General features: G+C 72.5%; 94 protein-coding genes, 1 tRNA gene, 9 pseudogenes and 1 riboswitch (2 of these 105 only partly in view). Of the genes and pseudogenes, 36 read left to right on the top strand and 68 right to left on the bottom strand.

The window, feature by feature from the left end; translation table 11 throughout:
* The 6 genes and pseudogenes from SCWH03_RS17230 to SCWH03_RS17205 all read right to left on the bottom strand — a co-directional run.
* Positions 1 to 292: the start of a DNA-3-methyladenine glycosylase family protein gene (locus tag SCWH03_RS17230; RefSeq protein ID WP_173265133.1), read on the bottom strand. Its footprint begins 713 nt before the window's first position; only the first 292 of its 1,005 coding nucleotides appear in the window; the start codon lies at positions 290 to 292; its stop codon lies off the left edge, out of view.
* 489 nt (positions 293 to 781) lie between these two features.
* Positions 782 to 1,873 (bottom strand): mannose-1-phosphate guanylyltransferase, encoded by a 1,092-nt coding sequence (manB, locus tag SCWH03_RS17225; protein WP_173265132.1) that lies wholly within the window; start codon positions 1,871 to 1,873, stop codon positions 782 to 784.
* Positions 1,874 to 2,008: 135 nt separating this feature from the next.
* Positions 2,009 to 2,769, bottom strand: a pseudogene (locus SCWH03_RS17220) (N-acetylmuramoyl-L-alanine amidase); the annotation flags it as partial.
* A 29-nt stretch (positions 2,770 to 2,798) separates the two neighbouring features.
* Positions 2,799 to 3,401: a hypothetical protein gene (locus tag SCWH03_RS17215; RefSeq protein WP_173265131.1), complete on the bottom strand. Its 603-nt coding sequence runs from the start codon at positions 3,399 to 3,401 to the stop codon at positions 2,799 to 2,801.
* Positions 3,402 to 3,439: 38 nt separating this feature from the next.
* Positions 3,440 to 4,633 carry a DUF7224 domain-containing protein gene (locus SCWH03_RS17210; RefSeq protein ID WP_173265130.1) on the bottom strand — a complete coding sequence of 398 codons (1,194 nt, stop codon included), beginning with the start codon at positions 4,631 to 4,633 and terminating at the stop codon, positions 3,440 to 3,442.
* A gap of 26 nt (positions 4,634 to 4,659) precedes the next feature.
* On the bottom strand, positions 4,660 to 5,403 hold the full coding sequence (locus tag SCWH03_RS17205; protein ID WP_173265129.1) for an ATP-binding cassette domain-containing protein: 744 nt from the start codon (positions 5,401 to 5,403) through the stop codon (positions 4,660 to 4,662).
* 435 nt (positions 5,404 to 5,838) lie between these two features.
* Between SCWH03_RS17205 and SCWH03_RS17200 the strand changes: the two genes are divergently transcribed.
* Positions 5,839 to 6,591 (top strand): TIGR03089 family protein, encoded by a 753-nt coding sequence (locus tag SCWH03_RS17200; RefSeq protein WP_173265128.1) that lies wholly within the window; start codon positions 5,839 to 5,841, stop codon positions 6,589 to 6,591.
* Positions 6,592 to 6,945: 354 nt separating this feature from the next.
* Here the strand turns inward: SCWH03_RS17200 and SCWH03_RS17195 are convergent.
* Positions 6,946 to 7,251 (bottom strand): annotated as a pseudogene (locus SCWH03_RS17195) (zinc ribbon domain-containing protein); the annotation flags it as partial.
* A 170-nt stretch (positions 7,252 to 7,421) separates the two neighbouring features.
* Here SCWH03_RS17195 and SCWH03_RS17190 point away from each other — a divergent pair.
* From SCWH03_RS17190 to SCWH03_RS17175, 4 genes are all read left to right on the top strand, one after another.
* Positions 7,422 to 7,580: a hypothetical protein gene (locus SCWH03_RS17190; protein WP_173265127.1), complete on the top strand. Its 159-nt coding sequence runs from the start codon at positions 7,422 to 7,424 to the stop codon at positions 7,578 to 7,580.
* 84 nt (positions 7,581 to 7,664) lie between these two features.
* Positions 7,665 to 8,978, top strand: a complete 1,314-nt coding sequence (locus SCWH03_RS17185; RefSeq protein ID WP_173265126.1) for an LCP family protein — start codon at positions 7,665 to 7,667, stop codon at positions 8,976 to 8,978.
* 231 nt (positions 8,979 to 9,209) lie between these two features.
* Positions 9,210 to 10,949: an LCP family protein gene (locus SCWH03_RS17180; protein ID WP_173265125.1), complete on the top strand. Its 1,740-nt coding sequence runs from the start codon at positions 9,210 to 9,212 to the stop codon at positions 10,947 to 10,949.
* Positions 10,950 to 11,358: 409 nt separating this feature from the next.
* On the top strand, positions 11,359 to 12,837 hold the full coding sequence (locus tag SCWH03_RS17175) for an LCP family protein (protein WP_371872695.1): 1,479 nt from the start codon (positions 11,359 to 11,361) through the stop codon (positions 12,835 to 12,837).
* A gap of 124 nt (positions 12,838 to 12,961) precedes the next feature.
* Here SCWH03_RS17175 and SCWH03_RS17170 read toward each other — a convergent pair whose 3' ends face one another.
* On the bottom strand, positions 12,962 to 13,999 hold the full coding sequence (locus tag SCWH03_RS17170) for a glycosyltransferase family 2 protein (protein WP_173265124.1): 1,038 nt from the start codon (positions 13,997 to 13,999) through the stop codon (positions 12,962 to 12,964).
* A 188-nt stretch (positions 14,000 to 14,187) separates the two neighbouring features.
* Between SCWH03_RS17170 and SCWH03_RS17165 the strand changes: the two genes are divergently transcribed.
* Entirely contained in the window at positions 14,188 to 15,771 is a 1,584-nt protein-coding gene (locus tag SCWH03_RS17165; RefSeq protein WP_443098662.1) for an LCP family protein, read from the top strand.
* A gap of 254 nt (positions 15,772 to 16,025) precedes the next feature.
* On the opposite strand, the gene SCWH03_RS17160 is transcribed toward SCWH03_RS17165, so the two are convergent.
* On the bottom strand, positions 16,026 to 16,574 hold the full coding sequence (locus SCWH03_RS17160) for an acyl-CoA thioesterase (RefSeq protein WP_173265122.1): 549 nt from the start codon (positions 16,572 to 16,574) through the stop codon (positions 16,026 to 16,028).
* A gap of 119 nt (positions 16,575 to 16,693) precedes the next feature.
* Between SCWH03_RS17160 and SCWH03_RS17155 the strand changes: the two genes are divergently transcribed.
* Positions 16,694 to 17,941, top strand: a complete 1,248-nt coding sequence (locus tag SCWH03_RS17155; RefSeq protein WP_254076806.1) for an LCP family protein — start codon at positions 16,694 to 16,696, stop codon at positions 17,939 to 17,941.
* Positions 17,942 to 18,072: 131 nt separating this feature from the next.
* On the opposite strand, the gene SCWH03_RS17150 is transcribed toward SCWH03_RS17155, so the two are convergent.
* The 3 genes and pseudogenes from SCWH03_RS17150 to SCWH03_RS30075 form a co-directional block, all read right to left on the bottom strand.
* Entirely contained in the window at positions 18,073 to 18,279 is a 207-nt protein-coding gene (locus tag SCWH03_RS17150) for a DUF397 domain-containing protein (protein ID WP_173265121.1), read from the bottom strand.
* Positions 18,276 to 18,596, bottom strand: a pseudogene (locus tag SCWH03_RS17145) (Scr1 family TA system antitoxin-like transcriptional regulator); the annotation flags it as partial. The gene SCWH03_RS17150 and the pseudogene SCWH03_RS17145, both read right to left, overlap by 4 nt.
* A 115-nt stretch (positions 18,597 to 18,711) precedes the next feature.
* Positions 18,712 to 19,540, bottom strand: a pseudogene (locus SCWH03_RS30075) (IS1634 family transposase); the annotation flags it as partial.
* Between the two features lies 1 nt (position 19,541).
* Between SCWH03_RS30075 and SCWH03_RS17135 the strand changes: the two are divergent.
* A pseudogene (locus SCWH03_RS17135) lies at positions 19,542 to 19,882 on the top strand (IS110 family transposase); the annotation flags it as partial.
* A gap of 276 nt (positions 19,883 to 20,158) precedes the next feature.
* On the opposite strand, the gene SCWH03_RS17130 reads toward SCWH03_RS17135, so the two are convergent.
* The gene (locus SCWH03_RS17130; RefSeq protein WP_173265118.1) at positions 20,159 to 20,821 is read right to left on the bottom strand and encodes a response regulator; all 663 of its coding nucleotides are present in this window, start codon (positions 20,819 to 20,821) and stop codon (positions 20,159 to 20,161) included.
* Between the two features lie 55 nt (positions 20,822 to 20,876).
* Positions 20,877 to 22,067: a sensor histidine kinase gene (locus tag SCWH03_RS17125; RefSeq protein WP_216854760.1), complete on the bottom strand. Its 1,191-nt coding sequence runs from the start codon at positions 22,065 to 22,067 to the stop codon at positions 20,877 to 20,879.
* Positions 22,068 to 22,274: 207 nt separating this feature from the next.
* On the opposite strand from SCWH03_RS17125, the pseudogene SCWH03_RS29150 reads away from it, so the two are divergent.
* Both SCWH03_RS29150 and SCWH03_RS29145 read left to right on the top strand, forming a co-directional pair.
* Positions 22,275 to 24,278 (top strand): annotated as a pseudogene (locus tag SCWH03_RS29150) (FkbM family methyltransferase); the annotation flags it as partial.
* A 177-nt stretch (positions 24,279 to 24,455) separates the two neighbouring features.
* A complete protein-coding gene (locus SCWH03_RS29145) occupies positions 24,456 to 25,607 on the top strand; it encodes a glycosyltransferase family 4 protein (protein ID WP_254076813.1) in 1,152 nt (383 codons plus the stop codon).
* On the opposite strand, the gene SCWH03_RS29910 is transcribed toward SCWH03_RS29145, so the two are convergent.
* The 4 genes from SCWH03_RS29910 to SCWH03_RS17100 form a co-directional block, all read right to left on the bottom strand.
* Positions 25,583 to 25,828 carry a response regulator transcription factor gene (locus SCWH03_RS29910; protein ID WP_371872698.1) on the bottom strand — a complete coding sequence of 82 codons (246 nt, stop codon included), beginning with the start codon at positions 25,826 to 25,828 and terminating at the stop codon, positions 25,583 to 25,585. The genes SCWH03_RS29145 and SCWH03_RS29910 overlap by 25 nt on opposite strands.
* A gap of 179 nt (positions 25,829 to 26,007) precedes the next feature.
* The gene (locus SCWH03_RS17110) at positions 26,008 to 26,151 is read right to left on the bottom strand and encodes a hypothetical protein (RefSeq protein WP_173265114.1); all 144 of its coding nucleotides are present in this window, start codon (positions 26,149 to 26,151) and stop codon (positions 26,008 to 26,010) included.
* A gap of 232 nt (positions 26,152 to 26,383) precedes the next feature.
* Positions 26,384 to 26,536 carry a DUF397 domain-containing protein gene (locus tag SCWH03_RS17105; protein ID WP_173265113.1) on the bottom strand — a complete coding sequence of 51 codons (153 nt, stop codon included), beginning with the start codon at positions 26,534 to 26,536 and terminating at the stop codon, positions 26,384 to 26,386.
* 10 nt (positions 26,537 to 26,546) lie between these two features.
* The gene (locus SCWH03_RS17100; RefSeq protein WP_173265112.1) at positions 26,547 to 27,776 is read right to left on the bottom strand and encodes an RNA-guided endonuclease InsQ/TnpB family protein; all 1,230 of its coding nucleotides are present in this window, start codon (positions 27,774 to 27,776) and stop codon (positions 26,547 to 26,549) included.
* A gap of 23 nt (positions 27,777 to 27,799) precedes the next feature.
* Between SCWH03_RS17100 and tnpA the strand changes: the two genes are divergently transcribed.
* The gene (gene tnpA, locus SCWH03_RS17095) at positions 27,800 to 28,228 is read left to right on the top strand and encodes an IS200/IS605 family transposase (protein WP_173265111.1); all 429 of its coding nucleotides are present in this window, start codon (positions 27,800 to 27,802) and stop codon (positions 28,226 to 28,228) included.
* A gap of 121 nt (positions 28,229 to 28,349) precedes the next feature.
* On the opposite strand, the pseudogene SCWH03_RS17090 reads toward tnpA, so the two are convergent.
* Positions 28,350 to 28,541: pseudogene (locus SCWH03_RS17090) on the bottom strand (helix-turn-helix domain-containing protein); the annotation flags it as partial.
* A 155-nt stretch (positions 28,542 to 28,696) separates the two neighbouring features.
* On the opposite strand from SCWH03_RS17090, the pseudogene SCWH03_RS17085 reads away from it, so the two are divergent.
* Positions 28,697 to 29,137 (top strand): annotated as a pseudogene (locus SCWH03_RS17085) (ATP-binding protein).
* Positions 29,138 to 29,393: 256 nt separating this feature from the next.
* Here the strand turns inward: SCWH03_RS17085 and SCWH03_RS17080 are convergent.
* Entirely contained in the window at positions 29,394 to 30,317 is a 924-nt protein-coding gene (locus SCWH03_RS17080; RefSeq protein WP_173265110.1) for an APH(6)-I family aminoglycoside O-phosphotransferase, read from the bottom strand.
* 411 nt (positions 30,318 to 30,728) lie between these two features.
* On the opposite strand from SCWH03_RS17080, the gene SCWH03_RS17075 reads away from it, so the two are divergent.
* Complete coding sequence (locus SCWH03_RS17075; protein WP_173265109.1) at positions 30,729 to 31,724, top strand: YHYH protein; 996 nt, start codon at positions 30,729 to 30,731, stop codon at positions 31,722 to 31,724.
* 367 nt (positions 31,725 to 32,091) lie between these two features.
* Here SCWH03_RS17075 and SCWH03_RS17070 read toward each other — a convergent pair whose 3' ends face one another.
* Both SCWH03_RS17070 and SCWH03_RS17065 read right to left on the bottom strand, forming a co-directional pair.
* Entirely contained in the window at positions 32,092 to 32,922 is an 831-nt protein-coding gene (locus SCWH03_RS17070; RefSeq protein WP_173265108.1) for an ETX/MTX2 family pore-forming toxin, read from the bottom strand.
* 1,016 nt (positions 32,923 to 33,938) lie between these two features.
* Entirely contained in the window at positions 33,939 to 35,087 is a 1,149-nt protein-coding gene (locus tag SCWH03_RS17065) for an acyl-CoA dehydrogenase (RefSeq protein ID WP_272491072.1), read from the bottom strand.
* 193 nt (positions 35,088 to 35,280) lie between these two features.
* Between SCWH03_RS17065 and SCWH03_RS17060 the strand changes: the two genes are divergently transcribed.
* The gene (locus tag SCWH03_RS17060; RefSeq protein WP_173265107.1) at positions 35,281 to 36,618 is read left to right on the top strand and encodes a UDP-glucose dehydrogenase family protein; all 1,338 of its coding nucleotides are present in this window, start codon (positions 35,281 to 35,283) and stop codon (positions 36,616 to 36,618) included.
* 111 nt (positions 36,619 to 36,729) lie between these two features.
* Here SCWH03_RS17060 and SCWH03_RS17055 read toward each other — a convergent pair whose 3' ends face one another.
* The gene (locus SCWH03_RS17055) at positions 36,730 to 37,092 is read right to left on the bottom strand and encodes a VOC family protein (protein WP_173265106.1); all 363 of its coding nucleotides are present in this window, start codon (positions 37,090 to 37,092) and stop codon (positions 36,730 to 36,732) included.
* A 105-nt stretch (positions 37,093 to 37,197) separates the two neighbouring features.
* On the opposite strand from SCWH03_RS17055, the gene SCWH03_RS17050 reads away from it, so the two are divergent.
* Positions 37,198 to 37,710 (top strand): CGNR zinc finger domain-containing protein, encoded by a 513-nt coding sequence (locus SCWH03_RS17050; protein ID WP_173265105.1) that lies wholly within the window; start codon positions 37,198 to 37,200, stop codon positions 37,708 to 37,710.
* A gap of 269 nt (positions 37,711 to 37,979) precedes the next feature.
* Here SCWH03_RS17050 and SCWH03_RS17045 read toward each other — a convergent pair whose 3' ends face one another.
* Genes SCWH03_RS17045 through SCWH03_RS17035 form a run of 3 tightly spaced genes read right to left on the bottom strand, consistent with a single transcriptional unit; the run spans position 37,980 to position 40,891 of the window.
* Positions 37,980 to 39,176: a dipeptidase gene (locus SCWH03_RS17045; protein WP_173265104.1), complete on the bottom strand. Its 1,197-nt coding sequence runs from the start codon at positions 39,174 to 39,176 to the stop codon at positions 37,980 to 37,982.
* A 9-nt stretch (positions 39,177 to 39,185) separates the two neighbouring features.
* Positions 39,186 to 39,755, bottom strand: coding sequence for a 5-(carboxyamino)imidazole ribonucleotide mutase (gene purE, locus SCWH03_RS17040; RefSeq protein ID WP_173265103.1), 570 nt, complete (start codon positions 39,753 to 39,755; stop codon positions 39,186 to 39,188).
* Positions 39,752 to 40,891, bottom strand: coding sequence for a 5-(carboxyamino)imidazole ribonucleotide synthase (locus SCWH03_RS17035; RefSeq protein ID WP_173265102.1), 1,140 nt, complete (start codon positions 40,889 to 40,891; stop codon positions 39,752 to 39,754). Before SCWH03_RS17035 ends, purE begins: the two co-directional genes overlap by 4 nt.
* Before the next feature lie 174 nt (positions 40,892 to 41,065).
* On the opposite strand from SCWH03_RS17035, the gene SCWH03_RS17030 reads away from it, so the two are divergent.
* The gene (locus SCWH03_RS17030; RefSeq protein ID WP_173265101.1) at positions 41,066 to 41,650 is read left to right on the top strand and encodes a GtrA family protein; all 585 of its coding nucleotides are present in this window, start codon (positions 41,066 to 41,068) and stop codon (positions 41,648 to 41,650) included.
* 299 nt (positions 41,651 to 41,949) lie between these two features.
* Here the strand turns inward: SCWH03_RS17030 and SCWH03_RS17025 are convergent, their stop codons facing one another.
* On the bottom strand, positions 41,950 to 43,218 hold the full coding sequence (locus SCWH03_RS17025; RefSeq protein ID WP_173265100.1) for a sensor histidine kinase: 1,269 nt from the start codon (positions 43,216 to 43,218) through the stop codon (positions 41,950 to 41,952).
* A gap of 567 nt (positions 43,219 to 43,785) precedes the next feature.
* Entirely contained in the window at positions 43,786 to 44,463 is a 678-nt protein-coding gene (locus SCWH03_RS17020) for a response regulator transcription factor (protein ID WP_173265099.1), read from the bottom strand.
* A gap of 453 nt (positions 44,464 to 44,916) precedes the next feature.
* On the opposite strand from SCWH03_RS17020, the gene SCWH03_RS17015 reads away from it, so the two are divergent.
* Positions 44,917 to 46,419: a peptide MFS transporter gene (locus SCWH03_RS17015; RefSeq protein WP_173265098.1), complete on the top strand. Its 1,503-nt coding sequence runs from the start codon at positions 44,917 to 44,919 to the stop codon at positions 46,417 to 46,419.
* Positions 46,420 to 46,527: 108 nt separating this feature from the next.
* On the opposite strand, the gene SCWH03_RS29140 is transcribed toward SCWH03_RS17015, so the two are convergent.
* The 4 genes from SCWH03_RS29140 to SCWH03_RS16990 all read right to left on the bottom strand — a co-directional run bounded on the left by SCWH03_RS29140 (position 46,528) and on the right by SCWH03_RS16990 (position 50,079).
* Positions 46,528 to 47,913: a hypothetical protein gene (locus tag SCWH03_RS29140; protein WP_254076805.1), complete on the bottom strand. Its 1,386-nt coding sequence runs from the start codon at positions 47,911 to 47,913 to the stop codon at positions 46,528 to 46,530.
* Positions 47,877 to 48,611, bottom strand: coding sequence for a peptidase (locus SCWH03_RS17000; RefSeq protein WP_173265097.1), 735 nt, complete (start codon positions 48,609 to 48,611; stop codon positions 47,877 to 47,879). Before SCWH03_RS17000 ends, SCWH03_RS29140 begins: the two co-directional genes overlap by 37 nt.
* Positions 48,612 to 49,046: 435 nt before the next feature.
* Positions 49,047 to 49,553, bottom strand: a complete 507-nt coding sequence (locus SCWH03_RS16995; RefSeq protein ID WP_173265096.1) for an ATP-binding protein — start codon at positions 49,551 to 49,553, stop codon at positions 49,047 to 49,049.
* Between the two features lie 157 nt (positions 49,554 to 49,710).
* Entirely contained in the window at positions 49,711 to 50,079 is a 369-nt protein-coding gene (locus tag SCWH03_RS16990) for an STAS domain-containing protein (protein WP_173265095.1), read from the bottom strand.
* A gap of 226 nt (positions 50,080 to 50,305) precedes the next feature.
* On the opposite strand from SCWH03_RS16990, the gene SCWH03_RS16985 reads away from it, so the two are divergent.
* The 3 genes from SCWH03_RS16985 (at position 50,306) to SCWH03_RS29135 (ending at position 55,222) form a co-directional block, all read left to right on the top strand.
* Positions 50,306 to 51,322: an RNA polymerase sigma factor SigF gene (locus SCWH03_RS16985; protein ID WP_173265094.1), complete on the top strand. Its 1,017-nt coding sequence runs from the start codon at positions 50,306 to 50,308 to the stop codon at positions 51,320 to 51,322.
* A gap of 122 nt (positions 51,323 to 51,444) precedes the next feature.
* The gene (locus SCWH03_RS16980) at positions 51,445 to 52,815 is read left to right on the top strand and encodes a DegT/DnrJ/EryC1/StrS family aminotransferase (protein ID WP_272491070.1); all 1,371 of its coding nucleotides are present in this window, start codon (positions 51,445 to 51,447) and stop codon (positions 52,813 to 52,815) included.
* Positions 52,808 to 55,222, top strand: a complete 2,415-nt coding sequence (locus tag SCWH03_RS29135) for a lipopolysaccharide biosynthesis protein (protein ID WP_173265093.1) — start codon at positions 52,808 to 52,810, stop codon at positions 55,220 to 55,222. Before SCWH03_RS16980 ends, SCWH03_RS29135 begins: the two co-directional genes overlap by 8 nt.
* On the opposite strand, the gene SCWH03_RS16970 is transcribed toward SCWH03_RS29135, so the two are convergent.
* The 13 genes from SCWH03_RS16970 to hutU all read right to left on the bottom strand — a co-directional run bounded on the left by SCWH03_RS16970 (position 55,197) and on the right by hutU (position 72,373).
* Positions 55,197 to 56,378, bottom strand: coding sequence for a glycoside hydrolase family 26 protein (locus tag SCWH03_RS16970; protein WP_173265092.1), 1,182 nt, complete (start codon positions 56,376 to 56,378; stop codon positions 55,197 to 55,199). The genes SCWH03_RS29135 and SCWH03_RS16970 overlap by 26 nt on opposite strands.
* Positions 56,375 to 56,992 (bottom strand): hypothetical protein, encoded by a 618-nt coding sequence (locus tag SCWH03_RS29130; RefSeq protein ID WP_254076804.1) that lies wholly within the window; start codon positions 56,990 to 56,992, stop codon positions 56,375 to 56,377. The genes SCWH03_RS16970 and SCWH03_RS29130 overlap by 4 nt, the downstream gene beginning before the upstream one ends.
* Positions 56,993 to 56,998: 6 nt before the next feature.
* Positions 56,999 to 58,897: a hypothetical protein gene (locus SCWH03_RS16960; RefSeq protein WP_173265091.1), complete on the bottom strand. Its 1,899-nt coding sequence runs from the start codon at positions 58,895 to 58,897 to the stop codon at positions 56,999 to 57,001.
* A 108-nt stretch (positions 58,898 to 59,005) separates the two neighbouring features.
* Complete coding sequence (locus tag SCWH03_RS16955; RefSeq protein WP_254076803.1) at positions 59,006 to 59,764, bottom strand: polysaccharide deacetylase family protein; 759 nt, start codon at positions 59,762 to 59,764, stop codon at positions 59,006 to 59,008.
* Positions 59,765 to 60,051: 287 nt separating this feature from the next.
* A complete protein-coding gene (locus SCWH03_RS16950) occupies positions 60,052 to 61,506 on the bottom strand; it encodes a glycosyltransferase family 2 protein (protein ID WP_173265163.1) in 1,455 nt (484 codons plus the stop codon).
* A 455-nt stretch (positions 61,507 to 61,961) separates the two neighbouring features.
* Positions 61,962 to 63,038, bottom strand: a complete 1,077-nt coding sequence (locus SCWH03_RS16945) for a GNAT family N-acetyltransferase (RefSeq protein WP_173265089.1) — start codon at positions 63,036 to 63,038, stop codon at positions 61,962 to 61,964.
* A gap of 327 nt (positions 63,039 to 63,365) precedes the next feature.
* Entirely contained in the window at positions 63,366 to 63,932 is a 567-nt protein-coding gene (locus SCWH03_RS16940; protein ID WP_173265088.1) for an excalibur calcium-binding domain-containing protein, read from the bottom strand.
* Between the two features lie 141 nt (positions 63,933 to 64,073).
* Entirely contained in the window at positions 64,074 to 65,246 is a 1,173-nt protein-coding gene (hutI, locus tag SCWH03_RS16935; RefSeq protein ID WP_173265087.1) for an imidazolonepropionase, read from the bottom strand.
* A 381-nt stretch (positions 65,247 to 65,627) separates the two neighbouring features.
* A complete protein-coding gene (locus SCWH03_RS16930) occupies positions 65,628 to 66,059 on the bottom strand; it encodes a PPOX class F420-dependent oxidoreductase (protein WP_173265086.1) in 432 nt (143 codons plus the stop codon).
* A 209-nt stretch (positions 66,060 to 66,268) separates the two neighbouring features.
* Positions 66,269 to 67,072 carry a bestrophin-like domain gene (locus SCWH03_RS16925; protein WP_173265085.1) on the bottom strand — a complete coding sequence of 268 codons (804 nt, stop codon included), beginning with the start codon at positions 67,070 to 67,072 and terminating at the stop codon, positions 66,269 to 66,271.
* An 854-nt stretch (positions 67,073 to 67,926) separates the two neighbouring features.
* Positions 67,927 to 69,279, bottom strand: coding sequence for a formimidoylglutamate deiminase (locus tag SCWH03_RS16920; protein ID WP_173265084.1), 1,353 nt, complete (start codon positions 69,277 to 69,279; stop codon positions 67,927 to 67,929).
* Positions 69,270 to 70,547, bottom strand: coding sequence for an allantoate amidohydrolase (locus tag SCWH03_RS16915; RefSeq protein WP_173265162.1), 1,278 nt, complete (start codon positions 70,545 to 70,547; stop codon positions 69,270 to 69,272). Before SCWH03_RS16915 ends, SCWH03_RS16920 begins: the two co-directional genes overlap by 10 nt.
* Positions 70,548 to 70,708: 161 nt before the next feature.
* Positions 70,709 to 72,373, bottom strand: coding sequence for a urocanate hydratase (gene hutU, locus SCWH03_RS16910; RefSeq protein ID WP_173265083.1), 1,665 nt, complete (start codon positions 72,371 to 72,373; stop codon positions 70,709 to 70,711).
* A gap of 265 nt (positions 72,374 to 72,638) precedes the next feature.
* Between hutU and SCWH03_RS16905 the strand changes: the two genes are divergently transcribed.
* The 5 genes from SCWH03_RS16905 to SCWH03_RS16885 all read left to right on the top strand — a co-directional run bounded on the left by SCWH03_RS16905 (position 72,639) and on the right by SCWH03_RS16885 (position 76,603).
* Positions 72,639 to 74,030: a type III PLP-dependent enzyme domain-containing protein gene (locus SCWH03_RS16905; protein WP_173265082.1), complete on the top strand. Its 1,392-nt coding sequence runs from the start codon at positions 72,639 to 72,641 to the stop codon at positions 74,028 to 74,030.
* A gap of 365 nt (positions 74,031 to 74,395) precedes the next feature.
* On the top strand, positions 74,396 to 74,806 hold the full coding sequence (locus tag SCWH03_RS16900) for a hypothetical protein (protein WP_173265081.1): 411 nt from the start codon (positions 74,396 to 74,398) through the stop codon (positions 74,804 to 74,806).
* 11 nt (positions 74,807 to 74,817) lie between these two features.
* The gene (locus SCWH03_RS16895; RefSeq protein ID WP_254076809.1) at positions 74,818 to 75,570 is read left to right on the top strand and encodes a transcriptional regulator; all 753 of its coding nucleotides are present in this window, start codon (positions 74,818 to 74,820) and stop codon (positions 75,568 to 75,570) included.
* Between the two features lie 38 nt (positions 75,571 to 75,608).
* Entirely contained in the window at positions 75,609 to 75,992 is a 384-nt protein-coding gene (locus SCWH03_RS16890) for a roadblock/LC7 domain-containing protein (RefSeq protein WP_017945812.1), read from the top strand.
* A 236-nt stretch (positions 75,993 to 76,228) separates the two neighbouring features.
* On the top strand, positions 76,229 to 76,603 hold the full coding sequence (locus tag SCWH03_RS16885) for a hypothetical protein (protein ID WP_173265079.1): 375 nt from the start codon (positions 76,229 to 76,231) through the stop codon (positions 76,601 to 76,603).
* A gap of 37 nt (positions 76,604 to 76,640) precedes the next feature.
* Here SCWH03_RS16885 and SCWH03_RS16880 read toward each other — a convergent pair whose 3' ends face one another.
* Both SCWH03_RS16880 and SCWH03_RS16875 read right to left on the bottom strand, forming a co-directional pair.
* Entirely contained in the window at positions 76,641 to 77,210 is a 570-nt protein-coding gene (locus tag SCWH03_RS16880) for a hypothetical protein (protein ID WP_173265078.1), read from the bottom strand.
* A 90-nt stretch (positions 77,211 to 77,300) separates the two neighbouring features.
* Complete coding sequence (locus SCWH03_RS16875; protein ID WP_173265077.1) at positions 77,301 to 78,140, bottom strand: MurR/RpiR family transcriptional regulator; 840 nt, start codon at positions 78,138 to 78,140, stop codon at positions 77,301 to 77,303.
* A gap of 340 nt (positions 78,141 to 78,480) precedes the next feature.
* Between SCWH03_RS16875 and SCWH03_RS16870 the strand changes: the two genes are divergently transcribed.
* Both SCWH03_RS16870 and SCWH03_RS16865 read left to right on the top strand, forming a co-directional pair.
* Entirely contained in the window at positions 78,481 to 79,119 is a 639-nt protein-coding gene (locus tag SCWH03_RS16870; RefSeq protein ID WP_173265076.1) for a helix-turn-helix transcriptional regulator, read from the top strand.
* A 32-nt stretch (positions 79,120 to 79,151) separates the two neighbouring features.
* The gene (locus SCWH03_RS16865) at positions 79,152 to 79,769 is read left to right on the top strand and encodes a DUF3291 domain-containing protein (RefSeq protein ID WP_173265075.1); all 618 of its coding nucleotides are present in this window, start codon (positions 79,152 to 79,154) and stop codon (positions 79,767 to 79,769) included.
* 653 nt (positions 79,770 to 80,422) lie between these two features.
* Here the strand turns inward: SCWH03_RS16865 and SCWH03_RS16860 are convergent.
* Complete coding sequence (locus SCWH03_RS16860) at positions 80,423 to 81,808, bottom strand: cystathionine beta-synthase (protein WP_173265074.1); 1,386 nt, start codon at positions 81,806 to 81,808, stop codon at positions 80,423 to 80,425.
* Positions 81,809 to 81,951: 143 nt separating this feature from the next.
* On the opposite strand from SCWH03_RS16860, the gene SCWH03_RS16855 reads away from it, so the two are divergent.
* The 3 genes from SCWH03_RS16855 to SCWH03_RS16845 all read left to right on the top strand — a co-directional run bounded on the left by SCWH03_RS16855 (position 81,952) and on the right by SCWH03_RS16845 (position 85,879).
* Positions 81,952 to 82,959 (top strand): SGNH/GDSL hydrolase family protein, encoded by a 1,008-nt coding sequence (locus SCWH03_RS16855; protein ID WP_173265161.1) that lies wholly within the window; start codon positions 81,952 to 81,954, stop codon positions 82,957 to 82,959.
* A 313-nt stretch (positions 82,960 to 83,272) separates the two neighbouring features.
* A complete protein-coding gene (locus tag SCWH03_RS16850; protein ID WP_173265160.1) occupies positions 83,273 to 84,493 on the top strand; it encodes an acetyl-CoA C-acetyltransferase in 1,221 nt (406 codons plus the stop codon).
* 525 nt (positions 84,494 to 85,018) lie between these two features.
* The gene (locus SCWH03_RS16845; protein ID WP_173265073.1) at positions 85,019 to 85,879 is read left to right on the top strand and encodes a hypothetical protein; all 861 of its coding nucleotides are present in this window, start codon (positions 85,019 to 85,021) and stop codon (positions 85,877 to 85,879) included.
* Between the two features lie 143 nt (positions 85,880 to 86,022).
* Here the strand turns inward: SCWH03_RS16845 and SCWH03_RS16840 are convergent, their stop codons facing one another.
* A complete protein-coding gene (locus SCWH03_RS16840; RefSeq protein WP_173265072.1) occupies positions 86,023 to 86,346 on the bottom strand; it encodes a hypothetical protein in 324 nt (107 codons plus the stop codon).
* Positions 86,347 to 86,445: 99 nt separating this feature from the next.
* On the opposite strand from SCWH03_RS16840, the gene SCWH03_RS16835 reads away from it, so the two are divergent.
* A complete protein-coding gene (locus SCWH03_RS16835) occupies positions 86,446 to 86,676 on the top strand; it encodes a DUF4287 domain-containing protein (RefSeq protein WP_173265071.1) in 231 nt (76 codons plus the stop codon).
* Between the two features lie 395 nt (positions 86,677 to 87,071).
* Here the strand turns inward: SCWH03_RS16835 and SCWH03_RS16830 are convergent, their stop codons facing one another.
* From SCWH03_RS16830 to SCWH03_RS16780, 11 genes are all read right to left on the bottom strand, one after another.
* Positions 87,072 to 87,959: a Bax inhibitor-1/YccA family protein gene (locus SCWH03_RS16830; protein WP_173265070.1), complete on the bottom strand. Its 888-nt coding sequence runs from the start codon at positions 87,957 to 87,959 to the stop codon at positions 87,072 to 87,074.
* Between the two features lie 370 nt (positions 87,960 to 88,329).
* Positions 88,330 to 88,411: transfer RNA gene (locus SCWH03_RS16825), tRNA-Leu, on the bottom strand.
* An 811-nt stretch (positions 88,412 to 89,222) separates the two neighbouring features.
* The gene (locus SCWH03_RS16820) at positions 89,223 to 90,530 is read right to left on the bottom strand and encodes a class I SAM-dependent methyltransferase (protein WP_173265069.1); all 1,308 of its coding nucleotides are present in this window, start codon (positions 90,528 to 90,530) and stop codon (positions 89,223 to 89,225) included.
* Positions 90,531 to 90,730: 200 nt separating this feature from the next.
* On the bottom strand, positions 90,731 to 92,110 hold the full coding sequence (locus tag SCWH03_RS16815; RefSeq protein ID WP_173265068.1) for an NAD(P)/FAD-dependent oxidoreductase: 1,380 nt from the start codon (positions 92,108 to 92,110) through the stop codon (positions 90,731 to 90,733).
* Positions 92,111 to 92,727: 617 nt separating this feature from the next.
* Entirely contained in the window at positions 92,728 to 93,678 is a 951-nt protein-coding gene (locus SCWH03_RS16810; protein ID WP_173265067.1) for a Ppx/GppA phosphatase family protein, read from the bottom strand.
* The gene (locus tag SCWH03_RS16805; protein WP_173265066.1) at positions 93,675 to 94,277 is read right to left on the bottom strand and encodes a DUF501 domain-containing protein; all 603 of its coding nucleotides are present in this window, start codon (positions 94,275 to 94,277) and stop codon (positions 93,675 to 93,677) included. Before SCWH03_RS16805 ends, SCWH03_RS16810 begins: the two co-directional genes overlap by 4 nt.
* A 165-nt stretch (positions 94,278 to 94,442) precedes the next feature.
* Positions 94,443 to 94,907, bottom strand: coding sequence for an FtsB family cell division protein (locus tag SCWH03_RS16800; protein ID WP_173265065.1), 465 nt, complete (start codon positions 94,905 to 94,907; stop codon positions 94,443 to 94,445).
* A 120-nt stretch (positions 94,908 to 95,027) separates the two neighbouring features.
* On the bottom strand, positions 95,028 to 96,308 hold the full coding sequence (eno, locus tag SCWH03_RS16795; protein ID WP_173265064.1) for a phosphopyruvate hydratase: 1,281 nt from the start codon (positions 96,306 to 96,308) through the stop codon (positions 95,028 to 95,030).
* Between the two features lie 592 nt (positions 96,309 to 96,900).
* Positions 96,901 to 97,620: a LysM peptidoglycan-binding domain-containing protein gene (locus SCWH03_RS16790; protein WP_173265063.1), complete on the bottom strand. Its 720-nt coding sequence runs from the start codon at positions 97,618 to 97,620 to the stop codon at positions 96,901 to 96,903.
* Positions 97,621 to 97,623: 3 nt separating this feature from the next.
* Positions 97,624 to 97,787: riboswitch (cyclic di-AMP (ydaO/yuaA leader) on the bottom strand.
* Positions 97,788 to 98,043: 256 nt separating this feature from the next.
* Entirely contained in the window at positions 98,044 to 99,021 is a 978-nt protein-coding gene (locus tag SCWH03_RS16785; protein ID WP_173265062.1) for a LysM peptidoglycan-binding domain-containing protein, read from the bottom strand.
* A gap of 156 nt (positions 99,022 to 99,177) precedes the next feature.
* The gene (locus SCWH03_RS16780; RefSeq protein ID WP_173265061.1) at positions 99,178 to 100,470 is read right to left on the bottom strand and encodes a cytochrome P450 family protein; all 1,293 of its coding nucleotides are present in this window, start codon (positions 100,468 to 100,470) and stop codon (positions 99,178 to 99,180) included.
* A 108-nt stretch (positions 100,471 to 100,578) separates the two neighbouring features.
* On the opposite strand from SCWH03_RS16780, the gene SCWH03_RS16775 reads away from it, so the two are divergent.
* Complete coding sequence (locus SCWH03_RS16775) at positions 100,579 to 101,208, top strand: Uma2 family endonuclease (RefSeq protein WP_254076802.1); 630 nt, start codon at positions 100,579 to 100,581, stop codon at positions 101,206 to 101,208.
* Positions 101,209 to 101,288: 80 nt separating this feature from the next.
* Here the strand turns inward: SCWH03_RS16775 and SCWH03_RS16770 are convergent, their stop codons facing one another.
* Both SCWH03_RS16770 and SCWH03_RS16765 read right to left on the bottom strand, forming a co-directional pair.
* Entirely contained in the window at positions 101,289 to 102,299 is a 1,011-nt protein-coding gene (locus SCWH03_RS16770; RefSeq protein ID WP_173265059.1) for a nucleoside triphosphate pyrophosphohydrolase, read from the bottom strand.
* A 153-nt stretch (positions 102,300 to 102,452) separates the two neighbouring features.
* Positions 102,453 to 103,106: a SurA N-terminal domain-containing protein gene (locus tag SCWH03_RS16765; protein ID WP_173265058.1), complete on the bottom strand. Its 654-nt coding sequence runs from the start codon at positions 103,104 to 103,106 to the stop codon at positions 102,453 to 102,455.
* Between the two features lie 286 nt (positions 103,107 to 103,392).
* Between SCWH03_RS16765 and SCWH03_RS16760 the strand changes: the two genes are divergently transcribed.
* Both SCWH03_RS16760 and SCWH03_RS16755 read left to right on the top strand, forming a co-directional pair.
* On the top strand, positions 103,393 to 104,049 hold the full coding sequence (locus SCWH03_RS16760; protein WP_371872691.1) for a DUF4230 domain-containing protein: 657 nt from the start codon (positions 103,393 to 103,395) through the stop codon (positions 104,047 to 104,049).
* Between the two features lie 304 nt (positions 104,050 to 104,353).
* The gene (locus SCWH03_RS16755; RefSeq protein ID WP_173265056.1) at positions 104,354 to 105,250 is read left to right on the top strand and encodes a class I SAM-dependent methyltransferase; all 897 of its coding nucleotides are present in this window, start codon (positions 104,354 to 104,356) and stop codon (positions 105,248 to 105,250) included.
* A gap of 173 nt (positions 105,251 to 105,423) precedes the next feature.
* Here the strand turns inward: SCWH03_RS16755 and SCWH03_RS29125 are convergent.
* A pseudogene (locus tag SCWH03_RS29125) lies at positions 105,424 to 105,579 on the bottom strand (serine/threonine protein kinase); the annotation flags it as partial.
* On the opposite strand from SCWH03_RS29125, the gene SCWH03_RS29120 reads away from it, so the two are divergent.
* A complete protein-coding gene (locus tag SCWH03_RS29120) occupies positions 105,571 to 105,969 on the top strand; it encodes a DUF4190 domain-containing protein (RefSeq protein ID WP_371872697.1) in 399 nt (132 codons plus the stop codon). The pseudogene SCWH03_RS29125 and the gene SCWH03_RS29120 sit on opposite strands and share 9 nt — an antisense overlap.
* 7 nt (positions 105,970 to 105,976) lie before the next feature.
* Here SCWH03_RS29120 and SCWH03_RS16745 read toward each other — a convergent pair whose 3' ends face one another.
* Both SCWH03_RS16745 and SCWH03_RS16740 read right to left on the bottom strand, forming a co-directional pair.
* The gene (locus tag SCWH03_RS16745; protein WP_173265055.1) at positions 105,977 to 106,741 is read right to left on the bottom strand and encodes an HNH endonuclease family protein; all 765 of its coding nucleotides are present in this window, start codon (positions 106,739 to 106,741) and stop codon (positions 105,977 to 105,979) included.
* A 399-nt stretch (positions 106,742 to 107,140) separates the two neighbouring features.
* Positions 107,141 to 107,521 carry a nuclear transport factor 2 family protein gene (locus SCWH03_RS16740; RefSeq protein WP_173265054.1) on the bottom strand — a complete coding sequence of 127 codons (381 nt, stop codon included), beginning with the start codon at positions 107,519 to 107,521 and terminating at the stop codon, positions 107,141 to 107,143.
* An 83-nt stretch (positions 107,522 to 107,604) separates the two neighbouring features.
* Here SCWH03_RS16740 and SCWH03_RS16735 point away from each other — a divergent pair, with 83 nt between their 5' ends.
* Complete coding sequence (locus tag SCWH03_RS16735; RefSeq protein WP_173265053.1) at positions 107,605 to 108,201, top strand: TetR/AcrR family transcriptional regulator; 597 nt, start codon at positions 107,605 to 107,607, stop codon at positions 108,199 to 108,201.
* A 247-nt stretch (positions 108,202 to 108,448) separates the two neighbouring features.
* Here the strand turns inward: SCWH03_RS16735 and SCWH03_RS16730 are convergent, their stop codons facing one another.
* The 3 genes from SCWH03_RS16730 to mfd all read right to left on the bottom strand — a co-directional run.
* Complete coding sequence (locus tag SCWH03_RS16730; RefSeq protein WP_173265052.1) at positions 108,449 to 108,919, bottom strand: GNAT family N-acetyltransferase; 471 nt, start codon at positions 108,917 to 108,919, stop codon at positions 108,449 to 108,451.
* A gap of 81 nt (positions 108,920 to 109,000) precedes the next feature.
* Complete coding sequence (locus SCWH03_RS16725) at positions 109,001 to 110,737, bottom strand: hypothetical protein (RefSeq protein WP_173265051.1); 1,737 nt, start codon at positions 110,735 to 110,737, stop codon at positions 109,001 to 109,003.
* Between the two features lie 583 nt (positions 110,738 to 111,320).
* A protein-coding gene (gene mfd, locus SCWH03_RS16720) for a transcription-repair coupling factor (RefSeq protein WP_173265050.1) crosses the window boundary here: on the bottom strand, positions 111,321 to 113,593 show its 3' portion. 1,258 nt of this gene lie beyond the right edge of the window; only the last 2,273 of its 3,531 coding nucleotides appear in the window; its start codon lies off the right edge, out of view — the gene reads right to left on this strand; the stop codon is at positions 111,321 to 111,323.

Genomic DNA, 113,593 nt, shown 5'->3' with positions numbered 1-113,593 from the left:
ATGCCTCGGCGTGCACCGCGCTGCCCTTCACCCTCACGCACAGCGTGCCGGGGCCCGCGGGCGTGCGGGTGGTCCGCCAGACGGAGCCGTCGGGGGCGGTGCGGAACGCCGGGTCGCCCGGCCCGCGCCGGAGTGGCCCGAGCACCAGTCCGAGGTCCAGCGGCCCCGGTGGGACGTAGATGCGCTCCCTGCGTCCGGCCTTCGCCGCGGATCCGGGGGCGGGTACGGCGACCTCGCCGCCGCGCACCGTGGTGCGGGTGGCGGCGGGCCGGGGGGCGAAGCGTCCTGCCACGGGAGGGGTCCTGGGTGCCGGTGTGCGGGGGGTCGGTACCGAGCCTAGGCGGTCGGCGCACGGTTCCGCGGGGGGACCCCGCGGAACCGTGCGCGGTGCTGCGGGCGGCTCGGGACGTCGGCCCGCTCCGGGCAGCGGCCCGACCCGCACGGCAGCCGGGCCGGGGGTCTCAGGGCCCCTGCCGGGGCAGGCACCGGACGTCCGCGGCACATGTCCGCAGCGCCCGTCGGCCCGGCGCGGGAGGCACATGTCCGCAGCGCCCGTCGGCCCGGCCCGGAACCACCGGACCCCTCCGACCGGGCCACCGCCGCCGAAACCGCGGACCGGCAGAGGACCGGCAGAGAACCGGCAGAGAACCGGCAGAGGACCGCTGGACGCGCCATGAGCCGGCCGGGCACGCCACGGGGCCGGCCGGTGGCGGCCCGGATCCGCAGAACCGCGCCACGGGGCCGGCCCATACGACTCGGGGCGCGTCCGAAGCGGCGGTCGCTACCGGTCCGAGGAGAAGCGGATCGCGCCCGCCGGGATGGCGGCGTCGCACCAGATCCGGGCACCGTCGCGCAGTTCGTTGTCGGCTCCGACGACCGCGCCGTCGCCGACGACCGCGGCCGTCACGACCGTACGGGCGCCCACGCGCGCGCCCGCGCCCACGAGCGAGTCCGTGATCACCGCGCCGGCCTCGACCACCGCGCCGTCCAGGAGGGTGCTGCCGCTGACCCGGGCGCCCTCGCCCACGGTGGCGCCCTCCCCCACGACCGTTCCCCCGGTCAGCTTGGCGCCGGCGGCGACCCTGGCGGTCGGCAGGACGAGACGGTCCCCGCAGCGGCCCGGCACCGCCGGGGAGGGCGCACGGCCGAGCACGAGATCGGCTGACCCGCGGACGAACGCCTGCGGGGTGCCGAGGTCCAGCCAGTACGTGGAGTCGACCATGCCCTGGAGGTGGGCCCCGGACCCGAGCAGTTCGGGGAAGGTCTCGCGCTCGACGGACACCGGCCGGCCCGCGGGGATGCGGTCGATGACGGAACGGCGGAAGACGTAGGCGCCGGCGTTGATCTGGTCGGTGACGATCTCCTCGGGGGTCCCCGGCTTCTCCAGGAACGCCGTGACCCTGCCGGTGCCGTCCGTGGGGACCAGGCCGAAGGCGCGCGGGTCCTCGACCCGGGTCAGGTGGAGCGACACCTCGGCGCCCGAGGACCGGTGGGTGTCGACCAGGGCCCGGATGTCCAGTCCGGTGAGGATGTCCCCGTTGAAGACGAGCACCGGGTCGTCGGGGCCGGAGCGCAGCCGGGAGGCGACGTTCCGGATCGCCCCGCCCGTGCCGAGCGGCTCCGCCTCGGTGACGTACTCCAGATGCAGACCGAGCGACGAGCCGTCCCCGAAGTACGGCTCGAAGACCTCCGCCAGGTACGACGTCGCCAGCACGATGTGCTCGACACCCGCGGCGCGCGCCCGCGCCAGCTGGTGCGTGAGGAACGGCACCCCCGCCGCCGGGACCATGGGCTTCGGCGTGTTCATGGTGAGTGGGCGAAGTCGTGTGCCTTTGCCGCCGACCAGAAGGATCGCTTCTTGGGCCTGGGTCAATGCCTTCTCTGCTTCCTGCCGGGGCCGGGCGATTCGTGCGTCTGACCGGCCAGTGTATGCAGCCTGTGCGTACGTGTACGGCGCCGCCGGAGCAAGCGGGCGGCCCGGCACGCGGTATGACGGCGGGTGGGCTTCTCAGCGGCCCTGGAGTCCGGCCGCGAGCGCGCGGACCGTACCGAGTCGGCCGTGGAGGAGGGCGCCGGGGCACTCGGTGGGGAATCCGTCCCGGCGCCCGGAGATGACGTTGAGCCTGGCCTTCGTCCCCTTCGCGTATCGGTTGCCGCCACCCGATATCAGATATGCCGTGGACTTCGGGTTTCCCCCGAAGAGTCCGAGTTTCCATGCGGCGGGTTTGGCGATGGCTCCACGGCGACCCTGGGCGGGGCGGTCGAACTGTACGTTCCGAGCAGGGCGATTCCCATGCTGTTGGTGTTGAAACCACGTGTATGTGCACCGAGGACCGGTTTGGCCACGCCTCCTGCCCTGCCTTCGTAGATGTTTCCGCACGGGTCGACGGCGGAGTTGTAGCCGATGCCGCGTCGGCGGCTGCTCTTCACGTGGTAGCGGGAGATACTGCGCAGGACGGAGGCCGACTGGGCGCAGGTGAACCGGTTGCCCGTGGCGGTGTGGTGGACGAAGGCGGCTTGGACGGTCCCCCGTGCAGACGAACCGCCGCTCGCGCAGGGCCTCGTCGGCGCCCCAGCCCCTGCGGGCACGATGCCGGGCCGCGGTTTGATGTACGGCTTGTACGGCTTGTACGGCTTGTACGGCTTGTACGGCTTGTACGGCTTGTACGGCTTGTACGGCTTGGCGAACCCGTACGCCATGGCCTGCGTCTCCGTCTCCGCCTTGGACAGCGGGAGAACGACGTCGGCTCCGGGCGGCGCGAGGTCCGCGGTGACGGCGGAGGCCGCCGCGAACATCACTACCGCGACAGCTGAGCCGGGCGGCCGGCGGAAAGAGGGAGAGCAGATGCGGCCAGTCCGGTCGCTCCCACGGCGATGGCTGCGATGAACGCCGGTAGGTAGGTGGGCTCGTGCAGGGGCCATGCCCACCGTGCGGGTACTCCGTGTTGCACTCCGAACGCTGCGCACGCGATGGGGAAGATGGTGACGATCGTGGCAGCGATGCGAGGGCTGGTGAGGAGGCGCAGCAGGAGGGCGAGTCCGAGGTAGCCCAGAAAGTTTCGGGCCATGCCTGCTGCGAGTATGTGACCGGACGTCGAGGAGATGAGCCAGCCTCCGGCCAGCATCACGAGTGTGCAGGCCGCCATGAGTCCGGCGTCCCATAGGCCGACAGGGCGTACGGCTGTCGCCTCGATGGAGCTTCCTCCGCGGGACTGTCCGTGAAGGATGAGGCACACCGGTGCCAGTGGCAGCAGGAAGGGGAGGGGAAAGGAGAAGGAGACTCCTCCTACGACGATCGGTACGGGCACCTGGATGGAGTCGGCGACGGCGCCGAGTACCAGGCAGGCCACCAGGGCGGCACAGATTGCGGGTACTCGACGCACCTGGATCCACCAGTCCATGGATGTTTCTCTCTGTCGGTTGGCTCGTCGTAGGGGACTCAGAGGCGCCCTGCGTCAAGGACGGGCTGCTTATCACACCGAGTGAGTGTTTCGACGTTCTGCTGGAACCAGACCCGTTGGTCGTGTGGAGTCTGTTCGAGAACGCGTTGGGCGACGTCGACTTCGGGGGGTGCATAGCGGGACGCGACAGTCCGGGGGTCCGCGCCTGCGGTTGTGGTGAGCCAGACACTCAGTGGGCCGTAGGCCTGGCTCCCTGGCCACTCACCGGTTTGGGCGCAGGCCGGAATATCCTTGGGCAGGGCGCTCAGAGCGAGAAGGGCTCGGACTTCGTCTGAGGTCGGTGTGGTCGATCGGGGCGCCAGTTGAGCAGTCGTCGTGACGCCTGCGGCAGTCAGACGCCTGTGGGCGTCCGTTGCCCACGTGGTGATGTCCTGTGTGCTGTCGCGCTGTTCGGGCCAGAGGCAGACCTGCGGGTGGGTTGTTGAGCAGGTACGGGAGGCCGTGGAGCGGGATTCAGCTGCACTGTAGCCGAGGGGATGGGCAATCCACGCCGAGATGGCTACGGCGACGGTCAGGACAACGGGAGCGAGGGGGCGCAGTCGCCGTCCCCGCACCGTCACCAGCCAGGCAGCTGCGAGCAGTCCGATTGAGGCGACGGCCGGGGCGACAATGCTGCGGGGAGCCGCCACTTGGTCCAGCTGACAACACTCCGCCAGGTTCGTACCGTTTAGTTGGCGCACCCAGAAGACGTTCATCGCCGCCGGGTAGGCCATCCACACGAAGCTGCCCACCAGTGCCACAGGCACGGCCAGCAACCGGGGCAGGGTGAGCCCGAGGACATATCCGACGGCGATATGCACCGCCACGACCAGCAGCTCCAGAGCGAGGATCGCCACCGTAGTCCCATTAGGGCTGCCTGCAGCCTGCGGCAGGAGCATGCCGAGGGACAGCGTGACCGCAAGCACGCCCAGGACGAGAGTGGGCGAGAGTACAGCGAGAGACACCCCCGTGAACGTCCGCGCCGGCGCTCCTTGCAGAGTCCGTGCCTGCCGGACGCGCATCCCCTCCCAAGCGCCGCAGGCAGCCACGGCCGGTGCTGTCCAGACCAGCAGAGACGAGCTTTGGCCGGCGACTGAATCCCAATAACCGGGGGTCACCAGCTCGGTGACACTGTCGCGATAGGCGAGCAGCCAGATGATCAGCAAAAGGCCGATGCGAGGCGCGATCGACACACGCAGTACGGTGCTCCAGGGCACGCTTACACCTCCCCCTTCACCAAACCGGCATAGGCGGCTTCAGCTCGGCGTCCGGATGCCACCTGGCCCGGAGCAAGGTCGAGAAAAGACACGGTCGGTCCCTGAAAGAGGATGTTTCCTCGATCGAGGAGCAGGACCGAGTCGTAGCTGTCCTCCAGATCTTCCGTCTGGTGGGTGGAAACGACGAAGCTCGCCTGCTCCTTCAGGTCGTCCAGGAGGCCGCGGAACACCTTGCGCTGCGTCGGGTCGAGGCCGGCGGTCGGTTCATCCATCAGGACCACTCGCGCCGAATGCACCATCGTCTGAGCAATACCCAGGCGACGCAGCTGCCCCCCGGACAGCTGCGCGGCAGAACGGTCGGCCAGCTCATCCAGTCCCACCTGTTTGATCGCGCCCAGCGATCTGTCCCATGCATCCCGCCGCGACAGGCCCTTCAGCCATCCGGCATACGCAGCCTGCTCTCTGACACGCAGCCCCGGTACCGGAGTCACCTGCTGCGGCAGCCAGCCAACCTGCTGCCGGTACCGCTTCAGATCGCCCCGTCTGCGGGTATCCAGGTCACCGAGCGTCACGCTGCCTGCGCTGGGAATGAGTGCGGATGCGAGGAGTCCCAGCAACGTCGACTTACCGGCGCCGTTCGGCCCGAGAAGCACAACGCACCCTGACGGCAGGTCAAGCGTCAGGTCTTGCAGGACGAGTCCACGGCGCCGGTACCCGAAGCAACAGCGCGAGACATGGATGGTCATTCTGGCCTTCTGTCAACTTTCCTGAGAGGCGTGGCCCCCGGTGCCCGAGGGGCCACTGCCGGTACGAACGCTGTCAGTAGCGGGTGACAACGCTATTGACACTGAGCCTGGTAGAGCCGATGTAGATGAAGTAAAATTCCGCGTTCCCCACCTCACCCCAGGACACCGTGTTGCAGGAGTTGCTCCGCGTGCCGTGGCTCACGTCCGGGAGGAAGTCTCTGAGGAGTGGTATGCCACGCAATATGCATAACTGACCCTCTGTACATTTCCCGCCTGCCGCACTACGCAAGAGCTTCCGCACGGCTACCCAGAGGAGCACCTGTGCGCAGAAGCAGCGTCGGCGCCGAGGGTGACAGCCTTACGCGCGCCGGCATCGGGGACGGCGCCACCGGGACAGCGGCACCCGCGCGGCGGCCGCGGCGTACCCTTGCGCGGGTGAACGCCAGCGACCGCACACCAGCCGACCTGCTGCGATCCGCGCTCGTCGCGGACCCCGCGCGCCCTCTGGTCACCTTCTACGACGATGCCACAGGTGAGCGCGTGGAATTGTCCGTCGCCACCTTCGCCAACTGGGTGGCCAAGACGGCGAACCTCCTCCAGGACGGCCTGTCCGCCGAGCCGGGCGACCGGCTCGCGCTGCTGCTGCCCGCCCACTGGCAGACCGCAGTGTGGCTGCTCGCCTGCTCCTCCGTGGGAGTCGTCGCGGATGTCGGGGGCGACCCCGCGACCGCCGATCTGGTCGTGAGCGGCCCGGACACCCTCGACACGGCCCGCGCCTGCTCCGGCGAGCGCATCGCGCTGGCGCTGCGGCCGCTCGGCGGCCGGTTCCCGCAGGCGCCGGAGGGCTTCGCCGACTACGCGGTGGAGGTGCCGGGCCAGGGCGACCGCTTCGCCCCGTACGCACCGGTCGACGCGGACGCCGCCGCACTCACCGTCTCGGGAGCGGAGTTCACCGGTGCGCGACTCGTGGAGCGCGCCCGTGCGGACGCCGAGGAGCTGGGCCTGGCTCCGGGGTCCCGGCTGCTGTCCGGACGCGGGTACGCGACCTGGGAGGGGCTGTCCGCCGGACTGTACGCACCACTCGCGTCCGGCGGTTCGGTCGTGCTCTGCCGGAACCTGGACCGGCTGCCGGCGCGGGACCTGGAGAAGCGCGTAGAGAGCGAGCGGGTGACGGGCACGGCGGTCTGACCCCGGGGGATCCGGCGGTCCGGGCGCCCTTGCGCGACGGGAGGGACCCGAGCAACCCCGGGGACGGGAGGGACCCCAGGGACGGGAGGGGCCCCAGGGACGGGAGAGACCGGCCGGAGGTCCCCGCCCGTCTCCCGAGCCTCGGCACCCATACCGCCCTGACCTGCCCTGACCTGCGACGTCTCATGGGGAACGGCAGGGGATTCACCCGTTCGGCTCAGTGCGCCCCGGGCCCGCAGGCCGCGGCGGCGGGTCCGGTGGATCATCGGCGGTGGGTACTGCGAGCGACCACCGGCCACCGGGAGGACGGACACCACATGAATCCTCCCCTCCTGAAGAGAGGGGGTCCCCGGCTCAGGCCGCCTCTGGGAGCAGCGCTCCCGGAGGTCTTGCGCCCTCGGCACCAGCCGGGTTGAGACCGGCCCGGATCAGCATCACGCGGGCGGAGTTCTTGTCCCGTGGGGACACGGTTCCGCACGCGGTGCACGTATACGTTCTTCCGGAGAGGGGGATGCGGTGCTTGGCTCTCGCCCCGCAGTGCGCGCAGTCCATGGTGGTGTGCGCGGGATGTACGAGGCGGATGTCGCGTGCGTGCTTGCGGGCCCTCTCGATCAGGGCCGTCTTCGTGGCGCCGATCGCCGCGTCAGCGGCCTTGCGGGACCTGGCCACGCACTCGTTCCACACCCACCGGCAGCGCGCCCACTCCGCCATCAGACCAGTGCGGGCGGTCGACGACACCCGAAGCCGGCAGGTGTACCGGGCACGCCCGGCGCCCTCCCCACGCTTCTCCGGCGTCGTCATGCCGGTGTTCTCCCACTGCGGCGGAAGGCATGGGCCATGAAGCGCGCATCACGCTCAGGCTGCCCACCGCCCCGCACGAGTGGCCGGCCTCTCAGGCCGAGTCCGCCCGCAGGTCCCGCAACTCCGAGATCCTGCACCCGCCCGAGGCCGGGCGCGGCAACGACTCGGGGGACGACCCATCGCCCTGACCACGATCGCCCTTTCCCCGCCCTGCTCCGCAGGTATCCGATTCCTCCCCGGCCCGAAGGCCGGGGCATCCCCGGAGGTTCCAGGTGACCGACAGCGCCGGCACGCCCGCCGAACCGGACGACTCCGCGCACCGCGCCGCCGGTGACGGGTCCGGCACGGGCGGCGGAAGGCGCGGGGGCGGCCGCGGGGAGCAGCCCGGGAAAGGGCTGAGAGGGCTGAGAGGGCCCTCGAGGCCGGGGAGGCGGGGAGAGCCGGGAAAGCCGGGAAAGGAGGGAAAGCAGAGTCGGCGGCGGGGCCTTCGGTGGGGCGCGCTGGGCGTCTCGCTCCTCGTCCTGCTGGTCTCGAGTGTCGGCTGGTGGCTGTACCGCAGGCTCGAGGGCAACATCACGACGGACCTGACCGCCGTGGAGGAGCTGGAGCGCTACGACAGGGAGCGCCCGCTGCCCGCCCCGCACGGCGCGCGGAACATCCTGCTCATCGGCTCCGACAGCCGTGCCGGCCCCGAGAACGGCAAGTACGGCCGGGACAAGGGCGTCCAGCACTCCGACACCACGATCCTGCTGCACATCGCGGGCGACCGGCGCAGCGTGACCGCGGTGTCCGTGCCGCGCGACCTCATGGTCGGCGTCCCGAGCTGCCGCACCGCCCAGGGCACCCGCAGCGCGGCCCGGCACGCCCAGTTCAATCGGGCCTTCGCCATCGGCGGGGCCGCGTGCACGATCCGCACCGTCGAACGGCTCACCGGTGTCAGGATCGACCACCACATGGTCGTCGACTTCCACGGCTTCACGAACATGGTGGACGCCGTCGGCGGGGTGACGGTCTGCCTGCCGACGGCCATCGACGACCGGGACGCCCGGCTGGAGCTGGGTGCCGGGCGGCAGACGCTGGACGGCGAGCAGGCCCTCGGCTACGTCCGCGTCCGCAAGTCCCTCGGCAACGGCAGCGACACCGAACGCATGGACCGGCAGCAGCAGTTCCTCGGCGCGCTGTTCGACAAGGTGCAGAGCAACGGGGTGCTGCTGAACCCGGCCCGCCTCTATCCCGTACTCGACGCGGCGACCAGGTCGCTGACCACCGATCCGGGGCTGGCCTCCCTCAAGGACCTGTTCGACCTGGCCCGCTCGCTGCGCGGGGTGCCCACGGACCGGGTGCAGTTCCTCACCGTGCCGCGCCGCTCCCACCCGGGCGACCCCAACCGCGACGTACTCGCGCAGCCGGCCGCGAGCCGGCTCTTCGAGCGGTTGCGCAAGGACGCGCCGGTGCGCGTGGTGCCGAGCGAGACGACCACGAGTGCCAGCGGCGACACGGAACGTGACACCCTCACCGGGTCGCGGAATCCGTCCGCGACGCCCACGTTTCCGGGCACCAGCGCGACGGCGGCCGGATGCGGGTAAAGCCATGCCCAAAGAGTCACCGGCAGTCCATGCGGATTGAGTGGATTGCCCGGTGTGCGAGGCGTGGAATTTGTCACTGACGTCGCCCCGCGCTGAACTGGGCGGATAGTGTGACGCGATCCGGTACATCCGGCCTCCCTGGCCGAGGACGCATACCACCGGATCGAGGAATCGAGCGTCCCCCGGGGGGAGGGGCGCCGCGCGTGGCACCGACGGAGGACTCAAGCAACCGTGGATGCGCAGAGCCGTGGGCGGGCGGACGACATCGACCCCGCCGACCAGTGGGTACTCAACCCGCAAACGGGTAACTACGAACTGCGACTGGACCATTCCGCTCCGAAGCCGGCCTCCCCCCGCTCCGCCGACGCCGCTTCCCGCGTAGCCGCCCGTCGCCGCGACCCCTCCGGTGCGGCTTCCGCGACCGCGGACCTTCCGGGGCAGCGCACCCGGCGCGCGGCGCGCGGCGAGGGCGCACAGGGCGGTGACGGGGGCCGGCGCGGTGCGCAGCAGGCCGCGGCGGGGCGCCGGAAGCGCAAGCAGCAGAAGGGCAGGAACAGGAAGAAGTCGGTGGTGATGTGGACCGGCGGGGTGATGGCCGGCGTCCTCGTCGGCGGCTCGGCGTTCGTGTACTACCTGTACGAGCGGCTCAACGGGAACCTCAGCACGGTGGATGTCGGTGACGCCGGCTCCAAGGGCTTCAGCAAGGACGGCCCCGTCAACATCCTCCTCCTCGGCACCGACAAGCGCACCGGCGCGGGCAACGAGGGGTACGGCGACAAGGGCAGCAGCGGCCACGCCGATACCACGTTCCTGTTCCATGTCTCCGAGGACCGCACCAACGCCACCGCGCTGAGCATTCCGCGCGACCTCATCACCGACATCCCCGACTGCCCCACGAAGCAGCCCGACGGCTCGACCGAGATAATCAGGGGTTCCCAAAGCGTCCGCTTCAACGAGAGTTTCGGCGTGGGGGGCCGCGACCCCGGGTGCACGATGCGCACGGTGCAGCTGATGACCGGCGTTGAAGTCGACCATTTCATGATGGCCGACTTCAACGCGGTGAAGACGCTCTCGACCGCCGTCGGCGGTGTGGAGGTCTGCCTGGTCAACCCCATCAAGGACCGGGACTCCCAGCTGGATCTGCCGGCCGGCAAGCAGAAGGTCTCGGGCGAGGACGCCCTCGCTTTCGTCCGCAACCGGCACGGCCTGGGCAACGAGAGCGACCTCGACCGCATCAAGCAGCAGCAGCAGTTCGTGGCGTCGATGATCCGGCAGATGAAGGAAGACACGCTGGGCGACCCGCAGAAGATGTTCGCGGTGGCGGAGGCCGCGACCCAGGCGCTCACCGTCGACAGCGCGATCGGGGACATCCCCAAGCTGACGGCCATGGCCCAGGAACTCGGCAAGATCGACATAAAGCACATCAGCTTCGCGACCGTACCCGTGGTCGACAACACCGACGGCGCCACCGTCCTCCTCGACCAGGCCAAGGCGCCGCAGGTGTTCAGCATGATCCAGAACGACATCTCCTTCACCGAGGTGAAGAAGCAGGAGGCGGCCGCGAAGGACCAGCAGGCCGCCCTGCTCGAGGGTGCGAGGGCCGATGCCTCCGAGGTCCGGGTCGACGTCTACAACGGCAGCGACACCTCGGGGGCGGCGCAGCGGACGCTGAACTGGCTGCAGGTGGAGAAGGGCGTGCTCAAGTCCACCAACAAGAGCAACGCCCCGCAGAAGACGGACAAGACGACACTGGAGTACGCGCCGAACCAGGCCGACCAGGCCCGCACGCTCGCGGACCTCATGGGTCTGCCCGCCACCGCGCTCAAGCCCGGCACGGAGGACGCCGCGGACACGGAGGCCATGGTCCTCACCCTCGGTGCCGACTTCAAGGGCGCGGGAGTGCCCGTCACCGCACCGACGAAGCCGCCGGTGGACAAGGTCGAAGCAGACAAGCAGGTGTGCGCAGAGTGACCCGGGGGTACCGGGGCGCGCGGCGCGCCTGAAGACAGGGGGACCAGGGGTGGCACGGAGCAGCGTGCACGGGGAGGACACGCGGGAGCGTGCCGGGCGCGCCGGGGAGAACGGCCGGGCCGGCGGGGGCGCTGCGCGGAAGCGGGCCAAGGACCAGGGCCAGGGCCAAGGGCAGGGACAGGGGCAGGGGCAGGGCCGGGAACGGGAGCAGGTCCGGGTGCGGAAGCGGGAACAGGAGCGGGATCGGAAGCGGGACGTTTCCGCAGGACCGGACGACGGCGGGGAGGGACCGCCCCGGCCACTCGGCGGTCAGGGCGGTCAGGGCAGTCAGGGCGGTCAGGGAAGTCAGGGAAGTCAGGGAAGTCAGGGAAGACGCGGCAGACGCAGGACCCTGCGGTGGGTCGCCTGTGTGCTCTCCCTGCTGATACTCGGCACGGCGGGTGCCGGGTACCTCTACTACGAGCAGCTGAACGGAAACATCCGGACGGACGACCTCAACCTCGGCAAGAACGGGATGGCCGGCCACAGGGTGAACGCCGCCGGCCAGACGCCGCTGAACATCCTGCTGATCGGCTCGGACGCACGGGACTCGGCCGAGAACAAGGCCCTCGGCGGTGCCCGGGACACCTTCGACGGGCCACCGCTCGCCGATGTGCAGATGCTGGTCCACGTCTCGGCGGACCGCAGCAACATGTCGGTGGTCAGCATGCCCCGGGACACCGTGCTGAAGATCCCGGAGTGCACGGACCGCAGCGGCAAGGTGTACGAGGAGACCGGCTGGACGCTCACCAACGAATCCCTCAGCCGCGGCGGCCCCGGCTGCACGGTGGCCACCTGGTACCGGCTCACCGGAATCACCATCGACCACTTCATGCAGGTCGACTTCGCCGGCGTGGTGTCGATGGCGGACGCGATCGGCGGGGTGCCCGTCTGCGTCAAGGACAACGTCTACTCGCGCAACAGCCGGGGGCAGGGCTCCGGTCTCAAGCTGAAGGCGGGCACGACCTCGGTCAAGGGCGAGCAGGCGCTGCAGTGGCTGCGCACCCGCTACGGCTTCAGGGACGGCACCGACCTGGCCCGCACCCAAGCCCAGCACATGTACATGAACTCGATGGTGCGTGAACTGCGCCGGAGCACCAAGCTCACCGACCCCGCCCAGCTGCGGAACCTCGCGGAGGCCGCCACCTCCGCGCTCACGGTCGACGAGGGCCTGGACACGGTGGCCAAGCTGTACGCTCTGGCCGAGGAGTTCAAGCAGGTGCCGACCGAGCGCATCACGATGACGACGATGCCCAACTTCTACAGCCGGCGCCCCGGTTTCGCCGGCAAGGTCGAGCCTCTCCAGCCGGACGCCGAGCAGGTGTTCCGCATGGTGCGCGAGGACATCCCGCTCGACGGCAAGGCGTCCAAGCGCACGGCACCCGCGGCACCCGCGGCACCCGCGGCTCCGGTGGTGCCCGAGGGCCCCGCCGCCGCGCCGAGCGAGATCGGTGTGCAGGTGCAGAACGGCACGTACACCGACGAGCTGGGGGCCGCGCGTGGGCGCGCCACGGAGATCGCGGAGGTCCTCACCGGCAAGGGCTTCACCCTGGCGACGGCGGACAGCCGGACCGATCCGCGGGCCCGTACCGTGGTGTTCTACCCGAGCGCGGAGCTGGCGGGGGATGCACGGGCCGTGGCCGAGACCGTGGGCCTTCCGGTCTCCTCGGTGACCAGGTCCGCCGATGTGTCGGGCGTCACGCTGGTGGTGGGCGCGGACTGGCGGAAGGGCACCGCGTATCCGCGGGTCGCGGACGGGAACGGCGGCGAGGCGCCGTCGTCCGCGAAGCCGCTCAACGCGGGTGACACCGGGGCCTGTATGGACGTACAGCCGGGCTTCACCTGGTAGAGCACGCAAGGCCGGGTCCGGACGGGCCTGCGGGAGGCCGGGGGCCGGACGGGCCGGCGGAGGGCGGCGCGATGCGCGGGGGCCGCTCCTCGTACCGGCCCCCGCGCACGACGGGCCCTCGGCATCAGGCCTGGGTCGGCGCGGTCACCGCGGGCCTGCGGCTCGCGATGACCTTCTTCGCCAGGGACCGCGGACTCGTCAGAAAGCCGAAACCCCACGACATGTGCATCGTCGCCAGCGCCACCGGGATCAGGACGCGTGCCTTCCAGGGAAGTCCCCTGCCCGCAGGGACCGAACCCGCGGCGATCGCCGCCAGATAGCCGGCCGGGATCACGAAGCCGAGCGGTGTGAGCACCGCACCGGCCACCAGGCCCGCGGCGATCGCGCAGACGGCGGTCGGCGGGGCGAGATAGCGGAGGTTGATCGAGCCGGAGTGGTAGCGGGCGACGACATGGCGCCAGCGGCCGTAGTCCTTGTACTGCTTGGCGAGTGCCTTCACGGAGGGGCGCGGCCGGTACCGGACCCTCAGCTCAGGGGAGAACCAGATCAGGCCGCCGGCCTCGCGGATACGGAAGTTCAGCTCCCAGTCCTGGGCGCGGATGAACTCCTCGTTGTAGCCGCCCTGCCGCTCCAGCGCCTCGCGGCGGAAGACACCCAGGTACACGGTCTCCGCGGGGCCCGCCTCACCGCCGGTGTGGAAGGCCGCGTTGCCGACGCCGATCTTCGAGGTCATCGCGGCGGCGACGGCGTGCTCCCAGTCGTTCTCCCCTTCGGCGTGCATGATGCCGCCCACGTTCTGCGCACCGGTCTCCTCGAGGAGCCGGACCGCCGTCGCGATGTAGTCCGGCGACAGCATCCCGTGCCCGTCGACGCGGACCACGACCGGGTGGCGGGACGCCCTGATCGCGGCGTTGAGCGCGGCGGGCGTACGGCCGGTGGGGTTGGCGACCGTACGCACCCGGCCCCAGGGGTTCGATGCCGTCTCGCGCACCAGCTCGGCGGCGATCTCGTCGGTGCGGTCGGTCGACGGGCCGAGCGCGATCACCACCTCCATCTCGCCTGCGTAGTCCTGCTGCAGGATGTGGTGGACGGCGTCGCGCAGATGACGCTCCTCGTCGAGGACCGGCATGATCACGGAGACGGCGGGCGGGGCGGCTGGCATGGGTTCCTCGGGGTCCGGGGGATGTCCCCCGGGAGACAACGGCCTCGGGGAGACAGCGGCGTCGTCCGCCACGTTACCGCGAACGGGGGACAGCGATGCGCGCGTCCCCCCGGCCTCCCCGTGCCGCAGATCGTATGGGCCTACGGTGCTCAGGATCACCGGTCTGCTGCCCCGCGGAGGTGCCCCTCGTGCCCACACCGCCCCGCTCGCCCCGTCCGCGACCGGCGGCGGGCCGCCCCGGACCGGTTCCCAGGCCGAAGGGGGGCCGCCCCGGACCGGAGGCACGGCGCCGGGGCGGGCCGGCACCACGCCAGGGGGCGGCGGGGAACGGCCGGCGGGGGCCGGCCCCGCGCACCCGCGGACGGGGGCAGCCGGGCCGGCCCCGCTGGGGGATGCGGATGGTGACGACCCTCTCGATGCTGGTACTCGGTGTGGGGGGCATCGGCCACGCCCTGGTGACGGGTCTTGACAGCGGCATCGGCCGGGTAGACCCGTTCCGGGACATGAAGAACCGCCCGGCGCACGGCAACGGGATGAACATCCTGCTCGTCGGCACCGACGGCCGGGACACGATCACCGAGGAGGAGCGCCGCACGTACCGGCTGGGCGGCGCCCCCTGCCGCTGCACCGACACGATCATGCTGGTGCACATCTCCGAGGACCGGGAGCGGGCGAGCATCGTGAGCCTGCCCCGCGACTCGTACGCGGAGCTCCCCGCCCACACCGACCTGACCACCGGCGAGAAGCACGGCCTGCACGCGGTGAAACTGAACGCGGCGTACGCGGAGGGCGGGCCCGCGCTCACCGTGCGGGCCGTGGAGGACCTGACCAGGGTGCGGGTCGACCACTACCTCGAAGTCGACTTCCGCAGCTTCATGAGGACCGTCGACGCGATCGGCGGGGTGGAAATCTGCACGGCCCGGGCGTTGAAGGACTCCCACTCGGGCCTCGACCTCAAGGCGGGTACGCACCGGCTCGACGGCGCGACGGCGCTGCAGTACGTGCGGGCCCGGCATGTCGACGGGGCGGCCGACCTGGGGCGGATGCAGCGCCAGCAGCGGTTCGTGGCGGCGCTGGTGCAGCAGGCCACCAGCAGCGGAGTACTGCTGAACCCGGTGAAGTTCCGCCAGGTCGGCACCGCGGCGCTGAACTCGGTACGGGCCGACCGGGGCTTCGGCACCGACCAGCTCCTCACGCTGGGCAAGGCGATGAGGAGCTTCACCCCGGCGTCGACGGAGTTCGCCTCCGTCCCCGTCAAGGACCCGAGCTTCCCGGTGAAGGGCGTCGGCTCGACGGTGAAGTGGGACCAGGTGAAGGCGGAGCAGCTCTTCCAGGCCCTGAGGGAGGACCGGCCGCTCGCCCCGGAACGTCCGCGGGGCACCTCGTCCGCCCCCGCCGCGAAGGTCGTCGATGTCCCGCCGCAGCAGATCCGGGTGCAGGTCTACAACGGGACGCGGCTGGACGGGCTCGGCTCCCGGGTGGACTCCGCCCTGCGGGGGACCGGGTTCAACACGACGCGGACCCCGCTGAACGGCGGCGAGCGCGATGTGAAGCGCACCTACATCACCTACGACCCGCGCTGGGACCGCTCGGCGAGGTCCCTGGCGGTGGCCCTGGAGGGCGCCGAGCTGCGCCCGGTGAAGGGTCAGGGCCCGACGCTCCATGTGACGGCGGGCTCCGGCTTCACCTCGGTGACCCCCGTCCGGGCGGAGACCCCTCGGCCCAGGGGCGCCTTCGGCGCCGTCACCGGCGACGAGGTCCTCTGCCGCTGACTCCCCGGCGGCGGCCGCAGGGACGGCGGTGGCCGCGGCCAAGGCGAGGGGACCGCGGCGGGAGCGACCGGGGGCCGGACGCGGACGGCTACGGGGACTAGGCCGCGGACGGCTACGGGGACGGGGACGGGGAGCACAAGGCCGACGGCCCAGCGCCGACCCCACCGGGACGGTGGCGTAGGGGGCGGGCCCGGCGAAGTCCCGCGACGGGATCGCGGTCCCCGCAGGCACGGCACTGCCCCCGAGGTGAGACCTCAGTCCTCGTGTCCCTCGGCCGCGCGGCGCTCGCGGAGTTCCTTGATGGCGCGGCGGCGGGCCAGCCGGTGGGTGCGGCGGATCTGCGCCTCCTGACAGCGTCGCTTGTCGCGCTCCGTCTCGGGGATCACCGGAGGAACCGGACGGGGCTTGCCGTCCGCGTCGACGGCGGCGAACACCAGGTACGCGGAGCCGACCCGGGTCGCGGGGGCCGACTCGTTCCAGCGCTCGGCGAGCACCCGGACGCCGACCTCCATCGAGGACCGGCCGGTCCAGTTGACCTGGGCCTTCACATGCACAAGATCGCCCACCCTGACCGGCTCCAGGAAGACCATCTCGTCCATGGAGGCCGTGACCGCCGGTCCGCCGGAGTGCCGGCCCGCGACGGCGCCCGCCGCGTCGTCCACCAATTTCATGATCACACCGCCGTGTACCGTCCCGAGGAGGTTGGTGTCGCTGTGCGTCATGATGTGGCTGAGGGTCGTACGCGAAGCCGATGTCGGCTTGCCCGGGATACCGCTTTCCGAGCGCTGGGCCTGGTCTGTCATGCCCTCCACCCTATGCGGGTCCCCGGGGACCGCGGCATTGCATCAGATTCGCTACAGCACCGGTGTGATGTGTCACCCGCCCTGTCGGGCTTTCGTCCGCGGCCTGCACACTGTTCCGCATGAATGACTGGCCCGATGGATACGGACACGGCGACCGGCGCGCGGAACCCGAGGGGCCGCGCGCGATGCGCCATGTGCGGCGACGCCCGATCCCGCAGCAGCCGCAGGGGTACGACGACAGGTACGACGCCCCGTACGACAGCGGCTACAACACGGGCCAGGTCTACGGTTCACCGTCGTCCGGCCGGGGAGGCGGCGGGGACGGCGGTCACGGGGGCCCTGCGGGCCACGGGGGCCACGGCGAGCCGCCCTCCTACGGCCGCCCGGCGCCCGACTGGCGCCGACGGCTCAAGGTCGGCTCGATCACGGTGCTCGTGCTGGCCCTCGGGGTATCCATAGGCACCTACGTCTGGGCCGACTCCAAGATGCGCCGCGAGGTCGACCTCACCAAGGTCATAGACCGGCCCGAGGAGGGCGACTGCACGACGTATCTGATCGTGGGCTCCGACAGCCGCGAAGGCATGTCCGCGGAGGACAGGAAGCGTCTGCACACCGGATCCGCCGAGGGCAAGCGCACCGACTCCATGATGATCCTCGCCGCCTGCGGCAGCGGGAACACCATGATCTCGCTCCCCCGCGACTCGGATGTGGAGATACCGTCCTTCGTGGGCTCGGAGTCCGGCAAGACCTTCCCGGCCCAGGGCCGCCGGGTGAAGCTGAACGCGGCCTACGCGGAGGACGGCCCCGAGCTGCTGGTGCGCACCGTGGAGCACAACACCGGCCTGCGGATCGACCACTACGCGGAGATCGGCTTCGCCGGCTTCGCGAATATCGTGGACGCACTCGGCGGCGTCGAGATGGACATCCCCAAAGCCTTCAAGGACGAGAAGTCCGGCGCCGACTTCCAGGCGGGCACCCAGACCCTGAACGGCGAGCAGGCCCTCGCCTTCGTCCGGACCCGGTACGCCTTCGCCGGCAGCGACCTGGACCGCACCAAGAACCAGCAGAAGTTCCTCGCGGCGCTGGCCAACCAGGCCGCGACGCCCGGCACGATCCTCAACCCGTTCAGGCTCTACCCGACTCTCGGCTCGGGTCTGGACACGCTGATCGTCGACCAGGACATGTCCCTGTTCGACCTGGCGGAGATGTTCTTCGCGATGAAGAGCGTCAACGGGGGCGACGGCACGTCGATGAACATGCCGATCTCCGGCAGCCGCGGCGGGAACCTGGTCTGGGACAAGGAGAAGGTGAGTCAGCTGATGGACCAGATCAAGAACGACGAGAAGGTCACCGTCACCGCGGACTGACAACGCCACGGGGCGATGCGGCGGCCCCGAGGCGCGGGCCGCCGGCCTCGGGCAAGGCGCCCGAGCGGAGACGGGACCCGGCCGCGATGGCCCAGGGGTGGTCCCCGGCCCGAGCGTCCCGTGCTCGGCGGTCAGCTCCCCGCCGCGTAGGCCACGAAGTCCCCCCACGCCGCGGAAGTGAAGCCGAGCAGCGGACCGGACACGTGCTTGGAATCACGGACCTGCACCGCACCGGCCCCCGCCGCGACCTCCACGCACTCGGGGCCGTCGGCCGTGCTGTAACTGCTCTTGACCCACTCCACCCCGGAACCGACCCCGGACGAAGGCTTCACACTCATAGTTCTCCCCACAACTTCTCGACAAAAGACCGCGACAACCGAGGAGTCAGCGCCTGCGACCTGATCAGGCCATACCGCATCTCCAGGATCTGCACCTCCCTGGGCTCACTGACCAGACGGCTGGTGAGCTGCACCTCGTTGTGCGCAACAGCCGTGCCATCGCTCAGCTTGAGCACCTGATGTGAGCCGTCCAGGCCCGCGTGCTCCTCGGTCTCCGTCGGCATGACCTGGACCTCGACATGCCGCAACGCGCTGACTTCCAGCAGGTGTTCGAGCTGACGACGCAGGACCATTCTGCCCCCGACCGGCCGTCTGAGCCCTGAGTTCCGCAGTTGCTGGGCACGCGGATGTGTCGAAAACGGGGGTTGAGCTGCGGAAGCGTCGAGAGAGTGGTCGCGGAGGCGTGTGCCCACACGGGTGCGTTATGGCTGGTCAGGCAGGGTCTGCGGCAGTGATCCGGGGTGGCGGTTTGATGCCGCAGTCGCGGTAGAGGGCGGCTTGCTCGCTGTTCAGCGGGGTGGTCTGGGTGATCTGTCCGGCGTCGCCGGTGAGGGTGACCTCGTGGACGCGGCCGAGTTGGGTGCTGATCCGGTTCCAGGTCTGGTCGGTGCAGCGTTCGGCGACGCGGATCAGTAGCAGAGCGAGCCAGCACAGCAGTACGTGGGCGCGGACGCGGTGTTCGAGGTGGTGGAAGACCGGTCGTAGTTCCAGCATCGTTTTCAGATCGCGAAATCCGCGCTCGGCTTCCAGGAGGGCCTTGTAGCCGACCGCGATCTCCTCGGCACTCAGGTGCGGGGCGGAGCCGGTCAGCAGGTACTTTCCGTCGAGACGCTCCTCGGCCTTGATCTTGGCGCGGTCGATGGCCAGCCGTCCGTTCCTCGAGGTCCTCAACCGCCGTTTCAGGGGGGCGTTCGATCAGCGCGCACTCGGCGCGCATGTGGGCGGCCTCCGCCCGCTCCCGTGCTTTCGGGGCACTCGCGCGCTTGGCGTCGCGCTCGCGCTGGGACCGGATCCGCTCGAGTTCGGCCTCGATCCGCTTGATGGCCCCGAAGCGCCGGCCCGGGGCCTGGTCGAGCTTGACTTCCTTGACGCGCACGTTGTCGCGGATCTGGTGGTAGCGGCCCTGCCGGGCGAGCGCGGCCTCGGCCGAGTCGCCTCCGTCACGCATGCACATCCCGGCGATGTAGTGGCCACCGGCGCGGGTGAGGCAGGCGAGGCTGTCCGCGGAGGAGAAGCCGCGGTCGACCACGGTGATCACGCGGCTCCCCGGACGCAAGACGGATATCTCCGACACGGCCTGGCTGGCCCAGCTCGGGGCGCACGGTCTGGTGCGGGCCTCGTCCGTCCCTCCGCAGCCGGTACGTGAGCCGTGGGATATGGCCCGGACCCAGATGGCCCGTACCCGGCGGCAGATCGTGCAGCGGGTGGAGAAGGTACTGGAGGACTCCGGCATCAAGCTCGCCGCGGTGGCCGCCGACATCATGGCGTCTCCGGGCGGCCGATGCTGGAGGCGCTGATCGCCGGTGAGCGGGACCCACAGGCCCTGGCCGAGCTGGCCGCCCGATGCAAGCTCCGGATCAAGATCCCGGAGCTGACCGAGGCACCTCCACACCGGGACGTTCTCCAGCCCCACCGGCACGTTCCAGCAGGTCACCGGCCTCACCAAGCCCCAGCGAGATCTACTCACCAAGCTCGGCATCCCGCACCCGAAGCAGGTCATCGACCTCCAGCCCGCACCCCGCTGACCAGCCGAAACGCCACCGACCAGAGAAACGCCCTCCAGGCGGCCACGCCCATGTCCACGCCGGTCAGCCCCCAATTCGGCGCTCCAGGCCACCGAATTACGTCGAACCCGGGATAGGCGGCGCAGCCCGGAGTGTCACCCGCCCGGAGCGATATAGCCCAGTTCGTAGGCGGCGATGACGGCCTGGGCCCGGTCGCGTGCGCCGAGTTTGGCGAAGAGCCGGTTGATGTGGGTCTTGACGGTGTGGTCGGTGATGGTGAGGCGCTCGGCGATGTCGTCGTTGGAGTAGCCACGGGCGACGAGGAGCAGGACCTCGGTCTCGCGTGCGGTCAGGTCCGGGGTCTCGGGGCGGGAGAGCAGTGCGGGGCGTTCGCGGAGGAAGCGGGTGATGAGCCGCTGGGTGATGTCGGGGGCGAGCATGGCCTTGCCTGCGGCCACCACCCGCACGGCGTGGAGCAGTTCGGGGAAGGTGGCGTCCTTCAGGAGGAAGCCGCTGGCTCCGGCGGCGAGGGCGTCGTAGACGTACTCGTCCAGACCGAACGTGGTCAGGATGAGGACGCGGGTGGCGGTTTCGGGGTCGGCGAGTATCGCCCGGGTGGCGGCTATGCCGTCGGTGTTCGGCATGCGGATGTCGAGCAAGGCGAGGTCGGGGTGGTGTTCGCGGACCAGGTATATGGCGTCCTCGCCGTCCGCGCCCTCCCCGACCACCTCGATGTCCTCCTGGGTGGCCAGGAGATTGACGAAGCCGCTGCGTACGACGGCCTGGTCGTCCACGACCACCGCACGGATCGTCGACATGGGGTAACTCTCCCTCCGGAGACTCCAGTTGCAGATAGGTACGACGGATGATTGATTATCCCGGTCGGGGAGTGAAGACCGTGGCGCCGGGTGCGGTGGCCGGCAGGAGCGCGGTCACGGTGAATCCGCCGTCGGGTGTCGGACGCCAGTCGAGTCTGCCGCCGAGCAGGACCGCCCGCTCGTGCATGCCGTGGAGGCCGTAGCCGCTGCCGGACGGGCGGGCCGGTGAAGCGGGAGCGGTGTTGGCGACGTGCACTCGGATGTGCTGCGGGGTGTAGTCGATCCGGCAGGTCGCGTGGGCACCGGGCGCGTGGCGGCGGACGTTGGTGAGCGTCTCCTGGATGATGCGGTAGGCGGCCAACTCCACAGCGGCCGTGGTGTGGGGCCGGGAGCCGGTGACGAGCAGGTCCACCATCCCACCGACGGCTCGGTGGGCTTCGAGCAGAGACGTGAGGTCCTCCAAGGTCGGCTGCGGAGAGGTGGCCGCGGCGTCGTCCTCCTGACGCAGGATGTCGACGAGGCCGCGCAACTCCGCGAGCGAGACGCGGGCGGAGCCGGCGATGGACTGAAAGCCGTCGCGGGCGTCGACGGACAGATTCGGGATGGTGTAGGTGAGCGTCTCCGCCTGTACGGCGATCACGGAGACGGCGTGGGCCACGATGTCATGCAACTCGCGTGCAATCAGGGCGCGTTCGGCTACCGCAGCCTCCCTGCGCTCCATCACCACGAGTTGCCGCTGGGCGGACTCGCGCTCCCGGCGATACTCCTCTCGGCTGCGGGCGGCATCCGCCAGCGCCACGGTGGCCGTGATGGCACACGCCAGAAGCAACGACTCGGCGAAGTAGGACAGCGAACCGTCGGCGCCCAGCGCGGGCCTGGTCCCGCCCAGGTCGTAGGCCCCCAGAGCGATGTGGCCCAGGTTGACCAGGACCGCCGCGGCGATCCCACAGGCCGTCAGGACGATCGGGGGCAACACGCGACCTCGTGCAGCTGCATACAGACCGGTCACGCCGGCCAGACCAGTGGACAGCAACAGCTCAGGCCGGAAGAGGAAGTTGAGCAGCGCGGCGGCCGTCGCGCAGACGGCGAGCCAGGGCCGGCGGTGGCGCCAGACCAGCGGGACAACCGCGCCGGCCGCCGTGACCAGTACGGTAAGCGAGGTGAGTCGGCCCGCAGTGATCTCCGCGACCGCCACCGCGGCGATCGCGCCCGCGCTGACGGCTGGATACCAGGGCCGACGTGGCATGTCTGTCAGGCGCAGAATGGCGGGGCGGCGCAGTCGGGGCATGCGCCGATTCTCCTGAAGCCGCCCGCCGAATGCGTCACCGCCTGGTGTGATCCGCGGCACCGGCGTCACACCACGGGTTGACGCCGAAGATCGCAGCCCGGTGCGACGATCCGTGCGCGTCGCGTGCCGAGACTGGGTGTACACCCGACCCGGAAGGCGCGGCGCATGACCACAACTCCGTTGCTGCACTGGCCGCTTCCCGTGCCTCCGGCCCGACTGCGGCCACTCGGCAGAGCCCGGACCGGGCCATGGCTGGTGGTGTGGGCCGGATGCGCAGTGGCAGCTGCGCTCATGGCCACGGTCACCGACCTGGGACCGCACCGCGTCTGGGGACTGTGCGCGACCGTCGGATATACCTGCGCCGCAGCCCTGGCGTTGGGTTCGTCCACCCTGCTGCGCTGGGCCGCGCCGTTCGTCGCCGCGGTGGGCGCGGCAGTCGTACCCATGGTGTGGCTGGTCGCACACCGGCAGGGGCAGCTCGAGGTCGACGTCGTGCACCACTCCGGCGCGTTGCTGCTGCACACCGGTAGCCCGTACCTGCCGGAGCCGGGACAGATCAAAGACTACAACCCGTACCTGCCAGCCATGGCGCTATTCGGGCTGCCTTATGCCGTGCTCGGCGACCATCCCATCGCCGACGCCCGCTGGTGGTTCGCGCTGGTCTTCTGCCTTGCGCTGGGCTCGGCCGCCCGTACGGCCGCCGGTCACTGCGCGCCCAGGGCCCTCGCGGTACTGGCCGCCTTCCCACTGCTCGCACTGCCGCTGGCCACCGGAGGCATCGACCTACCGGTCACGGCGCTGATGTGCCTCGCCCTCGCGACCGCCGCCACAGGCCGCCCCGCGGCAACGGGGCTGGCCGCCGGAGCGGCGGCGGCGATGAAGTGGACGGCCTGGCCGGTGCTGGTGGTCGCGCTGGTCCTCCTCGCCGTGCGTCGGGGCGGGCGGGTCACGACGGGCGCGGGTGCGGTGGCCGCCGTCGTCATCGCCGTCCTGACCGTGCCGAGCGTCCTCGTTTCGCCGAGCGCCTTCACCGAGCAGGTCCTGCTCTACCCCCTGGGGGCGGGCCGAGTCGCCTCACCCGCCACGAGTCCGTTGCCCGGATACCTCGTCGCCACCCTGCTGCCGGGCGGACGCCTGCTCGCCCTCGTGTTGCTCGCCCTGGCCGCGGTGGCCGTCGCCGTGTCACTGGCGGTGAGACCGCCGCGCGTGCTGCTCGCCGCCGCCGACCGGCTCGCCCTCGCTCTCGCCTTGGCCTTCTGCCTGGCCCCCGCCACCCGATTCGGTTACCTCCTGATGCCTTTGACCATCGCCGCTTGGTTCCATCTGCATCCCGGTCCCGAGGGTTTGAGCCGTGGGGTCGTGCCCAGGCGTTTTCGCAGCGTGCCGGCCTTGCACCGTCTCCTCCGTCTACCGGCCGTCGAACCTCTCCGCCGTTGGCCGGGCCCCAGCAGCGCGATGGATGACGCCAGGTTCCAGAGACCCGATCGCGGGTGGCCGAAGCGCCCGGGGCACGGGTTCGCGGCTCGGCGTACCGGCCGTGGGTCGGTTCCCGGGCGCACGCGCCGCGTACCGGTCACGCCGGGCGCGGGTCGCGCCCGGCGCCTGGCCCTGGCCCTGGCCCTGGCCCTGGCGTACACGGTGCTGTGTATCGGCGCTCGCCGGACACGATTCGTCGAGCCCGAGATTCAGAGGTTGCGCGAACATGTCAGCCCCGGCGCCGTCTGCCTCGACATCGGCGCCGAGTACGGCCTGTACACCATCAGCCTCGCGCACCTGGCTGGGCCCACCGGCACCGTCCACAGCTTCGAACCGCTGCCCGGCGCGCACCGGGTGCTCACCGTGGTCCGGTACGCCTTGGGCCGCCGCACGATCCGCTTGCACCGGACGGCCCTGGGCCGCCGGGTGGGTTCCTTCACGATGAGCCTCCCCTACCGCCGCCGGCTGCCGGTGCACGGCCGGGCGTTTGTCACCGACGGCGCCCTCAGGCTGGGCCCCAACACCGAGTTCGCCGAAGAGAAACGTCTGAACGTCACCGTACGGACCGTCGATGCCGCCGCCCCCGCACGCGTCGACTTCATCAAGGCGGATGTCGAGGGCGCCGAAGCCTTCGTCCTCGAGGGTGCCCACCGCACACTGCTGCTCCACCGCCCCACCCTCCTGCTGGAGATCGAGGAACGGCACCCGGCCAAGTACGGCCTGGGGGGTCCGGGACGTCACCGACCGGCTCCATGCAATGGGTTACGCCATGCATGTGTGGCGCGAAGGGATCTGGGCGCGGGTCCCGCGCATCACCGAGGAGCACCGCAACTACCTGTTCACCCACCACCCGTCCGAGGTCGACTGACCATGTCCCGCACCCTCGTCGTCACCAACGACTTCCCACCCCGTCAGGGAGGCATAGAGACCTTCGTGCACGCCATGGTCCGGCGTTTTCCTGCGGACCGTGTGGTCGTCTACACATCCCACACCCCGGGCGAAGCCCACTTCGACGAACAGCAGCCCTTCCCGGTCGTACGGGACCGGACGCGGATGCTGCTCCCGACTCCAAAGGCAACGGCCCGGGCCGTCCACCTGGCCCGCCGATACGACTGCGACTCCGTGTGGTTCGGGGCCGCCGCACCGCTCGGCCTGATGGCACCGGCCCTGCGCAGCCGGGCAGGGGTGCGCCGACTGGTGGCCACCACCCACGGCCACGAGGTCTGGTGGGCGCGCACCCCGGTCGCCCGTCAACTGCTGCGCCGCATCGGCCACCACGTCGACGCACTGACCTACCTCGGTGACTACACCAGACGCCACCTGGCCACCGCCCTCCGCCCTGGCGACACCGATCGCCTGGTGAGGCTCACCCCGGGCGTGGACGCGGCGGCGTTCGCGCCGCGGCGGGACGACGGCGCCAGCCTCCGGGAACACTACGGTCTCGGTTCCGGCCCGGTCATCCTGTGCGCCGCCCGTCTTGTGCCCCGCAAGGGCCAGGACACACTGATCCTGGCGATGCGGTCACTGCGCCGTCGGCATCCCGGGGCGAGATTGCTGCTGGTCGGCGACGGCCCCTATGAGGGGCGACTGCGGGATTCGGCACAACGCTCTGGGGTCGCTGAGGCGGTGATCTTCGCAGGTGGGCACCCACACGAGGCAATGCCCGCATTCTACGGCGCAGCCGATGTCTTCGCCATGCCGTCGCGGACCCGCCGGGCGGGCATGGAGGTCGAGGGGCTCGGCATCGTCTACCTGGAGGCGGCGGCGGCCGGCCTACCGGTCGTCGCGGGCGACTCGGGCGGCGCCCCGGACGCCGTGCGCCACGGCGAGACCGGCTACGTCGTGGACGGCCACCGTCCCGCGGAGGTGGCCGCCCGGCTCGACACGCTACTGTCGGATGCGCAGCTAACGCGCGAGATGGGACGCAGGGGCCAGGCATGGGTGAGCCAGCAGTGGAGCTGGGACGAGGCTCACCAGAAGCTCACCAAGTACCTGGATCAGGGCATATCCGGCACCCCGTGAGCCCCCGTGAGCCCGGGAATGCCCCCATGTACCCATGCGGCCTCCGTCATCCATCTGGCGACGAGCCCGGCCCGGCTGCGCACTCCGTACCGGTCGAAGAGCCGCTGGACGTGAGATTCGACGGTTTTCGGCGACACGTTCAGCGTGCGGGCTATCTCCTTGCCCGAGTAGCCGTCCGCTATAAGCGCCATTGTCTGTGTCTCGACTTTCGTCTTCCTGATGGACTGTCAGTTGGGTAGCTCACATGGGTGATGTGTGGCCGTCGGCCCGGCCGGGAGGCAGACGCGAAGGAAGCATCGGCGGTGCTTGTACCGCCTCCCGGAGAAGGGGTCCGCCGATGCTCCGGATCCGACCCTACCCGCATCTCTGCTCGCCGTGCTGGGCGCTTTGCATGGCAGTTTCACCCGACCTTCTCCACGTTCGCCGCGCTGGTCACGGGGCTGATCGCGAACACCGGTCGGGGCACGGTCAGAAGGTGAGTCAGCTGATGGACCAGATCAAGAACGACGAGAAGGTCACCGTCACCGCGGACTGACAACGCCACGGGGCGATGCGGCGGCCCCGAGGCGCGGGCCGCCGGCCTCGGGCAAGGCGCCCGACCGGATACGGGACCCGGCCGCGGGCGAGGCGCCGGTTCCGCGGCCCGGCACCGTCCCGTACCCGGACCGGGTGGTCGTGGTACCGGCATCGGGGCCTTCCCGGCGCCGGGGTGGGGCGCCGGGGTAGGGCGGATGGCCCAGGGGTGGTCCCCGGCCCGAGCGTCCCGTGCTCGGCGGTCAGCTGCCCGCCGCGTAGGCCACGAAGTCCCCCCACGCCGCGGAAGTGAAGCCGAGCAGCGGACCGGACACGTGCTTGGAATCACGGACCTGCACCGCACCGGCCCCCGCCGCGACCTCCACGCTCGCTTGCCGGTCTCCACCTTTTGACATCCTCCCGGGCCTAAAGGCCCGGGATTCCCGCCTGCTCCGACACGGGCTGTGTGGGTCGCTTCGGGTGGGTTCCTGCTTCGCTGCGCGGTGCGGGCACGGGTGCCCGTCTTACCTGCGCTCGACAGGCTGACACCGCCAGTCCGGCGGCCTTGGCGACGTTGACCGCCGCGTTCACATCCCGGTCCAGCACGGTCCCGCACGCCCCGCATGTCCACTCGCGGACACCGAGGGGCTTGGGGCCGTCCTTGACGCCGCACGCGGAGCACACCTGGGAGGTCGGCTCGAAGCGGCCGATCTTCACGAAGGTGCGGCCGTACCGGGCGGCTTTGTACTCCAGCATGGACACGAACGCCGACCATCCGGCGTCGTGCACGGACTTGGCCAGGCGTGTACGGGCGAGTCCCTTCACCGCCAGGTCCTCGACGGCAACCGCTTGGTTCTCGCGGATGATCTTCGTCGAGAGCTGGTGGTGGAACTCGCGGCGTGCGTCGGCCACCTGCGCGTGAGCGCGGGCGACCTCAAGCCGGGCCTTGTTCCGGTTGCTGCTGCCCTTCTCCTTGCGCGAGAGGGCGCGTTGGGCCTTCTTCAGGCGCTTCTCGGCCCGGCGCAGGAAGCGGGGGCTGCCGATCTTCCGGCCGTCGGAGAGAACGGCGAAGTGCCCGAGGCCGAGGTCGATGCCCACCTCGGGCATCGTCTCCGGAAGGACCTCGCAGGCGTCCGTCTCGACGACGAAGCTCGCGAAGTACCGGCCGGCCGCGTCCTTGACCACGGTCACGGTGGTCGGGGTGGACGGCAGCGCGCGGGACCACTTGACCGTGAGGTCGCCGATCTTCGGCAGGCGCAGCTTCCCGCCCGGCGTGATGTGCCAGGCCGCGTTCGCGGTGAAGCGGATCGACTGCCGGTTGTCCCGCCTCGATTTGAAGCGCGGGGCTCCCATGCGCGGGCGCTTGCCCTTCAGCCCGTCGAAGAAGTTCCGGTACGCGGTGTCCAGGTCCCGCAGGGACTGCTGGAGGATCACCGCCGAAACCCGGCCGAGCCAGGCCCGCTCCGGGGTCTTCTTGACGGCGGTGAGGCGCTTGGACAGCTCCGCCGAGGTGACGAACGGCAGCCCCGCTGCGCGGGCCTCCTCGCGGACGCGCAACGCGTCGTTGAAGACGACCCGAGCACACCCGAACGCCCTCGCCAACGCCGTGCGCTGACCGGCGCTCGGGTACACGCGGAAGCTGTACCTGAGCTGCACAACGATCACTCTACCATTGGCCTATGTCACCACGATGGAAACCGAACCCCGATATCCGCAGGGGTCGAACAGTCGTCTACCACTTGCACGCACACTTGGTTTTCGTCACGAAATACCGGGGTGGAGTCATGAACGACGAGATGCTGACGCGCTGCGAAGAGGTCATGCGCAAGGTCTGCGAGGACTTCGGCGCGGAGCTGAAGGAGTTCAACGGCGAGAGCGACCACGTCCACCTCCTCGTGCACCACCCCCCGAAGGTCGCGCTCGCCAGCCTGGTCAACAGCCTCAAGGGCGTCTCGTCCCGCCGTCTGCGCGCGGAGTTCACCGGCCGGGTCAACCAGGCGATCATGCACGGCCGGTTCTGGTCGCCCTCGTACTTCGCGGGCTCGTGCGACGGTGCACCACTCCAGGCGGTCAAGGACTACATCGCGCAGCAGAAGCAGCCGGACTGAGCACGGCCAACCGTGGGTGCGAGTGAACAGCACGGACCCGTACCCACAGCTGAGGTCAGAGCAGTCTTCAGATGCGATTCACCCCCGGCCTGAAGGCCGGGGCACTCTCGCAAGATCAGAGGTAGACCTGGTTCTCGCCGTAGCCGATGGCCGAGCCAAGCTCCGCCGCCCGCATCCCCGCCGCCTCGCGCCAAAGCCGCACCTGCCTGCCGACCATCGCGATCACCGCGCCCGAGTCGTCGTCCGACTCCATGCCGGGGTCCGGCTCCTCCGCCCCGTCCGCCGCACCGGCCTCGCCGAGCCCACCCGCCATACGACACCGCCTCCATCCGTGTCCCCGCCACCCGCACCACACCAGGCAGCCGGCGCCCGTACACCATGGACAGGGCTGCCCAAGGCCCGGACAGTCACTGTCCGTACACGCGGCGCTCTGTTCAGAGTACGAGCGAACCGGCCACTCTGAGTGATGTGAACGTGGAAATCACCCGAACCGAACCTTCCGCTTCTGCCCGGCAGTACACCGTCCACCTCTCCCCCACCCGCAGGGGAGCCCGGCTCGCCCGGCTGCTCACCACGGCCCAACTGGCCTGCTGGGGCATCCCGTCGGACGCGGCGGCGCGGGTCGTCGCCTAACTGGCCGTCAACGCCACGTTCCACGGGCGCGTGGCGGGGCGGGACTTCCAGCTCCGTATCGCCGTCGAGGACGCGGGCAGGCGTCTGCGGATCGAGGTCACCGACACCAGGGGGGACCGGCTGCCTCCCGCCCCCGGCACCCTCTCCCCTCCGCCCGACGACGCCGAGTCGGGGCGCGGCCTGCTGATCGTCGAAGCGCTCGCCGCGCGGTGGGGCGTGACCCCGGGCCCCGTACCGCGCAAGACCGTGTGGGCCGAACTCGACCTCGTGCGGTGACCGGCACACCATCGTGACCGGGCAGACCTCCGACGCCGGGCAGACCTCCGACGCCGGGTACACCGCCGGCGCCGGGTACACCGCCGGCGCCGGGTACACCGCCGGCGCCGGGCGCACCACCGTCGCCCGGTACACCGCCGACGCCCGCCCGGCACTCACCGGGCGTGGCGGGTGCCTCGCGCCGCCCCCGGGCAGGGGCCCGTACCGGGTGCGGGGTGGTCCTGGTGGAGTCGCGTCGCGCTCGGTGGCGGGGTGTTCAGCGGCGGGGCAGTGCCTCGGCCACGGCGGTCTGGGAGGGGGCGATGGCGGTCCGGCCGTCCTCGATGTCCCACAGGGTGTTCTGCAGCAGCCGGGCCAGGGTCCAGACGGCCGCCCGCCGGCGGTCCAGCCCGAGCACCTCGGTCAGCAGGTCGAAACGGCGCCGCACCACCCGTGGAGCTTCCCCGGTGGCAAGGATCCCCTCCCAGCCGGTGTCCAGCGCCGGCCACAGGTCGAAGCCCGGGTCGCCGACGAGGGGTTCGGGGTCGATGGCCAGCCACGGCTCGCGCTCGGCGGCGAGCACGTTTCCGTAGTGCAGGTCCCAGTGCAGCATCCGGTCTCCGGGCTCGCCGACCAGCTCGGCGACCGCCGACGCCCAGCGTTGCAGCCGCTGCCGGTCCTCTGGGTCCGGCAGCGCGGCTACGGCCGACGGTACGGACGTCAGCATGTCGCGCGCGACGTCACCGAGGCCGCGCAGACCCTCCGGTACCGGGACGGAGTGCAGCCGGGCCATCAGCCCGGCCAGGGTGGTCAGGGCCACGTCGTCGTCCCCGACCGACGCCAGGGTGCGTGAGCCGTCCAGGCGCTCCAGCAACGAGGCGCCGCTCGGCGGGTCGTGGTCGAGCAGCCGCACGACGCCGTCCCCGTTCCATGTGCGCAGTCCGATCAGCGCGGCGGTCGTCTCCTCGCGGGGCATCTGGAGCTTGAGCGCGGCGCGGGTGCCGTCGGTGCGGCGCACCGGCACCACCAGTGAGGCCTCACCGGAGGCGATGCGGCCGTCGCGCTCCAGCTCCCAACGGTCGAGCACGTCCGCCACCAGAACGGGCAGCCGTGCGATCCAGGTCCGTCCCTCCTCACCACCGTTCCCCGTGTACGACGCGACGAGGGCGGCGGGGATGTCGATGCGCTGGTGCGAGCTCATGGGTGTCCTCCGGGGGAGTGGGCTTCCCGCCGCGGCCACAGGCAGGGCAGGGGCCTTGGGGCGGCTGCTTCGGCATCATGCCCTCGGCGGAGGACACGGTCGTGCACGGCCCGGAGACCGGCGGCCCTCGTCGCAGGGCCGCGAGGAGCAGGGCGGGGTCGCGGCGACGCGGACGAGCCCTTCGCCCGTCCGCTCGCACCGCCCGCTTCCGGGCACGGCGTGCCTCGGCGGGTGACCGCGCTCTCGCAGCGGGCCTTCGCGGCACCTGCGATCGGCGACTCTCCCTGCCGGGGCGGGCCCCGTGCCCGAGCGGTGCGGCGACCCGCGCCGCAGGAGCGGCGCCCGGCTGGTTCTCGCCGGCTCACAGACAGTTCCCAGATCATCCACAGGCTCGGTCCGCACACTCGTCGCATGACACCAGAAGAGACCGATGGGCCCCGCACCGCACGCCCCACACGCCGGATCGTCCTGCTCGGCGGCCTCGCCGCCGCCCTCGGCGTGTCCGCCTGCGGAAGGACCATGGTGACGGGCGTCGCCGACGCCACCCCGACGACCGGGGCGACCACTCCCGCCGCCTCCTCCAGCGTCGCCTCGACCGAGGTCACGGGCAGCTACTCGATCCGCGACAGCACCACCGGGACGGAGATGGACGTCACCGTCAGCGGCAGCACGCGCTCGATCCGCGCCAACGGGCTGCCGAACCACACGACGGGCGACTTCCCCAACCCCGGGAACCCGAACACGATATCGGCGCAGTCGTACGCGTTCGAGCTACCGCTGTACGGGACGAAGGCGCAGGAGTTCACGGGCTTCGCGCTGCCCCAGCCCTTCGGCATCGCGATCAACGGGGTGCTCTTCGATCCCCTCGCCGCGGAGTGGTACCAGCGCGATCCGCGGTCCGGCTGGACGGTCGAGGCCATCGGGCCCTCGGGGACCCTGGGCCTGGACGACAACAACGCCCATGTCCAGCCGACCGGTGCCTACCACTACCACGGGATGCCCACGGGGCTCACGGGTGTCCTGAAGTCCACCGCCCACTCGCCCCTGCTCGGCTGGGCCGGCGACGGATTCCCCATCTACGCCAGGTACGGCTACACCGACCCCCGGGACCCGGATTCCGGCATCTCCGACCTGACCTCCTCCTACCGTCTGCGGTCCGGGACCAGGAGCGGCGGCCCCGGCGGGTCCTACGACGGTACGTACACCGAGGACTTCGAGTTCGTCGAGGGACACGGCCTGCTCGACCAGGCCAACGGGCGCTTCGCGGTCACCCCCGAGTACCCGGACGGGACGTACCACTACGTCCTCACCACCGCGTTCCCCTTCGTCCCCCGCTACTTCGCGGGCACCGTCGCGGACAGCTTCGTCAAGGAGGGCGGCGGCCAGGGACCGCGCCCGGGCGCCTGACGGCAGGAGCCGGCCCGGTGAAGGCGGCGCCCCCGGCGTCGGGGCCACCGGGACCACCGGGGCCGCTGCCGCTGGTCGGGCGCTGGGGCGATGACGGCACGTGGGGGAAACGGGCGAACACCCTCGACAGCCACCACCTGTCTGCCGGCCGGGAAGCAACCCCGCCGCGCCCCGCGACCTCTCGGCCTGGCTGACGAGTTCTCATCCAGAGGGGCGGGCCGGGCCGGGCCCTCGCCGACATTCGCCGCACGGGGCCGCGCCGATAAGGCAGCGCGGCCCCCTCCCGCAGACGCCGGGCGCGCTCGCGCCCTTCCTCGGTCCCGCATGGTCTTGGGCCTCGCGGGACCGGTCGGTCACGAACGGGACATCATGTTGCCGGAACGGAGAACTTGGCGGTGGGTGCCGTTGCGGGTGCGTTATCGGGGCACGTCGCTTCGACGGGGTAGAGATACGTCTTGGCTTCGAGGTTGGTGCCGATCGTCGCCAAGAACGTGGCGGTGCCGGAGAAGTCCAGACTCCTGGTCGAGCTGTTCAGAGACAGCTGAGGGGGCAGTGCGGGGGCACCGTTCGAACGGGCCTTGACGACAGTGTCGTAGAGATCCGACACCTGAGGGGTCGTCCGAAGATGGTAGATGGCCTTGCCGTTGATCTTGGTCTGGAGGGCCAGGTTACCCTTGGCCTGCACCTTGATGAGACTCGCGTAGATACAGGCCTGCTTCCCCGCGGGGACCTTGATGTTCTGCGAGGGAAGCGTGTAGGTGTCGGTCGTCGAGGTGGTCTGTGCTTTGGCCTCCGCGAAGGAGATGGTGTTCGTGGTTTCGGCGCCGAAGGTCACCGCGTCCGAGAGCTTGAACGACCCTGACACCTTGTTGGCGCTGGAGAAACCGGTGGTGACCGTGACCGTGGTAGCTGTGGTGATCGCCTTCGATATCGGCTGCGACATGAGCATCTGATCGATACCGGTGTGATTCTGCAGCGCAGCCTTGGTCACGAAGAGGGGCTCGACCGTGGTGAGGCTCGGTTCGCCGACAGCGATGACTTTCGTATCATACATATTCGGCAGAGGTATCATCGCCGTCACGAGCGCTCTCTGACTCGGTTTGACGCTGTAGAAGATCTGCGTCTGGAGAAGGGGCTCCAGGGGAAAGATGACCGTTTGCGCGGACGCAGGCGTCGCCGCGATCAGCAGCAGCGACATCCCGCCGCCCATCACACATCCGATACGCCTCGACAGTCTTGACATCGATACCCTCCAGTTGGAATAAGAACGTACGGCGCGAAAGCGGCGAACTGCCGGCGCAACACCAGCCGACGGCGGCCACCGGCGCGAGATGATGTCTTCGAGTAGCCCGCTGCCCGCGACTACGGCGTGAGAGTCCAACCCCGCCTTCCCCAACCCCACTGAGTCGGCGTCATACGAAGAGAGGATGGACTCGGCAGCGGGTGTACGCGAGTCTCCCGGGCGGCACAAAAGGGGGTCACCCAAATGCCGGATCAATCGGTCTCTCCCGGGTCCCGGAAGTCTAGGCCAACCCCCCTCCCCGCACTACGGATTGCGCGGGAAGATTTTCCGATCCGCCCAGCAGGGCAGCGCCCGCAGGGCGGATCCCCCTGCCCTCGGCAGCAGGGAGGCTGCCCTGCCGTCGCCGACCCGGGGCCCTGCCGGGACGGCCCCGGAGGCCGGGGGCTGTCCTCCGGGGCGGCCTTCGCCGTGCACCCGGGTGGCGCCTCGGATACGCACGATGATCCGGCTCGACCAGCACAGGCAGAACCGGACAATTTCCGGATCGGCGCCCCGCGGCCGCCTGCCTCGTGCGCCGACCCGTCCGAGGCCGTACACCGGGCCGCACCGACACCGCCTGAGCAAGGACACTGTCCGTCAGGTGCGTTGCGACACGGAAGAGGTCCCTGTTCGTCGAACAGGGACCTCTTCGTGCGCGGGGCATGACGGCAGGGGTGCAGGGGCGGGCAGCAGACGAGTGACCTGGAAGAACCCTGCCAGGGGAGGCTCCTCGCCATGACGACCCGCTGGACTTGGTTCGCCCCCTCGTCAATCTGGGTGCTTTACGCGTCAGCGGCCGTTTCCGGTCCGGTATCCGCCCGGGATTCCCCCCGCATGACGCCCAGGAACGGCCCCGATCGGGCCGCAACGGGCAGGAAGCCAAAGCAGCCATCCCGAACCCTCGAAACAGCCCTTGACCTGCGAAAACCCCATCAGGGAAGGTTCCTCGCCATCACGATCCGCTGGACTTGGTTCGTCCCCTCGTAAATCTGGGTGATCTTGGCGTCGCGCATCATGCGCTCCACCGGGTAGTCACGGGTGTAGCCGTAGCCGCCGAGGAGCTGGACGGCGTCGGTGGTCACCTCCATGGCCACGTCCGAGGCGAAGCACTTGGCGGCGGCGCCCTGGAAGGTGAGATCGGCGTCGCCCCGCTCGGACTTGGCCGCGGCCGCGTACGTGAGCTGGCGGGCGGCCTCGATCTTCATCGCCATGTCGGCGAGCATGAACTGGACGCCCTGGAAGTCCGCGATCGGCCTGCCGAACTGCCGGCGCTCGCGCACATAGCCCTTGGCGTAGTCGAGGGCGCCCTGCGCGATGCCGAGGGCCTGCGCCGCGATGGTGATGCGGGTGTGGTCCAGGGTCTTCATGGCCGTGGCGAAGCCCGTGCCCTCGGCGCCGATCATGCGGTCGGCGGGGATGCGGACGTTGTCGAGGTAGACCTCGCGGGTCGGGGAGCCCTTGATACCGAGCTTCTTCTCGGGGGCACCGAACGACACGCCCTCGTCCGACTTCTCCACGACGAAGGCGGAGATGCCCTTGGAGCGCTTCTCCGGGTCGGTGACGGCCATCACCGTGTAGAACGCGGACTCGCCGGCGTTGGTGATCCAGCGCTTGACACCGTTCAGGACCCAGAAGTCGCCGTCGCGCACCGCACGGGTCTTCATACCGGCCGCGTCGGATCCGGCGTCCGGCTCGGAGAGGCAGTAGGAGAACATCGCGTCGCCCTTGGCGAGCGGGCCCAGGTACTTCGCCTTCAGCTCCTCGGATCCGGAGAGGACCACCGGCAGCGAGCCCAGCTTGTTGACCGCGGGAATCAGCGAGGACGAGGCGCAGACGCGGGCCACCTCCTCGATGACGAGCACGGTGGCGAGCGCGTCCGCGCCGGCGCCGCCGTACTCCTCCGGGACGTGCACGGCGTGCAGGTCCGCGGCCACCAGGGCGTCCAGGGCCTCCTGCGGGAAGCGGGCCTCTTCGTCGACCGCGGCCGCGAACGGCGCGATCTTCGCCTCGGAGAGCGAGCGGACCGTCTCCCTGAGCATGTCGTGCTCTTCGGACGGGCGGTACAGGTCGAAGTCAGGCACTGTGCTTGTCTCCCTTGGGCGCCAAGGTGTTCCACTCCCCTGAGCGGCTGCTAACTACCGTTAAGTAACACAAACTCTAGTGGTCAGGCCCCGCCCAGGCATACGTGAGGTTGCCGACAGCGGAAAAATGCCCTGCCGCGCTCCCGGTTATGCTCGGGCCCGCAGTCCCGCCGCCCACCCCAGGAGCAACCCCATGGCCCTCAAGATCACCGTGATCGGCACCGGGTACCTCGGAGCCACCCACGCAGCGGCCATGGCGGAGCTGGGTTTCGAGGTCCTGGGCCTCGATGTCGTCCCGGAGAAGGTCGCGGCGCTGGCCGCGGGTCGGGTCCCGATGTACGAGCCCGGACTGGAGGAGCTGCTCGGCCGCCATGTGGCGGGGATCGGGGGATCCAGCGGGCGGCTGCGCTTCACCACGTCGTGGGACGAGCTGGAGCACTTCGGTGGAGACGTCCACTTCGTCTGTGTGAACACCCCGCAGAAGCACGGCGAGTACGCCTGCGACATGGCGTACGTGGACGCCGCGTTCGCCTCGCTGGCACCGCGGGTGAAGGGCGGCGCGCTGGTCGTCGGCAAGTCCACCGTGCCGGTCGGTTCCGCGGGCCGGCTCGCCGGTCTGCTCGCCGAGCACGCGCCCGAAGGGGTCGACCTGGCCTGGAACCCCGAGTTCCTGCGCGAGGGCTTCGCCGTCCGGGACACCCTGCACCCGGACCGCATCGTGGTGGGCGTGGACGGCGACCGGGCCGAGAAGCTGCTGCGCGAGGTGTACGCCGCGCCGATCGCCGAGGGCTCGCCGTTCGTGGTGACGGACTTCCCCACGGCGGAGCTGGTGAAGACGTCGGCGAACTCGTTCCTCGCCACCAAGATCTCGTTCATCAACGCCATGGCGGAGGTGTGCGAGGCGGCCGGCGGCGACGTGGTGAAGCTGGCCGAGGCGATCGGCCACGACGAGCGGATCGGGAGGAAGTTCCTGCGGGCCGGGATCGGCTTCGGCGGGGGCTGTCTGCCGAAGGACATCCGGGCGTTCATGGCGCGCGCCGGTGAACTCGGCGCGGACCAGGCGCTGACGTTCCTCCGCGAGGTCGACTCGATCAACATGCGCCGCCGCGGGCACATGGTGGAACTCGCCCGGGAGGCCGTGGGCGGTTCCTTCCTCGGCACCCGGGTCGCGGTCCTGGGCGCGACGTTCAAGCCGGACTCGGACGACGTCCGCGACTCGCCGGCGCTGAACGTCGCCGGACAGATCCACCTCCAGGGCGGCCAGGTCACCGTCTACGACCCCAAGGGGATGGACAACGCCCGCCTGCTCTTCCCCACGCTTCGCTACGCGGACAGCGCCCTGGAGGCGGTGCGCGGCGCGGATGTGGTGCTGCACCTGACGGAGTGGCGCGAGTTCCGTGAGCTGGACCCCGCAGCGCTGGGCCGGGTGGCGTCCCACCGGGTCGTGCTCGACGGGCGGAACGCGCTGGACGGGGCGGAGTGGCGCGAGGCCGGCTGGACGTACCGGGCGATGGGCCGGCCCCGCGCCTGAGACACCGCCGACTCAGCACACGCGTCGCAGTACATGTGTCGCAGTAGGCGCGTCGCAGTAGGCGCGTCGCAGTAGGCGCGTCCCCGTACGCGCCTCAGTTGGCGCCTCAGATCAGTTGGCGCAGAGGCAGAACGGGTGACCGGCCGGGTCCGCGTAGACGCGGAAGCCGCGGGAGCGGTCCTCGATGTCCAGCGGCTTCGCTCCGAGCGCCAGCACCCGGGCCTCCGCGTCATCCAGGTCCTCGACGGTCAGGTCGAGGTGGAACTGCTGCGAGGACCCCGGCGACGGCCATTCGGGAGCCGTGTGCCCCGGGGCGGCCTGGAAGGCGAGCGGGGTGCCCCGGTATCCGGTCAGGGCGACCCAGTCGTCGCCGTCCGGCTCCACTCCGGCCCCCAGGATCTCGGCGTAGAAGGCGGCGAGTGCGCGCGGGTCGGCGCAGTCCAGGACGACGGTCCCCAGTGCGGCGATGGCCATGGTGCTTCCTCTCGGACGGACGGATGGTTGCCGACGTTACCGGCAATCCGTGGCTACCGGTAACGCGTGACTACATGCTCCCGCAGTAGGGGTAACGTCGCAACCATGAATGACAGAGCCCCGGCACCCGGCGGGCTCGCGCTGATCGAGTCGCTGGTCAACACGCTGAGCGTCGACACGGGCGCGGACGCCCTGGACACCGAGGACGGACGCGCGGCGTTCGGGCTCGGAGAGGCGGACGTACCGGCCGCGAGGGAACTCCGCGAGGCGCTGCGGGCCGCGTGCCTGGCGCACGCCGGTCATCCCGCGCCCGGACGCCACCCCTCGGAACTGGACCGGATCCTGGCCGGAGCGCCGCTGCGCGTCCGGGTGGACGGCGCCGGCGCCGCGACCCTGCACCCCGCGGCCGAGGCGGACACCCTGGCCTGCCGTGTCGCGGCGGCCGTCGCGGAGGCGGCCGCCGAGGGGACCTGGCTGCGTCTGAAGGCGTGCGAGGCGGAGGACTGCCTCTGGGCCTACTACGACCGCAGCCCCGGGGGCCGCAGGCGCTGGTGCTCCATGGCGGTCTGCGGCAGCCGCGCCAAGATGAGGGCCTACCGGGCGCGCCGGGGCGGGTAGGCGGGCCCGGCTCGGGGGCGCGGCCCCGGATAGCCACCCCTGGTCATGACGGACCCGCCGCAAAGCACCACACATCACCGCACATCGGCACACGTCACCCACCGATCGGCAACATGACGCAGGTCATGCGCTTGCCGCTGCGGCCTCGTCCAGCGTGCTGGACGAGGCCGCAGCGGCAAGCGCATGACCGAACGAGACCGGCCATCAACGAAGAACCTGCTGTTCACAGACCTATGGACGACCCTCAGAAGATCCCCGCCCGTCGCGGATCACGGTGCGGGCGTGTTCGCCGTCGACTCGAGCGTCGCGTTCGAGGGGGCGCGGCGGGACCGGAGGTCGCGGGCGGCGGCTTCCGCGTCGCGCAGGACGCGGACGGCGTTCCCCCAGGTGAGCCGGGCCAGGTCCGGGCGGGACCAGCCGCGGCGGAGGAGTTCCGCGATCAGGTTGGGGTAGCCCGCGACATCCTCCAGGCCGGCCGGGGTGAAGGCGGTACCGTCGAAGTCGCCGCCGATGCCGATGTGGTCGACGCCGGCCACCTCGCGCATATGGTCGAGATGGTCGGCGACGGTGGCCGCCGTCGCCATCGGGCGCGGATGCGCGGCCTCGTACGCCCGCTGGACCTTCATACCCGCCTCGGTGGTGTCGAGCGGGTGGAGGCCGTGCTCGCGCATGTTGTCGTCGGCCCCCCGCGTCCAGGCGACCGCCGCCGGGAGGACGAACTTCGGGACGAACGTCGCCATCGCCACCCCGCCGTTCGCCGGAAGCCGCTCCAGCACGTCGTCGGGGATGTTCCGCGGATGGTCGCAGACCGCCCGGGCGGAGGAGTGGGAGAAGAGCACCGGGGCTGCGGACGTGTCCAGGGCGTCGCGCATCGTCGTCGGGGCGACGTGCGAGAGGTCGACGAGCATGCCCGTGCGGTTCATCTCCCGCACCACCTCGTGGCCGAACGCCGACAGTCCGCCGAACCGCGGCTCATCGGTCGCCGAGTCCGCCCAGTCGGTGTTGTCGTTGTGCGTCAGCGTCATATAGCGGACACCGAGCGAGTACAGCGCACGCAGTGTGGCGAGCGAGTTGTTGATGGAGTGGCCGCCCTCCGCCCCCATGAGGGAGGCGATACGGCCCTCCTCCCGCGCCGCCTCCATGTCGTCGGCGGTCAGGGCCCGCACCAGGTCGGCCGGATAGCGGTCCAGCAGCCGGTCCACCGCGTCGATCTGCTCCAGCGTGGCGCTGACCGCCTCGTCACCCGCCATGTCGCTGCGCACATACACCGACCAGAACTGGGCTCCGACCCCGCCGGCCCTCAGCCTCGGGATGTCGGTGTGGAGCCTGCCCGTCTGGTCGGTCGCGATGTCCCGGCGGTCCAGGTCGTAGCGGACCTGTGCACGCAGCGCCCACGGAAGGTCGTTGTGGCCGTCGACGACGGGGAAGGAGGCGAGCAGCGAACGGGCCTCGGCGAGAAAATCCACGGCCGCAGCCTACTTCCCGAACCCGAACTCGGCCGACCCACCCACCCTGCTCCGCAGCCGCCCGCCCTTCTCCGTCGCCTGGTCGTTCAGCTCCTGCTGGAAGTCCCTCATCCGGGCCAGCAGGCCGGCGTCGTGGGTGGCGAGGATCCGGGCGGCGAGCAGTCCGGCGTTCCGCGCCCCGGCCACCGACACGGTCGCCACGGGCACACCTGCGGGCATCTGCACGATCGACAGCAGCGAGTCCATCCCGTCGAGGTACCTCAGCGGCACGGGCACACCGATCACCGGCAGCGGGGTGACGGAGGCGAGCATGCCGGGCAGATGGGCGGCTCCGCCCGCGCCCGCGATGATCGCCTTCAGTCCTCGGCCTGCGGCCTGCTCGCCGTACGCGATCATCTCGCGCGGCATGCGGTGCGCGGAGACGACGTCCACCTCGTAGGGGATCTCGAACTCGTCCAGGGCCTGGGCGGCGTTCTCCATGACGGGCCAGTCGGAGTCCGAGCCCATCACGATACCGACGAGCGGGGCCGAGCCGACCGGGGCCGAGCCGAGCGGGGCCGAGCCGGAAGCGGTGGTCATTCGGTGATCGTTCCTCTGAGGTAGTCGGCCGCGTGGCGGGCGCGCGCGAGCACGTCGTCCAGGTCGTCGCCATAGGTGTTGACGTGCCCGACCTTGCGGCCCGGCTTCACGTCCTTGCCGTACATATGGATCTTCAGCCGGGGATCCCTGGCCATGCAGTGCAGATAGCCCTGGTACATGTCCGGGTAGTCGCCGCCGAGGACGTTCGCCATGACCGTCCACGCCGCCCGGGGCCGGGGGTCGCCGAGCGGCAGGTCGAGCACGGCCCGCACATGGTTGGCGAACTGGGACGTGACGGCCCCGTCCTGGGTCCAGTGCCCGGAGTTGTGGGGGCGCATCGCGAGTTCGTTGACGAGGATGCGGCCGTCCGCGGTCTCGAAGAGCTCGACCGCCAGATGGCCGACCACACCGAGCTCCTGCGCGATGCGCAGCGCGAGCTGCTGGGCCTGCCCGGCCAGTTCCCCGTCGAGGCCAGGAGCGGGGGCGATCACGGTGTCGCAGACCCCGTCGACCTGCCGCGACTCCACCACGGGGTAGGCGACGGCCTGCCCGTGCGCGGAGCGGACGATGTTGGCGGCCAGCTCGCGGCGGTAGTCGACCTTCTCCTCGGCGAGGACGGGCACGCCGGCGCGGAACGGCGGCGCCGCGTCCTCCTCGCTCCCCACGAGCCACACGCCCTTGCCGTCGTAGCCGCCGCGCACGGTCTTCAGGATCACCGGGAAGCCCCCCACCTCCGCGGCGAAGGCGGCCGCGTCGGCCGGGTCGGCGACGATGCGGTGGCGCGGAGCCGGCGCGCCGATCGCGTCGAGCCGTGCCCGCATCACCCCCTTGTCCTGGGCGTGCACCAGGGCGTCAGGACCCGGCCGGACGGGGACGCCCTCCGCCTCCAGGGCCCGCAGGTGCCCGGTCGGCACATGCTCGTGGTCGAAGGTGATCACGTCGCAGCCGCGGGCGAAGTCACGGAGGGTGTCCAGGTCCCGGTAGTCGCCGACGACGACCTCGCCGGAGACCAGGGCCGCCGAGTCCTGGGGGCTGTCACTGAGGAGCTTGAACCTGATGCCGAGGGGGATGCCTGCCTCGTGGGTCATACGGGCGAGCTGTCCGCCGCCGACCATGCCGACTACGGGAAACGTCACTCTCCCAGGGTATCCGGAGCTCCGCACGGTCCCGCCCGCCCCACCTTTTCGTACGATCACACGAGAACGGCGCCGCGGGGCGGGCTCCCGGCGGACGTCCGCCGGGCATGCGGGTGAGGTGCTGGTTAGAGTGGACTGGTTGACGTAATCGACCGGACGGGACCAGCGGACACCATGAGCGAACGGGGCGCACTGCGTGTGCGACTGAACCGGCTCGCGCGCGAGGTCGCCAAGTTCGGCGCGGTCGGCGTCCTCGGCCTGTTCGTCAACATGGCCGCCTTCAACCTGCTGCGGGGGACCACCGACATCCCGGTGGTGCGCGCCAGCCTCCTCGCCACGGTCATCGCGATCCTGTTCAACTACGTGGGCTTCCGCTACTTCACCTACCGGGATCGGGACAAGACCGGCCGCACCAGGGAACTCAGCCTGTTCCTGCTGTTCAGCACGGTGGGCCTGGTGATCGAGAACGGTGTGCTGTACGTCGCGACCTACGGCTTCGGCTGGGACGGCCCGCTGCAGAGCAATGTGTTCAAGTTCCTCGGCATCGCCGTGGCGACCCTGTTCCGCTTCTGGTCGTACCGCACCTGGGTCTTCCGGGCCCTGCCCGCCCGTGCGGCCGTGCAGAGCGCCCAGTCGTTCCTGGAGCAGCGACGTGCGGAGGAGCGGCGCACGGAGCAGCGGCCCACGGGACAGCGGCGCACCGAGCAGCGGCCCACGGAACAGCGGCGCACGTCGGAGCCCGACCGCGTCGGCAGCTGACCCGGTCCGCTCGCCGCACCGCCGGTGCCCGCCCGGTCGCCGTGCTCCCGGCGGCAACGGCCCACTCGCCGCGCTTCCGGGCGCCGATCCGCTCCCAGAGCGCCGCCTCACTCTCCGTGGGCCCGCCGTGTGCGTCGCACGACGGCGCACCGCGCACCCCAGCGCGTATCGGCGCCGGGGGGTCGGCCCGGGGGTCCCCAGCGTCACGGCACGGCACGGCAGGGCACGGCACGGCAGGGCACGGCGCGCGCGGCAGGGCAGGGCACGGCGGGCGCGGGCGCCCGTGCTCCCCCGGACGGTCAGCGCACCGTGCGCTCCGGGTCCTGCTCGCGCGGGCACGCCTCCCGGCTCAGGAAGAGGGCGAACACCGCCGGCTGCTGCTGCAGCAGCTCCAGCCGCCCACCGTCCGCCTCCGCGAGGTCCCGGGCCACCGCGAGGCCGATTCCCGTCGAGTTCCGCCCGCTGATCGCGCGCTCGAAGATCCGTGCTCCCAGGTCGCCGGGTACTCCGGGGCCTTCGTCGGTGACCTCGACGACGGCCTGGTTGCCGGTGACCCGCGTGCGCAGGGCCACCGTGCCGCCCCCGTGCATCAGCGAGTTCTCGATCAGGGAGGCCAGCACCTGGGCGACGGCGCCCGGTGTCCCGACGGCCCGCATCCCCCGTCTGCCGGAGCAGACGATGGCGCGCCCCGCACTCCGGTACGCCGGGCGCCACTCCTCGATCTGCTGCTTGACGACCTCGTCGAGGTCGAAGGCGACGGCGGACTCGGTCCGCGCGTCCTTGGCGTTGGTGAGCAGCCGCTCCACCACGTCGGTGAGGCGCTCCACCTGGGTGAGGGCGACGTGCGCCTCCTCCTTGACGGTGTCCGGGTCGTCGGTGGCGGAGATCTCCTCCAGCCGCATGGAGAGCGCGGTCAGGGGCGTACGGAGCTGGTGGGACGCGTCGGCTGCGAGCCTGCGCTCGGCGGTGAGCATCCGGGCGATCCGCTCCGCACTGGCGTCCAGTACATCGGCGACGCGGTCGAGCTCGGGCACTCCGTAGCGCTTGTGGCGGGGCCGGGGGTCGCCGGAACCCAGCCGCTCCGCGGTCTCGGCGAGGTCGGTCAGGGGCGAGGCGAGCCGGTTGGCCTGCCGCACCGCGAGCAGCACGGCGGCGATCACGGCGAGCAGCGCCACCCCCGCGATGATCATGAGAGAGCGGTTGACCTCGCGCGTCACGGTGGCTCGGGACTCCTCGACGGTGACCAGCTCACCCGTCTCACCGGTCGCTGAGCCGCGGATCACCCTGCCGGAGGGCTGCTGCCCCACTTCGATCGGCGGGCTGCCGGGAATCTCGATCCGGGCGAAGCGATCGGAACCGATCTGCTCGGCCAGCACCCCGTCGTCCAGCGGCTCCCGTTCCAGCACCCTGGCCTCGACCACGCTGACCAGCCGGAGCGCCTCGGAATCGAGGCGCTCCTGGGCACTGTTGCCGATGGTCCGCGTCTCGACGATGACGAGCGACACGCCGAATACGGCGATCACCACGAGCACTACGGCCAGGGTGGAGTTGATCAGTCGGCGGCGCACGGTGCCCTCCGGGCGGGTCTTGCGGTCCGACGGGGGCCGGTCCCCCGCGGTCCTTGCCATCCGCGGGCGGCCCGGGACCGGGTCGCCCGCCTGCTGTTCCTCGTACTCGGCCGGCCCGGGGCCGGGCCCTCACGAGCGCCGGTCAGAGCCGCCCGATCGCGAGCCGCCGGGGCGGTAGCGCCCCGGGGCCGAGCGGCCCGGTCGCCGGCGTCCCGGTCGCGCGTCGCCGCGGGGCGGGCGTCGGCTCTACCGAGCCACGCCCGCCCGGGGCCACCACACGTCGCAACCGCAGCCGCAGCAAGGAGAGCCGCGACGCCGGGGCCGCCGGGCCCCGGAACCCGGCCGCGGTCCGGACCCGGACCGGTACACCGCGCGCCACCCCGGGGGTGTCCCCCGGAGCGCCCGGCGCCGCCGGGAAACGGACGGGCACGGCCGGGCATGACCGGCAGGACCGGGCTTACCCGCCGTCCAGGGCGTGGCGGCCCGCGCCGCTCGGCCCCGAACCGCGCCGGGCCGCTCGGCTCGCCGTCGCTGCCGATGCCGATGCCGATGCCGGCCCCGCGGCGCTCAGTTCTTCTCGAAGCGGAAGCCGACACCTCGGACCGTCGCGATATAGCGCGGGTTCGCCGCGTCGTCCCCCAGCTTCTTGCGCAGCCAGGAGATGTGCATGTCGAGGGTCTTGGTGGAGGACCACCACGTGGTGTCCCAGACCTCCCGCATCAGCTGGTCGCGGGTGACCACCCGGCCGGCGTCCCGCACCAGCACGCGCAGCAGATCGAACTCCTTCGCCGTGAGCTGGAGCTCCTCGTCGCCCATCCAGGCGCGATGGGACTCGACATCGATCCGCACACCGTGCGTCGCGGGGACCGCGGCGGACTCCGAGGCGCCGCGCCGGAGCAACGCGCGCACCCGGGCCAGCAGCTCGGCGAGCCGGAAGGGCTTGGTCACATAGTCGTCGGCTCCGGCGTCCAGACCGACCACCGTGTCCACCTCGTCTGCGCGGGCGGTCAGCACCAGGATCGGCACGCCGTGACCGTCTGCGCGCAGCCGCCTGGCCACTTCGAGCCCGTCCATTCCCGGCAGCCCGAGGTCCAGCACGACCAGGTCGGCAGCGCCCCGGAGGCCGGCGTCGAGCGCGCTGGGGCCGTCCTCGCGTACCTCGACCTCGTACCCTTCCCGGCGCAGGGCGCGCGCCAGCGGCTCGGAGATGGATGCGTCGTCCTCGGCGAGCAGTACACGGGTCATGAAGCGATGGTAGTCCGCCTGGGCCGGGCTCCGGGGGTGCCGGGCAGGCCACCCGGGGGCGGCACGGCGATCCCGGGCGGCGCTATCGCGTCTGGACAGGCGTTTTACGGATATCTGTGACCCCCCTCTCAAATGGTCTATACGTATCGCTGCCATGCCTTATGGTGTCAAGGCGCCTCCAGTACGAACAGGACCTTTGGCCGCTCTGTCGCCAGGGGTCCCTCTCTCTGCGCGGAGCGGGTGCGAGCCCTCCACCGCGCCCCCGAACGACCTGGGCCGGGCCCCTCCCGCGGCGAGCGCGGACGGGGTGCGGATCCCGGTGCGGACGGCCCCTCGCCCCTGCCCTGGCGGGCCCCCGGGCGCGGGGCGGGACCGCTTCCCCGCCGGCACCGGCCCCCCACCGGGCGCGGAGACCGCTCACGGAGCGGTGCGTCCCGAGCAGCAAGGATCGACATGGCGTCCAGCCTGACGAAGGACTCGTCCGCCGCCCCCGGCGAGAAGACCTTCTTCGGCCACCCCCGCGGTATGGCCACGCTCTTCATGACGGAGATGTGGGAGCGCTTCTCCTGGTACGGAATGCGCGCCATCCTCGTCCTCTACCTGGTCGCGGGAGTACTCGACGGGCCGCTCCAGGGCAGGGAGGCGCTGGCCGCCTCGATCTACGGCGTCTACAACGCCGTCGTCTACATGGCCGCCATGCCCGGCGGCTGGATCGCCGACCGGCTGTGGGGCGCGCGCAAGGCCGTGCTGGTCGGCGGCATCGTCATCGCCCTGGGGCACTACACCCTGGCGGTCCCCTCGGATACCGCGTTCTTCGCCGGTCTGGTGCTCATCGCCGCCGGCACCGGTCTGCTCAAGCCGAACATCTCGGCCATGGTCGGCGGGCTCTACGAGGGCCAGTCCAGCGCCCGCCGCGACGCCGGCTTCACGCTCTTCTACATGGCGATCAACATCGGCGCCATGGCCGCCCCGCTGGTCGTCGGCTACCTCGGCGAGAACGTCAACTGGCACCTCGGCTTCTCAGTCGCCGGCATCGGCATGACGCTGGCGGTCGTCCAGTACGTCCTCGGCGCCCGCCACCTCGGCGACATCGGCAAGGAGCCCGGCACCCCGGCGACACCCGCGGAGAAGCGGACCGTGCTGCGCAGGGTCCTGCTGTGGGGCGGTCTGGCCGTCGCCGCGCTCGCCGTGGACGTGCTGCTGGGCACATACGACATCGAGCACATCGTCAACGTCCTGGCGGTCCTGGGCATCGTCGTGCCGGTCGTCTACTTCGCCGCGATCTACCGCAACCCGGCGCTGACCGCGACCGACCGGCCCAAGATCCAGGCGTTCGCCTGGTTCTTCGCCACGGCCGTGCTGTTCTGGCTGATCTACGACCAGTCGGGCTCACTGCTGACACTGTTCGCGGACAACAAGACCGACCGCGTCATCGGGGGCTGGGAGTTCCCGGCGTCGTGGTACCAGTCGGTGAACCCGGCCATGGTCATCGTGCTGGCCCCGCTCTTCGCCGCCCTCTGGGTGAAGCTCGCCCAGCGCAACCGCGAGCCCGGGACCCCGATGAAGTTCGCGCTGGCGATGCTGCTCATCGGCGGCTCGTTCGCCATCATGGGCCTGGCGGGCGCCGCGGCAGCGAACAGCGAGACCGGCAAGGTCACCGTCTTCTGGCTGCTGAGCGTCTACCTCGTCCAGACCGTCGGCGAGATGTGCCTGTCGCCGGTGGGCCTGTCGCTCTCCACGAAGCTGGCGCCCCGGCAGTTCGTCGGCCAGATCATGGGCCTGTGGTTTCTGGCCACCGCGACGGGCAACGCCCTCAACGGCTGGGTGACCAAGCTCAACGAGCCGCTCGGCGACGCCGCGTACTACTCGATGTGGGCGGCCGTCGCCATCGCCGCGGGCCTGACGTTCATGGTGGCGGGCAGGAGGATCCGCGCCCTCATGGGCGACGTCCGCTGACGCGGCGGAGTTCCGCCGGGCCTTCCGGGGACCGGCGTACCTCCCGGCCGGGCCGCCCCGGCGTGCATACCGCGCGCCGGGGCGGCCCGGCCCCGGCCCCATGCGTCCTCACGTCGGGCCCTTTGCCGGGGGCCCGTTCTCCGGCGGCTCGGGGGCCGGGATGGCGGCCGGGGCCGGGCCCGGAGTGGAGTCCGGCGCGGAGGTCCGCGCGGAGGGCGGGTTCGGGGCCGAGTGCGCAGTGGCCGGACCGGCGGGGGAAGCGGCGGCCGGAGCAGCGGCAGGGCCAGCGGCGGGAGTGGACCGTCGCGGGGCCGCGGTGGTGCCGGGCTCGGAGCAGGGGCAAGGGCACGGGCAAGAGCACGGGCAAGAGCACGGGCAGGCGGCCCGCGTCGCGGGGGTCGCCGGGGTCCCGTGCGGGGCGACCGGGGCCCCGGCCCGGCGCCGTCCGGGATGCCGAGGCCGTACCCGGTCCACGACGGCCATCCCGATCCGGAACAGCGCCGCCGGCACCACGACGGCCAGCAGGACCCAGAAGAGCGTCACTCCCCAGGGCCTGCCCACACCCCAGGGCTGCTCGACGAGCAGTTCCGAGCCGTACCGCACGGACACCCGGTAGTCTCCGTGCGCCCCCGCCGGCAGCCGGACGGGCAGCGTGATCCGCGCCTTGCGGCCGGGCTGGACGGTGCCGCGCCACTGCCGCTCCTCCCAACGGGGGGCGTACACACCGTGGGCGGTGCCGACCCGGAAGACGGGGTCCTCGACCGGGGCGGTACCGATATTGCCGACGGTGAAGACGAGTTCGCGGCCCGGTGGAGCGCCGAACCAGACGAGCAGGCCGCTGGCCCCGGTCAGTTCGGCGGTCGTGAGCACGGAGAGCCTGCCGGCACCGGTCTGCGGCGGCAGCGGGGCGGTGGAGTGGCCGGCGACCGTGAAGGGCCGGTCCACCACGGTCCTCTCGCCGGTGACCGTGGCGACGTGCACCACACACGGACACGGTTCCGGGGGCTCGGCAACCGGCAGCCCGGTGCTGAAGGCGCCCCCGGCGTCGGTGGTGACGGCCCGGCCCTCGGCATTGGCGCAGGAGTTGGTACCGCCGATCACTCCTCTGCCGGGCTCGGACTGCCCGCAGATCAGCAGCATCAGCAGGGTCTCCGGCCGCCAGCCGGAGCCGCTGACGGTGATGTCGCCGCCCTTGCCCGCCTGGGCCGTGGAGAGACGGACGACGGGTTCCGCGTCACCGGCGGTGTGGGGGGCAGGACCGGCCGCGTACGAGGCGGGAGCCGCGGGGTACGAGGCGCGGGCCGCACCGTATGAGGCGGGCCCCGCACCGTACGAGACCGCCCCCGCACCGTACGAGGCCGGCTCGGCAGGTACCGCCCTCGCCGCGGGCACCCCGGGCCAGAGCACCGTCAGCAGGAGGCCCGCCGCGACGACGAGTCGGGCACGGGGCGGCACGGTCAGCCCGCGGAGCGCGGTCCGCGCCGGGTCAGCCACAGCACGCCGGCGGCTCCGGTCAGGAGCACCGCGCCCCCGAGCGTGCCCAGCGCGGGCGCGGAGTCGAACGGACCGGTCTTCGGCAGCTCGTCGACCCCGGAACCGGACCCTCCCGATCCGCCGGTGCCGGACCCCCCGGACGCGCCGGACCCCCCGGAGCCCGAACCACCCGACTGCTGTCCGCCACCTGAGCCCTCGACATCCAGTTCGAGCGAGGGCTCCGGGTCGTTCCCGGGGGTGCATGTGGTCGTCGTCCCGAGTGCCTTGATGGTGAGCACCCCGGCGGTGAAGGTGACCCTGCCGCTCTTCGCGGGGGTGTACGTCCCGGTCAGGTCGTCGATCTTGATGGGGGTGTCGGCCGGGATCGCCTCGGCGTTCGGCGGACCCAAGACCGGGACCGTGCCCTCCTCCGCGCCGCCGAGTTCGACGACCGCGCTCGGATTCATCGCTCCCTTGCCGAGTTCGACGGGGCTGGACGAGACGCCCTTGCCGAACGACATCGTGATCTCGTATCCGCCGCCGCTCTTCACGGCCTTGATGTCGATGGGCGACACGGCGGCCTTGGGGCCGATGGGCGTCTGGCACCGGTAGTCGACGTCGACGACGACGGCGGCACCCGCCGTCGGCGCGGCCGTCAGCACCGCCGAGCCCGCCAGCGCCACCGCCAGCGTGAGAGCTGTCCGCTTCCGGTACGACATCGAGTCCCCCTCATGCCGGTGGCCGCCGCCGTCAACTGACGACATATCAGATCGGCAGCTCAAGGTACGCCCGGGCACCTGAGGAGGGAAGACGAAGAGCACAGCGGATCGCCGTGCCCCCACGCACCACGTCGATTCCCGCGGCCGGGACCCTGACCGGGCGAGCGGCGAAAGCGGCTCCGTCCGCCGGACGAGCGGGTCCTCGGCATCTGGGTACGTGCGCGCACAAGGCGGGGCTCACACCACCCGCTCCGTGGCCGCATCAGGCGACGCTCACCCCGTGGCGTCTCCTGGCACCGCAGGCCCGGCGCGTCGCCAAGTCGCCAAGCCGACCGGGCAGGCCCACGGCGAGGCCGATCCGGCGCCCTGCGACACACCGGACACCGCAACCGCGCCGCGCCGGCCCTTGACGGGCCGACGCCGCCCGAGGCGCCACTAGGCGGGCGCCGCGAGCTCCGCCCACACCGTCTTGCCCGTCATCCCCGGCGTCCTGACGACCCCCCAGTCCAGGCACAGGCGCTGGACGATGAACATGCCGTGGCCACCCGGCCGGCCGGCCCGGTGCGGGGTCCTGGGTGCGGGCTGACCGGCACCGAGGTCGGTGACCTCCAGCCGCAGCACCTTGGTGTCGCTGGAGATCCGCAGCCGGTCCGGGCCTTCCGCGTGCAGGCAGGCGTTGGTGACGAGTTCCGAGACGACGAGAAGGACGTCCTCGGCGGCAGCGCGCCGGTCGGCGTTGGCGGCGGGCAGCCAGCCCCAGTCGTACAGCGCCTGGCGGGTGAAGTCACGCGCGAGCGGGACGATGCCGCTGGCGTTCCCGAGCGCCAGGGCGCGCACCCGGCCGCCGGGCAGGACGGTACCGGGTCCGCCGCCGGTCCCGGCGGGGGCGCCGTCCGGCTCGGGGCCGAGGTCGCCCGGCGGATGCTGCCGGGTGGTGCTCATCAGCGCTTCACCTCACCGATTCACCAGTTCGCGTGTGAGTAGATACGGAGCGTGCGGGGAACCGCACACGTGGCGCGAGGCCCTGGATGATCCTCGCGGGGGTCTTCTGCCCTGCCGGATCCGGACGACACCCCCCGGTCCGGTCATGCGGCGCGAGTCACTCCGCCAGGGCCGCTTCGACCGTGTCGTGGACGGTGAAGACCGCCTCGGCGCCGGTGATCTCGAACACCCGGGCCACCACGGGAAGCATTCCGGCCAGATGGACCCCGCCGCCGGCCGCCTCGGCCCTCAGCCGGGCCCCGAGCAGCACGTTCAGCCCCGTGGAGTCGCAGAACTCCAGATGCGAGCAGTCGACCACCAGGCGTGCACGCCCTTGATCGAGCGCATTCTCGAGTGGCGTACGCAACAGATCGGCGGTGTGGTGATCAAGCTCACCCGCCGGGGTCACCACCTCGCTCTGGCCTTCGGTCCTGACCTCGACCCGAAGGCGGCCCCGATTCGCACTGCCGACCGTCCCGCGGTCCATGCCCGTCCTCTTCGCCGACGACGTTGACGTCCGCAGAACACTACGCCTTTCGTACGCCGATCGGTAGCCGAACTCCCCCACAAAACGGACATACATAACTTTCAACACTTGCAACGGGCGGCAAAGAGCGGGTAGGGCTATACGGACACCACCAACACGGCCGGCTTTGGAGGCGCCGCACACCGCAGCACCGCGTATGGGCATCGGCAGCCATATGCCGAGAACGATGGAGGAGACCATGTCACCCCGGCTCGACGAAACGCGTACCCCGCACGCGCCGTCGGCATGTCAGCACGATCACCTCGAATCCCCCGGGCACACCGGGTACACCGGGCACACCGGGCACCACACGCCCGACGTGCACGACGAGCACGACGAGCAGCACCCGCACGCGCAGTACGGGCAGCACGCGCAGTACGGGCGGTACGAGGACGTCGACCTCCCGGCACTCCCGGCGTTCCCGCCGTTCGACCAGGTCGGCCCCATGGACGCGCGCGCGCTGTCGAAGACGCTCTTCGCCCGCCTGGAGGTCCTCGAGGAGGGCACGCACGAGTACGCCTACGTGCGCAACACCCTCGTCGAACTCAACCTCGCGCTGGTCAAGTTCGCCGCCTCCCGGTTCCGCTCCCGCAGCGAGCCGATGGAGGACATCGTCCAGGTGGGCACCATCGGCCTGATCAAGGCCATCGACCGCTTCGAGCTCAGCCGGGGCGTGGAGTTCCCCACGTTCGCGATGCCGACGATCATCGGCGAGATCAAGCGCTTCTTCCGCGACACCTCCTGGTCGGTGCGCGTCCCCCGCCGGCTGCAGGAACTGCGGCTGGACCTCGCGAAGGCCGGCGACGAACTGGCCCAGCAGCTCGACCGCGCACCCACGATCGGCGAACTCGCCGAGCGCCTCGGTATCACCAGGGACGAGGTCGTCGAGGGCATGGCCGCGAGCAACGCGTACACCGCGAGTTCGCTGGACGCGCAGCCCGACGACGACGAGTCCGAGGGCAGGCTGGCGGACCGCATCGGCTACGAGGACCACGGCCTCGAGGGAATCGAGTACATCGAGTCGCTGAAGCCGCTCATCGCCTCGCTGCCCCCGCGCGACCGCAGAATCCTCTCGCTCCGCTTCGTCGCGGGCATGACCCAGTCCGAGATCGGCGACGAGCTCGGCATCTCGCAGATGCACGTCTCGCGGCTGCTGACCCGCACGCTGACCAGGCTCAGAAAGGGCCTCACGGTCGAGGAGTGAACTCCCGTCCGCGGCACCACGCCTGAAGGGTCCATTCCGTCAAGGGATGGGCCCTTCCGCCGTATTGACGGTGGGGTCCGCTATGGGACACATTGAGCCGGGGTTCAGGGGGTGGTGGGGCCGTGGGGGAGGCACTGGAAGCGCGGATGCGCGACCGCATCGGCAGGGAGTGCCTCTACCTGCCGTCATGCCGGCTCGGGTTGTACGTGGCGCTGCGCCACTGGTGCAGACCCGGCGGGCGGGTGCTGATGTCGCCCGTCAACGACGACGTGATCTTCTTCGTGGTGCTGGCGGCGGGCCTCCGCCCGGTGCAGGCGCCGCTCGACCCGGGCAGCGGCTCGATCGACGATTCCGCCGTCCCCGAGACGACCTGGCGGACCCTGGACGCCGTCGTCACGACCAATCTCTACGGCAACCCCGACCCCGCCCCCGCGCTGCGCGCCCGCTGCGACGCGCTGGGCATCCCGCTGCTGGAGGACGCGGCGCACGCCATCGGGTCGAGCACCGGCGGACGGCCCGTGGGCTCGTACGGGGAGGCGTCCGTCTTCAGCCTCTCCAAACACACCGCCGCCAAGACCGGGGGCTTCCTGGCCATCGCCGACCCGGCACTCCTGGGCGCCCTCCGGGAGGCCCTGGAGCGCCTCCTCACCCCGTCCCGGCTGTCCGCCGAACTCGCCTACGCCCTGCGGCCGTACGCGGAGGCCTCGGTGCGCGGGCTGCGCCTGGTCCGGGCGGCCCGGGCCGCGATGCGGCTGCTCGGCATGGAGGAGCGCGAGGGGATACGGATGCCGCTGCGGCCCGGCGAGCTCGGGCGGGCGGTCGCCGAGGCCCCCGCACTCACGCCGTTCCACTCCTGGGTGCGGGTCGACATGCACGACTACCGGATCCGCCCCGGGCGCGCCCGCCTCCACCGCAGCGCGCGGCTCCTCGACCGCCTCGACGACCGTCTCGCGGCCCATCTCGAAGGCACCCGGCGGCTCCTGGCGAGCCCCTGGGCGGCTCCCGGCCCCGGCCCGGTCCAGCCGCTCTTCCGCGTCCCGCTGCTGGTGGCCGACCGGGACGCGGCAATCGCCGCACTGGACCGGCACCGCATCACCACCGGCTATCTGTACGACCCGCCGCTCGACGACTACGCCTCCGGGCTCTTCACCGACCCCGCGCCCGATCCGGAACCGGCCCGCTGGTTCGCCCGCCACGCCCTCCCCGCCGACCCACTCAGGGCGGACCGGATCACCGCCGTCCTGGACGCGGCGGGCGTCCGCCCGGCCGGCCCCCCGCCGAAGGCGGTGCGGGCCGCGGGCACCGGGGCCGGGATCCCCGCGCGGGGGACGGGGGACCGCGAGGGTGGGAGCGGTGGCCCTGGGGGCGGCTCCGGGAGCGCCGAGCGCGGTGGCAGTGGCGGTGGCAGTGGCGGTGGCGGTGGCGGTGGTGGTGGCGGTGGTGGTGGCCACGAAGGCGGGAGCGGCCGCCCCGAGGGTGGGGGCGGTGGCTGAGACGACCCGGGTGCAGGAGGCCGGTACCGCCACCGGTGGGCCTGCGCCCTCCGAAGGGGCGGCCGACGGGCCTGCGCCCTCCGGTGGGACGCCTGACGGCACGCCCGGCGGATCCGCGGGCGGCGCCTCCCTGTTCCGCAACGCCTATGCGCTGATGCTCTCCACCGGCGTCTCGGCCGCGCTGGGGCTGGGCTTCTGGCTCGTGGCCGCCCGGTACTTCACCGAGGAGGCCGTGGGGCAGGGGTCGGCCGCCATCGCCGCGATGCGGCTGCTCGCCTCGATCACCGCGACCACGATGATCGGTGCGGTGGTGCGGTACGTCCCCAGGGCAGGACGGGCGACCGGGCCGCTGGTGTGGCGGGCGTATGCGCTCAGTTCGGCCGTCGTCTGCGTCGCATGCGCGGCCTTCCTCGTCACCCTCGACCTGTGGGGGCCCTCGTACGCCCCGCTGCGGGGCCCCGCCGCGGGAGCGGTCTTCACCGCCGCGTGTGTCGGCTGGGCACTGCTCACCCTCCAGGACGGGGTGCTCACCGGGCTCCGCCGGGCCGTCTGGGTGCCCGTGGGCAACGCGGTGTTCTCCCTGGGCAAACTGCTGCTGCTCGTCGTCCTCGCGGGCACCCTCCCCGTCCTCGGCGTCTTCGTGTCGTGGGCGGCGGCGATCGCCCTGTCCGTACTGCCGCTGGGCTGGCTGGTGTTCCGCCGGCTGATACCGCGCCACGCCGCAGCCGAGGGAGGCCGCGAGCCACCGAGGATGAGGGACATCGGGCGCTTCCTCGCCGGGGACTCCGTCGGCGCCCTCTTCTCCCTGGCGATGATCAACCTGCTGCCGGTGATGGTCGCCGTCCGCTTCGACGCCGCCCACAACGGCTTCTTCTACATCGCCTACACCGTCGGCGGCACGATGGAGTTCATGGCCATCAACATGGCCTCCTCGCTCACCGCGCACGCGTCCCACAGCCCGGACAGCCTCGCCGACGGAGTGCGCGGCGCGCTGCGGCGGATGGCGCTGCTGCTGGTGCCGGTGGTCGCCGTCCTCGTCGTCTTCGCGCCGGTGATCCTGGCACCGTTCGGCGCCGACTACGCCGAGCACGGCACGACGGTGCTGAGGCTGCTGGCCGCCGCCGCGCTGCCCCGGGTCGTCGTGGAGCTCTACATCGGGGTGCTGCGTGTGCAGGGCCGTACGGGCGCACTCGCGGCCCTGCAAGGAGCGATGTGCGTGATGGTGCTGGGCAGCGCCGCGGTCCTGATGGGCCCGGCCGGTATCTCCGGCGCGGGTCTGGCGATGCTGCTGTCCATGGCGGTGATGGCGCTGGTCTCCGCGCCGGGCGTCCGGGCGGCGCTCGCCGGGCGGGAGCCCCGTCCGCCGAGCGGGACACGTCCTCCGGCGCCGCGGCGGCACTGCGCTGCCGACGGCTTCGGCACGACCTGGGCGCGCCAGGCCGCAGCGCTTCGGGCCTCCGCCACGGCCGGGCACGGCGGAGGCGGGGCCGGACGGGACGGGGCCGGACCGGTAGGAGCCCGGCAGGACGGGGCCCGGCACGACACGGCCGGACCGGAAGGAGCCCGGCACGACGGGGCCGGACCGGAAGGAGCCCGGCAGGACGGGGCCCGGCACGACACGGCCGGACCGGAAGGAGCCCGGCACGACGGGGCCGGACCGGAAGGAGCCCGGCAGGACGGGGCCCGGCACGACACGGCCGGGCAGGACGGGGCCGAGCCCGGGGGGAAGTCCGGCGTGGAGTCACGCGGGGAGTCACGCATCGAGTCAGGCGGGGGGTCCGGCACGGCCGCCTTGCTGTGGCTGCTGCTGGGCCTGGCCGCCGGCCTGTTCTGGTTCCCGCTGGCGCGGGCGCAGGGCGTGCCGGCCGGGCCGCTGACGGGAGGGGAGCTGGTGCGCGCGCTGCCGCCGGCGACGGTGGCCGCCGGGGTACTGCTGGTCGTCGTGTACAGCGGCGCCGTGGCACTGGTCCGCGTGCGCCCGGTCCTGCTCGCGGCCGCTCTGCTCACCACCGCGGGCGCGCTGCACAGCGCGCCCGCGCTGCTGGGGGTACGGCCCCCACTCGTCTCCGGGCCGGGACACGGAGTGCTGGCGGAGCTGCTGACCGGGTGGGTGGGGATCGGCGGCCAGACGGAGGTGCGGATGGTGCTGCCGCCGCTGCTGCAGCTGCTGTGCCTGGGCCTGGCCGCCGCCGCCCTGCGTGCCCTGGGCGTCCCCGGCCGGACGGCCGGGGCGGCGGTGTGGGTGCTGGCGGTGGCGGGCTGGGCGGCCCAGGGCGCTTTCGCCGCCGCGGCACTGCCGGTGTCGGCCGGGTTCCTGGCGGTGGCGGTGGCGGCACTCGTCCACCGCAAGGCGGCCCGTGGAGCCGTCCTGCGGAAGACCCTCAGCGGCTCGGAACCGGCTGTCTGAACCAGCCGTCCCGACCGGCCAGCCGGTAACCCTCAAGCCCCGGCCCGTCGTCGACCGTCAGATCGCAGCCCTCGCCGGGCACCGCGCGGTTCCAGTGCACCATCGCCTTCACCTTGGGCATGGTCCTGGCGACCTCGGGGATGGCCGCGTACCACTCACGCTGCCGGTCGGGGTCGGCCGGATCGGGGACGGTCGCGAACTCGGCGAGCATCAGGGGCTTCTCGTCGGAGATGTTCGCGAGCAGCCAGTCGTGGGTGGGCCGCTGGCTGCGGTCGAAGTCCTTCCAGTCCGTTGTCCGGTGGCAGGTGAAGTAGTTGTACTGGTCCATGGCGAGCCAGTCGACGTAGTCGTCGCCCGGGTACAGCCGCTTCATCAGATCGGCGCTGCCCAGGTAGCCGGAGACCGTCCACACCCACACCACGTTCCGCGCGCCGAGCTTCTCGAAGCGGTCCCGCAGGTGCCGGTAGGCGGCGACGTACTCCTCGGGCGTCCCTGCACCCTCCCCGATCCGGGCGTCGACCTCCTGGTCGAAGGAGAGGAAGACCCGCTTCCCGTACGCCTTGACGCGGCGGATCTGCGGGTCGATGATCTCCGTGTCGTACCGGCCCGAAGCGATGTTCCGCCAGCCCAGCTGGGTCTCCGTCCAGTTGGCGTGGTGCGGTTCCTTCCACACCGTGGACTCCCAGGCGAGCATCAGGAGACGGTCGCGGCCCAGTTCCTGCTCGTCGGGGGTGAGCAGCTGCCCGTCGAGCTCGTTCCCTGACATGTCGTGGTACGTGTAGACGAGGTCGAGCCGCCGTCCGATCTTCTTCTCGAACGCGTACACCGGGGCGGTGAGCGAGCCGTTCACGTCGTAGGGGATGTACGCGCCCCACCAGGCGCCGCAGCGCGGAGCGAGTACCTCGTCGGGGGCGCAGGGGCCGGCCGGCGGCTCGCCGGACACGGCGTTCCCCGGAAGTTCCCCCGGGCGATCGCCCGACGGGTTTCCCGGCGGAGTCCCCGGCGGGCTCCCGGGCAGCCCGCCCGGCGGCTTCCCGTCCGTGGTGCCGTCGTCGGCGGTGGCCCAGATCCCGATGCCGGCGAGAAGGGCGGCGACCGCGGCGATGACGACCGCCGCGGCCACCCGCCGCCGGGATCCCGCACGAGGTGTGCTCATCGGCCACCGCTCCCCGCCGCGCGTCCGGGCCCGGCCTCAGCGCCGGTGTCGGCGCCCGTGTCGGTGTCGCTGTCGCTGTCAGTGTCGGCATCGGTGTCGGTGTCGGCACCGGCTCCGGCAGCACCGCCGCTCCCGGGCCCGGGCCGGGTATCTGCGGACGGCCCACCGCCCCTGCCGTACCCGGCAGCCGGACCCGAGGACAGCGCACCCTCGCGCCCCGCCGCCTCCCCGGGGTCGACGCCCCGCGCGCCTCCGGCCGCGCCGCGCGTGGCCGCGGGGAGCGGGAGCCCCGGCAGGGCGGCGACGACCGTCGCGAAGGCCGCGAGGGGCAGCAGGAACGCGGTCACGGTGAATCCCCCGACCAGGAACAGCGAGGTGGCGATGAGCACGGCGACGGAGAGACTGATCGGCGCCGCCAGGGCGAACGCCTCCAGCCGGGCGGCGGGCCGCAGACCGGCCGGCTGGGGGTGCAGCAGGGCGAGCCCCGGGCCGAAGCCGACGAACAGCAGCACGGGGACCCATCTCAGCGGCGAGCCGCCGGGCAGCAGGGTGGCCGCGAGCGCCACCCAGCCGGACAGCGCCACGGCCGCTCTGAGCTGCGTCTCTTTCGGCATCGGGACTCACCTCGCTGGAGATCGGTGTTCGAGTACGACGCCGTAGGGGTGTTCCTCGACGACGGTGAAGAGCGGGGACGCCGCGAGGGTGTCGCGCAGCCTCGCGAAGCCGCCGGGGGGCAGCAGCCCCTCGCCGGCGGTGTAGACGTCCTGGGTGCGGGTGAGGATGACGTACGCCCGTGTCCCGGGCGGGATCCCGTCGTCCAGATAGCGGGCCGGGTCGGCGAGCATCCGTTCGTTCTCGGGCAGTTCCTGCTCGGCGAAGAACCAGTGCTCCAGCCGGTCGTAGCGGTGCAGCGCCCTCGGGAACGAGCCGGTGGCGGCGAGGACCAGGCTTCCCTCGGGGGCCCGGTCGATGGACCGGGTGACCAGGGCCGTCTCCGCCGGCGGGGTGTAGTGCATGCGCTCCTTGCCGTAGTACGAGGGGAGGAACCCGGCGGCGAGCGCGACCAGCCACACGGGCAGCGCGACGGCGGCGATGCGCCGCCGCACGGTCCTGGCGCGCGGTGAGGCAGCCCGGGCACCGGCGGCCGGGACGAGTGCCGCGGCGGCGAAGAACGCCGCTCCGGGCAGGCCGAACAGATAGACGCGGAACAGCATTTCACCGCCGTAGTCGTTGACGGTGAACAGCGGCAGCGGCGCCGCCGACACCACCAGCAGTGGCAGGGCGCTGCGGACCAGCCTGCGCCGGGTGAGCACGGCGGCGGCGGCCGGGACCGCGACCGCGAACACCATCAGCACATTGGCCAGGCCCGCGAGTTCGGGCCCCGGGCCGGTCAGCCGGCCGGCGTATCCCGGGCGTGAGTTGCGGGTCAGCTCGCCGAGGGACTCGCGCAGGGTTCCGAGGGTCTCCAGGAACAGCGGCCGGCCCATGGTCAGGTCCCAGACCAGCATCACGGCACAGGCGACCGCGAGGAGCCCGTAGTTGCGATAGCGGCGGGTGAGGAGCAGGGCGGCCAGCGACACGCACAGCATCACCGGGGTGAGCTGGTGCGAGGCGTTGACCGCCAGGAGCAGGGGCAGGAGGACCAGCACGCAGACGGCACGCTGACGTCGGCCGGTCGGCGGCGGCACGGCGGCCGCGGCGGGGTCGAGGAACGTGCGGTCCCGCAGCCTCCCGGCCGACCCCGGCAGCACGAAGTGGCGCAACACCACCGCGAGCACCGTCAGGTGCAGCAGATAGGCGAAGCCCTGCGGGGCGAGGTAGTCCTGGCCGACCCAGTTGGCGAGCTGGTAGATCCAGACGCCGGTCCACACCAGCCGCCAGTCCTCGGTGAAGGTCCGGTAGAGCAGCACGAGTACGGGCATGAGCAGCAGCCCGAGCACCACCGGCGCCCAGTTGAGGTACGCGGCCGCGCTCTCCACCCCGAAGGAGCGCACCAGGGCGGCGTTGAGACCGAAGAAGCCGGGCCACTGCTCGTAGGCCGCCATGTTCCCGGACAGCGGTGCGTGCGGGCGCAGTTCACCGCCCGCCAGGAGCGTGTCGACGACGGCGTCGTGCTTGGAGGCCCACGGGTAGCGCACCGAGTCGTACAGCAGCGCGGGAGGGGCCTTCAGGGCGAACAGCATCCCCACGCAGTACGCGGCCGGCCACCAGGGGGCGGTGCCCGCGCGCCGCAACGCGAGCAGGAAGCCGCAGGTGAGCACCAGGAGCGCGGCGAAGAACGCCGCCGGCAGCCGGTCGAGGAGCCCGTACTCCCCCATCGTCCGGAAGCCGATGCGCGGCAGCGCATACCCCCAGAGGGCGAGACCGAGGAGCAGGGGGAGCCAGGCGAGGCCGGGCAGGGGCGGCCGCCTCCGCGGGCGGGCGCCGGCGCCCGCGGGCGGCCGGTGGCCCTCGGCCCGCGCCACCGCCGGCAGCACGCCGCTCCCGGTGACCGGCGTGGGCACGCGTTGCTGCTGCACCGTGCGACTCCCCCCACGGATGTGGACGCTGCTGTCGGTCCGCTGTCGCCTTCAGCGAAGTATAGGAATCTGGTGAGGTTTTGGGTGGCTCTCGACCATCTTCGCCCGTCACCCCGCGAACCTCGGGCCGCGCACGGCCGCCCGCGCCCTCCGGTAGAGCCGCCAGCCCATGGTGGGCAGCGAATCCGGGTACGGGGCCACCCGTGCGCCCGTGCCGTCCATCCACGCGCGCACATCGGCGGCCGTGTGGCCGCGGCGCAGGATGAGCCGGGCGATCCGGTAGGCCGCATCGGTCTCCGAGCTGAGCGCGTGGCGCACGGCGACGGCGGACTCGTACCCGGCGTCCCGGGCGGCCCGGCGCACGGCACGGCTGTTGTAGCCGTGCGGGTAGGCGAGGTGGCGCACCCGGTGGCCGAGGGTGTCCTCCAGTACGGCCTTGGAGTGGCGCAGTTCGTACCGAAGCCGCCCGGCGCCGAGCGTGTCGAGCTGGGCATGGGTGACGGTGTGGCCGCCGACCTCCACGCCGTACCGCTCCAGCAGGGGCGCCTGGGCGAGCGTCATCATCGGCGCGGGCGGCAGCAGGCTGCGCAGCCCGGGCGTGATGGCCCCGGTGGTCAGATACGCGGTGGCGGGCAGACCGCGGGCGGCGAGTGCCTCGGCGGTGGGGCCTGGCAGGTCGGCGAAGCCGTCGTCGAAGGTGAGGACGACGGGACGGGGCGGCAGCGGTGCGCCCCGGCCGGCGAGATGGTCGGACAGGGTGCCGATCCTGATGGGCGTACGGCCGCTGGCGACGACGGCGTCGAGCTGGGCGGCGAACTCCGCGGGACCGACGGTGAACTCCGCGATCCAGGCCGGCGGATCATCCATGACGGCGTGGTAGAGCAGCACGGGAATACGGGTCTCCGGGGAGCCGCGGAGGTGCACGGGGGCCGGGGATTCCCGGAGGCTTCCGGGTCCCCCGGGCCCGGTCCCCTGGGGTCCTCGGGGTCTCCCGGGCCTGAGGGGTTCTTGGGGGCTTCGGGGTTCATGGGGCTGGTGGGATTCATAGGGCTGGTGGGATTCATTCGGGACGCAGGAGCCGTGTGGCTCGAGCGGCTCACATGGGCTGTGCGGCTCGAGCGGCTCGCGTGGTGCACCTGGTGCACCTGGTGCCGTCATCTCTCCTCCCAGGGGAGCGGCAGGCGGCGGACCCGGCGGCGGGCCCGGACATAGCCGAGCGGCCCTGCGAGCATCCCGCGCCGCTCCAGCCGGGAGAGGCCCCGCGGCCAGGGGTGGAGACCCGCGCCATGCTGCCCGGGAACGCCCCGGTCCGCGTCCCGTCGGGGTTCCCGGTCCGCGTCCCGCTGTGCTTCCCGGTGCGCGGTCATCGACCGGGCGTGGGCCAGGCCGCGGGGCAGCCGGGCGAGCAGCGCCGGCAGCAGGCCGGGCCGGCGGGCCACGAGCGCGGTGAGGTACGCGGTGAGGCCGGCGCCGTAGCCGAACGCCTGGTTCCGCAGATCGTGCCCGGTCTCCCGATGGTGGTGCCAGACGAGCGCGTCGGGCGTGTACCGCAGCCGGTGGCCGTCGGTGAGGATCCGTACGAACGCGTAGAGGTCGTCACCTCCGCGGGCCGCGGTGCCGGTACCGGTCGCCGGGTCGAACCCGCCGACCGCCCTGAGCGCCCGGGCGCGGAACGCCATGTTGGCGCCGGAGCCGAAACGGCCCGCGGTGAACGGGAACAGCGGGTCGTCGACGGGCGGCCGCGCCGGGTCGTAGGTGCGGGGGGCGAAGCCCTTGGCGAACCCGCCGTGGCTCTCCAGCAGGACCTGGGCTGGTGTGCCGAGTCGCGCGGGGAGGATCAGCCCGGTGACACACCCGATGCGCGGGTCCTCGGCGAACGGTGCCGTCAGCGCGGTCAGCCAGTGCGGATCGGCGACGACGTCATCGTCGGTGAAGGCGAGCACGGCGCCGTCGGCCGCGGCGACACCGCGGTTGTGGGCGACGGCGAGACCGGGCACGGGCTCGCGCACATAGCGCACCCGCCCGCCGTACTTCCGCTCGACCAGTTCCCTGGTGGCCCCGGTCAGCGGCGCGTTGTCGACGACGACGATCTCGAAGTCCGGATGGTCCTGGGCGAGCAGCGACGCAAGCGCGCGACCGAGCGCACCGGGGCGCTCGCGGGTCGCGACGATGACACTGGCCCGGTACGGGCGGATCCGCGGGGCGTCTTCTGCGGGAGCCGCCGGGGGAGTCGCGTTGACCGGGACCACCGAGGAAACCGCGTTGTCCGGCGCCGCGCGGAGGTGGTGCGGCCCGGCGCCGTGTGCCGTACGGTCCGCGGCGGCCCCTGCCAGCCGGCCTCCGGCGGCAGCGGTCCCGGCCAGTCGCTCCTTGGCCGCGACGGCCAGGATGCCGGCCGGGTCGGCGCCGGCCGGCACGGTCGCGGTGAAGGTGCCGACGGGACGGCCCCGATGGCGTACGAGCACGAACACCTCCCCCGGTCCGACCCCGGGCCCACCCGGCGCAGGCCGCAGGGCGAGCACACCGTGGGCGGGGACGCCCCCTTCTGCCCGGGACCCCGCGCACGGCGGCGGATCGAGCGCGTCGAGGTCCAGCTCGGCGACCTGCATGGGGCGGGGAAGCGGCGGCGCGAGCGGAGTGCGGCGAGTGCGCGGCATGGGAGTCTCCCCGAGTGGTGTCGTCGGTGCCGTCCCGGTGCGGACATGGGCCGTGCCGGTGCGGGCGAAGGCAGTCCTGGTGCGGCCCGTCGCCTTCCGTTGCGGTCTGGCGCCTTCGGCGCGGTGTGCGATCTCCGTGCGTGGATGACTTCCGGTGCCCGGTACGGCCCGGTGCGGCCCGGTGCCCTCGGTCCCCTCAGCGCGCTGTCGGGGGCTGTCGGGTCAGCCCATGTGATCGGCCGGTGCGGCACTCCGGCGGATCCGGGGGTGCGACAGAGCCGCAGGGTGCGTCTGCCGCCCGGCCCGTCGGCCGCCCCCCCCCCAGCCGACCTGAAGCGTTCTGCCCCGACCCGACCCGACCCGATCTGACCCGACCCGACCTCAGCCACCGTGAGCCGCCCCGGCCCTCAGTCGCCCCTCAGCCGGCCGATGAGGCCGAGCGTCCGCTGTGCGTACCCGGCGAGGCGGGGCCGGTCGCGGACGAAGCCGTGGGCGCGGCGCCCCGGCTCGCGGCTCAGCCGGTGCAGCACGGCGCCGGGGCCCGGCCGGGTGGACGAGCCCTCGCGGACGCGCAGTTCACCGGTTCTGAGGGCGTCCTTGTACTCGGCGGCGCCGCGGCCGAGATCGAGCATCCCGATGCCCGCAGCCGCGGCGGCCTCGGCCATCCGCAGATGCAGTATCAGCCCCGGCGAGTACTTGGCGTACGCGGTGTCGTAGGAAGGGAACCAGCAGGACAGCACCGTGCGCGAGCGCAGTCCGAAATGGGCCGCTACGGGGTGCTCCGCGGCATACAGCACCGAGAGCACGCCGGAACAGCCCGGCGCCCGGGAGCCGTGCAACCGCCGCACGAGCGTGGTGATCCACTCCCGGGCGAACCGGTCACGGCGGCCGGTCCTGCGGTACTGGGCGGACTTCCAGGCCATGAGGGTCCGCAGCACGGAGGGGTCCCGCTCGTCGAAGACGAAACGCACCTCGCCCGACTGCCGGCCCAGCCTGCGTTCCTTGGCCTGGGTGGTCCTGAGGAACTTGGGCGACTGCCCGCGCAGCCGCTCCTCGTACACGGCGTACCCCTCGCCCACGTCGATCACCGGCGAGACGAACTCCTCGGCACCGCGCGGCCCGAAGAGATCCTGCCCGGCCTCCAGGTTGTCGAACTCCCACACGGAGAGCGAACAGGCCCGCAGCAGCTCGTCTGCGGAGAGTCGCAGACCCGGCCGCAGCACCGCCCCCTGGCAGTCGGAGACGCCGAAGCCGATGGCCCGGCCATGTCCGAACAGGCCCTTCTGGTGGGGGAAGAAGCCGACCGGCACTCCGTCCTCCTCCACGACCGCCACCCTGGCGTCCTGCCGCACACCGGCGACGGCCAGCGTGAACTCAGGCTCCATGAAGGGACTGGCGGGCGCGCCCGACTTGGCCCGCAGCCCACGCCAGGAATCGGCCTCCCCCTCGTCCAGTTCGCCGGGCCTGACGACACGAATGCGCACACCGCTCAACTCGACCCCCCGGTCTCCCCCTTGCCCTTCCCCGAAACAGGACGGTACCGGCCGAAATCAACCCGCGACAGGGGGTGGGAGGGGCGCTGTGGACAACCCGGGGAGAGGGGTGAAGTCCCGTGAAAGACGGTGCTCACGGGGTGAATCGCGGGAGCGCGCACCCCCGGTGGCGCGCCCCCGGTCGGAGCCGGAGCCGTAGATCAGGACCGCGGGCCGGAGCCGAAGGGCCTTCAGTCGGACCCGTCGGGGGGAGCGGCTGCGGTTCCCAGCGGACTGAGGGAGAGCGAGCGGCCTCGGCGCCGGACCGCGTGCGGCGCGCTACTCGCAGGCGACACCGTCACCGTCGCGGTCCAGGTGCCGGCCGTACCCCGGCTCCCCCCTGCGGATCGGATCGGCGCCCGCGGCGCGCACCTCGGTGCAGTTCCCGTAGGAGGCCGAACCGCCCCATCCACCGCCGTCGTCCGAACCGCCCGATCCGCCGTCATCCGAACCCCCCGATCCGCCGTCGTCCCAACCGCCCGATCCGCCGTTCTCGGCAGGAGCCACCGTGACGCGGACGGTCTCCGTCTTCGTCACGGTCGGTGCGGGCTCGGGCTCGGCCGTCACCGTCTCGGTGACGGCCGGCGCGGGGGTGGCGGTGACCGTCGCGGTCACGGTCGCGGCAGGTGCCGCCTTGGTACTCGCCGCGACCCCGGTCTCCGTCTCGCCGTCGGACCCGGCGACGGCACCGGCGAAGAGCAGCGTGAGCGCGGCCGGGATCAGGACCCGCTTGCGCGCCCACTTCGGGCGATCCGGCTGCGGGCCGGGGGGCCCGTACGGGTTGGGGGCTCCCGGGGCGGGTGGCCGGCCCCAAGGCGGCTGCGGGGACGTCGGATTATGTGACATGGCTCTCCCAAGGACACGCTGAGGGAGCCGACCGTAGCGGACACGCCACTGGATACGGGTCGGTTTCGTGAGACAGGAGCGCCTCGGCCGCCGCCTCGCCGTACGACGCGAGGAGGTGCGCGCGCCGGGAGGCGGGCTCCTTCAGGCCGCTCGCGCTCCCCGCCGCCACACCCCGTGGACCAGCGGAACGCCGGGGCGGTAGGCCAGGTGGACATGGCTCGGCGCGTCCAGGACGGTCAGGTCGGCGCGGGCGCCGGGTGAGAGACGGCCGATGTCGGTGCGGCGCAGTGCGGCGGCGCCGCCCGCCGTGGCCGACCACACCGCCTCGTCCGGCGTCATCCCCATGTCCCGTACCGCCAGGGCGATGCAGAACGGCATGGAGGAGGTGAACGAGGAGCCCGGATTGCAGTCGGTCGACAGCGCGACGGTCGCCCCGGCGTCGAGCAGCCGCCGGGCGTCGGGCCACCGGGCGCGGGTGGAGAACTCGGCACCGGGGAGCAGCGTCGCCACCGTGCTGCCGCTCGCGAGTGCGTCGACGTCCGCCGGGGTGAGGTGGGTGCAGTGGTCGGCGGACGCCGCGTCCAGCTCGACGGCGAGCTGGACGCCGGGGCCGTGGGTGAGCTGGTTGGCGTGCACGCGTGGTACGAGCCCCTTGGCCATGCCGGCGGTGAGGACCGCCCGCGCCTGGTCCCCGTCGAACGCGCCCTTCTCGCAGAACACGTCCACCCAGCGGGCGTGCGGGGCGCAGGCGTCGAGCATCGCCCCGGTCACGAGCGCGACATACCCCGCGGGGTCGTCGGCGTAGTCGGGGGACACGATGTGGGCGCCGAGATAGGTCACCTCCTCGGTGTGCCGCGCGGCGATACGCAGGGCACGCGCCTCGTCCGCCACGGTGAGCCCGTACCCCGACTTGGTCTCGAACGTGGTGGTTCCCTGGCGCAGCGCCTCGTCCAGGTAGTGCGTGAGATTCGCCTCCAGCACCTCGTCGGAGGCGGCACGGGTGGCGGCGACGGTGGTCCTGATCCCGCCGGCCGAGTAGGCGCGGCCCGACATACGGGCGTTGAACTCGGCGGTGCGGTCGCCCGCGAAGACGAGGTGGGAGTGCGAGTCGACGAAGCCGGGGACGACCGCGCGGCCCTCCGCGTCGTACACCTCGTCGGCAGCGGGCGCGTCGGCCGCGGGTCCGGCCCAGGCGACGGTGCCGCCGTCGAGGACGAGGGCGGCGTCCTCGATCTGCCCCAGGGGACCGCCGTCGCCGAGGGCGGGATCGTTGGTGACGAGGGTGCCGATGCGGGTGATGAGGGTGCTGCCCATGGTTCCTCTCCGTGGCCTTTCGTCCCCCTGCGGAGAAGGGGCCCACCGTGTCGCTGCCCATGCTTCCACAGGCGCCTCCGGGCCTCTCCGGTCGGCCCCGGGGGGCGGGGCGGGCGCGCCGGCCGCGCGCCCGCCGGCCCGGGACGGCCTCACGCACGGGGGCGGAGAAGCCGGCGGCCGCAGCCGGGCGGGACCGCCCCGCCCCGCCCCCGGGCACCCGGCCTCACGCACGGCGAGGGCATACGGCCGCAACCGGACCCGGTGACACGGTCTCGGCCCGGAAGAGCGCGGCGCGATCCCCGGCCATGGCCGTTGGCCCCGGTCCCAGCCGCAGCCGCAGCCGCAGCCACAGCCACAGCCACAGCCACAGCGAGCGTCGCGTCAGCGGATCCGCGAGCCGTACACGTGCTCGACGGGCATCGTCATGAGGACCCTGCGGTCGGACACCATCGCGGAGCGGTACTCCTCCCAGTCCGGATGCTCACCGGCAACGCGGCGGTAGTACGTCACCAGAGCCTCCACCTCCGGTCCGTCCGGGTCGGTACCCGGACCGGTGAGCGTCACCGTGCCCTCGGCCGTCGCCCAGGACCAGCCGTCGGAACTGGTCACCTCCAGGGCCGCGCGCGGGTCCCGGCGCAGGTTGGCCGTCTTGGCCCGCCCTTCGGTCACCGACACATAGACGGTGTCGGCCTCACGGTCGTAGAAGGGCATCACCGGCGAGAGCTGCGGGCGACCGTCCGCCTTGATGGTGGCCAGGACGCCGAGACGGCTCTCGGAGAGCAGTGTGCGCGGGTCGTACTCGTCACCGTTCATGTGTCGCGCAACACAGGACCGGCCCGGACCATTCCCGCCGGGCCCAGCACTGCGGCACGGCCACCGCCGCCGGCCCGAAGGAAGCGCCGCCGCCGCACCGCCGCGTCCCGACGGAAGCCGGGCGGCCCCCGACCCGCGACCCGGGCCCGGCGTTTCCGCGCCGCCCTGCCGCACACGTGCCGCGTGGGTGGTACGGGCTCCCAGCGCGGTCAGCTCTCGCCCAGGTCGGAGATGAGCTGCTCGTGGCTGGCCGGACCCAGCTCCAACCCGCTGGAGAGCGGATTGTCGAGTTGGATGATGAGCACAAGACTCACCGCGACGACGAGGGCCACCCCGACGATCATCATCAGATGAAGCCGGGGGCGGTCGGACAGGAACAGGCAGCAGAACAGCAGCGTCATCGCACCGGAGACGAGCAGGGCGAACCACACCGGATCCTCCAGGTGCCCCTGCTCGGCCAGTTGGATGTAGAGGCTGTGCCGCTCGGCGACCTGGGCGAGCAGGCTCATGGCCGTGTCCAGGAAGGCGTCCTCCTGGTCGGTCTCCCCCCGCACACTCTCGATGGTGTTGAGAAGCGCGTCGTAGCTGTTGCCGGTCGCCTGGCTCTCGTCCCCCCTGGACAACGCGGGCCATTCGGCGACGACGGCCCGTGCGTAGTCCTCCACGGCGGCCACCACCCGCGCCTGGTCGTCGGGTCCGAGCACATGGCTGCCCGACGCGAGAGCGTCCAGGGCCGACACCTCCAGCCGCACGTCGTTGCGCAGGGAGACGTACACCTCCCACTGGTTGAAGATGGTGAACCCGCTGAGCAGCGCGTAGACGATACCCACCACCCCGAGAAGACCCGCGACCACCTGGTTCGTGGGGCGGAGCCCCTCGGCCGACCGGCTGGCAGGTCCGGGCGTCACCCGGCGCACGACCGCGAGCATCCCCAGGGCCACGGCCACCACCACGACCAGGACCAGCAGACGGAGGGCCCACAGAGGAAGGGCCTGGACCAGCGTGTGCGTCATCGAGGGTTCTCCTTCGTGGATACCCCGGGCTTCAGCCGGGGGAGGGGAACGGAGCTGCTGCGGAGCAGGGCGGGGAAGGCCGGTTCGCCGCCGGGGCGGACCGGCGTCCGCCTCCAACTGCCACCATTCCGTCACAAACTGATGGGGTGGTATGTGCACCGTAAAGGCCACCCATGTGAAGGGCGTTCACGTACCGCTTCTCTCCGACCGATGCGCAGACAGCCGAGACCTCACCGTCCGGAGCACGGATTCCGTTCTCCCGTGGACGCCCGGCACGGCGGCGGGGGGCGCCGCTCGCGGGCCGGGCGCCGCGGTGTACGGTTCGCCACCCTAGGCGAGCCGGGCCGCCCGCGCCCGGCATCCCGTCGGCGAGCCCCAGGAGCTACCCGTGCGGTGCAGCGGTGCAGCGTGGGGTACGCCCGGCGGCGGCTCGTGCTCGGCGCCGACGGCACGGTACCGCGCCTTCCGCCGAGGACGGGGAGGACGGGAGGGCCGCCCGCGGCACGGTCGTCCGGGTCCGGCGAGTCCGCACGGTGCGGCTCTGCCGGCGAGACGGCGGCCGCAACGACGCGGGCCGGCCTGGCCTCGTTCCGGCACTGTCCGGCGCGTCCCGGTCGTGTCTGGTCGCGCCCCGGTCATGTGCGGTCGAGCCCGACCTGGCGTGGTCCGCTCAGGCCCGCGCCGGCGGGACCCCTCCGATCCGGTTCGGTCAGGGACGCCCGGTTCGGTCTGGACCGTCTCGTCCGGTCTGGGCCGGCCGGTCCGATCCGGTCCCGATCCGGTCCCGATCCGGTCCGCGATCGGCGCCGAGCAGGGTCCGCGGGGCACCCCACCGCCCCGGCGGGGCGCCGCCCTCAGCCGCGCAGCGCCCCGATCGCCTGCGACAGCGCCGAAGGCACGTTCGGCACCAGGGTGTGCACGCCGTCGCGGACGATATGGCGCCCGGCCACGACCGTGTGCCGGACGTCCGCGGCGGTGGCGGCGAAGACCGCGGTCTCCGCGCCCAGCCGGGGCAGCGGTCCGGCCGTGCGCACCGAGTCCAGCGCCAGGGTCGTGAAGTCGGCGAGCGCGCCGGGCTCGAGCGGTCCCGCGCCGTCCCATCCGAGTGCCGCGTACCCCTCGGCTGTGGCGGCGCGCAGCAGGGAGGCGGCCGTCCAGTGGCCTCGGGTGCGGGTGCGCAGCCGCTCGTCCAGTTCCATCGCGCGGGCCTCCTCCAGGAGGTCGATCACCGCGTGGCTGTCGCTGCCGAGCGACAGCGGTGATCCCGCCGCCTGGAGCGCCTTCGCGGGGCCGATGCCGTCGGCGAGGTCCCGTTCGGTGGTCGGGCACATGCAGGTGCCGGTCCCGCTGCCGCCGAGGAGGCGGATGTCCCCGTCCGTCAGATGGGTGTTGTGGACGCCCGTGGTGCGCCGGCCGAGCACGCCGTGGTCGGCGAGCAGCCGCGTGGGCGTGCAGCCGTGGGCCTTCAGGCAGGCGTCGTTCTCGGCGGTCTGCTCGGAGAGATGGACGTGCAGGGGCGCGCCGCGCTCCGCCGCCCACTCGGCCACCACGGGCAGCTGGGCCGCCGGAACGGCGCGTACGGAATGGATGGCGGCGCCGATCCTGGCCAGCTCCCCGCCCTTGAGCAGGGACACCCGCTCGGCCCACGCCTCGGCGGTGCCGTCGGAGAAGCGGAGCTGGTGCCGGTTCGGAGGCTCCCCGCGGTGCTTGTCCCCGACGGCCGACGACAGGTACGCCGTGTCGAGGAGGGTGATCCGGATGCCCGCGTCCGCCGCCGCGGCGATCATCGCCTCGCCCATCGCGTTGGGGTCGGCGTACGGCCGGCCGCCGGGCGCGTGGTGCACGTAGTGGAACTCGCCGACGACCGTGATCCCCGCCAGCGCCATCTCCGCGTACACGGCGCGCGCCAGCGCGTGGTAGTTCTCCGGGGTGAGCCGGGCGGCCACCCGGTACATGGCGTCGCGCCAGGTCCAGAAGGTCCCGGAGCCCAGCTGCACCACACCGCGCAGTGCCCGGTGGAAGGCGTGGGAGTGGGCGTTGGCCAGTCCGGGCACCGTCAGCCCGCGGAGCGCCACGGCGCCCGGCTCCGGTGCCTCGGCCCCGGTGCGGACGGCCGTGATCCGGCCGTCCGCGATGTCGAGGGCGACCCCCGGCTCGACGTGTGCACCGAGCCAGGCATGCTCCAGCCAGTACGTCGTCAGCTGCACGCGAGACCCTCCAGTACGTCGGCGAGTGCGAGGACCCCGGCGACGCAGTCGTCCTCGGCGGCGTGCTCGGCCGGGGAGTGGGAGACGCCCGTCGGGTTCCGTACGAACAGCATGGCGGTCGGCACGGCCGCGGAGAGGATACCGGCGTCGTGTCCGGCCCCCGTGCCAAGCAGCGGAACCCGTCCGCCCAGCAGCCGGCCGATCTCGTCGCGCAGGGCGTGCCCGAACTCGACGACCGGGGTGAACGACTCCCGTACGACGGCGAGGTCGACGCCGTCGCGCTGGGCGCGGTCCTTCGCGGCCTGCTCGATCGCGGAGACGACCGTGTCGAGCACGGCCTGGTCGGCGGCGCGCGAGTCGAGCCAGCCGCGGACGAGGGACGGGATGGCGTTGACGCCGTTCGGCTCCACGGAGACCTTGCCGAAGGTGGCGACGGCACCGGCCAGTTCGGCCTCGCGGCGGGCCGCGAGGACGGTCTCCGCGTAGGTCGGCATCGGGTCGCGGCGGTCGGCGAGGCGGGTGGTGCCCGCGTGGTTCGCCTCGCCCCGGAAGTCGAAGCGCCAGCGGCCGTGCGGCCAGATGGCGCTGGCGATGCCGACCGGGTCGCCCGAGACGTCCAGCGCCCGGCCCTGCTCCACATGGAGTTCCACGAAGGCGCCCACACGGGAAAGGCGTTCGGGGTCGGCGCCGATGGTCCCGGGGTCGAGGCCGGCCGCCTCCATGGCCTCGGGCAGGCTCACCCCGTCGGCGTCCCGCAGTGCGTATGCCTGCTCCCTGGTCAGCTGCCCGGCCGCGAGACGGGAGCCGACACAGGCAAGTCCGAAGCGGGCGCCCTCCTCGTCGGCGAAGTTGGCGATCGCGAAAGGCCGGGTGAACTCGGCTCCTCTGCGGCGGAGTTCGTCGAGCGCCGCGAAGGCGGAGACGACTCCGAGGGGCCCGTCGAAGGCGCCTCCGTCGGGGACGGAGTCCAGGTGGCTGCCCGTGACGACGGCGTCCCCGGCAGCGGGGACGCTCCGGGTACCGCCGCCACCGCCACCGCCACCGCCGGCGGAGGCAGAGGCAGGGGCAGAGGCAGAGGCAGAGGCAGAGGCAGGGTGGCCGAGCCAGGCCCACTGGTTGCCGTTGCGGTCGGTCTCGTAGGCGAGCCCGCGGGCCTCGGCCTGTTCCTGGAACCAGTTGCGGCAGTCGGCGTCGGCGCCCGTCCAGGCATGGCGCCGGTAGCCGCCGCTGTCCGTGTCCCGGCCGATGCGCCGCAGCTCGGACCACATCTCCTGGAACGAGGGGGGCTGTGCCGCGGCCCCGACCGCGCCCGAGGCGCCGGTCAGCGGTTCGCGCGCGCTCACCCGGCGCTGGGCGCCCATCGCCGTGCGGGGGCTCACCGGTTCTTCGGCGCTCACCGGTTCGTCGGCGCTCATCGAGCCGTGCGCGCTCACCGGGAGTCGCCCTCACGCATCGGGACGCGCACGCCCTTCGCCTCGGAGACGGACTCCGCGATCTCGTAGCCCGCGTCGACGTGCCGGATGACGCCCATCCCGGGGTCGTTCGTCAGCACCCGGCGGATCTTCTCGGCGCCGAGTCGGGTGCCGTCCGCGACGGTGACCTGGCCGGCGTGGAGGGAACGCCCCATGCCGACGCCGCCGCCGTGGTGGATCGACACCCAGGAGGCGCCGGAGGCGACGTTGACCATGGCGTTCAGCAGCGGCCAGTCGGCGATGGCGTCCGAGCCGTCGAGCATCGCCTCGGTCTCACGGTACGGGGAGGCCACCGAGCCGCAGTCGAGGTGGTCGCGCCCGATGGCCAGCGGGGCCCGCAGCTCACCCCCGGCGACCATGTCGTTGAAGCGCTCGCCCGCCCGGTCCCGCTCGCCGTAGCCGAGCCAGCAGATGCGGGCCGGAAGGCCCTGGAAGTGGACGCGCTCGCCCGCCATCCTGATCCAGCGGGCCAGGGACTCGTTCTCGGGGAAGAGTTCCAGGATCGCCTTGTCGGTACGGGCGATGTCGGCCGGGTCGCCGGAGAGCGCGGCCCAGCGGAACGGGCCCCTGCCCTCGCAGAAGAGGGGCCGGATGTAGGCGGGGACGAAGCCGGGGAAGGCGAACGCCCGGTCGTATCCGGCCAGCTGCGCCTCGCCGCGGATCGAGTTGCCGTAGTCGAAGACCTCGGCGCCGGCGTCCAGGAACCCCACCATGGCCTCGACGTGCCGGGCCATGGACTCGCGGGCGCGGGTGGTGAACCCGGCCGGGTCCTTCGCCGCGTACGAGGCCATGTCGCCGAAGTCGACCCCGGTGGGCAGGTAGGCCAGCGGGTCGTGTGCGGAGGTCTGGTCGGTGACGATGTCGATCGGCGCGTTCATGGCGAGCAGCTGCGGCACGAGTTCGGCCGCGTTGCCGAGCACGCCGACGGACAGCGGGCGGCGGGCGTCGCGGGCCTCGGCGGCCAGCTGGAGGGCGTGCTCGAGACTGTCGGCCTTCACGTCGAGGTAGCGGTGCTCGATGCGGCGTTCGATGGCCCGGGGGTCGCAGTCGATGCAGAGGGCGACGCCGTCGTTCATGGTGACGGCGAGCGGCTGGGCGCCGCCCATCCCGCCGAGCCCGGCGGTCAGTGTGATCGTCCCGGCCAGTGTGCCGCCGAACTTCTTGGCCGCAACGGCGGCGAAGGTCTCGTAGGTGCCCTGGAGGATGCCCTGGGTGCCGATGTAGATCCAGGAGCCCGCGGTCATCTGCCCGTACATGGTGAGCCCGAGGGCCTCCAGACGCCGGAACTCCTCCCAGTTCGCCCAGTCGCCGACGAGGTTGGAGTTGGCGATGAGCACACGGGGCGCCCACTCGTGGGTCTGCATCACGCCGACCGGGCGGCCGGACTGGACGAGCATGGTCTCGTCCTGCTTCAGCGTCCGGAGCGTGCGGACCATCGCGTCGAACGAGCGCCAGTCGCGGGCGGCCTTGCCCGTGCCGCCGTACACGACGAGCTTGTCGGGGTGCTCGGCGACCTCCGGGTCGAGGTTGTTCTGGAGCATGCGCAGAGCGGCTTCCTGCTGCCACCCGAGGGCGCTCAGTTCCGTGCCGTGCGGTGCCCGTACGGGGCGGGGTCCTGACATGCCGATGCCTCCTCGCGACGTTGACTTTCCTATTCACATCCTGATGCCCTGAATAATTTCAGTCAACAGTGCGGGGGCGCCGGGTCCCCCCGTGTGTGTGCGACCTCCCCGGCGTCGCGGCAGCCCGGACCGGGGCCGTCCCGCTGCCGGGCAGGGCAGGGGGCTGCCCACCCGCACCGACCGGAGGTGAACACGGCGAGCCATCGGCGACCGGGCGCGGTGGGCGCGGTGGGCGCGAACGAGTGCGAATGGTTGACTGGAACCCATGGCTCATCTGGCTTCAGACCGTCGCGACCGGGCCGTACGAGCAGCCGTGGAGCAGGGCCTGCTCACCGAGACCGACCCCGTCGTCGCGCTTATCGACATCGCCGGCATCCGTGCCTCGGCCGCCGCGCTCCGGATCGCCTTCGAGGAGGTCACCGGCGCCCCCGTGCTGCACGCCTTCGCCGTGAAGGCCGCGCCGCTGGTGCCGGTGCTGCGGCTCCTGGACTCCGAGGGCATCGGCGCGGAGGTCGCCAGCCCGGGCGAGTCGGCGCTGGCGCTGGCCGCCGGTGTGCGGCCGGAGCGGATCGTGCTGGACTCCCCCGCAAAGACCCGGGCCGAGCTGACCGAGGCGCTGCGCCTGGGGATCGCCGTCAACGCCGACAGCCTCCAGGAACTCGACCGCATCGACACCCTGACCGGTGCGGGTACCGGCACCGGTACCGGCACCCGCACCGCTTCCGCGGCCGGCTCCGGCCTCGGACCCGGCCTCGGACCCGGCTCCGGGGGCTCGCGGCTCGGGTTGCGCATCAACGCGCAGATCGGCGCCGGCGCGATCGGTGCACTGTCCACGGCGACCGCGACCTCGAAGTTCGGCGTCGCCCTGTGTGACGAGGGGGCCCGCGAGCGCGTGGTGCGCGCCTGCCTCGACCGGCCCTGGCTGACCCGGCTGCACACCCACTCCGGCTCGCAGGGGCTGGGCCTTGAACTCATGGCGCAGGGCGTGCTGGCGGTGTACGAACTGGCCGAGGAGATCAACGCGGCCGCCGGCCGGCAGCAGATCGACACCGTCGACATCGGCGGCGGGCTGCCGGTCAACTTCGCCTCCGACGAGGAGGACCCCACCTTCGCCGACTACGCGCGGACACTGCGGGACGCGGTCCCCGGGCTGTTCGACGGCCGCTACGGGCTGGTCACCGAGTTCGGCCGGTCGCTGCTCGCCAAGCACGGCACGGTCCTCGCCCGTGTCGAGTACACCAAGACCGCCGGCGCCCGGCCCATCGCCCTCACCCACGCAGGGGTCCAGGTCGCCACCCGCACCGTCTACGACCCCGCCTCATGGCCGCTGCGGATCGCCGCGTACGACGCCAAGGGCGCCCCCAAGACGGGTGCCGCCGTGGTGCAGGACATCGCGGGGCCCGCCTGCTTCGCGGGCGACCTGCTGGCAGAGGCGCGGGAGCTGCCCCTGCTCGAGCCCGGCGACACGGTCGCCGCGCTGGACACCGGCGCTTACTACTTCAGCAGCCACTACGCCTACAACAGCCTTGCCCGGCCCGGCGTGCACGGCTTTCTGGCGGATGCCGGCGGCGTGCGCTTCACGACCGTGCGGGCCCCTCAGACGGTCGCGGAGATCGTGGCCGAGTCGGGCGGGGACCGGCCGGACGCGCTGCTGTAACGGGCCGCTGTCGCCCCCCGGTGGCCCATGGAGGATGACCAGCACAAGTGTCGCCGTCGAGCGGCGTCCAGCCCCGCGGAGGGCGCTGACGGGCCGGGCAGCACGCGAGCGGCACACGGGCCGGAGCAGGCGGGCCGGAGCAGGCGGGCCGGAGCAGGCGGGCCGGAGCAGGCGGGCCGGAGCAGGCGGGCCGGAGCAGGCGGGCCGGAGCAGGCGGGCCGGAGCAGGCGGGCGGACCCTAGCGGAACCCACGCATGTTCCGATGGAAAATGCCAGAAGTTCGACCTGCCGGTACTCCGTTGCGTAACCTTACGGCTACGGACATACGTCCGAGCCGTACGTACATGTGCTGGGGGGGTTTCCGCGTGCCCGGAATCGACGAGTGTCTACTGCACGCCATGCGGCTGCCCGGCGTGCGCGGCGCCGCCCTCGTCGACTGGACCAGCGGACTCGCCCTCGGCACCGTCGGCGACGCCGCCGGCGACGACCACGAGACGGCGGCGGCCGAGACTGCGGAACTCGCGCGCATGGTGGCGGAGCATCCTACCTTCGCCCCGCTGGGCACCGCCGGCGGCCCGGAGACGGACCACGGCAAGAACCCTCCGGTGGAGGACCTCGTCGTCACCACCCGCACGTGCTACCACGTTCTGCGCTTCGTCGAAACGAGCTTCGACAGCAGCGTACTGCTCCACCTCTGGCTCGACCGCACGGACGGCAATCTCGCCCTCGCCCGGCTCAGGATGCGCGACCTGACGGAGCGGCTGGTACTGGAGTGAGCGTCTCACCGATGCTGCTGCGGCTCGCCTCCGAACGGGCCACCGGGGCCCTCTTACGGGACCGGGGGACGCTGTACCTCGTCGAGGGCCAGGTCGTGCACGCCGAGAGCCCCGTCGCGCCGGGCATAGACGTCATGCTCTCCGCCACCGGACGGCTGCGCCCCGACGGCTGGACGCAGGCCATCCGCGAGGCCGGGGCGGACGGCGCGGTCGGCCGGTACCTGGTCGACAGCGGCCTGGTGTCCGGCGGCGAACTGGAGATCTGCCATCTGGGGGCGCTCTTCGACGCGGCGTTCTTCGCCCTCGCCCCGAGCAGCGGCCCCACCCGCTTCCGCTACGGCGCGGCCCACTGGATAGGCCCGGTAAGGCCGGTGGCCGCCGAGGCGGTCGAGCGCGAGACCCTGCGGCGCCGGGCCCTGCTGGACCGTCTCTGGGCGCATCCGGAGACGGACACCGCGCCGGTGGTGCCCTCCCCGCGATCCGCCCGCCCGCGGACCGCCGCCCCACGGCAGCGCGCCGTGCTCGATCTCGCCGATGGGGTGCGCACGCCCGCCGACATCGCACGCGCGCTGGGCCGACCCGCGTTCCACACCCTCATCGATGTACGCCGGCTGGCTGCGGCCGGCCTTGTGGAGACGCCGCGACCGGCGGCAGCCGCCGCGCCCACCCCGCCATCCGATGTCGCCCGCCTGATGGCGATGTCCGCCGATCCGGACGTCGCCCTGCTCCGCCGGCTCCGTGACGCCCTGGAGGCAACGCTGTGATGCGCGCGATGAGGCAGCGCGCCGAGAGGAGACAGCTGATGACCGCGAGCACCGGAGTCCTCGACGAACTGCACCGGTTGAGGACCCGGCTACCGCAGCTCACCGGTGCCCTCGCGGCGAGCGTGGACGGCCTCGTGCTGGCCAGGGACACCCCGGAGGCCGAGGCGGAGACCGTCGCCGCGCTGACCGCCGCCGCGCTCGGGGTGGCCGTGCGGCTGACCGAGGCGACCGGTCAGGGCCGCTTCCGCGAACTGCTCGTGCGCGGCGAGAGCGGCTATGTGGCGACGTACGCGGCGGGCACAGCCGCCGTGATCACCGTGACCGCCGAGCCCCGGGTCAACGTCGGCCGGTTGCACCTCGAGGCCCGCAAGGCCGGGGCGCGCATCGGCGAACTCGTGGACGGAGCACTCGAACGCCCCTGAACCGACCAGACCCGCCGGCCCGAGCCGCCCACCCGTATCCCCCGCCGAGCCGACCAGACCCGCCGACCCGGCCGGCCCCGCCGACCCGACGGCGGCCGACCCGACCCGCCGGCACCCAACCGGACCCTCCGGCCGGGCGCCGGCGGGGCGCCCCCTGGCGCGAGGGCCGGCGGCCTCCCGCCCCCGACGGGCGAACGCACCACCACAACCGAGCAGTTCCACAACAAGGAGAGACCATGGCGAACACCGAGACTGCCCTCAAGGAAGCGATGGCCATGATCGAGGGCGCGGTCGGCGTCGCCCTCGTCGACTACACCAGCGGTATGGCCCTGGGCACCATCGGCGGCGGCAAGCACCTCGACCTGAACGTCGCGGCCGCGGGCAACACCGACGTGGTGCGGGCCAAGCTGCGCGCGATGGAGATGCTGGGCCTCCAGGACGAGATCGAGGACATCCTCATCACCCTGGGCGGGCAGTACCACCTGATCCGGCTGCTCAAGGCACGCGGTGGCAACGGGCTGTTCCTGTACCTCGCGCTGGACAACAAGCGCGCCAATCTGGCGATGGCCCGCCATCAGCTGCGCAAGATCGAGGCCGAGTTGGAGGTCTGACGTCCCGCCCGCGCCCCACCGGCGCCCCGCCGACCGTTCAGCGCCGCCTGGCCCCGCCCGGGGCTGCGTCGCCGGCGGCGGGGCCGGTGGTGCGGTAGCACATGACCCGCGGCCCGGTGGGCCGGCCGCGCTCGACCCGGTCGGTGCGCACCCACAGCAGCTTCCCGGCCGCGCTCTCCCGCCGCCCCAGGGCACGCGCCTTGAGCCAGATCCCGGCACCGGCACCCGCGAGCAGCAGCCCGCCGGCCGCCGGTACGGCGAAGGCACTGCCGACCGCCGCCGCGAACCCGGCGAGCAGCCACCAGCGGTGCGCGCGGCGCCAGTTGCGTACGGTCACGGCCCGGTCCTGGAGCATGTCGCCCCGGGCGGCCCGGGTGGCCCCGCGCTCCAGCTCCCGGTACCGGCCGGTGCGGACGGTCGCCACGACCGCTGCCGTCATCAGGAACAGCGCGGCACCGCCGTACAGTCCGATCGCGCGGCCGGTGAGCCCCTCCGGTGCCGGCCCGACGACCGCGGCGAGCCCGCCGAGCCCGCCGAGCCCGCCGAGCCCGCCGAGCCCGCCGAGCCACAGCATCGGGACCGCCCCGGCCCGTACGGCCACCGCCACGCGCGCCAGTACGCGACCTCCGCCCCGACCCACTGCACCGCTCCCTTCCACCGCCCTGCGTCCGGGCGGGGAGCCCCGTTCCGCGGCTCGTCAGTCCGCGAAGAGTCCGCGCTCCGCGGCCCGGACGTCGAACTCCTCCAGCCGCGCCTGCGCGTCCGGCAGGCCGTCGCACATCGCCTCCAGCAGCATCCGGCCCAGCAGCATCGGTGCGCACGCGGTGTCGAAGGCGAGGCCCGTGCCGACGGCTGCGGGGATCAGCACATCGCTGTGGGCGGCGACGGGCGCGAACGCCGAGTCCGCGACCGTGACCACGGTCAGCCCGGCCTCCCGCGCGTACGCGAGCGCCTCCACGACCTCCCTGGGGTGGCGGGGCAGGGCGAAGCAGAGCAGCGCGGTGGCGCCCGCCCGGCGTGCGGCGTCGATGCGGTCGGCCAGCATCGAGCCGCCCTCGTCGAGCAGCCGGACATCCGGGTGGACCTTGGCCGCGAAGTAGGAGAAGCCCCTGGCCTGCGCGGAAGCGGCGCGCAGGCCGAGGACTGGCAGCGGGCGGGAGGCGGCGAGCAGCCGGGCGGCGCGTTCCACCGGGGCCGGATCGGCGAGCAGTTCGGCGAGCTGCCGCAGGTTCTCGATCTCCGCGTGCACGGCCTGCTGGTACTCGGTGAACTCACGCCCGTCCCCCGCCGGTTCGGCGGGAACCACCTCACGCAGGTGCCTGCGCAGCGCCGGGTAGCCGTCGAAGCCGAGCGCGACGGCGAAGCGGGTGACGGAGGGCTGGCTGACGCCGGCGAGCTCGGCCAGTTCGACACTGGACAGGAACGGCACGTCGGTGGCCCTGCGCACCATGCAGTGGGCGATGCGGCGCTGGGTGGGGGTGAGCCGGTGGCCTTCGAAGAGCTGCTGAAGCCGTGCGGCAGGGCTGGTGTCGTTCATGTCCGTCCCCTGGTTCCTCTCACCCGGCGTGCCGGAGGTGTGCCCGACCCTCCCCGTGGCGCCCGGGGCAGTACCGCGGGAGCACGGCGCCGGGAGGCGGAACGGAGACGGAGGCCGCCGAGAGTTCCGGCCCACCGGCTATTCAGTCACCCTTAACTCTGCATGACCATATGCAGACCGGGCAAGCGGCGCCGCGTGCGGTCCGACGAAGCGGGGCGGCGGTAGGTCGGTCCGCGTGGTGGGCAGTCTCTGCTCCCGGGTGGCACCCGACAGCGTCTGCAGTGGGTGCCGTGTGCGGCCGGACGTGTTTCTCAGCCTTCATTGGTCATAGAGTCGGCGTATGACTGACGAAGACTCCGCGTTCGACGTGCTGGGGGTACTGAGCGACCCCGTGCGCCGTCGGCTCTACCGATACGTTGCCGCCGCCCCAAAGGAGGTGGGCCGCGACGCGGCCGCGGAAGCGGCCAGGGTCTCCCGGTCGCTGGCCGCCTTCCATCTGGACAAGCTGGTCGAGGCCGGATTGCTGGCCGTGTCCTTCCGGCGGCTGTCCGGGCGCACCGGTCCCGGGGCGGGGCGGCCGGCGAAGCTGTACCGGCGTGCCGAGGGTGAGCACGCCGTCTCCGTGCCGCCGCGGTCGTACGAGGCCGCCGGTCGGCTGCTGGCGGAGGTGCTGGAGAACGCCGGGTTGGACCGGGAGCTTCAGGCCGCGGCGAGGGCGGCGGGCGCGGCACAGCCGGATGCGCGTGCCGATGATGTGGTGGCGGCGCTGCGGGCGCGCGGCTACGAGCCCTTCTGGGACGGGGGGACGCTGCGGCTGCGCAACTGCCCCTTCCACGCGCTGGCGGCTGAGTTCCCCGCCCTGATCTGCGGGATGAACCTGGCGCTCGTCGAGGGCCTTGCGCCCGAGCAGTGGTCACCGGCGATGGATCCGTGCCCCGGCGGCTGCTGCGTGGCACTTTCTAAAAATAAAAATGATTGACCATAGAGCTGGGTCAGGCCATGCTGTGCTCCATGACTGAGTCTCACCTGGCGCAGGTCAACATCGGCCGCATCGTCGCCCCAATGGACAGCCCCGAGTTGGCCGACTTCGTCGCCCAGCAGCCGGAAATCAACGCGCTTGCCGACCGGAGCCCAGGTTTCGTCTGGCGCATGGTCGACGGCGGTGGCGTGGACGCGACCGGCATCCGCCCCGATGGGAACGACGACCTGCTGCTCTTCAACTGCTCGGTCTGGGAGTCGGTCGAGGCCTTGCGGAACTTCACGTACCACAGCGGTCACCTGCGCGTGCTGAGCCGCCGCCGGGAGTGGTTTCGCCGGATGGCGGAGGCACACCAGGCCATGTGGTGGATCCCGGCCGGCCACCGTCCTACCGTCGCTGAGGCGATGGAGCGGGTCGCGATGCTGCGCGAACACGGCCCCGGTCCGCAGGCGTTCACCTTCCGCGACCCGTACCCGGCACCGAACGGGGCGGCGCAGCAGCGCGACGGCTGCCACGTCAGCACCGACGCCGAAGAGGCCGTCGCCGCGTTCCGCGCCGCCGGCACATCATCTCGCGCCCCGCTCCCGACGACGCGGAGCGGGAACCCGTCGACTACGTGCGGCGCCGCGCCGACCCCGCACCTGAATTGACCTGAGCTGTGAGAGCCGACCCGGCGCCCCCGGGACCGTGCACACCCGCGCGGGAGGGACCCGGTGCGGCCGGGACGGTCAGCGGTCCGCTGCGGCGCGGCGGGCACGCGTCCGGCCCGGGAGCCCGCGGCCCCCACCGGGCCCGCCGCGGCGGGCCCGGAGACACCGCCCGGAGACACCGGGCCCGCACGCGGGCCTGCGCCGGCGCCACCAGGCGTACCGTGCCCGGAGGTTCGCACAAGTGGTACGGGCGCGACACGTCGGCGCAGCACTCGCTTAACACGCGTCCGGCAGATTGGGGTGCGTCGGCGCCAAGGACCTCCGGAGCGGCTCCCGGACCTCCCTGGACGCCCGGACGCGGGGCCGGTTCCCGAACCGGAACGCGTCCCCCGCGGGGACCGCCGTCGTCCCGCCCCCCGGTCACGGGGGTGCGGCGGTCCCCGCGCATCCCCGGCTCGCCCCTTTCGAGAACCTTCACGCCCCCTCGGGTCCCCTTCACGCCCCCTCCGGGTCCCCTGTGCGCCCCTTCGAGGCCCTTGGGCGCTTCGCCCCTGGGCACCGCCCACCCGTGCCCACCGCGGTGCAGCCCCACGCCTCCCGGCACCTCCGGTACCGCTCGGCGCGGGGACCGCCGCGCTCCCGGCCCGGTGCGCCTACTTCCCGGTCCGCGCCAGGAAGGACAGCAGGTCCTGGCGGCTGACGACACCGGTCGGCTTGCCCTCGACCAGCACGATCGCCGCGTCGGCGGAACCGAGCACGGACATCAGGTCACCGACCGGCTCCCCCGAACCGACCTGGGGCAGCGGCTCGCTCATGTGCTTCTCCAACGGGTCGTTCAGCGAGGCGCGCTGCGTGAACAGCGCGTCCAGCAGCTCCCGCTCCACCACGGAGCCGATGACCTCGGCGGCCATGACGTCCGGGTGCCCGGCGCCCGGCTTCACGATCGGCATCTGGGAGACGCCGTACTCGCGGAGCACCTCGACGGCCTGGCCCACGGTCTCCTCGGGGTGCATGTGCACGAGGGACGGCAGGGGGCCCTCCTTGTGCTTCAGCACGTCGCCGACCCGCGGCTGGTCGCCCGCCTGCTCGAGGAAGCCGTAGTCGTTCATCCACTCGTCGTTGAAGATCTTCGACAGATAGCCGCGTCCGCTGTCGGGGAGCAGCACCACCACCACGTCGTCCGGCCCGAGGCCCTCGGCCACCCGCAGCGCGGCGACGACCGCCATGCCGCAGGACCCGCCGACCAGGAGTCCCTCCTCCTTGGCGAGGCGGCGCGTCATCTGGAACGAGTCCTTGTCGGAGACGGCGATGATCTCGTCCGTGACCTCGGGGTCGTAGGCGGTGGGCCAGAAGTCCTCACCGACCCCCTCCACCAGGTACGGCCGGCCGGAACCGCCGGAGTAGACGGAGCCTTCGGGGTCCGCGCCGACCACGCGCACCGCGCCCCCGCTGATCTCCTTCAGATAGTTGCCGGTGCCGGAGATGGTGCCGCCGGTGCCGATGCCGGCCACGAAATGGGTGATTTTCCCCTCAGTCTGTTCCCACAGTTCGGGACCGGTCGTCTCGTAGTGCGAACGCGGGTTGTTGGGGTTGGAGTACTGGTCCGGCTTCCAGGCACCCGGCGTCTCGCGCACCAGCCGGTCCGAGACGTTGTAGTACGAGTCCGGGTGCTCCGGGTCGACCGCCGTCGGGCAGACGACGACCTCGGCGCCGTAGGCGCGCAGGACGTTGATCTTGTCGGTGGACACCTTGTCAGGGCAGACGAAGATGCACTTGTAGCCCTTCTGCTGGGCCACGATGGCCAGCCCGACGCCGGTGTTCCCGCTCGTCGGCTCGACGATCGTGCCGCCCGGCCGGAGCTCCCCGCTCTGCTCGGCGGCCTCGATCATGCGCAGGGCGATGCGGTCCTTCACCGACCCGCCGGGGTTGAAGTACTCGACCTTGGCGAGAACCGTCGCCTGAATGCCCGCGGTCACGCTGTTCAGCTTCAGCAGCGGGGTATTGCCAACCAGACTGATCATCGAGTCGTGGAATCGCACCGTAAGTCTCCGGGATCTCCATAGTGGTTCCGTCAGCGTATGCGCATTCGGCGCGAGATTGGGCGGCGGCCGTTGCGGGGCAGTGAGCTCTTGGAGGGCTGCACGGCTACGAGGAGGTGGCTGGGACTGTGTCGAGGGCGAGGGTGGCGCGGCGCATCGCGGCGGGCGCGGCTTACGGCGGCGGCGGAATCGGTCTGCTCGGAGCCGCCGCGGTGACTCTTCTGCTGGCCGAGGTGCAGTTGGCGAAGAGATCGGTGGGGGGCGGTACGGCCCCCGCACCGCCCGGGGCGGACGGTGTCTACGGCACGGCCTTCGGGCTGTCCGATCCGCTGCGGCTGGTCCTGCTCGGCGACTCGACGGCCGCCGGGCAGGGGGTGCGCCGGGCGGGGCAGACGCCGGGGGCACTGCTGGCCTCGGGGCTCGCGGCCGTGGCGGAGCGCCCGGTTCGGCTGTTCAACGTGGCCCTGCCGGGCGCGCGCTCCGACGACCTCGAACGGCAGGTGGGCCTCGCGCTGCGGGATCCTGCACGGGTCCCGGACGTCTGCGTGATCATGATCGGGGCGAACGACGTGACGCACCGCATGCCCCCGACGCGGTCGGTGCGGTACCTGTCCGAAGCGGTCCGCCGGCTGCGGACGGCCGGAGCGGAGGTGGTGGTGGGCACCTGCCCGGACCTCGGCACCATCGAACCCGTCTACCAGCCGCTGCGGTGGCTCGCCCGACGGGTCTCCCGGCAGCTCGCGGCCGCGCAGACGATCGGCGCGGTGGAGCAGGGCGGCCGTACGGTGTCGCTGGGGGACCTGCTGGGGCCGGAGTTCGCAGCGAACCCCCGCGAGTTGTTCGGACCCGACAACTACCACCCCTCGGCGGAGGGGTACGCCACGGCGGCGATGGCGGTGCTGCCGACGCTGTGCGCGGTGCTGGGCCTGTGGCCGGAGACGGACCGGCTGGACGCCGACCGCCACGAGGGCATGCTGCCGGTCGCCAAGGCGGCGGCGGAGGCGGCGAGCGAGGCCGGTACCGAGGTCACCGGCGCCCGTGCCCCGTGGGCCCTGCTCAAGCACCGCCGGCGCCGCCGCCTGCCGGTCCCGGCGGAGCCGGCGCCCGCGGAGCCCAGGGCCGCGGAGGCGCGCGAGCGGGCGGCGGAGTGAACACGCGCCGCCCGCACAGGCGCCGGCACTCGCGCCGGAGCCCAGCTCGCGCGGCCGGAGCCCCCGCCGGCCCGGCAACCCGGCCCCTGAACCGGGCGGCCGGACCTCGCCGCCCCCGGCACGGCATGGCACGGCGCGGCGCGGCGCGGCATGGACCGCCGTGGCCGCCCATGTGCCGGACCGGCCGCCGCGAGTCCGCCCATAAGCGAGCGCTTAGAAAAGAGGTCCGCATCACACGGTCCGTACCGTGACCCGCGTGATACGTAGGGGTAACTTCCAGACTGTCGCCCCCGAGCACCCCACTGGAGCCGTGATGCCCGAAGCCGTGATCGTCTCTGCCGCCCGCTCGCCCATCGGACGGGCCTTCAAGGGCTCGCTGAAGGAGCTGCGGCCGGACGACCTGACCGCGACCATCGTCCAGGCCGCACTGGCCAAGGTCCCCGAGCTGGACCCCGCGGACATCGACGACCTGATGCTCGGCTGCGGCCTGCCCGGCGGTGAGCAGGGCCACAACCTCGGCCGGATCGTGGCCGTGCAGATGGGGATGGACCACCTCCCCGGCTGCACCGTCACCCGCTACTGCTCGTCCTCGCTGCAGACCTCCCGGATGGCGCTGCACGCCATCAAGGCCGGTGAGGGCGACGTCTTCATATCGGCGGGCGTCGAGATGGTCTCCCGCTCACTGAAGGGCACGTCCGACGGCCTCCCCGACACCCACAACCCGCTCTTCGCCGAGGCGGAGGCCCGGACCGCGGCCGTCGCCGCCAGCGAGGGCGCGAACTGGCACGACCCGCGCGAGGACGGCCTGGTCCCGGACGCGTATATCGCGATGGGCCAGACCGCGGAGAACCTGGCCCGCCTCAAGGGCGTCACCCGCCAGGAGATGGACGAGTTCGGCGTGCGCTCCCAGAACCTCGCCGAGGAAGCGATCAAGAACGGCTTCTGGGAGCGCGAGATCACGCCCGTGACACTGCCGGACGGCACCGTGGTCGCCAAGGACGACGGCCCGCGCGCGGGCGTCACGCTGGAGGGCGTGCAGGGCCTGAAGCCGGTGTTCCGCCCGGACGGCCTGGTCACCGCGGGCAACTGCTGCCCGCTCAACGACGGCGCGGCCGCGCTGGTGATCATGTCGGACACCAAGGCGCGTGAGCTGGGCCTGACCCCGCTGGCCCGGATCGTCTCCACCGGGGTCTCCGGCCTCTCCCCCGAGATCATGGGATACGGCCCGGTCGAGGCGAGCAGGCAGGCGCTGCGGCGGGCCGGGCTCACCATGGACGACATCGACCTGGTCGAGATCAACGAGGCGTTCGCGGCGCAGGTCGTCCCCTCCTACCGGGACCTGGGCATCCCGCTGGAGAAGCTGAACGTCAACGGCGGAGCGATCGCGGTCGGCCACCCCTTCGGCATGACCGGCGCGCGCATCACCGGCACGCTGATCAACTCGCTCCGGTTCCACGACAAGCAGTTCGGTCTGGAGACCATGTGCGTGGGCGGCGGCCAGGGAATGGCGATGGTCATCGAGCGCCTCAGCTGACGCGAACGGCACCCCGCCCGGGGCGCCGGGGCGCGGGAGGGTGCCGGTCCGGCGGGGTGTCGCGCGTGCGCGACACCCCGCCGATGCGCACGGGGAACGCGGCCCGGGGACCCGTATCGCGGCGGACCCGTACCGCTGTGCGGTACGGCGGGCAGGCCGGGGCGCGCCCGCACCCCGCACCCACAACCCGCACCCCCATCCGCAACCCGCACCCGCACCCGCACGCGCGCCCGGCGCACCCACCGCGCCCGGTTCACGGCAGCGGATGGCGAACCGCTCCCCGTCCCTCCGCGACCGCTCCCCCAACCCCGCCGTCTCCCAGCCGTGACCCAATCGCCCCCAGGATGTGACCTGTCTCCCAGTGGTGTGCGTTTACCCAGGTCACACGCACCCGGCGAGAGGACATCCGGCCCGGCCCTCTGTCTCTTTCGTGACGTTCGTGATGTATTGCACTGACACCAGATGTGGGCCCACGACAAGCTGATGTAGTAAGTCGGGGAAGTCCTCAGAACCGGGAGTACGTCAGTGAGCGCCTTGTCCCTCGCCCTGCTGCTGACCACCGCCGCCGCCACGGCTGTGGGCGCCGCTGCCCTGCACACCACTCTCGGACTGCGCAGGCAGGTCACCGCCCTGCGTGCGGAACTGGCCGCCGCGAGCCGCCAGGAGAGCGGCCCCTTCGGCTCCGTACCGCATGCCCGCACGGCCCCCGCCGCCGAGATACGCGCGGCCGTCGCCGAGGCGCTGGCCGAGGAGCGCGAGCGCGAGCTGGCCGAGGCGCGGGCCTTCTGGGCCGCGCAGGAAGCCCGCGAGGCGGCCGACGCGCCGCACTTCGCCGGCGAGTCCCCGCCGGCGATGCTCGGCGGACCGGCGGACGCCGGGGAGGACGGGCCGATCTTCCTGCCCCGGCAGGCCGACTTCGCCGGTCTGGAGGCACTGGACCTGGAAGGGGTGGAGGACCTCGAGGAGCCGCCGGAGCCGGCCGAGCAGCCGGCGGAGTTCGCGGAGGACTCCCCCGAACTCGCCGCGGCCCGCCGGCGGCACCCCTCGCACCCCGACTTCGTACCGGTGCACACGCCTGTCGTGACCGACCACGAGCGAACCGTGGCACGGCTCGAGGAACTGGCGGACACCGGGACCGCCCTCACCGACGTACGGCCGGGCCCGCTGGGCACCCTGGACGTGTATGTGTTCGCCGACGGCACGACCCTCTGCATGACCCCGGGGCACCGCGAGACCGCGGAGCGGCTCGGGGAGGCGCTGCACGCCGGGCGGACGCCTGTCCTGCTCGGCGGCTCGGGCGTCTCCGGCGCCTACTCGCTGACGTTCTCCTGCGGCGCCGGGGAGAACGTCTACGTCCTCGCCGACCGCGTCATCGCCTCGCTCTGACCCGGTCCCGCGGAGCCCCCGCCCTCCGGGCCTGCGGACCATCCCTGCCCGCACCCCGGCTCCCTGCCCCCCGCACCGCTTGCCTCCCCGCCCCGCGACCCGGCCCGCGACCCGGCCCCGGCAGCCCCGGGCGCGCCCTCAGATCAGAGCCGCGCCCGCCGCGCCGCCGCCTCGACCAGGGCCACGGCCTCGTCCAGTTCCCCCCGGGGGGCCGCCCCCGTGCGCAGGGCTTCGGCCAAATCCGTCCCCGCGACCACCAATTGGTCCGCGACTGCGAAGACCCCCGCGTCGGGCATGGTCCACGGCTGCCGCCCGGGCGCCTCGATGCGCTGGGCGCGCACCGCCAACTCCCTGGCCAGTGCCAGCCCTTCGGCCGCCGCACCGCGCTGGAGCCGGCTCTGCGGGGCGGCCCGCAGCCGGTCGGCGAATCGTTCCACGGCTGCTGTCAGAGGTGTCGTATCACGCACGACGCGACCCTATGCGCCGGTACGGGACTGTTGCCAATACGCGAACGCTGAGGCACGGTGACGTGAAGGACCACACGCGCAATGCGTCCGGAGGCACCGATGTCCCACGTCTTCTCCGAAGAGACCCATCGCAACCTGCTCTCCCGCATCCCTCACTGCACCGGTCGTGACATCGCCGACTGGCTGCGGACCGTCGAAGAAGGACCGTCCCTGTTCCGCTTCGAGGAGAAGGTCAGCTGGCTCCGGAGCGAACACGATCTCGCGTATGGCCATGCGAAGGCGATCATCCACGAGTACGACCTGAGGAGGGCGGCCCGCAAGCTGCTCTGAGGTGACTGGTGCCGCGTCAGACAGGACCGGCCCGTCAGACAGGGCCGGCCCGCCGGGGAGCGGCGCGGTGTCCGGCACGGTGCGTCGCGAGGCGCGATCGGCCTCGCCGCGGGCCTGCCCGGTGGAGCAGGCAACGCCGCGAGCCGCCCTGCCGCGCGCCGTGAGGGGGCGCGAGCCGCGACGGGCCGCACGTCGTCTGACGCGGCACGAGCGGGGGTGGCGAGTATCCCTCCCGCCGGGCGGATGCCGGAGCAGGCCCGCCTCCACGACCCGCAGGCCCGCCTCCACCACCCGCCCCGGCCCGGCCTGATCGAGGATGGACGACGGGCCCGCCCGGCGGATGCCGGAGCGGGCCCTCGTCGGTTCGCCGGGCGGCCGTGCGGGCCGCCCGTGCGTCAGTCGTCGCCCTGCAGGATCGACAGCAGGCGCAGCATCTCCAGGTAGATCCACACCAGGGTCAGGGTGAGGCCGAAGGCGGCCAGCCAGGACTCCTCGCGGGGGGCGCCGTAGTTGATGCCGTCCTCGACCTGCTTGAAGTCCAGGGCGAGGAAGCAGGCACCGAGGATGATGCCGATGACACCGAAGAGGATGCCGAGACCACCGCTGCGGAAGCCCAGGCCGTCACCGCCGGCGAAGACGGCGAACAGCATGTTGACCGCCATCAGCAGCACGAAGCCCATCGCGGCGGCCATCACAAAGCCGTAGAAGCGGCGGGTGACGCGGATCCAGCGCATCTTGTAGGCGAACAGCACACCGCCGAAGACCGCCATGGTGCCGAGCACCGCCTGGGCGACCACACCGTCGGCGATGTACGTGGACACCGTGCTGGAGATCACTCCGAGGAAGACGCCCTCGAACGCCGCGTAGGCGAGGATCAGCGCGGGCGACGGCTTGCGCTTGAAGGACTGGACGAGCGCCAGCACCATGGCCACCAGTGCGGCGCCGATGGCGATGCCGTACGACATGCCGATGTTGGCCTGGTCGACGGGCAGGAGCACCCACGACAGGACCGCGGTGAGCACGACGGTGCCGAGCGTCATGGCGGTGCGCGCCACGACGTCGTCCATCGTCATCACGTTGGCCGGGGCGGGCGCCTGCGGCGGCGCACCGACCTGGGCGTCCGCCGGCGCGTAGGGGTTGGTGGCGTACGGGTTGCCCGCGCCCTGGGCGTACGGACTGCCGCCGACTGCGGGGCCCCCGGCCTGCGGCGCGGTGTTGAAGCCCGCGTAGCCGTTGTCGCGGCTGAACCCCCGTCGCGAGAAGACCGGGTTGCTGCTCCTCATCTCACTCCTCCATGGCCGCCCTGCGCGGCCTTCGCACAAGAGTAATGCGGGGGCAAAGACCTCAGCCTAGTGCTGAAGGAGGATCTTTCCTCGATCGTGACTGACCTGTGGCCCCGCACCCGCCGTGCACTCTGTCCCGACACTACAGCCGGTGAACCGGGTCACTCATTCCCGGGTCGGCTCGGTTCACTCCGGCGGCGGTACCGCAAGACGGCCGGGAGTGAGGTCCCGCGTGTATACGACCGCGGGCCGGGCAGGGATACGGGGTGCCGGGCCGCGGGTGCCCGGCCGGCGTCGGAGACGGCCACGCGGGTACGGGCAAGCGTTCAGGAGTTCAACGGGTGTCACTCGCGCCGCGGACGCATGAACGTGCCCGGAGCCGGACTCGAACCGGCACGGCCCGAAGGCCAGCGAGGTTTAAGCTCGCCGTGTCTGCATTCCACCATCCGGGCTGGTTGCGCGGTCCTGCGTACGCGGCTCTGCGTTCGCACACGACCCTATCCGCACGGCTCACCCCAACAGCGGAACAACGTGCCTAAGTTGTCTTATTTTATTGATGACTGAGGGGTAGTCAGACCACCCGGGCGGGCCGTTTGCACCTGCCGAGGCGGGCTCCCCGCGCACCCGCCGCAACCCGTGGGAATGACGGAAAGTCGCCGCCCCTGCACACCTGGGGATCCGTCGCGCGGCGCTCCGGCGGGGCGGGCCCGCCCCGCAGCCGCCCCGGGAGCCACCGTCATACCAAAGGAGGACGGGCTGCCGCCCCGTCAGACCGGAGGGGGTCCCGGGAACGGGCACCGGGACGGACGATCCGGCGAGGGCCCCGGCCCCGCCGACACCTTCACCGCCGACACCTTCACAGACGGCAGCGGCCCCGCGGGGGACGGCCAGATCGCCCTGGACGCGGACAGCGCCGCCAAGGGCCGGTACGCGGTGACCGCATCGGCCTCTTCCTGGTGCTCGCGGCACTGGTGGGCCTGCTCGCCGCGATGTGGCCGGCCCGCAGCGCCGCGCGGCTGAACATGCTCACCGCGATCAAGACCGAGTAGCCGTACCGAGGACGCATGACGGCTGCCCGGGCCGGGCCCCGCGAAGGGTCCCGGCCCGGGTGCCTGCGGGTCCCGGCCCGGGAGGCCGCCCCGCCCCGTTCAGGGAAGGCGCGGGCCCCGGTCCGGGAGGCCGCCCCGCCCCGTTCAGGGAAGGCGCGGGCCCCGGCCCGGGAAGGTGCCGAGGGGCCGGCTCACCGCGCCCTCCTCCGGGAGGTCAGCCCGCCCCGGTCTCGGTCCAGGCGCGGGCCCTGAGCGGCAGGCCCGAGCCGCCGCCGTCCCGGCACCTCACCGCGAGGATCTGGTTGACCCCGATCCTGTTGCGCTCGAAGGACACGGCCGACGCGGCCATGTAGAGGCGCCAGATCCGGGCACGGCCCGGCGAGGAGTGCCGTACCGCCCGCTCCCGGTCGGACTCCAGGTTCGCCACCCAGGCGCGCAGCGTGAGGGCGTAGTGCTCGCGCAGCGACTCGACGTCGCGGGCCTCGAAGCCGGCCTCCTCCAGGAGGGACAGGGTCCTGCCGAGCGGCGCCAGCTCCCCGTCGGGGAAGACGTAGGCGTCGATGAAGTCGTCCACGTGGTAGGCCGCTTCGTCCTGCTCGGGACGGCGCGCGATCTGGTGGTTGAGCAGCCTCCCCCCGGGCCTCAGCAGCCCGTGGAGCACATCGGCGTACTCCCGGTAGCGGACGGACCCGACGTGCTCGGCCATGCCGATGGACGAAATCGCGTCGTACGGGCCGTCCTTGACGTCCCGGTAGTCCTGGACCCGGATCTCGATGCGGTCGGTCAGCCCCTCCTCGGCGATGCGCTTGCGGGCGTACGCGGCCTGCTCCCTCGACAGGGTGACCCCGGTGACCCGGGCGCCGTACTCCCGGGCCGCGTGCAGTGCCATCGAGCCCCAGCCGCAGCCGACGTCCAGCAGTCGGTCGCCCTCGCGCAGGGCGAGCTTGCGGCAGACCAGGTCGAGCTTGTCTCGCTGGGCGTCCGCCAGGGAGCCGCCGTCTTGCCAGTAGGCGCAGGAGTAGACCATCGAGGGCCCGAGCACCTGCTCGTAGAAGGCGTTGCCGACGTCGTAGTGGTGGCTGACCGCCCGCCGGTCGCGCGCCCTGGTGTGCAGCGGGCCGCGGCGTCCGGCGATCTCCTCGGGGGGCGGCGGCACCGGCAGCCAGCAGCGGGGCCCGGCGAGGGCGGCCAGCGCCCTGACGGCCGAGCGGAACCGCGGATCGCGAAGCGCGCGCAGCCCGGGGCCGGGTTCGGAGCGCTCCCAGATCATCCCCGCCAGCCTCCCCAGGGCCTCGTACAGGTCGCCCTCGACGTCGATCTCGCCGGCCACCCAGCCGCGGGCCAGGCCCAGTTCGCCCGGCTTCCACAGCAGCCTGCGCAGGGCTCGCCGGTGGCGGATGACGAGGACGGGGCCGTCGGCGGGACCGGACTCGCTCCCGTCCCAGGCCCGGATGCGGATCGGGGGTGGTTCCCCCAGCAGTTCCTCGGCGAGAGCGGTCAGCCGCGAAGCGGCATCGGCCATGGCGCACACCTCCGTGACGCTGTTTGACGGAAATGCCCAACACCACGTGAACGCCGGCGGCGCGCGGACGCAGTCCCCCCGTGGGCAAATGGACGGCAAAACAGACAACTTCCCCGTACACGGCGTGCCCAAAGTACGCCGAAGGGGCCGTCCGCACCACGGATGGCGGACGGCCCCTTCGGGGTACTGCGGGGGTGGGGTCAGGAGGCCTTGGCCTTCTCCGGGGCGGGACGGGCTGCCGCCGGGGCGGGCCTGGCCGCCTCGTAGAACTCCTCGCGCGGCGACTCGATCGCACCGAGCGAGACGACCTCGCGCTTGAGGAACATCGCGAGGGTCCAGTCGGCGAAGACCCGGATCTTGCGGTTCCAGGTCGGCATCGCCAGGCCGTGGTAGCTGCGGTGCATGTACCAGGCCAGCCGGCCCTTGAGCTTGATCTTGACCTTGCCCATGACGATCATCGCAACGCCCTTGTGCAGGCCGAGACCGGCGACCGCGCCCTTGTTGGCGTGGCTGTACTCCTTCTGCGGGAAGCCCCGCATACCGGAGATCACGTTGTCGCCGAGGACCTTCGCCTGGCGCAGCGCGTGCTGGGCGTTCGGCGGGCACCAGGCGTTCTCGGCGCCGGCCTTGCGGGCGGCGAGGTCCGGGACCTGGGCGTTGTCGCCCGCCGCCCAGATGTAGTCGGTGCCCTGCACCTGGAGCGTCGGCCGGGTGTCGACGTGGCCGCGCGGGCCCAGCGGCAGACCGAAGCGGGCCAGGGCCGGGTTCGGCTTGACGCCCGCGGTCCAGACGACGGTGTCGGAGTCGACCTCCAGGCCGTTCTTCAGCACCACACGGCCGTCCACGCAGGAGTCCATCGAGGTGTTGAGGTAGATCTCGATACCCCGGGACTCGAGGTGCTCCCTGCCGTAGGTGCCGAGCTTGGGCCCGACCTCGGGGAGGATCTTGTCGGCGGCGTCGACCAGGACGAAGCGCATGTCCTCGCGCTTGATGGTCTTGTAGTACCCCACCGCGTCCCTGGCCAGGTCCTCGATCTCGCCCACCGTCTCGGCGCCGGCGAAGCCGCCGCCGACGAAGACGAAGGTCAGAGCCTTGCGGCGGACCTCCTCGTCGGTGGTGGAGTCGGCCTTGTCCAGCTGCTCCAGGACGTGGTTGCGCAGGCCGATGGCCTCCTCGATGCCCTTCATGCCGATGCCCTGCTCGGCGAGGCCGGGGATCGGGAAGGTACGGGACACCGCGCCGAGCGCGACGACCAGGTAGTCGAAGGGGAGCTCGTACGCCTCGCCGACGAGCGGCGCGATTGTGGCCACCTTGCGGTCCTGGTCGATGGTGGTGACCCGGCCGGTGAGGACCTCGGCCTTGGGCAGCACGCGCCGCAGCGGCACGACGACGTGCCGGGGCGAGATGCTGCCGGCGGCTGCTTCGGGGAGGAAGGGCTGGTACGTCATGTACGACCGCGGGTCGACGACCGTGACGGTCGCCTCCCCGTACCGCATCTTCTTCAGAATGCGACGAGCTGCGTACAGGCCTACGTACCCACCGCCTACGACGAGGATCCTGGGACGCTCCGTGGTGCTCATGCCATCGAGTATCCACCCCCCTCGGAGGGGGGGCTCGTGAGCCCCTTCACAAGGATGGCGGGACCCTCTGCTACACTCCGCCGCCCACGTGAGCGAGGCCATGCCACCCCGCGGGAACGCCGTCCCGGCGGAGGACGCCGGCACGGCCCGCTGAGCTGGCCCCACGCTCCCCCCGGAAGGCGAGCAGCAGCCCGTTCCCCCCGTGCACACCGCGCTGTGGCCACCTGCCGGAGCACGGTGGAACGAGTGGAGTTGGGCATAAAAACAGGCCCGGTAGGGCCTCCGGGGGCACTTTCGACGGCCACCCGGACCCTTTTCCTTGTGAAGAACTTCACGAAGTTTCCTGCGGACGGCGCCCCGGCGGCCGGAAAACACCCCCGGCTCCGGGGCGGCAGCCACCCGGTCGCGCATCGGATCGGCGCCGGTGCACTTCCCGTCCTCGCGGGCCGGGGCGTCGCGGCCCGCGGCAGCCCCACCGCCCGCCGCGACGCCCCGGGCTCTGCCGCCGCCGTCCACGCGGAGGCCCGCCCCGGCCCCCTCCCCGGCCCGGAAGGGCGATCGTCCGGCGGGATGCCTACCGCGCGGCCTGTGACGCCCCGTCCGGCAGCGGCACCGCCTCAGCGCGCCTCGGTGGCGCAGCTGTAGGCGATGCCGTCGAGGATGTCGTGCTCCGACACGACGACCTCCGGCACTCCGGCACGGTCCATGACCGCGAGCAGCACCAGGGCACCCGCGGTGATCACGTCCACCCGCCCGGGGTGTATCACCGGGATCGCGGCCCGCTCCTCGCGGGTGGAGCGGACGAGTCGCTCGGTGATCTCCGCGACCCGGTCGCGGGAGACCCGGGAGTGGTGGATGGCCTCGGAGTCGTAGGCGTCGAGGCCCAGCGCGATCCCCGCGACGGTGGTCACCGAGCCGGCCAGGCCGATGAGCGTGCCCGCCTCGCGGATCGGCACGGTCTCCCCTGCCAGGTCGAGCGCAGCCTCGATGTCCGCCCGGACCGCGGCGATCTCCCGCGGCGCGGGGGGGTCGCCGCGCATATGACGCTCGGTCAGCCGGACGCAGCCGATATCGACCGAGCGGGCCGCCTCGACCCGCCCGCGGCCGATGACGAACTCGGTCGAACCGCCGCCGATGTCCACGACCAGCCGCTCCTCGTGACCCGGCAGTCCCCTGGTCGCACCGGTGAAGGAGAACTCGGCCTCCTGGTCGCCGCTGATCACCTCGGGCCCGACCCCGAGGATGCCGGCCACACCCCGCACGAACTCGTCGCGGTTCTCCGCGTCCCGGGACGCGGAGGTCGCCACGAAGCGGATCCTCCCCGCGCCCCCGGCGGACGGCCCCTCGACGCCGTGCTCCCTGATGATGCCGGCGTACTCCCGGCAGGCCGCGAAGGTGCGCTCCAGCGCCTCGGGGGCCAGCCGGCCCGTGCGGTCGACCCCCTGGCCGAGCCGGACGATGGTCATCCGCCGGTCCAGTTCCACGAGTCCGCCCGTGGCGGGGTCCACGTCGGCGACGAGCAGGCGGATCGAGTTCGTGCCGCAGTCCACGGCGGCGACGCGGGTCATGCGGGGCGCTCCGTTCCCGTGTGCGTGCCGCCCTCCGGTCCGCTGCCAGGGCAGTCGTCCGCGCCGCCCTCCGCGCAGTCGCCCGCTCCGGCGGCCACGCACGGGCCCCTGTCCCACCAGCGCGGAAGCATCGCGATGGCCTCGTCGCCCAGGGGGTTCACCCCGGGACCGGCCGCGAGCGAGTGGGCCACCAGGACGTGCAGGCACTTCACCCGGTCCGGCATGCCGCCGGCGCTCGGGAAGCCCTTCAGCTCCTCGATCTCGTCCCGGCGCCGGACATAGTCCTCGTGCGCCGCCCGGTACGCCGCCGCCAGGTCGGGGTCGCTCCGCAGGCGCTCGGTCATCTCCTTCATCACCCCGCTCGCCTCCAGCGTGCCGATGGCCGAGGCCGCACGCGGGCAGGTCAGGTAGTACAGCGTCGGGAAGGGGGTGCCGTCCTCCAGCCGCGGTGCCGTCTCGACCACGTCGGGACGGCCGCAGGGGCAGCGGTGGGCGATGGCCCGCAACCCGCGCGGCGGGCGGCCGAGCTGCTCCTGGAAAGCGGCGATGTCCTGCGCGGTGGGCGGGGTGGGCGCCGTGCTCGGCGGGGGCGTGTCCATGGGATGTGTGGGTCTCTTCGTCGGTTCGGTGGATGGGCTGGGGGCGTCCGGCCCGGGCGTCGCGCGCCGGCCCGCCCGACGGACGGTTCGCCGTCCGGCCGGCCTCGCGGCGCCACGGTCCGGTGGCGCCGTCCGGTGCCGCCGTCCGGTGCCGCGCCGTCCCGGCTAGCGTCGCGCGTCGGCCCGGTCGACGCCGTCCCAGACGTTCGAGTACCAGGGCCGGCCTCGGCCCTGCTCCTCGGCGCGGGGCGCCCGGTCCGCCAGCGGGTCGGCCATGATGTACCCGGTCTCGCCCGGCAGGACCATGTGCAGATGCTCCCGGGCCAGCCGCATGACGTACGCGTCGTCCTGGAGGCGGGCCTTCTCGTCGCGCAGCCGCTCGACGCGATCACCGGCCTCGGCGGCGAGCCGGCGCTGCTCGGCGATCTCGTTCCGCTGCGACACATACGCCCGCATCGGATAGGCGAGTGCGACGATCATCGAGCACACGACGAGCACGAGGAAGGCGGCCCGGCCGGTGAGCCGGGAGCGCCGGGCCTGGCGGCGGGTCTGTGAACGGTAGACGCGGGCGGCGGTCTGCTCGCCGAGCAGCCGCAGCCTGGTCGCGGTGGAGAACCGGTCCCGGGCCATCTGTGCGCCTCCCCTTCACGTGCGTACGTCCCCGCACACGGTACGGGACCGTGTGCGGGGACGTACGCAACCGGCCTTCCGCCGGGCCCGGGCGGTGCCGTCCGGGCCCGGCGGCCGGACTCAGCCCTTGAAGCGGGGGAACGCGCTGCGGCCGGCGTACACCGCGGCGTCGTCGAGGATCTCCTCGATGCGCAGCAGCTGGTTGTACTTGGCGACGCGCTCGGAACGGGCCGGCGCTCCCGTCTTGATCTGACCGCAGTTGGTGGCGACGGCCAGGTCGGCGATGGTGACGTCCTCGGTCTCGCCTGACCGGTGGGACATCATGCACTTGAAGCCGCTGCGCTGGGCGAGCTCGACGGCGTCGAGGGCCTCGGTGAGCGAGCCGATCTGGTTGACCTTGACCAGAAGCGCGTTGGCGGTGCCCTCCTCGATACCGCGGGCGAGGCGCTCGGGGTTGGTCACGAACAGGTCGTCGCCGACCAGCTGGACCTTGGCGCCGAGCCGCTCGGTGATCGTCTTCCAGCCGTCCCAGTCGTCCTCGAACAGCGGGTCCTCGATGGAGACCAGCGGATAGGCCGAGACGAGTTCCTCGTAGTACTCGGTCATCTCGGCGGCCGAGCGGGCCTTGCCCTCGAACTCGTAGGCGCCGTCCTGGTAGAACTCCGAGGCGGCGACGTCGAGCGCGAGCGCGATGTCCTTGCCGGGCGTGTAGCCGGCCTTCCTGACCGCCTCCAGGATGAGGTCGAGGGCCTCGCGGTTGGAGCCCAGGTCCGGGGCGAAGCCGCCCTCGTCGCCGAGGCCGGTGGAGAGCCCCTTCTCCTTCAGGACCTTCTTCAGCGTGTGGTACACCTCGGTGCCCCAGCGCAGGGCCTCGGAGAAGGACTCCGCCCCGACCGGGGCGATCATGAACTCCTGGATGTCCACGTTGGAGTCGGCGTGCGAGCCGCCGTTGAGGATGTTCATCATCGGAACGGGCAGCAGATGCGCGTTCGGGCCACCGAGGTAGCGGAACAGCGGCAGGTCGGACGCCTCGGAGGCGGCGTGCGCGACGGCGAGGGAGACGCCGAGGATGGCGTTGGCGCCGAGGGAGGACTTGTCCGGGGTGGCGTCGAGGTCGAACATCGCCTGGTCGATCAGGCGCTGCTCGGTCGCGTCGTAGCCGACCAGCTCGGGACCGATCTGCTCGATGACAGCCAGTACGGCCTTCTCGACACCCTTGCCCAGGTAGCGGTCCGGGTCGCCGTCGCGGAGTTCGAGGGCCTCGAAGGCGCCGGTGGACGCGCCGGACGGGACGGCGGCACGGCCGGTGCTTCCGTCGTCGAGGCCGACCTCGACCTCGACCGTGGGGTTGCCTCGGGAGTCCAGGATTTCCCGGGCTACGACGACGTCGATGGACGGCACGAGCATCTCCTTCTGGGATGTGACGCGTGAGGTGACACAAGCTGAGCCGTGTCGGTGCAGGGTCGCTTTGGCCTTGCGGCAAGAGCCTAGCCGCCCGGCGGGCGTCGGTCGGCAGATGCCCGCCCCGTGGGACGAAAAAGCAGACCCGCCCGGCAAGGCCCCCGGCCCCGCGGGCGCCTCCCGTGCCCGCGGGGCACCGGGACACCGGGACACGGGGGGCACCGGGGGCACAGGACCCGCGGGAGAGGTTCTGATGGCCGGCCAGACGGCGCGCTGCGCCGGGCCGGTGCCCGCCCGCGGTCGGCCGCGGGCGGGCACCGGCCGACCGGAACGGGCCGTCGGGTTCCGTGGCCGTCGTACGGACGCGGGCGAGCGGCCGGCCCGAGTTGCCGGCTGGGGCCGCATGTGGGCGGCCGGGGCGCGGACGCGGCCGGGGGCCCGGCGGGTCCCCGGCCTCGCTCGGCCCCGGGGGCCGGACGGGACTGACGCGCGGCCAGAGGGCCCCATGCGGCCGGAGACCCGCCCTGCCCGTCCCGTGCGGCGTCAGGCAGGGGCCGCACGGGGCGCGGGCCCGGCCTCCCGGCGCAGGACGTCAGCTCAGGTGGAGCTGCTGGCCGGGGTAGATGACGTTCGCGTCGTCCAGGATGTCCTCGTTCAGCTCGAACAGCTTCTGCCAACCGCCCTTGACCTTGCGGTCCTCGGCGATCCCGCTGAGGGTGTCGCCGGCCTTGACCGTGTACTCGCCGTCGCCCTTCTTCACCGGGGCGGCCGCGCGCTCGGAGCGGGTGGTCGGGGCCTCGGCCCGCTGCGGGGCGGGCGTGGCCGTCGACTCGGCGGCCTTGGGCGCGGCGGCCGTCGACTCGGCAGCCTTGGGCGCGGCGGACGTCGACTCGGCGGCCTTGGGCGCGGCCGCGGCCGCGCCGTCGTAAGCGGCGTTCGACAGGCCGGTGCCGCAGTGCGGCCAGGCACCCTTGCCCTGGCCCGCCAGGACCTTCTCGGCTATCTGGATCTGCTGCGCCTTGGTCGCCTTGTCGGCGGTGGAGGCGAACGCGGTTCCCCCGTAGGCCGCCCAGGTGGAGGCCGAGAACTGCAGCCCGCCGTAGTAGCCGTTGCCGGTGTTGATCGACCAGTTCCCGCCGGACTCGCACTGGGCGACGGCGTCCCACTCGGAGGCGGTGGCGGCGGACGCCGTACCCGAGGCCATCAGCGGGCCGGCGATGGCGGCGCCCGCGACACCCGCGAGCGTGACGACACGGGTGGACCGCTGGAAGACCGTCGGGCGACGGTGCTTGCCCTTTCCGGAAAGCAGCATCGAAGTTCTCCTCACCGACGCCTGCGAGGTGAGCTGTCGGGTTCGGGCCGATGTGGTGCCCGGCCGTGCGACGAGCGCACGGCTCCACCCCCAGCCGGGCGGCCCTCCTCGGGCCGGTCCGGCACTTACCTTGGGTCCCCCGCTCCTGCCTTCGGCGCTTGCGCGACGACTGTTCCCGGCGGCCGCCGGCAGGATTCGGCGTGCGGTCGACGGGGCCCGCGTTGCGAGCGGTTCAGACGGTAGGCACACGTCCCCCCGATGTTCAAAGACGTACATCGGGGAGAAAACGCCCACTTCCATTCCGGCGGCATGTCCGTTTTCGCAGGTGAGAGCCCTGATGACCGGAGTCGACCGTTCTCTGGCGCCAGTTGACCGGAAGAGACTCTTGTCTCACTGGCGCAGAACCGGACATAGCCACATGAACTACTGCGCCAACTCCCCTTCCTCAGCACCCAGATCAAGGCTTTGGCCAGGCAGGATGAGGTTCGCGTCGACGCCGACGACATCCCGGTTCGCCTCGTAGAGCGCGGGCCAGCCGCCGGGCACCCGGTGGGCGTCGGCGATCGACGAGAGACTGTCTCCGGCCCGGACGAGATAGCCCTCTCCCGCGTCGGCATCGTCTCGTGCGGATTCGTCACCCCTTGACGGATGACGTCCCTCTTCGCGCCCATCGCCGGATTCGCCCGGCGCCGCCCCTTCGGCTGCGGGGGCACCCCGGTGCTTGCCCGCGCCTCCGTCGGCGGCACCGCCGGGCGGTTGCGGACTGTCGCCGTGGCCGACGGCCCCCGAGGGCTCTCCCGAGGGCTCGGCAGGCGCGGCGGGCTCGGCGGGCCCCGAGGACCCGGACGGCGTGGCGGACGGCTCGGAGCCGGCCTCCGGCAGAGACCCGGCGTCCGGACCGGCACCGGCTGACGGCGCCCCGGCGTCCGGCTCGGGCGCGGTGGCCGCCCCGTCGCCGAACGAGGGGGCCTTCACCGGACCGCCCAGCGGGTCGGTGGCGGACGGAGTGCCGGCCGGCCCGGATTCGCTCGCGGTGAGACCGGTGATCACCCCGCAGCTCTGCCAGGCGGAGGCGCCCTGGGCTGCGAGCACCAGTTCGGCGACGGAGATCTGCTCCGCGGGACGTGCCAGGTCGGCGCGTGGGGCGTAGGCGGTGCCGCCGTACGACTCCCAGGTCTCCTGGGATATCTGGAGGCCGCCGTAGTAGCCGTTGCCGAGGTTGGCACCCCAGTCGCCGCCGCTCTCGCAGTCGGCGACCCGGTTCCAGGTGGCGGTGTCGGCGGCGGAGGCGGCACCCGCACCGAGCAGCGGGATGGCGATGGCCGATCCGGTCACCCCTGCCGCGACGATGAGGGCGGGGGCCTGGCGAGGTCGGCGGTGGCGGCCGTTCCCGGACAGCATGCGGTGTGCCTTCCGTGTGACTGCAGAACACTTCCGGCCGATCGTGGCGGTGGAAACCTCGACGGCCGGAATTCGGGGTGAACGTAGCCGCAGTCCCACCCCGGTCACAAGTCGATGCAGCGGAGATTACGTGAAAGTCACAGACATGACGAATCGTCAGTTACCGCGCGGAGTGAACTCGACCGGGAGAGTGCGCAATCCGCGCATGATGAGCCCCCCACGCCACCGCAATTCGGACGGATCCACCGCAAGCCGCACATCGGGCAGCCTTCCCAGGAGAGCCGCCAGCGCGGTCTGCCCCTCCAGCCGGGCGAGCGGCGCACCCAGGCAGTAGTGGATGCCGTGCCCGTATCCGAGGTGCGGGTTGTCCCGGCGTCCGAGATCGAGGGTGTCGGGCTCCGCGAACCGCTCCGGATCCCGGTCCGCGGCGGCGAGCACCACGAGGACGGGGTCGCCGGTGGAGATGTCCCGCCCGCCGAGGGTCAGCGGCTCGGTCGCGAAGCGCCAGGTGGCGAGCTCCACCGGCCCGTCGTAGCGCAGCAGCTCCTCGACCCCGGTGGCCAGCAGGCCTGTCTCGCCCGCGGCCAGCGAGTCCTGGAGCCGCCGCAGCTGCCCGGGATCGCGCAGCAGCGCGTACATACCGTTCCCGATCAGGTTCACCGTGGTCTCGAACCCGGCGAAGAGGAGGATGAAGGCCATGGCCGCTGCCTCGTTCCCGGTGAGGTGCTCCCCGTGGTCGGAGGCCCTGATGAGTCCCGAGATCAGGTCGTCACCGGGCGCCTCCCGCTTGCGGTGGATCAGCTCGGCCAGATAGCCGCGCATCCTCTTCACCGACCGGGCGACACCGCCGCGCGGGCCACCGCCGTGACGGATCATCATTCCGGCCCAGTCCCGGAAGTCGTCCTGGTCCTCGCGGGGGACCCCGAGCATGTCGCAGATGGCGTAGATGGGGAGCGGAAAGGCGAAATCGTGGATGAGGTCCGCGTGGCCCCGCTGAGCGAAACCGTCGATCAGCCCGTCCGTCAGCTCCTGCACCCGCGGGGCGAACTCGGCCACCCGCCGCGGGGTGAACGCCTTGGACACCAGCCGCCGCAGCCGGGTGTGGTCCGGCGGGTCGATGTTCAGCAGATGCGTCATCAGCTCCGCCTTGCGCTCCCCCGGGATCCCCGTCTTCCCCCTCGCGTGCGCGGGCTCGTCGTGGTGCGCCGGGTTCTTGCTGAGCCGCTGGTCCGCGAGCGCCTGCCGGGCGTCCGCGTACCGGGTCACCAGCCACGCCTCCACCCCGCTGGGCAGCCGGGTCCGGTGCACGGGCGCGTGCTCCCTCAGCCAGGCGTAGGCGGGGTACGGGTCGGTGGCGAACTCCCAGGTGAAGAGTTCGGGGGTGCCAGGGGTGCCAGGGGTGCCGGGGGTGCCGGGAGCGGCGGGGACGCGGGAGGGCTGGTCGTGCATGCGCCGACGTTAACCCGAGGGCGTTCGGCCACCCGTTCGGCTGACCTCTCGCCGTTCCCCGTGGGTACGCTGACCGTACCCGCGAGACTCCGCCACATGGGAGCGCTGATGAGTGCCGCAGCCGAGGGCCGGAGGGTCGACCGGGACGACCGGGAGGAGCAGTACGCCTTCCCGGTCCCGCCCCCCGGTGGGTGGACGGCGGACGACCTCGACCGGATCAAGGGTCTCCCGCCGCACACCGAGCTGATCGACGGGGGACTGTTCTTCGCGAGTCCGCAGACCGATTTCCACATGGCCGCGTTGAGGCTGCTGGAGAACGCCCTGGTGCGGCAGGCACCGGACGACCTCTATGTCGTCCGGGAGATGACCACCAAGCTGGGCGAGCGCGACCGGCCGGAGCCCGATCTCATGGTGGTTCCGTGGCGGGCCCGCACGGGGCCGGAGCAGACCTGGTACGCCCCGGACGACATCCTGCTCGCGGTCGAGATCGTCTCGGACGAGTCGGTCCAGCGCGACCGCGAACTCAAGCCCCGCAAGTACGCGGCGGCCGGCATCCGGCACTTCTGGCGGGTCGAGAAGAACGACGGCCTGCCCGTGGTCTACGTGTACGAACTCGATCCCGCGACGCACTCCTACGCCGTCACGGGCATCCACCACAACCGGCTCAAGGTCGATGTCCCCTGTCCCATCGAGATCGATCTCACCGACGTGGAGCGGCGGCGCGGTACCGGGGACTGACGCGCCTGCCCGGGACGGCACCGGCCCTGCCTCTGACGACCGGGCAGGGACCTCGGCCGCGACGGTCCCGGGCCGCGGCCTCACTCGTCCCGGTCCCGGGCCGCGGCCTCCACGGCGCGGATCGCGTCACGGTAGGCGCGGGCCGCGGCGCGGAGGGCGGCCTCCGGGTCATGGCCCTCGGCCTCCGCCCGCACGGCCATGGCGAGCAGCCGGTACCCGACGGCTCCGGCGCCGTCCTCCTCCGTGGGCGGTTCCACCTCCAGCCCGGCGGTCCGCACCCGGCCCGCCAGCTTCGCGGCGAGAGCGAGTCCCGGCTGACCCAGCGGGATGCCGTCGGTCACCGACTCACGCCGCTTCTCGACCGCCTTGGTACGCAGCCAGTGCGCCTTGACGTCCTCCGGTGTCTCGGCACGGGCGTCACCGAAGACGTGCGGGTGGCGGTGGACGAGCTTGTCGACGATGGTCCCTGCGACGTCGTCGATCGTGAACGGCTCGTCCCCCTCCGCCCCCCCGGCCTCCTGCGCGATGCGCGCGTGGAACACGACCTGGAGGAGCACATCGCCGAGTTCCTCCCGCAGTTCGTCCCGGTCCCCGTCCTCGATGGCCTCGACGAGTTCGTACGCCTCCTCGATGCCGTACTTGGCGAGGTCCTTGTGGGTCTGCCGCGAGGACCAGGGGCACTCGCGGCGGATCCGGTCCATGACCTGGACGAGATCGAGCAGCCGGGCACCCGGGAGGTCGTAGGAGCCGGGCAGCAGTTCCAGCTCCGGCATGGACACCCGGCCCGAGCCGGCGATGCGGGCCAGGCCGTCGGTGAGGACCCGGTCGCCCTCGCCGGCCGCGAGGACCACTGCGGTCCGGCCTCCCGCGCAACCGTCCAGAAGCTCCTGCGCGGTGGGCGCGGCGATCTCGACATCGACGCCCGCCTCCCTCAGATACGGCAGCTGCGGGTGCTCCGCCTCGGCGCACAGCACACGGTCGGCGGCGCGCAGGGTCCCCCATGCCGCCCAGGACAGCAGTCCGGGCGCGACACGGTGGCTGGCGGTGAGCAGGACGATACGACCGGGCTCGGCGGGCGCTTCAGCATTCACCCCCCGACCTTACGCCGGGGCGGACCGGCCGCCGCCGCCTCCCCGTGCATCGCGGGGACCGGGGTGGTGGTGCGCGCCGGCACCGCGCGGCCGTCCCGGCCGCTCGCCCGGGGATCCGGCCCGGGCGACGGCGCCGCGCCTCGGGCGGCCCGGCTACGCCCCGGCCGGGGCTCCCTGCTGCGGACCGCTGACCTGGGTGATCCACGGGGCCTTGTAGTCGCCGAGCTGGATCTCGGTGTCGTCCCAGGCGCCGTACCGCGGGTTCACGTCGATGGCGAGCCGCTTCGACGCGGCCGTCAGCGCGGCAGCGACCTTCTGCTGGCCCTCCGGGGTGCCGAGGTCCGCATCCAGCGTCCGGGCCAGCCCGGTCAGCAGCACCTCCTCGCGCACCGCCTGGTCGATCCGGTCCGGGGCGACCCCGCGCTGCTGCAGCAGCATCGCGGCGAGCTGCTCCTCCCCGCCGGACTGCCGGGCGGCGGCCGCCCGGGCGTCCTGGACCTGCTTGCGGGAGGCGGTGACGCCGTTGTCCTCGGCCGCGCGCTCCAGAACACGATCGAAGATCATTCCGTGCAGCTTGGCCCGGCTGAGCTGCCCGGTGTTCTTGATCAGCTGAGCGCCCTGGGGCGACGCCTGCTGGGCCGCCCGCACATCCCGCACCTCGGCCTGGAGCGCGGACACCTCGATACGGTCGCCTCCCACGACGGCCGCGGCGCCCGGGCGCGCCTCGTTCCCGCAGGCGGCGAGCAGGGGTACCGCCGAGAGAAGCGCGGCGGAGAGAGCGAGCGCGGTGCGACGGCGGCGGTGCAAAGGGGCCTCCCGGCGTGCGGTGGTGATCGTGACGCGGAGCGTTGGTGACGCGGTGCACAAGGACCTTGCGGTGATCGATGGTAGGCAGTCGGCGCGATGCGGGCCACCACTTCGCCGCCACCGATTCGGTCAGCAATTCGGTCAGCAATTCGGTCGCCGATTCGGTCAACGAGCCGGGGGCGCCCGGGGTACGGTGCCGTGCACCGACCCGCCGTGCGCCGATCCCGCACCGGTAGGCCTGAACGGCGGCGGCCGGGGAATCCGTAGGGCGAGAGGGGGCCGGGCTATGGGTGCGGTGAGGTCTGTGTCGTGGTGGGTCAAGGCCCCGGTCGGCGTCCTGCTGGTGGCCGCGCTGCTGCTGGCGGGGGCGCAGCTGCGAGGGCTGGCGGGGATGCCGGGGCTCGGCGCCCTGTTCGGCGAGCAGACGCGGGACCGCTCGGGGCCGGCGGTCCTGGAGTCCGTCCAGGACCTGAGTCGCTACCAGGCGGCCACGGGCAACTTCCAGGTCGTGGTGGACCTGGAGAACGACACCAGATACCTGCCGGACGCGCTGCGGGGCACCCGGGTCCTGTACGTCGGGTCGGGCAGCGTGGACGCGTATGTGGACATGGGGGCGCTCGGCGAGAAGGACGTCATCGTGAACGAGGAGCGCACCGCCGCCACGATCCGGCTCCCGCACGCCGCCCTGGACCGGCCGGCACTCGACCCCGACCGCTCCTACGCGGTCTCGAAGCAGCGCGGGCTGCTCGACCGGCTCGGCGACCTCTTCTCCGGCAACCCCAACAGCGAGCAGGCGGCCCAGAAGCTCGCGGTACGGCATATCGCCACCGCAGCGAAGGAGAGCCGCCTGACGGCGCAGGCGGAGCGGAACACGACACGGATGCTGGAGGGGCTCCTCCGCTCGCTCGGGTTCAGCAGGGTGACGGTGGTCTACGGCGCGTGAGGGCGGGGCGGCCGGACACCGGATGCCGGGCGCCGCATACGCCGGGCGCGGTTCCCGAAGGGCACCGTTCCCAAGGGTCACCGCTGACGCCGGGTGCGGTTCCCGAGGGGCACGCCGACGAGGGGCGCGCTCTGCGCAGAAGGCCGAAGACGCCGGCGGGCGCGGTGCGGGCCCGGCCCACCCGGGGAGGGGCCGGGTCGCTACCCGCTGTACCGGCGGGGTCAACGGAAGGACACCAGGGCTTCACCCGATTGGCCCCCGTTGACGGTCCCTTGAGCGGAAGACGCGGCGTAATCTCCCGCCCATGCCCTCCCTCCTGAGCAACCGGCTGGCGAAGCGCATGCTGCGTCCGGCCTTCTCGCTGGTGGAACAACGTCTGGAACGTGCGACCACCGCACTCCAGGCGGACCTCGACGCCCTCCACCACGAAGTGGCCGACCTGCGGCGGCAGAGCTACGGGCTCGGGCTGCTGCTCGACCACGCCGGACGGGACGGCCACCGGATGGCCACGGCCACCCAACTGGACACGCTGGTGCGGGAGGTGACCTCCGTGACCGGTGCGTCCTGCGAGCACGCGCGCCGCGATCTGACCGTGGCCTACCGCACGGTGGTGGCCCTCGAGGCGCTGGGCGTCGGCCGGATGGCGGGCTCGACCTCCGACATCTGCGGAAAGCTGGCCACCGTGCCGCTGCTGGCCCCGCCCAGCGAGGAGGTGCTGGAGATCGGCACCCAGCACGGGCTGTTCGCGGCCGCCCTGATGCGCATGCTCCACCGTGCGGGAGTCGAGCCGCGGCTGACGGTCGTCGACCCGCTGGCCGGCGCGCAGGTGCCGACGGGCACCGCGTCCGCCCCGGTCAGGGAGGACGTCGTACGCGCCAACCTGACCCTGTGCGGGAGCCGTTCGGGTGCCCGGGCCAGGCTCCTCCAGGGAGGCTCCGGCGACGCCGGCGTGCGCGCGAGGGTGGGCGATCGGCAGTACGGCGTGGTCGTCCTGGCCGGCGACCCCGCCATGGCGGCCGTGCTGTCGGACCTGCGGATCGCCGAGGAACTCGCCGTCGAAGGCGCCGCCATCGTCCTCGACGGACACGGCGACGACAGTCGCCCCGGCGTCGGCGAGGCCCTGGCCAAGCGCGTCGCCGACGGCTCCCGGCTGAGGATCCTGGGCGTGGTCGGGGCAACGGCGTTCCTCCGCGCCGGCTGAGGGCCTACCCCGTCCGGGTGACGACGCACCTCCTGTCAACGCGGCGGCGTACCCCCGTCCGGGTGACGACGCATCGCCCGGCCCCCACCTCGCAGTACCCCCGTCCGGGTGACGCCTCTTTCCGGGCCGCGTGACGGCGCAGCCCGCCCGGGCGGATGACAGGCCCCGGCCCCCTCGGCCAGCGCCGCGGCGGTCTCCCCCAACTGCTCCAGGCACAGCGCCGCGTCGTAGCGGAACTGCAGCGTCTGCGGGTCGCCCGGACCCGCTTCCGCGGTCCGCTCGTCCGCGAGGCGGCGCAGTTCGGGCAGGGCACGGCGGTACTGGCCGCCCTCTCCGGCCTGGTCCCGTTCTTCTGGCCGGCCGGCATCCTCGGCCTGATCGGGCTGGCCCTCGGCCTCTCCGCCAAGGGGCGCGTGAAGCGCGGCGAGGCCACGAACAAGGGAGCCGCCGTCGCCGGTTTGGTACTCGGCCCGGTCTCCCTGATCCTCTCGGTGGTCGGCGCGGTCATCACGTTCAAGGACGTGGGGGACGCCGTCGACGAGATCGGCAAGGCCACGACCGGATCCTCCGCCGCCAAGAAGCGCCGCACGCGGCCCGGCGCCGCCCCGCAGCGGACCCGTCGCACCACGCGGCCGGCCCGGTGCGGGTACGGTGCGCGCCCGGTGCGGGTACGTGACCGGCTCAGGCCGGGCACCGCACCCGGACGGAGCCCGGTCTGAGGCTCCGTCAGCCGCCGCACTGCCGCAGCATCATCCGCTTGTCCGCCGCCGTCACCGGCAGTTCGTACTTGAGCGCCACCTGGGCGAAGCGGACCGCGTACGCGCACCGTATCCGGCGGTCGGGGGGAAGCCAGGAGGCCGGACCCGAGTCCCCCTTGGCCGAGTTGGCCCGGCCCTCGACGGGCAGGAGGTTGAGCACGTCGTTGGCGAACTGCCGGCGCTTGCTCTCCGGCCAGCGGGACGAGCCCATCTGCCAGCTGTACGACAGCGGCACCACATGGTCGATCTGCACCTCGGCCGCGTCCTGCTTGCGCCACTCGATGGTCTTCCCCGTGTACGGGTCATACAGGGTCATGGAAACGACCACGCAGTCGGAGCCGGAGCGGAACCGGACATCCCGACCATGCAGTCTCAGCACGTCGTTCCGCGTGTCACAGCCATTGCGGGCCAGGGGTACACCGTCCGCCGTGTCCATCCACGCGTAGCCGAACTCGTCGCGGTCGTAACCCGTCCTGGGGCCCCGGCCCTTGACCGTCAGCTCCGCCACGACCTCGCGTGCCGCGGCTCGCTCCGCGTCCGCCGTCAGGGGCGCGAGACCCGGTTTCGTCCCGTCCGGGTTGTCGAGCGGAGCAGCCGCGCGCGCCGCCGGCGGGCCGGGGGCCGATTCCGCTCCCCCGGAAGCACCCGAACCGGGGACGCAGCCCACGAGAACGGCGGCGGACAGGACGACGGCGGACAGCGCCGGGCGTGTCTTGCGCAGGGAGTCGGGCACACCGGGATCCTAAGGGTCCGCAGCGGGCTGCGGGGCCCCGCGCGAGATCACGAGGGAGGGCCGGGGCTTCGCGGGGGCTGGAGGAGATACGCGCGAGACCCGCCATTCGCAGACAGAGCCATCGGCCGCTTCGTCGAGTACACCACCGACAGCCTCCGCATCCCACCAGACCCCTTCGACAACCGACGTGCCCTGCCCGAGCCCCGACCCCACGGAGAGCGGGCGTGGGTGCCGCCGGCCCGGGGCAGACAGGCCCGCCGCGGGCCGGCAGGGGACGGGTACACAACCGTTTGACGACACCGCGGGAACGGCTCGCAGCCCGGTACCACCAGGACCGGACCCCGCTGGCGCATCGCCCGGCACCGCTGACCGGCAAAGCCGCCGCCGCGCGGGGTGGGACTACCGCCCCGCCGGATCGGCGGCCGGAATGTCCCCGAAGAAGCCGTCGATACGTTCGATCCGGCCGGAGGTGTCAACGGTCGTGACATCCATGCCGTCCACCGTGACCCGGCCGTCGATGCGCACCTCCCACCGGTAGCGGTACCGCCGGTTGTGCCCGTCGACCCCGCTGACCCGGTCGTACGTGGCACCGGGCATCTTCGCGCGCGCGTCGCGGATCATGTTCTCGAGCTGGTCGAGCCCGACGGTGGTGTTCGCCGGATCGACGAAGAGAACGTCCTCGCTCGCGGCGAGGTCCAGATGGCCGCGAATACGGTCGAGGTCCTGCTCGTTCCAGGCCGCCAGGTAGTGGGTGAAAGCCTCCGGTGCAGCCGTGCCCATGTGCACTCCTCACTTTACAGACTGCTTGTCGGTAATACCGGCCTGGATGTTAATTACCGACAAGCAGTCTGTAAAGTGGGAGCATGGCGACTCAGGAGGAGCGGAAGCGGGCCACACGGCGCAAGATCATGGATGCGGCGGGGGACCTGTTCGCCCACCGCGGTATCGAAGCCACGACCACGGAGGCGCTCCTGAGTGCGGCCGGTGTCAGCAGGGGCGCGATGTACCACCACTTCGACTCCCGCGAGGACCTGGTCGCGGCCGTGTACGAGGAGGAGGCCGCAGCCGCGATCGCCCGCGCCGCAGCCAGGGAGCCGGGAGGCTTGTCCGCTCGGGAGCGGCTGCTCGCCGGTTGCCTGGCCTGGCTGGACGAGGTGAGCCGGCCCGGGGTCGCCCGCATCCTGATCGAGGACGGCCCAGCCGCGCTGGGGTGGCGGCGCTGTCGGCGGATCGAGGAGCAGTACAGCCTCGGGCGGCTCACGGCCGCATTGCGGTGGGCAGTCGACACCGGGGAGATCCGTGTCGCCTCGGTCGAGCTCACCGCGCGTCTGATGAACGCGGTGCTGGCAGAGGCAGCGCTCATCGTGATCGCCGTGAACGATCAGGCAGAGGTCCGCGCGGATGTCGAGGCCACACTGCGCGCCCTGCTCTCGGGCCTCGCGTCTCCATCGAAGACGTGAGCATCGCGTTCCCGGCACGTCCTGACGCCGATCCGCCGCAGCCCGACTCCACCCCGGGAGATGTCACTCCCCATCAGCATGGGGCAGGCCGCTGCGGAGGGGACGGCCTTCCCCCCGGAGCGGACCGGGGGCGGTTCGGGGGGCCGGGCGGAGGCCTGCCCCGGTGCGCCCCGACCCCGTCCAGCCGGCACCGGCGAGCGGAACCCGCCGACGGCCGGAGGGGACCCGGGACGCCTCCGCCCGCCGCCTACCGCGCCGGGGCGGCGAGCCCGGGGCCCGGCGGACGGACCATGAGGATCAGCCGGTGGCCGCTGTCCTCGTCCTGCCGGCGTTCCCGTTCCGTGAAGCCCATGCGCTCGTAGAAGCCGCGAGCCCTCGCATTGGCCTCGAACACCTCGAGCCGCAACCCGCCGCCGCGGAGCGCCGCGGCATGCCGCACCAGCTCGCGCCCCACACCGCGCCCCTGCGCCCGGGGGTCGACGAACAGGCCGCCGATCTCGTCCTCGAGCAGGCCCAGCAGGGCGACCACCTCTCCGTCGACCTCCGCGACCCAGTTCTCGGCGACGCGAAGATAGACCTCCCTGAGCTTGCGGGCGCGTTCTCCCTCGCCCTCGCCCTCGATGAACGGATGCGCGAGCTTCGAGGCACGCGACCACAGATCCACGACCACGGCCTCGTCGGACGCCTCATAGCGCCTGATGCGGGTTTTCGTCTCCACCCCATGGACGCTAGGCAGACGCCCCGCTCCCCATCAAGTGGTTTTGGCCGAGTCGCTCACCGCGAGCGGCGATACGGAGCGTCAGCCGACGCAGCCCCGCACGGATTCGGTCGGCCTGCAGTTGTTCGGGGTGTTGAACACGACCTGGGAACCGAGGAGCCGGACGGTCCCCGACCTCCGGAAGATGCCGCCGCCGTCGATGGCACGGGTACCGCTGACGACGGTCCGGTCCAGCGTGGACATGCCGCCCGCGTGGTACAGGCCGCCGCCCAGCGCCGTGCCGTCGCTCGCGGTGACGCGGTTGTCCACGATCCTCGACCGGGTGGTCGCCAGCGTCCCGCCCTCCGGGTTGTCCAGACCGCCGCCCCGGGCCACCCCCTCGGCCGCGTCGACGACATTGGCGGCGACCGAGCTGCGCAGCAGCTTCAGCTCGCTCTTCGGACCCAGCCGGATGCCCCCGCCGCGCGCCGTGCCGCCCCGTGCCGTCACGGTGTTGCCGCTGACGTGCGTGTTGTCGACGGTCATCAGTGCGGAGTTGGTGATGCCGCCTCCCTGAGCCGTACCGTCCGGGGCGTCGGCGACGTTGCCGCGGACGAAGCTGCCGGTGACGGTCATCCGGGCGGTCGGGCCGGGTGCGCTGTTGCTGAGCGCGGCGCGGGCGAACCCGCCGGGCGCATACGCACGGTTGTTCCTGACCACGGAGTTCTTGACCGTGCTCTGCGCCATCGCGGCCAGACCGGAGCCGAACGCGAAGCTTCCGGTGCCCTGCCTCACCCAGGCCAGATTGTTGATCACCTGGGCGCCCTCGACGGTCAGCGGCCCGTCGTTCGCGATACCGCCGCCCGCCGCCGCACCGTCCCGCTCTTCACCGGTGTAGGCGACGGTGTTGCCGCTGACGACCGAGCTGCGGACGGTCGCGTTGCCCGGGTTGTCGATACCGGCGCCCTGCGCGTAGAGCTCCGACTCCGCCCGGTTGCCGGTCACCCGGCTGCGGGTCAGGAACATCCGGCCCAGGTTGGCGATCCCCCCGCCGCAGACCATGCCGGGCACGTCCGGGTAGGCCGGGCAGTCGGTCGCGCTGCCGCCGCTGATCGTGGTGCCGTGCAGCGTCAGCCGCCCCGTCCCGGCCACGAGCAGGATGCGGAATCTCGGCGCGGTCGCGACGCGGGTGATCGTCGCGCCCTGGCCCTGGATGGTCATGGTGCCGGTGACCGCCGGAAGCCCGTTGACGGGGTGGAAGGGGTTGGCCCCGGCCACGAGCCGGTAGGTGCAGCCCGGCGCCAGCCGCAGGGTCTGCGGGGCGGCCGTGCCGTTCGCCGTGCGGATCGCGCTGACGAGGTGGGGGACCGAGCACGGTACGTCGACGACGCCCGGGGCAGCGGGCGGCTTCGCCGGCGTGGCGGGCGCGGCCGGGACGGCGGGCTTCGCGGGCGCTGCGGGCTTGGCCGGGGCGGCGGGCTTGGCCGGGGCGGCGGGTGCCGCGGGGCCCGGCGGCTTCGAGCCCGGGGCCGCACCTGCGGACGCGGCGGGCGCGGGCGCGGCGGCCGGCGGCGCCTGCGGCGGAGCGCCCGGGGGAGGAGGAGCCTGCGGCCCAGGGGCGGGGGAAGGCGGTGAGGCGGCGCCCGGACCGGGGGCGGCCGGGGCGGCCGGCGCGGCCCCCACGGCGGGCGGGGCCGGGGCAGGCGGCGCGGCCGTGGCCGCAGGGGCCGCGGACGCGGGGGGCGGCGGCGACGGGGCGGCCCCCACGGCGGTGGCGGGGACCGAGACCAGCGCTCCCGTCACCAGGCCGATGACGGCCGGAACATGCTGACGAGACATCAGGGACTCCTCCATGCTGGGGCGGTACGGCCGGCGCCGCGGGCGAAGCCCTGGCGAGCCAAGCCGAACACGTCCCGTTCCCGCCGTCGCCCCGGCCTGGTCCGTCCGGGCGAGCCGTGCCCCGTACGGACCACGGCGCCGGCGCCACGAGGGTCCCCGCCGACCCGGGCCGCTTGCCGCCGCACCCCCGACGGCCGTTCCCGACACGAATTCTGACGGGGCGTCGCCCCGACGGTCCGGAGGCGTCATCGGAAGCGGCGCCGCCGGCAAGGGGCGCCGCCGGCAAGGGGCACCGCCGGCAAGGGGCACCGCCGGCAAGGGCCTCGCCGGGCTCACCCGGACGGGCGCATCGCGGCCCACGCCCCACGCCCCGCGGCCCCGGCCCCCACGCCCCGGGCCCGCACGCAGCACCGCGACGGCGCGGCGGTATCAGGACGCCGCGGCGGTATCAGGGCGCCACGACACCGCGACGCACCCGTACGCCGCCCGGCGAGGACCGCCACCCCCGCCGCACCACCCGCGAGGACCGGTCCCGGGGACCCGGAGCGGACGCGGCCCTGCGGCAGGGCCCGCCCGAGCCGCGCTACGAACCGAGGACCGAGGTCAGGAACTCGCCCGTCCATGCGAGCAGTTCCCGCCCGACCACCGGCTTGCCGCCGATCCTGCCCGCCGTCGGCCGGGGTACCAGCACCTGCTGCACCGCCGGCTTGACCACCGTCCGCGGGTACAGCCGCTTCAGCCGCAGCTCCTGCGACTCGCGCAGCTCCACCGGCGCGAAGCGGATGTTCGGGCCCTGGAGGACGATCTCGCCGACCCCGCAGGCCCGGGCGAGCATCCGCAGTCCGGCGACCAGCAGCAGGTTCTCCACCGGTTCGGGCAGCTTGCCGTAGCGGTCGGCGAGTTCCTCGCGCACCGCCTTGACGTCGTCCTCGGAGTTCGCTGCGGCGATGGCCCGGTACGCCTGGAGGCGCAGCCGCTCACCCGGCGCGTAGTCGTGCGGTACATGCGCGTCGACCGGCAGTTCGATCTTGACCTCCAGCGGCGGCTCCTCCTGCGCGCCGCCCTCCAGCGAGGCCCGGTAGTCGGCGACCGCCTCGCCCACCATGCGGACGTACAGGTCGAAGCCGACGCCGGCGATATGGCCGGACTGCTCGCCGCCCAGGAGGTTGCCCGCGCCGCGGATCTCCAGGTCCTTCATCGCCACGTACATGCCCGCGCCCATCTCGGTGTGCTGGGCGATCGTCGCCAGCCGCTCGTGCGCGGTCTCGGTCATCGGCTTCTCCGGCGGGTACAGGAAGTACGCGTAGCCGCGCTCCCGGCCGCGGCCGACCCGGCCGCGCAGCTGGTGCAGCTGGGACAGGCCGAAGTTGTCGCCGCGCTCGACGATGAGGGTGTTGGCGTTGGAGATGTCGATGCCGGACTCGACGATCGTGGTGGAGACGAGCACGTCGAACTTCTTCTCCCAGAAGTCGACGACGACCTGCTCCAGCGCGCTCTCGCCCATCTGGCCGTGGGCGGTCGCGATCCGCGCCTCCGGGACGATCTCCCGCAGCCGCGCCGCCGCCCGGTCGATCGACTCGACCCGGTTGTGGATGTAGAACACCTGCCCCTCGCGGAGCAGTTCACGGCGGACGGCCGCACCGATCTGCTTCTGCTCGTAGGGGCCGACGAAGGTCAGCACCGGGTGGCGCTCCTCCGGCGGGGTGGTGATCGTCGACATCTCGCGGATGCCGGTGACCGCCATCTCCAGCGTCCGGGGGATCGGCGTCGCGGACATCGTCAGCACGTCGACGTTGGCGCGGAGCTTCTTCAGCTGCTCCTTGTGCTCGACGCCGAAGCGCTGCTCCTCGTCCACGATGACCAGGCCCAGGTCCTTGAACCTGGTCTCGGACGAGAACAGCCGGTGCGTGCCGATGACGATGTCGACGGAGCCGTCCCGCAGCCCCTCCAGGGTCGCCTTCGCCTCGGCGTCGGACTGGAAGCGGGACAGCGCCCGGGTGACGACCGGGAACTGGGAGTACCGCTCGGAGAACGTCCCGAAGTGCTGCTGCACCAGCAGCGTCGTCGGGACGAGCACCGCCACCTGCTTGCCGTCCTGGACGGCCTTGAAGGCGGCCCGTACCGCGATCTCCGTCTTGCCGTAGCCGACGTCGCCGCAGATCAGCCGGTCCATCGGAACCGACTTCTCCATGTCCTCCTTGACCTCGGCGATGGTGGTCAGCTGGTCGGGCGTCTCGGCGTAGGGGAAGGCGTCCTCCAGCTCCCGCTGCCAGGGCGTGTCCGGGCCGAAGGTGTGTCCCGGCGCCGCCATCCGGGCGCTGTAGAGCTTGATCAGGTCGGCGGCGATCTCCTTGACCGCCTTCTTCGCACGCGCCTTCGTCTTCGTCCAGTCCGCCCCGCCGAGCCGGTGCAGCGTGGGCGCCTCACCGCCGACGTACTTGGTGACCTGCTCCAGCTGGTCGGTGGGGATGTAGAGGCGGTCGCCGGGCTGGCCGCGCTTGGCGGGGGCGTACTCGACGAGGAGGTACTCGCGGGTGGCGCCCTGGACGGTGCGCTGCACCATCTCCAGATAGCGGCCGACGCCGTGCTGCTCGTGGACGATGTAGTCACCCGCCTCCAGGGTGAGCGGGTCGATCTGCTTGCGGCGGCGCGTCGGCATCCGCGCGCCGTCCCGGCCCGCGGCCTTCTGCCCGGACAGGTCGGTCTCCGTCAGCACCGCGAGCCGCAGCCCCGGGTCGATCAGGCCGTAGTCGATCGAGCCGCAGGCGACATGGACGACGGACGGGGAGATCTCGCCGAGGTCCGCGTCCAGGCGGGCCGCGATGCCCTCGCCGGCGAGTACCTCGGCGGTGCGGG

Origin of the sequence: Streptomyces pacificus, from assembly GCF_011766325.1 — a bacterium.
Classification (GTDB): Bacteria; Actinomycetota; Actinomycetes; order Streptomycetales; family Streptomycetaceae; genus Streptomyces; species Streptomyces pacificus.
Note: the sequence above shows the minus strand (reverse complement) of the source record. Positions and strands in the feature narration are given on the sequence as shown.

Excerpts from the sequence above, each read along its gene's own strand:
- SCWH03_RS17215 (WP_173265131.1), bottom strand. The coding sequence starts at position 3,401 with ATGGACTGGTGGATCCAGGTGCGTCGAGTACCCGCAATCTGTGCCGCC.
- SCWH03_RS17205 (WP_173265129.1), bottom strand. The coding sequence starts at position 5,403 with ATGACCATCCATGTCTCGCGCTGTTGCTTCGGGTACCGGCGCCGTGGA.
- SCWH03_RS17190 (WP_173265127.1), top strand. The coding sequence starts at position 7,422 with ATGGGCCATGAAGCGCGCATCACGCTCAGGCTGCCCACCGCCCCGCAC.
- SCWH03_RS17170 (WP_173265124.1), bottom strand. The coding sequence starts at position 13,999 with ATGCCAGCCGCCCCGCCCGCCGTCTCCGTGATCATGCCGGTCCTCGAC.
- SCWH03_RS17160 (WP_173265122.1), bottom strand. The coding sequence starts at position 16,574 with ATGACAGACCAGGCCCAGCGCTCGGAAAGCGGTATCCCGGGCAAGCCG.
- SCWH03_RS17155 (WP_254076806.1), top strand. The coding sequence starts at position 16,694 with ATGAATGACTGGCCCGATGGATACGGACACGGCGACCGGCGCGCGGAA.
- SCWH03_RS17150 (WP_173265121.1), bottom strand. The coding sequence starts at position 18,279 with ATGAGTGTGAAGCCTTCGTCCGGGGTCGGTTCCGGGGTGGAGTGGGTC.
- SCWH03_RS17130 (WP_173265118.1), bottom strand. The coding sequence starts at position 20,821 with ATGTCGACGATCCGTGCGGTGGTCGTGGACGACCAGGCCGTCGTACGC.
- SCWH03_RS17125 (WP_216854760.1), bottom strand. The coding sequence starts at position 22,067 with ATGCCACGTCGGCCCTGGTATCCAGCCGTCAGCGCGGGCGCGATCGCC.
- SCWH03_RS29145 (WP_254076813.1), top strand. The coding sequence starts at position 24,456 with ATGTCCCGCACCCTCGTCGTCACCAACGACTTCCCACCCCGTCAGGGA.
- SCWH03_RS17105 (WP_173265113.1), bottom strand. The coding sequence starts at position 26,536 with ATGTCAAAAGGTGGAGACCGGCAAGCGAGCGTGGAGGTCGCGGCGGGG.
- tnpA (WP_173265111.1), top strand. The coding sequence starts at position 27,800 with ATGTCACCACGATGGAAACCGAACCCCGATATCCGCAGGGGTCGAACA.
- SCWH03_RS17080 (WP_173265110.1), bottom strand. The coding sequence starts at position 30,317 with ATGAGCTCGCACCAGCGCATCGACATCCCCGCCGCCCTCGTCGCGTCG.
- SCWH03_RS17075 (WP_173265109.1), top strand. The coding sequence starts at position 30,729 with ATGACACCAGAAGAGACCGATGGGCCCCGCACCGCACGCCCCACACGC.
- SCWH03_RS17070 (WP_173265108.1), bottom strand. The coding sequence starts at position 32,922 with ATGTCGCTGCTGCTGATCGCGGCGACGCCTGCGTCCGCGCAAACGGTC.
- SCWH03_RS17060 (WP_173265107.1), top strand. The coding sequence starts at position 35,281 with ATGGCCCTCAAGATCACCGTGATCGGCACCGGGTACCTCGGAGCCACC.
- SCWH03_RS17055 (WP_173265106.1), bottom strand. The coding sequence starts at position 37,092 with ATGGCCATCGCCGCACTGGGGACCGTCGTCCTGGACTGCGCCGACCCG.
- SCWH03_RS17050 (WP_173265105.1), top strand. The coding sequence starts at position 37,198 with ATGAATGACAGAGCCCCGGCACCCGGCGGGCTCGCGCTGATCGAGTCG.
- purE (WP_173265103.1), bottom strand. The coding sequence starts at position 39,755 with ATGACCACCGCTTCCGGCTCGGCCCCGCTCGGCTCGGCCCCGGTCGGC.
- SCWH03_RS17030 (WP_173265101.1), top strand. The coding sequence starts at position 41,066 with ATGAGCGAACGGGGCGCACTGCGTGTGCGACTGAACCGGCTCGCGCGC.
- SCWH03_RS17020 (WP_173265099.1), bottom strand. The coding sequence starts at position 44,463 with ATGACCCGTGTACTGCTCGCCGAGGACGACGCATCCATCTCCGAGCCG.
- SCWH03_RS17015 (WP_173265098.1), top strand. The coding sequence starts at position 44,917 with ATGGCGTCCAGCCTGACGAAGGACTCGTCCGCCGCCCCCGGCGAGAAG.
- SCWH03_RS17000 (WP_173265097.1), bottom strand. The coding sequence starts at position 48,611 with ATGTCGTACCGGAAGCGGACAGCTCTCACGCTGGCGGTGGCGCTGGCG.
- SCWH03_RS16995 (WP_173265096.1), bottom strand. The coding sequence starts at position 49,553 with ATGAGCACCACCCGGCAGCATCCGCCGGGCGACCTCGGCCCCGAGCCG.
- SCWH03_RS16990 (WP_173265095.1), bottom strand. The coding sequence starts at position 50,079 with ATGGACCGCGGGACGGTCGGCAGTGCGAATCGGGGCCGCCTTCGGGTC.
- SCWH03_RS16985 (WP_173265094.1), top strand. The coding sequence starts at position 50,306 with ATGGAGGAGACCATGTCACCCCGGCTCGACGAAACGCGTACCCCGCAC.
- SCWH03_RS16970 (WP_173265092.1), bottom strand. The coding sequence starts at position 56,378 with ATGAGCACACCTCGTGCGGGATCCCGGCGGCGGGTGGCCGCGGCGGTC.
- SCWH03_RS29130 (WP_254076804.1), bottom strand. The coding sequence starts at position 56,992 with ATGCCGAAAGAGACGCAGCTCAGAGCGGCCGTGGCGCTGTCCGGCTGG.
- SCWH03_RS16955 (WP_254076803.1), bottom strand. The coding sequence starts at position 59,764 with ATGGATGATCCGCCGGCCTGGATCGCGGAGTTCACCGTCGGTCCCGCG.
- SCWH03_RS16950 (WP_173265163.1), bottom strand. The coding sequence starts at position 61,506 with ATGCAGGTCGCCGAGCTGGACCTCGACGCGCTCGATCCGCCGCCGTGC.
- SCWH03_RS16940 (WP_173265088.1), bottom strand. The coding sequence starts at position 63,932 with ATGTCACATAATCCGACGTCCCCGCAGCCGCCTTGGGGCCGGCCACCC.
- hutI (WP_173265087.1), bottom strand. The coding sequence starts at position 65,246 with ATGGGCAGCACCCTCATCACCCGCATCGGCACCCTCGTCACCAACGAT.
- SCWH03_RS16930 (WP_173265086.1), bottom strand. The coding sequence starts at position 66,059 with ATGAACGGTGACGAGTACGACCCGCGCACACTGCTCTCCGAGAGCCGT.
- SCWH03_RS16925 (WP_173265085.1), bottom strand. The coding sequence starts at position 67,072 with ATGACGCACACGCTGGTCCAGGCCCTTCCTCTGTGGGCCCTCCGTCTG.
- SCWH03_RS16915 (WP_173265162.1), bottom strand. The coding sequence starts at position 70,547 with ATGTGGTCCGAGCTGCGGCGCATCGGCCGGGACACGGACAGCGGCGGC.
- hutU (WP_173265083.1), bottom strand. The coding sequence starts at position 72,373 with ATGTCAGGACCCCGCCCCGTACGGGCACCGCACGGCACGGAACTGAGC.
- SCWH03_RS16905 (WP_173265082.1), top strand. The coding sequence starts at position 72,639 with ATGGCTCATCTGGCTTCAGACCGTCGCGACCGGGCCGTACGAGCAGCC.
- SCWH03_RS16895 (WP_254076809.1), top strand. The coding sequence starts at position 74,818 with ATGCTGCTGCGGCTCGCCTCCGAACGGGCCACCGGGGCCCTCTTACGG.
- SCWH03_RS16890 (WP_017945812.1), top strand. The coding sequence starts at position 75,609 with ATGACCGCGAGCACCGGAGTCCTCGACGAACTGCACCGGTTGAGGACC.
- SCWH03_RS16885 (WP_173265079.1), top strand. The coding sequence starts at position 76,229 with ATGGCGAACACCGAGACTGCCCTCAAGGAAGCGATGGCCATGATCGAG.
- SCWH03_RS16875 (WP_173265077.1), bottom strand. The coding sequence starts at position 78,140 with ATGAACGACACCAGCCCTGCCGCACGGCTTCAGCAGCTCTTCGAAGGC.
- SCWH03_RS16870 (WP_173265076.1), top strand. The coding sequence starts at position 78,481 with ATGACTGACGAAGACTCCGCGTTCGACGTGCTGGGGGTACTGAGCGAC.
- SCWH03_RS16865 (WP_173265075.1), top strand. The coding sequence starts at position 79,152 with ATGACTGAGTCTCACCTGGCGCAGGTCAACATCGGCCGCATCGTCGCC.
- SCWH03_RS16850 (WP_173265160.1), top strand. The coding sequence starts at position 83,273 with ATGCCCGAAGCCGTGATCGTCTCTGCCGCCCGCTCGCCCATCGGACGG.
- SCWH03_RS16835 (WP_173265071.1), top strand. The coding sequence starts at position 86,446 with ATGTCCCACGTCTTCTCCGAAGAGACCCATCGCAACCTGCTCTCCCGC.
- SCWH03_RS16830 (WP_173265070.1), bottom strand. The coding sequence starts at position 87,959 with ATGAGGAGCAGCAACCCGGTCTTCTCGCGACGGGGGTTCAGCCGCGAC.
- SCWH03_RS16820 (WP_173265069.1), bottom strand. The coding sequence starts at position 90,530 with ATGGCCGATGCCGCTTCGCGGCTGACCGCTCTCGCCGAGGAACTGCTG.
- SCWH03_RS16815 (WP_173265068.1), bottom strand. The coding sequence starts at position 92,110 with ATGAGCACCACGGAGCGTCCCAGGATCCTCGTCGTAGGCGGTGGGTAC.
- SCWH03_RS16810 (WP_173265067.1), bottom strand. The coding sequence starts at position 93,678 with ATGACCCGCGTCGCCGCCGTGGACTGCGGCACGAACTCGATCCGCCTG.
- SCWH03_RS16805 (WP_173265066.1), bottom strand. The coding sequence starts at position 94,277 with ATGGACACGCCCCCGCCGAGCACGGCGCCCACCCCGCCCACCGCGCAG.
- SCWH03_RS16800 (WP_173265065.1), bottom strand. The coding sequence starts at position 94,907 with ATGGCCCGGGACCGGTTCTCCACCGCGACCAGGCTGCGGCTGCTCGGC.
- SCWH03_RS16790 (WP_173265063.1), bottom strand. The coding sequence starts at position 97,620 with ATGCTGCTTTCCGGAAAGGGCAAGCACCGTCGCCCGACGGTCTTCCAG.
- SCWH03_RS16785 (WP_173265062.1), bottom strand. The coding sequence starts at position 99,021 with ATGCTGTCCGGGAACGGCCGCCACCGCCGACCTCGCCAGGCCCCCGCC.
- SCWH03_RS16780 (WP_173265061.1), bottom strand. The coding sequence starts at position 100,470 with ATGCACGACCAGCCCTCCCGCGTCCCCGCCGCTCCCGGCACCCCCGGC.
- SCWH03_RS16775 (WP_254076802.1), top strand. The coding sequence starts at position 100,579 with ATGAGTGCCGCAGCCGAGGGCCGGAGGGTCGACCGGGACGACCGGGAG.
- SCWH03_RS16760 (WP_371872691.1), top strand. The coding sequence starts at position 103,393 with ATGGGTGCGGTGAGGTCTGTGTCGTGGTGGGTCAAGGCCCCGGTCGGC.
- SCWH03_RS16755 (WP_173265056.1), top strand. The coding sequence starts at position 104,354 with ATGCCCTCCCTCCTGAGCAACCGGCTGGCGAAGCGCATGCTGCGTCCG.
- SCWH03_RS16740 (WP_173265054.1), bottom strand. The coding sequence starts at position 107,521 with ATGGGCACGGCTGCACCGGAGGCTTTCACCCACTACCTGGCGGCCTGG.
- SCWH03_RS16735 (WP_173265053.1), top strand. The coding sequence starts at position 107,605 with ATGGCGACTCAGGAGGAGCGGAAGCGGGCCACACGGCGCAAGATCATG.
- SCWH03_RS16725 (WP_173265051.1), bottom strand. The coding sequence starts at position 110,737 with ATGTCTCGTCAGCATGTTCCGGCCGTCATCGGCCTGGTGACGGGAGCG.